Source organism: Desulfopila inferna, from assembly GCF_016919005.1.
Lineage (GTDB): Bacteria > Desulfobacterota > Desulfobulbia > Desulfobulbales > Desulfocapsaceae > Desulfopila_A > Desulfopila_A inferna.
The window spans coordinates 230,687-346,029 of record NZ_JAFFQE010000002.1 but is presented as its reverse complement, the minus strand read 5'-3'; the positions used below and the strand labels follow the sequence as shown (position 1 = coordinate 346,029).

Here is a 115,343-nt window from a genome sequence, read left to right as displayed (position 1 = left end):
GCAACCACTTGTTTTTCAAGATGGACCTAAACCTTGATCATCTGGTTAAAAGTCATCGAATTTGTCGGGATGGACTCTGGTTCGTCAACCTTTTGAGCCCAATCTGAGCCCTCCATGAATAAATACGGTTTCTCCGGCCATGGCCTCGTTGCGATACAGCTCGGCGACCAGGGAAACGACCTCCTCGGGCTCTACCAGTCGATTGATGGGAACCTGCTCGAGAATCTTGCCGATTATGCGTTCGTCCATATTTTTGACCATCGGAGTGCCCACATACCCGGGAGCGACGGCCATACAGCGAATTTTATCGGCAAAGCCGCGTCTGAAGAATTCGGCGGTCAAGACTTTCGGCATCACCGACATGGCCGCCTTTGATGAGGAATAATTTAACTGGCCTGCCGTTCCCAGGGAACCCGTGGAAGAGACGAGACAGATAAGTCCCCGGCAGTCATGATTGATCATCTGTTCTACGCATTCCCGTACCGTGAGAAAGACTCCGGTGAGGTTGATGTCAATTACTTTCTGGAACTGCTCAAGCGGCATTTTGCCTGTGACCTTGCCCGTTCCCCTGTCTGTTTTGATCAGTAAGCCGTCACTGGTGATGCCGGCAAAGGGAGCGACAAGGTTGATTTTTCCGAATGAGCTGATGGCGAGTTTCGCCAGTTCTGTACAATCTTCTTCTACAGTAACATTGCACAGCGAAGTAACAACCTCGGGGCTGATCTTTCTCAGTTCAGCAGCAGCGGCAGCAAGGGCCTCTTCCATAACATCGGCCAGAACGACCTTGCCGCCATTGTTGAGCCAGTATTCGGCCAGGGCTTTGCCGATTCCCCCGCTGCCTCCGGTAATGACCGCCACCGAATCCGTAATCTTGAGCATCTGATCTCCTTTATAGTTAACTTAAGTTGTATAATTAATGCATGATTGCAGAGAAATACAGCAGAAAACACATCTCAACTAAGCAGGTGTCTCATTGTCCAATGAGGCTGTATCATTTTTTTTTCAGGATTTGCAATAATTGCGCCAGGACTCCCGCTTCGGTCAGCGATTAAAATTTCCGAAATTTGTATACGGCATGAACATTGCAAAAAGCTATGAGTGCCGAGGGAGTGAGAATCAGCCTTCGAAAAAAGGATGACAGCAATGATTCCAGTACAATTTTCATTGCACAAATAAATCAGATGACAGGGTGCATTTATGGCTACCATTCCTCAAACGAATATCAAAGATAAACTCAAAAGAAGCAAGGTCGTCAGCGCTGCCGAGGCCGCGGCCTTGATCCGCGACGGCTCCACCGTGGCTACCGGCGGCTTTGTCGGCAATGGTTTTGCCGAAGAAATAGCCATAGGCATAGAAAATCATTTTCTCGAAACCGGAAAACCCAGAAACCTGACCTTGATGTATGCTGCCGGACAGGGCGACGGCAAGACCAGGGGGTTGAATCATCTGGGGCATGAAGGTCTGGTGACAAGGGTGATCGGCGGCCATTGGGGACTGGTTCCTCAACTGCAGAAACTGGCTGTGAATAATAAAATAGTAGCTTACAACCTTCCTCAGGGTATTATTTCCACGATGTTCAGGGATATCGCCGCGAAAAAACCGCGAACTATCAGTTCCGTGGGGTTGGGCACCTTCGTCGACCCCAGAAACGGCGGCGGCAAAGTGAATGGTGTTACCACCGAGGATATCGTCGAATTGATCAATTTCGACGGTGAAGAGTATCTGGCCTATAAAACCAGGCCGGTCGATGTGGCGGTGCTGCGCGGTACCACTGCCGATACCGACGGTAATATCACCATGGAAAAAGAGGCGCTGACCCTTGAAGTACTGGCCATTGCCATTGCCACCCGCAATTCCGGCGGTATTGTCATTGTCCAGGTAGAGCGGCTCGCCGAACGCGGCAGCCTGCACTGCAGGGACGTTAAGATACCTGGAATTATGGTTGATTATATTGTCGTGGCCAAGCCGGAGAACCATTGGCAGACCTTCGGCGAACAGTATAATCCATCTTACAGTGGGGAAATCCGGATTCCCATGGATTCCCTGCCGCCGATGGAGATGTGTGCACGGAAAGTGATCGCCCGGCGGGCTGCCTTTGAGTTGCGTCAGGGTGATATCGTCAATCTCGGTATCGGCATGCCCGAGGGTGTCTCCAATGTAGTCAATGAAGAGAAAATGCTCGACCACATCGTCCTTACCGCGGAGCCCGGAGTTATCGGTGGAATTCCCGCCGGTGGTTTGAGTTTTGGTGCTGCAGCGAATACCGAAGTCCTCATCGATCAGCCGTATCAGTTTGATTTCTATGACGGCGGCGGTCTTGATATCGCCTTTCTCGGCATGGCGCAGGTGGACTGCAGGGGCAATGTCAATGTCAGCAAGTTTGGAGATCGGCTGGCCGGTGCCGGTGGTTTTATCAATATAAGCCAGAATGCCAAGACCGTGGTATATTTGGGAACATTTACCGCAGGAGGCCTCCTGGTGCAGATTTTGGACGGGCGCCTGCATATTCTCCAGGAAGGAGAGACCAAAAAATTTATCGACGGCATCGTCGAACACATAACCTACAACGGCGACTACGGCCTTAAAAAAGGGCAGCGGGTACTCTACATAACAGAGCGCTGTGTTTTTGAATTAGATGAAAAAGGAATGCTGCTGAAGGAAATCGCTCCAGGTGTCGACCTGCAGAAAGATATTCTCGATCAGATGGATTTTGAACCGGTCATCGCGTCCAAACTAGTGGCTATGGACCCCAGGATTTTTCTCGACATGCCCATGGGGATGGCGGGCAGCTGCAGCATCGGTGATTCCGAGGTTTGTGGATCGACCTTTATTCCGCAGTGAGGGAAAGGCCGTATTTCTGCATTTTTTTATACAGCAGGGTGCGGTGGATTCCCAAAATGGCAGCAGCCTGAGCCTTGTTGTAGTCCGTGAGTTTCAAGGCATCGTGAATAGCCTTTTTTTCCGCCTTGGCCACCACTTCCTTGAGCAGGGAGTTTAGCTGTACGCCCGGTTGGGTTGGTATTCCCTGATGCAGATAGAAAGGCAGGTCGGCTGGAGTTATGACCTCGTCTTCGTTGTTTGCCAGAGTGCGTTCAATGACATTGTTAAGCTCCCGTACGTTGCCGGGCCAGCTGTGAGTGAGAAGAATTACTTCGGCCTCATGGCTGAAACCGGTAGCCTGATGCAGGCTCTCCTCCGATGCCATCTTGAGAAGATGACGGGCCAGAGGAATGATATCGGCAACCCTCTCCCGCAGAGGAGGGATGTGGAGAGGCACAACGTTGAGGCGATAATAGAGATCGGCCCGGAACTCCCCTTTTTCGACCATGGCGGCAAGGTTCTGGTTACTTGCCGATATAAGCCTGAAATCAGCGGTGATTATGCGATTTCCGCCGATCCGCTCAAATTCTTTTTCTTCAAGTACCCGGAGTAGCTTGGGCTGCATCTCCAGTGGTAAGTCTCCAATTTCGTCAAGAAAAATCGTTCCCTTATCCGCCAGCTCAAACTTGCCGCGCTTGCCTGTCGACTTGGCTCCGGTGAAGGCTCCCCGGTCATACCCGAAAAGTTCCGCTTCGAGCAGATCTTTTGGAATCGCGGCACAGTTGAGACGAATGAAGGATTCGGATCTGCGGCTGCTGCAGTTGTGGATGGACTGGGCAAAGAGTTCCTTGCCGGTACCGGATTCACCTGAAATCAGGATCGGTAGATGAGTCGCCGCCGATTTCACTGCTTCCTTTATCAGTGTCTTTATCTGACTGCTTTCACCGATAATGTTTTCAAAGGAATACCGGGTGGCGCGCAGCGAGTTGAGCTCTTTCTGATACCGCTTGACCTGAGATTTCAACTCTGAGAGTTTGTTTGCCAGTTTGCTGACATCTTTAATGTTTTTGAAGAGAACATGTCCAAAAACAGCGATTACTTTTCCATTTTCCTTGATGGGAATCCGCTGGACCAGCATTTTCTGACCCCGGATGGATTGGCTGACATTTATCTCTGCTTTACCGGTTTTGGCAACAATGTGCATCCTTGTATTCTCTACTACATCGGTAACATGTTTACCAATCTGGTCATCCGGCTCAAGACCTAAAAATAGTCCGTATTGCTTGTTGAAATGAGTGATATATCCATCCGGATCAGTGACCATCGCGCCATTGTCTATATGATTAAAAACGAGATTGAGGACATCAAGCTGCTGTTTATCCGACAAGGCGGGTAGCTTTTTTTCCTTATCCTCCATAAGTTCCCTCAAATTATTGTATTAAAAAATCTACATGTAGAAAAATTGATACAAAAGAGTACGCTATTTCATTAAAAATGCAAACATAAAATCTTCCTGCAGAGAAGTCGGGAATCCTTTTCCTCATTGTTTGTAAGGGAGAAAGAGCCTGGAAACCACCCTGTTTTTAATATAGACCACTGATAAATGGTATCACCACTAGATTAATCTTGAAAAAAATAATTACAGAGAATATAACTTGCCCGCCTGGTGGTGCTTTGTTACCTTGTTTATCTCGGTATTAAAATCCAATAGCGCCATGTCCAACTTGTAGAAGAATAGAAAATATCAGCATTGGTAATACCAATAGCAGTGCCGGTTTGTGGCAGCTATGTCATATCTTTCCAACAGAATTTCGATGTCAGATCTTCCCTGGAATGGCACAATTTAAAGTTCAAGTGTTTTATATAATTAGAGTTTATTTCACAGCTTTGGCAATTAATATCTTGAAAAAGAAGCTGGGGCAGTGGTAGAATAATTAGTCCACCAATTTTTGGAAGGATGCACTCCATACCGGCAGTGGATTCACAAGATAACAAAAAATCTCTGATACATTAACTGTCGCTGATACGCGGTGTGTCTAAATTATATCTGTTGTGGCGAAATATGGAGCTAAAACCAATCAAGCCGAAAAAGATATCTGATCAGGTTTTTGAACAGATACGTGAGCTGATTTACAAAGGGGCGTTTAAGCCGGGTCAGCAGATTACACCCGAGCGCAATCTGGCTGCCTCCATGCAGGTGAGTCGAACATCGGTCAGGAATGCCATCAATAAACTCGTGACCATGGGACTGCTTGAGCATCGCCAGGGGCAGGGGACTTTTGTGGCATCACCAGAAAACAGGCGTGGCAATCTTCTGGCCGCGGCCATGGCTACGGAAGAGGCAACGCTCGATGATCTCCTGGAGGTGCGTCTCGGTCTTGAAGCCAATGCCGCAGAACTTGCAGCCCGCCGTGCCACGGAAACAGATCTTCTTTCCATAGAAAAAAGTCTGAAGGAGATGGAAGAGGACATCAAGAGCGAAGGACATATCAGCACCAACGCAGATGCCGCTTTTCATATGGCCGTTACCTTCGCCACCAAAAATCCGGTGTTGATTCATCTGATGCGTAATTTTTACGACTTTCTTTTTATCGGCATCAAACAAAATCTTACCCATATGTATCAGGTTCAGGGAGAACATGAAAATATTCTTGATCATCACAAGAGCGTCTATGATATGATCCGAAAGAGGAAATCTAAAGAGGCCGGTGATATGATGCGGCATCATATCAAATACGTGCAGGACTACTTTCGAAAACATCATGGGCCTGAATAAAAATGATGTATTTCCTGTATCCATTGGCTTCTTAGTGCCTTTAACATGAAGAATGCCGAAAAGGCAAGAAGGACAGACACTATTAAAGCTTTCGACCCGGTCATCATAAACCATTTGTCCAGCGCAACCATGTTAGAAAATGATAGTCTTATACCAGTGATGTCAGGCTGGTCTCCGGCAAGTGCTTCTTTTCTTTAACGGAAAATTACTAAAACGCTCTCCTTTTCCGTAACTTTTCTTTACTTCTTTTTAACTTCGGATTAAAAAGAATTGATATCCGAACAAAAGCTCAGGTTTCTCCATTTTTTTTTGGTTAGGTTATCCGCCGGTAATTGATTCCGGCTGTTGTTGTGAAATTCAAAAACAAGGAGGATGAGATGAGATTTTTAGGAAAAGTTTCATTGTTGTGCGGGGCAATGATGATGCTGGCGACCCCGGCACTCGCCCAGAAAGCCGTTAAATGGAAGCTGGCGATGTCCTGGCCCAGCACCCTGACTCCATTCGCCTCGACCGTTATAAAATTTGCAAAATCGGTTGAGGAAATGTCCGGCGGCAATTTTGTCATCAAAGTGGATGGAGCTGAAAAACATAAGGCGGCCCTGGGTGTGATCGATATGGTCAAAGGCGGCCAGTATGAAATGGGCCATAGCGCTTCGTATTACTGGAAAGGCAAGGATATCACCACTGTCTTCTTTACCACCATGCCCTTCGGCATGACTGCTGCCGAACAGGACGCCTGGTTTTATTATGGCGGCGGCATGGAACTCATGCAGAAGACCTATGATAAATTTAATGTAATGGCATTTCCGGGAGGCAATACCGGCGTGCAGATGGGTGGCTGGTTCAAGAAAGAGATTAATTCCCTACAGGATCTCGAGGGCTTGAAGATGCGTATCCCCGGCCTTGCCGGTGAAGTTTTTGCGAAACTCGGAGTAAATGTAACCAACATACCTCCTGGCGAGCTTTATACCTCTCTTGATCGCGGTACCATCGATGCTCTTGAATGGGTCGGTCCCGGTATGGATATAAAAATGGGATTCCATAAAATTGCCCCTTATTACTACACCGGCTGGCATGAGCCTGCAACGGAACTGCAGTATCTGATCAACAAACGCGCCTATGAGAAATTATCTCCTGAAAATCAGGCGATACTCAATACTGCCATGCAGGCTGCCGCGGCTGATATGTACATTGACAACTTTGATGCCAGTTCCAGGGCCTGGGCTGAGATGAAAACAGATTTTCCCAATATCCAGGTGAAGTTTTTTCCGGAAGATGTTCTTAAAGCCATGAAAAAAGCAAACGACGAGGTAATGGACGCCTATGCCTCGGAGAATGAAGAGTTTAAAGCCGTATATGAGTCACAGAAGGAATATATGGCCAAAGCACGCGATTGGACGGAAATCTCCGACTACTATTATTTGCAGACCATGGAAATGGTAAAGTAATACTGCTTTTTCCGTTGCCATCGTTGGAATGGAAACCGCCCGCTCATTTGAGCAGGCGGTTTTTCCATTTGATGAGAATCGATTTTTCGAGTACAGCAGAGTAGAATGTATTTTTTGGGAAATGAGGGTACTTAAGAGGGAAACCAGCCGCTAAATCCAGGGGAAAAAATGTTGTTTAAAATAGAATCGATAATGGAATCGGTTGTAGACGTTGTCGGCAAAATCACTTCGATTCTGCTTCTGCTCATGATTTTCAATGTCTTTTTTGATGTGGTCATGCGCTACTTTTTCAGAAACAGCTCCATGGGAATGCAGGAGATGGAGTGGCACCTTTTTTCAGTAGTTATTCTTTTCGGGGTTTCTGTTGCTCTCAAGGATGAAGGTCATGTCCGGGTCGATTTCATCTATGAGAGGTACAGTATTCGCAAGAAAGCCATGATCAACATTCTCGGAACCATCTTTTTCCTTATACCGCTTGCTCTTCTTGTAGCCACCGGCTCCATCGATTATGTGATGGATTCATATAATATCAACGAGATATCTGAAGATCCGGGAGGGTTGACTCACCGCTGGATTATCAAGGCGATGATTCCTTTTTCCTTCATCTTCCTGATCTTCAGCGCTATAGGATACATTATTAAAAATATAAATATCTATCGCGGCGTCATAAAAGGCGGAGGTGTCGGCTTCGCCTCACCGGCTGAATACCTTCCTCCCGGTGACGACAACAGGCATGACGGAGGTGCAAAATGATTGGTATCGTCATGTTTGTTGCTGCGCTGTGTTTGCTGGCGGTCGGCTATCCGGTGGCCTTTACCTTCGGCTCCGTCGCCATCTTTTTCGGAGCCGCCGCCGCCTTGATCGAGTTGTTGCCGGGAGCGACCCTGGTAAGTGTCTACCAAGAATTCTTCCTGATGTTCTCAATGATGCCCTTTCGCATCTATTCCATCATGAACAACACCATTCTCATGGCCATCCCCTTGTTCATTTTTATGGGAATCATCCTGCAGAAGTCGGAACTTGCCGAACGTCTTCTTGAGGCCATGGGGGTGCTGTTCGGCAAGATACGCGGCGGAGTCGCCGTCAGCACGGTTCTGGTGGGCACCCTGCTGGCCGCTTCCACCGGCGTTGTCGGTGCATCTGTGGTCGCCATGGGTGTGATATCGCTGCCGGTCATGTTGAAATATGGTTATTCCAAACGCCTTGCAACCGGGACGATCTGTGCAGCCGGCACTCTCGGCCAGATCATCCCGCCCTCAATCGTGCTTATCATCCTGGGAGATGTTTTCCAGCAGCCTGTCGGCGATCTTTTCAAGGCCGCGCTGATGCCGGGGCTCATCCTGGTCGGCCTGTATATCCTCTATATTCTCATCATAGCATTTATCAACAAGGAGGTCGCTCCGCCGATCGAGGTCGTTGCCATCAGCCGTAGCGCAAGCATCAAAAAAGCGCTGATTGCGATTTTGCCGCCGCTGACCCTTATCATTCTGGTGCTGGGTTCTATCTTTCAAGGCATTGCCACACCCACTGAATCCGCCTCCGTTGGTGCCGTCGGAGCCATGGTGCTTGCCGCCATGTATAGGAAACTGGATTGGAAAATTATTATGGATTCTCTCCATGAGACAGTGAAAATCACCGCAATGGTTTTTGCCATCCTCATCGGCGCCACCGCATTTTCCATGGTTTTTGTCTACAGTGGTGCGGACTACATTGTCGAAGACTTCCTCACCGGTCTTCCCGGAGAAAAATGGGCATTTCTGATACTCTCCATGGTAGCCATACTGGTTCTCGGTTTCTTTATCGATTTCATTGAGATATCATATATTGTCGTGCCTATTCTTCTGCCGATTGCCGATATCATCGGCCTGAACCCGCTGTGGTTTGCCATACTCATCGCCATGAATCTGCAGACTTCCTTCCTTACCCCGCCCTTTGGCTTTTCCCTCTTTTATCTCAAGGGAGTTTCCCCTCCGGAGGTGAGGACGATGGATATATATAGGGGGGTTCTGCCCTTTATCTGCATACAGATATTTGTGCTTATTTCAATCGTGATTTTTCCTGATTTTTACGGATTTTAGTACGTTACAGATTGTTTTCTTGTTTTTTGCAAGAAAACAATCTGTCTAAAGATTCTTATATCCCTCAAGGGGGCTGTGAAGAGTCCTGCTCAGCTGGATTAATAAGCAGTTACCGCTAACCTGAAATAATGCTGACGAAAGGTTCGACCAGATCGGGGTCGAAATATCTGCCTGCATCCCGGCGCAGAATATCAATGGCCTCTCTGCTTGAGAACGTCCTTTCGTAGGGGCGATCATGGGTTATTACATCGTAAACATCCAGGATCGTAGCGATCCTGGTGAGATAAGGGATTTGTCTGTCCTTTAGTCCTCGGGGATATCCGCTGCCGTCCCAACGTTCCCGCTGGGCCAGGATTTCTGCTGAAATTCCGGCAGTTTCATCAAAAGTTTTGACGATCCGGTATCCTGCCTCCGGATGGCGCTTCACTATTTCCCATTCCTGGTAGCTCAATCGCCCCGGTTTACGGAGCAGGTCGTCGGGAATTATCGCCTTACCTATATCGTGGAGCCGGATTATCTGGTCGAGACTCTCCATCTGTCTTTCGCTCAGTTTCAGCGTCTTGCCAAACGAATGCGCCAATGCCAGCGCTCGTGCCACATGTTGGTCTGCTTCCGGCCATTTCTTCCGGACACCAGCCAAAAGTGAAGAAATGACGAGCCCCTGGTTTTCCCGACTTTCCGCCAGCTTATTGTCATACATATGAGCTTCGGCCTTCATGATGATCCGGTAGATATTCTGTTCGGCGTCAGTTTTGGCCGCAGTCCCCAGAGCGATACTCGGGAGGATAACGGTTTGGCTGCTGTTTTTTGCCGTTTCTCTTATTCTGGAACAGATGGCCTGAGCGGTTTCAACGTCGGTATCAGGCAGAATGACGACAAATTCGTCACCGCCCCAGCGGGCGATGATGTCTTCATCCCGACAGGTTTCCCGAAGGATGTCGGCAATCGTCTGGAGCACCCTGTCGCCTTCGTGGTGGCCGAAGACATCATTGGTCAATTTAAGATTATTGACGTCCCCCATGATAAAGCTGACCGGCAGCAAACGTCTGGAATCGAGTCTTCTCACCTCTTCTTCGAAGTAGGCCCGGTTGTATAGCCCGGTAACAGAGTCATGGAAGCTCAGGTAGCGGATATGCTCTTCCGCCTGTTTTCGCTCGGTGATATCCCGGGCCACCATCATAACCGTTTCCACCCGTCCAATCCGGTCGAATTCCGGTATAAGCCGGCCCCAAAAATGACGTTTTCCAAACAATCCCCAGAAACTGAATTCGATATTCCGTTCACGTCCTGAATGAAATACCTTTTCAAGGTCGGACTCCCAGGCACCGCATTTGTCTTCAGGCATGCCAAGCTCCTTATTAGTACGGCCGATCAGGCGATCCCGTTCGATTCCGGTCATATGCTCGAAGGTGGCATTCACAAAGACATAGCGCATTCGTTCATCAAACCGCAGAATGAGATCCGGAGAGCTTTCTACAAGGGTGCGCAGCTCATATTCGTTGCGACGGAGTTCAGCCTCCATTTCCTTATTGTTAGTGATGTCTCGCCAGCTGGTAACCGCATGAGTGATCCTTCCCTGGTCATCATGCACCGGGGCGGCGATTATCGAGACCACCATGGTGCTGCCGTTTTTTTTATCCAGTATCCACTCCTCGTTGATGATGACTTCCCCTTTATGCAGTGCCCGGCAGATCGGAAAATCTTCCTTCTCGGCAGATTCTACGTCTCCGTAGGGGCGAAAATTTTTGAGGAGGTCGAGACGTTCAGCAAGACTCATGCGGAACAGCTTTCTGGCCGGGATACCGATGACCTTTTCATGATAGGTGCTGACCAGCTGCAGCTTGCCGTCGGGGGCTTCGACAATGGTAATTCCCTCGGGAATGTTCACCAGGATGGTTTTGAGGATGCGCTCACGCTCTTCGGCTTTCCGCATAGCCTTTCGAGCGGCATCACGGGAAGCCCGCAGTTCTATTTCGGCCTGCTTCATGGGTTCGATGTTGCGCCAGGAAGCGATGGAGCGGATGATCTTACCTTCAGCATCCCTGACCGGTGCAGTATTGATGAGAACGGTAATGGTCTCGCCATTGAAGTTCTTTAGCCGATAACGTTCATTAATCACCAGCTCGCCTTTATACATTGTCCGCCAGATCGGCATCCGCTCCAAGGCCACAGGTTCGCCTCTAGTACTGGAAACCTCCAGCAGTTTGGCGTATTCTGAAATGCTGAGATTGTGAAGATCCCTGCGCTTCAGATCTGCAAATTCGGCAAGGTGCCGGCTGACTAATTCCACCTTGCCGGTTTCGTTGTTGAAGATAACGAATCCTTCCGGAACGTTGTCGAAGACCGCTTCGAGGATCCCCTGTTTTTCCTCCGCTTCCCGCATCTTTTTTTCAGCCGTGTTCCAGGCCCGGCGCAGTTCATCCTCCATCTTTTTGGTGTCGCTTATATCACGGACGATACCAACGCGGTACAGTGGTTCACCGGTGTCATCATCATGGATGATGCTGAAATTATCACCCATCCAGACATACATACCGTTTTTCGCCCTGAAACGATACTCCAGGATTCCTGAAAGAATTCTATTTTTGATGATGGCGTTGAATTGTTTGTCTACCCGTTCCAGATCGTCAGGATGCAATCGCTCACGCACTTCTTCCATGGTAAGAGAAGAGAACTCTTCTGGTGTGAGTCCGGTGATCATTTCGATGGCAGGACTTATGTAGTCACAGCTGCCGGTCTGCAGATTGCGCCGATATGTCACGTCCAGAGAATTTTCCAGAACACTTCTGAAGCGCTCCTCGCTGTGACGCAGCTTTTCCTGTTCACGACGGAGGTCCTCTTCCGCCTGCTTGCGCCGTGAAATATCCCGTGCATAAAAATCGAAATGGGCGATATGGTTTCCGGTGTCAAGTTCAGGAGTGACCGTAACCATATATGATCGACTTCCATAGCTGGTTTCAAAAGTGATGTCACTTCTGCTTAGTGCGGCTTCCTCGATAACCTCCTCAACTTTTGCAGTCGATTCGACGGGAAGGCTGATTTCACAGATTTTTTTTCCGTAAAACTCCTCCTGGTGGACACCGGCAAGCTCGGCAAACTTCCGATTAACGAAAACGTAGTGCTTCATACTGTCCAGACGGACAATCAAATCCGGAGAATTGTTAATTACCCGATACGCTACATCGGCACGTTCTCTCTGCTTGTACTCAGAGGTAATATCGTTGCCGTCAATCAGGATTTCAACGATACGGCCATCCTCGTCGCGCCTTTCCCGGGCGCTCCAGGAAAACCAGACTTCTTCGCCCGTTTTGGTCAGCCCCATGCTCTCATTGATATAAAACCGGTCAGGGTCTTCACGTATTTCGTCAATGAGCCCGCGGTTGTCTTCTCCATCGCCTGATTTTTCCGGGAGAATAGTGCCGACAAAAGGCCGGCCGAGGACTTCCTCCCTGCTATAGCCGAAGAGAGATTCACTGAACCTGTTGAAAAACCGGATTTCTCCTTTAGCATCAATGACAATGATGATACTGTTGATTGTTTCCACCAGGCGGCGGTATTCAATTTCCGACGCCGGTTGTACTCCTTCCTCTTTCCCGGATTTGGCAGCATCTTCGATTGCCAGCAGGATTAGGTAGCTGCCGTCGCCTTCCTGGTCGATCCGTCGACCGTTTACCCGCAGGATCAGGCGGCCGACCCCGGGGAAAGTATGATCAATCGGCAGATCTGCTAATTCGATGGCATCGGTGCGGATCGCTTCAAGAGAATCTTTGAGCTCAGGAATATTCCAGTGGCCGTCAGCCAGTTCGTAAATTAGGCGATTTTTGGTTTCGGTGTCCGAGGTTTGAAAAGTATGATGGAATGCCGGATTTGCCGAAACCACCCGCAGGTCGGCATCCAGAAGAAGCAGGGGTTCTCTGATTATTCCGGTAAGGATTTGCGCATAATCACCTATATTCCTGATTGCGAATAACTTCATCTTATGCATCGTAAGGAAATATCCGGCGGATTGGCCGCAAACCGCATCATTTTCCAGCAGCAGTTCGAGCTAGTCCTTCGAGGGCGCCGGCGATTTTCTGAAAATGCTCCATCTCTGAAATGTTATGTCGGCGCGCCAAATATTCAGCACTGTTGTACGCAATCCACACCTGTTCTTTTTCGTCCTGCCAGACTAGCATCTTCTGGGGAAGATCAATAGCGAGCGTTCGCTTAATCTGCATGAGTGGCGTGCCGAGTTTGGGGTTTCCAAAGATCACCACCATGGTAGGTGGCAGGTCGATTTCTGCCTTTCCGGCATTGGCGGAATGGTCAATAGTAGTGAATAATGTCAGTCCCTTATCTTTGATAGCTTTTTGCAGGGCTGCAACAGTCTCTTCCATGGCAAGGTTGCTTTTGAGCTTGACCAGGCCGGAGATTTTTTCGGATTCTGCTCCTGTTGTCTGCGTGGTGCAAATGAACAGGAAGAAAATAGCGGTAAACATCAATGAATATCGAAATAAAGCCATAGGCACTCTCCTTTTTGTTGATCAGGGCTTTCCCGAAAAATGTGGGGGACCCAATACTCTGAGCCGTCAACGGAAGTTGGTGTGTAGATGGTCGCTCAATTTAAAAGATAGTCACTTGCAGATATTAGGGAAGGGTTTCAGGTGAAATTGAAAGAAGTGGCAGGTTTCCTTGCGGAAAGGATACATATGGCGAGAGAATTTCAAGAAGTACCGAGATAAACTTGAGGATATCGAGCTCGTGAGATGAATAGACGGTTCTTCAGAGGTACCCCCGTAACCCAACGGAGCAGGGTTACGGGTCCGGGGATTCTGTTTATAAGCTTTTTTCGCGATTGCAGCCTTAACCCGGCTGAACCGGATAAGAGCCTTTAGATTTTCCTGCTAAAAAAACAGGAAGACAATCTGTAAGGTACTAAATATGCAGGCTCATTTTATGCTCGCGCGGCGTCACGAAGGTCCGAAAATCCTCCCACTCGTCAATTTTCAAAGACATATACTGCGCATACAGGGGCTCGCCCAGGAAATCTTTGAGAAATGTGCTCCTTTCAGCTTCAAGGAGAGCCTCATACATATTGGTCGGCAGGAAATTCTTGTCCCAGAGACTGGAGGCCTTTTGCGTTGCATAGGAACTTTCAGCCTCATGGGTGCCGCAGTCGATCTTTTCTCTGATTCCCTGAAGGCCCATTCCCAGAATAGTGGCAAGCTGCAAATAGATATTGCCGGAAGGATCGGGCGAGCGGATTTCAATTCGGGTATCTTTCGGTCCCGTGGCATACGGCACCCTCACCATTGAACTGCGGTTTTTTAGTCCCCAACTCCGCACGATGGGAGCCTCTTTGCCGACAACATAGGCTTTATAGGAATTGAAGGTGGCAGCCATTATTATCGAGGTTTCCCTGGCATATTTTAAGATTCCACCGATAAAATGGCGGGCGGTTGTGCTGAGTTTATGCTCTGCCTCATCGTCGTAAAAGAGGTGATTGCCATTCAGATCCTGGGCAGATACATGAAAATGAAGGGCATTGCGATTAAATCCGTTAAACGGCTTGGGCATAAATGAGGCATACATTTTTTGCTCATAAGCGATCCTTTTGGTAATATAGGAGAAGAGGACCGTTCTGTCGGCAGTTTCAAGGGGGGCGAGACAGGAGAGGTTAATTTCATGTTGCGAGGGGGTAACCTCGTGGTGCATTTTTTCAAAATTGATGCCGCATTTTTTCAGCACCGAAACGATTTCTTTACGGACGACTTCTCCCTTGCCCTCGGGGTCGGCATGAAAATAACCGGCTTTGTCGGTATGGATATCTTTGCCGAATTCATCATTGCTCAACAGAAAGAATTCATGTTCGGGGGCGGTTAAAAAACGGATTCCAAATTCTTCTTCGGCTTGGGCCACTGTTCTTTCAAGAAGATATCGGGGATCTAGCGCAGACCTTTTGCCGTATTCTTCACTTATTCCGCCTATCAAAAAACCGAGATTCTCATGGGAGAATTTCACGGTCTTGAATGTTTCGGCAAGAGGAATCAACAACTTATCGCTGTCATTGACTGTGCCGTATCCGGGTACCGAACTGCCGTCAAAACCAATTCCTCTCTGGAATAAAGAATCAGGGTTATCGCTGTTGACCTGGAGGGTAACAGGCCGTCCATTCAGATCCGTGGTAAAAATCTGCAAGGTATCTACTTTGCTGATCCGGCTTGGCAAATCTTCCATGATTGAACTAATCTCCTATGAATTTGCATTAAGGTAATGTGACTCCGGCCATCGAAGTCCTGTAGAATAAAAAAAACAAACAGCGGTTGACTCTCATTCCGCGAATATAATCACAGAGCGTGAACTTAGCTTGATCGTGTTGTGCTTGCAATGATTTTACCGGCGCTTTTTACACCGATAGACATAAAAATGGAGCAATACCGGTTTTGCAAACATATTTGCACAATCGGGATTTCTGGAAATCTTTGTTGACAAAGTGACTCCATGAAGATAGGAATAAAAGATCCCTACTAACAAAAACTAAAAGGAGAAGAACATGAGAAAATCATTTTTGAGAAGACTACTATCAACGGCAACCGCGATTGCAATGCTGTTCGTAACCGTTGGCTTCAGTGCTGCGGCGGAGCTGAGGGTGGGCGTCGATACGGCTTTTGTGCCTTTTGAATTTAAAGGAAAAGATGGTAAATACACCGGATTCGACGTTGAATTATGGGACGCAATTGCTAAACGGATCGATGTAGATTACGAATTAGTACCTATGGATTTCAACGGGCTCATCCCCGGATTGACAACCGGTAACCTGGATGTTGTCCTGGCTGCCATTTTCATTACCTCTGAAAGAGAAAAAGCAATTGATTTTTCCCATCCTTACTTCAGAGCCGGTCTCAAGGTGATGGTCCCGATCGACAATACCGATATCAATGGCCCTGCCGATCTGAAAGGAAAGGTGGTTGCGGTGAAAACCGGTACAGCCACAGTTCCCTATGCGGAAACTCTTGGTGTGGAGAAACTTACGAAATTCCCCAATATAGATCAGGCATATCTCGAAGTAGCTACCGGCGGCGCCGATGCAGCCATGCATGATACCCCCAATGTTCTCTATTATGTCAAGACGGCCGGAGAAGGCAGGGTTAAAGCTGTCGGAGCGGATGTCAAGGCAGCCTATTACGGCATTGGTCTTCAGCAGGGCAGCCCCCTGCGCGACCAGGTGAATATAGCACTCCTTGAAATGCAGGAAGACGGTGAGTACGACCAGCTCTACAAAAAGTGGTTTGGAACTCTTCCTGAATAATCCCTGATTATTCTGCAAAAATTCACTTGAGGGGGACCAGTTTCCTAGAGGTTCCCCTTGTCTTATTTTAACTATGATTAGCGTAAAACAACATTATGAGCTTTGAATTTCAATACATAGTGGATGCTATTCCCTCACTGCTCGAAGGCGCCAAGTTAACGTGGTATATAACGATAATTGGTATATTCGGGGGGTTGGCCATGGGGACAGTCGCCGGTGTCATGCGGCTTGCCGGTACCAAGGAGATCGGCGGAGAAAGCTACGGTTTTTTTCACATAGCCGGCATAATCGGCCAGAAAATGGCGGCAGGATATGTCGAGTTGATCCGGGGAACACCTATTATCGTGCAGGCTATGTTCATTTATTTCGCGCTGCCGATGCTGATAGAGGTGGTTACCGGTATACGGGGGATTCGTTTTGATGCCCTGACTGCGGCGATCATCACCATTATCATCAATGCCGGCGCCTATATTGCGGAAATCGTCCGGGGTGCGGTGCTGTCGGTCAACAAAGGATTGGTCGAAGCCGGCATGTCCATGGGAATATCCAGACTGCAGCTGCTGACAAGCATTATCGGTCCAATAGCATTCAAGCGTGCCATTCCGCCCCTGGGTAATCAATTTATCATCAGCCTGAAAGACACCTCTTTATTCATCGTCATCGGTGTAGGGGAGCTGACGCGACAAGGTCAGGAAATTATGGCAAGCAATTTCAGAGCACTTGAGATCTGGTCGGCAGTGGCGATCTGTTATCTGATTATGACTTCAGCCCTTGCAATTTTCATGAAATATCTCGAGAGAAGGATCAAAATAGTATGACGAACAATGTGATAGAATTCAGAAAGGTCTGCAAGAGCTTTGGTGATGTCGAGGTGCTGCATGACATTGATCTGACCATAGAGGAAAAAGAGGTCGTGGTCATTGTCGGGCCCTCCGGTTCGGGCAAATCAACCCTGTTGCGCTGCATTAACGGCCTGGAGATCGTTACCTCCGGCGATCTGACCGTCAACGGCATACATTTGCCCGCTCAGAAGCATCTGATCCGCGAAATCCGCAAAGAGGTGGGAATGGTTTTTCAGCTGTTTTATCTATTCCCCCATATGACTGTCCTGGAAAATGTTGCCTTCGGCCCCAGGAAGGTTCGCGGAGTCTCTCAAAAGGAAGCCAACGATGTAGCGCATGATCTTCTCGAAAAGGTAGGATTAGGTGAAAAAGGCAACTTTTACCCGTCTGAGCTTTCCGGAGGACAACAGCAACGGGTGGCCATAGCCAGAGCAATGGCAATGCGGCCCAGGATCATGCTTTTTGACGAGCCCACCTCGGCGCTCGATCCTGAACTGCGGGAAGAGGTTCTCAACGTCATGACTGCCGTAGCCATGGAGGGCTTTACCATGGTTGTGGTCACCCATGAGATGAGCTTTGCCAGCAAGGCGGGGTCGCGCCTTATTTTTATGGACGAAGGCAGGGTCGCCGAAGACGGTAATCCTACGGCACTGCTGCAGGATCCTCCCTCGGAAAGATTGAAGAACTTTCTTCAGCATGTTGGCTATTAGCCTTTCCTGGTAAGTGTTTTTCAGGATTTTAGTGAAAAAAAACGGAACTGGAAATGAGTTTCCTTGCGTAGATTTTCACTTTTTCATCAGGATTGATATCAATTGAATAAAAACGCTCTCCCACCAGACAGCCTGGAAGAATTATGTGATCTGTATGTCAAAATCTACAATGGCAAGCATTCCATTCGTTTGACCAAACGTAATCTCACCGTCTTGAAAAGCATGCTGGATGCTCCCAGCGAAACCGCAGCCAAATCGATTTCCGAGATTGCCCGGGAGAGTGGTGTCCATATTTCTTCCATAACCCGTCTTTCTCAAAAGCTGGGTTTTCAGGGATTCCAGGGACTGAAAACCCTTTTTCGCACAAATCTCAAGAAACAGCGCGGTTTTTATAGTGAACAGGTCAAACGCTTCCTGCAACGGGAGCGGGATAATTCCGGAGATGATATAACGATTTTCGAAAAGGTTATCCAGGATGAGTGGAGCAACGTGATGGTAACCCATGATGCTTTTGATGAAGAAAAATTTACGGAAATTCTCGGTCTCATCACAAGGGCGGACCATGTCCTTGTTCTCGGTCTGCGAGGCAGCTACCCTGCAGCTTATTTTCTGAGCTTTTATATGCAGATGATTCGTGACGGAGTCACACTTGCAGGGAAACCGGGGCATACGATCGGAGAGGATCTGGCTCAGCTTAAGCCGGGTGGGCTAGTGATTGCCATAGGCATTTCCCCCTACACCAGAGAAACCGTCAACGCCTGCCGGTTTTGTGCACAGCAGGGAATCAATCTGGTTGCCGTCACCGACAGTTTTTCATCACCGCTGGCGACAGAAACGGAAAACCTGCTGGTTGCGGCCATTCACGGAACCTATTTTTTCAGTCCCATAGCTGCCGTGATAATCTGCATTGAAGCGCTGCTTTCCCAGCTTGTGGCTCAGCTGGGCGATGAGGCCATAACCCGGCTCAATCATGCCGAGAGAATTTTAGAAAAATTGGATATTGAAACTTGATTCCAAGTGCAGTATCCACATAGTGTAAAGCAAGTTCAGTCAAGCTAAATAATCTCGTAAAAAGTCATCGAAGTTGCCGAGAGCATTCTGCGATAAGCACCCGCACGGGCATAAGCTCCGACTTCGAGAAGCTCGATATGCTGCAACGATGGAGATCGAGCTTTTAACCAGTCCATCATTGTAAAAAGATCAAAACAGGGTAGATAGTTATGGAAAAGTGGCAGGAACAGTTACAGCAGTCTGTAAATACACTTGATCGGCTCAAGGAATTTATAAACGTCACCGCGGAGGAAGAGCAGGCGATTACAACGCTCGACACCAAATGGGGAACATCACCCTATTTTGCCTCCCTCATGGATAAGGATGATCCGCAATGTCCAATCCGGCGTCAGGTGCTGCCAAGTCTGCAGGAAACTGTCAACGAGTACGGCATCGAGGACTATCTGCTCTGGAAGGAAAATAGGGAAACCGAAGAAGTGCGCCCTGACAGTATCGCCCGGCAGTATCAGGACCGCGTCGCTTTCACGGTCACCGATGTCTGTGTCAATTACTGCCGCCACTGTTTTCGCAAAGAGCTGGTAGTTGATCGTGATCTCAAGCTGCGTATGGATGTCGATGAAGGACTTGCATGGATCTCGGAACACACCGAAGTTCGCGATGTCCTGATCACCGGAGGCGATCCTCTGATTCTATCGGATGACCGGATTGAATATCTGGTTCGTAAACTTCGTGAAATTCCGCACCTCGAGATGATTCGTTTTGGTTCGAGGGTCCCGATTGTTCTGCCGCATCGTATCACCGACGGATTGATGAAAGTGCTTTCCGGTTATCATAAGGTGCCGATCTGGCTGAATACCCAATGCAATCATCCCAAAGAGATAACGGAGATGACCGCAGAGGCTGTCTACAAGCTGCAGACATGCGGCATCAGCGTCGGCAATCAGGCGGTCCTGCTCAAAGGGATAAATGACGATGTCGAGACATTCAGGGAACTGCATCAGAAACTGTTGTCGGTTCGGATCCGTCCCTATTATCTCTTCTACTGCGAACCAGCTCCTGGAATCGATCACTTCAGGACTCCTGTGGAAAAGGGAGCGGAGCTTATTCGTGATGCCATCCGCGGCCATACTACCGGCATGGCGCAGCCTATGTATGTCATTGCCACTAACATCGGCAAAATTCCACTGATGCCCGATTACTACATCGAGGGCAAGGATGAAAAAGAATATACCCTTAAGAATTATCGTGGAATTACAACTAAGTGGCCGAATATTCCTGAGGAGAGCTGATCCTCTCGACTCTCGGAAAACCTGCAAAGTGGGAGATCGGGCCTTTTATCAGTCCATCAGATGATGGACTTGCCGAACAGGGATGTCAGCAGAGAGACGGCGACCTGTGCCGTCCTGTTCTTGACATCGAGGATGGGATTTACTTCCATGACATCCACGGAATGCAGTTTACCTGAATCACAGAGGGTTTCCATGATGAGCTGGGCCTCGCGGTAGGTCAGGCCTCCATGGGAAGGGGTGCCAACCCCGGGGGCTTCCAGAGGATCAATGGCGTCCATGTCCAGGCTGAGATGGATCCCCGGGAGTCCGGCGAGTCCGGCTAGCGCTTTGCGCAGGACCGCATGCATGCCCAACTCGTCGACATCACGCATAGTATAGACGGTGCAGCCGGACTGTGCCAACAGTTTTTTCTCTTCGTGATCAAGATCTCGAACCCCGATCATGACCACGTTTTCCGGGGCGAGTTTCGCACCCGGTCTGCCTACATCGACAAGTTCCTTTGATCCCCGGCCCAGAAGAATGGCCAGGGACATGCCGTGGATGTTTTCACTGGCGGATGTTTCCAGGGTATTGAAATCACCATGGGCATCTACCCAGATAAGGCCGCAGGGACCCTGATCGGTGACACCGCCGATGGTTCCGATGGAGGCGGAATGATCGCCGCCTAAAAAGATCGGGATTTCTCCGTTGGCAATGGCGTCGGCACCAAGTTTATAGGCCTGTTCACAGGCTCGGCAAATGGGGATGAGCCTCTCCTCGTAGCGTGTGCTGGAGAGGGTATAATGACCGGGAACGTCGACATTGCCGTGATCGATGGTATGATAACCCAGGTTGCGCAGCTTCGGGGCCAGACCGGCGTATCGTATGGCCACCGGCCCCATGTCGACTCCTCTTTGCTGCTGTCCCAAATCCATGGGGATGCCGATTATGCTGACCGTCTGTTTCATTATCAGTCTTTTTTCCGCATATAATTCCAGAGATTGACAATGAAGTCCTGAACGTTTGTCAAAATGGCCTGGGCCTGGGCGGAGCCGCGGTTGGCCAGCTTGTCGGCGGAGAATTCGGACATGTCCACCACATAAAAATAGACCGGACGGATTTCACCGTCGGGCATGACCCGGTAGCTCGGCGTCATGTTGCCGAAGGCGATGGAGTGCAATTGCGTGGCCATGGTGATCACCGTGGTCGCCTTTCTGGCATGTTGCCGCATTCTGTCCTGTGACTCATAGACATTGCCGATGGTTTCGGGAAGAGGTCCGTCGTCGCGGATTGATCCGGCAAGGATGTAAGGTACATCGTGGTCTTCACAGGCCTTGATGATGCCATCCTTGATGCCCAGGACTTTAATGCTCTCCCGTATCGAGCCGGCCCTTCTCACCTCATTGAGAATGTCCAGGTGGTTGTAGTGTCCCATGGACTGGAGTTCCTGACTGTAGATATTCTGGCCCAGTCCGGTGCCGAAATGGGCGGCTTCGATATCATGGGTGGCCAAGGCATTGCCTGCCATCAGCGCATGGCAGAATCCGCTGGCGATCAGTCCCTGCATAGCCTCCCGGCTGTCTTTGTCAAAGGCGACGGCCGGGCCTAAAACCCAGACGATATGACCATGATCGCGGTCATGTTTGAGAATCTTGTAGAGTTCGTCATAGGAGCGGGAAAAGGGAGTTTCCCTGGTGCCGCGGGAGCGAAAGGTGAATTTGTCCGTGCTCGCCGCAATTCTCTCAAAGCAATGGGAATGCACGAATATCCCCTCTTCTCCGTTTTCCGTTCTGCCGACCACAACCATATCGCCTTTCTTCAGGTTCCTGGCCTCAATCACCTGGAGCTTGCCCTGGTCTGCAACCAGAACGGCATCCATTCTGCTCTCCGGTGCCAGAACCCAGCCATATCCCGGCAGTTTGGCGTATTCCGGATAATTGGAAGTAGCATGGTAATTTCTGGGAGCGATGCCGTCGGCCGGTACTGCTTCCAGGGCGGCAAATGGGCCGTTTTTTAGCTCCGCCGTGTCAAAGTCGGGGGGGGTGAAGGTCAGACTGAGGGCCATTCGGTTTCTCCAATTTGATACTGTTTGATTGTGGCGGAGCGGCAATCATTGCACCACCCACCGCTAACCCAGCTGAGCTGGAGTACCCTTTGAGGGGTATACGTGGTTTGGCTATAAAGGTTCGTCATTGCCAGGAATATCTTTATTATAGATCAATCTTAGCAAAACTCAATTGTTTTCAATGATTGCATACATAAGTAAGGGCAGAGACCGGAAATGACCCGGTTGAAATAGTCTTGACCTGTTTTCCCTGCTCAAATATAGTACTATCTGCGCCCACCTTCCTCTATATTGAGATGTTGAATGAATCCATCCGCATATTTTACCACCGGCCTTGCCATTAAAACCCTTACCAGCCTGTCCAAGGCTGATGTTGTCATTCACGGTGAGGAAAATATTCCCGGCGGACCCACCATTTTTGTGATCAACCACTTTACCAGAATCGAAACGCTGCTGATTCCCTACTATATTTATAATCTTACCACCACCCCGGTTTTTTCGCTGGCCGATGAATCTTTGTTCAGGGGAAGTTTGAAGAAGCTGCTGGATATGATCGGCGTGATTTCCACCAGGGATCCGAATCGCGACAAGATCATCTTAAAGGGTCTGCTCACGGGCTCCGAAAACTGGATTATCTTTCCGGAAGGCAGGATGGTGAAGACCAAGAAGATTATTGGTGGAGGAAAATTCCTGATCCGCCATGACGGAGGCAGCCATAAACCGCATACGGGTGCAGCGTCTCTGGCGCTGCGTGCGGAATTTCTGCGCCATCATCTTCTTGCCAGGGAAAAGGAGGAGCCGGCCAATGTTCAGACCTTCCTCGATGCTTTCTCAATCGCATCGCTTGATGATATCCGGGGCAAAGCCACAACAATTGTTCCGGTTAATCTTACCTATTATCCAATCAGAGCAAAAGAAAACATCGCTTCTCAGTTTGCCGCCAGGATGATGAAGGAAGTGCCGGAGAGAATGCTCGAAGAACTCATGACCGAAGGCACCATGCTGCTCTCGGGAGTGGATCTCGATATTCACTTCGGCAAGCCGATTGGGCTGGAGGATTTTCTCTCTTCACGGATTGTAGGCAGGGAATTACAGCACCCCTTCGGCGAATATCCTCATTTTTCGGAAAGACTGTCCCGCTATATGCGCAGCCTGTCGGAGGACATGATGCAGAGGTATATGAAGGCCATTTATAACATGACCTCCGTCAACCATGAGCATCTGTTCGCCTCATTCCTGCAGCGCTATCCCTTTTCCACGATGAAGGAAATGGATCTGCGCAGAAGGGTTTACCTGGCAGTCAGGAAAATAAGCGATAAAAACGCTATAGGGTACAATCTCCACAGGTCGCTGCAGGAGGAACAGGTGCATCTTCTCACCGATGACAGGTTTAAAAAGGTAGAGAATTTTATTGAACTGGCCCTGGAAAAAAACGTTGTCGAAAAAAAGAACGGCTATCTTGTCAAGTTGAAGAGAAAGCTGCCGGAGCTCCTGCTGTTTCACCGGGGCAGAATTGACAATCCCATTGAGGTCATGGCTAATGAGGTCGAGCCCTTAAGGGAATTGCAGCGCCTGGTGCGATTGGTGGCCTGGCAGCCAGGATTTCTGGTCAGAAGGAAAGTGCTCGACATGCTGGTGCAGGAGGAAGACCAAAGCTATCTGCAGGATTGCAAGCGATGCGGCGTTCCAACCTCGAAATCCGGAAGCCCTTTTTTGCTGCGCGGTTCCACCGGTAAAATAGGAGTGGTACTGGTTCACAGCTATCTGTCGGTACCGGAGGAAGTGATGGAACTCGCCCGCTATCTAAACCGACAGGGATTATGGGTGTATGCACCCCGACTTGCCGGACACGGGACAACACCCGAGGATCTGGCGCAGAAAACCTATTCCGACTGGCAGCTTTCCGTGGAAAAAGGCTATGCTGTTATCAGCAGCATCTGTGAGCATGTGGTTCTGGGCGGCGTTTCGGTGGGTGGCTGCCTTGTTCTGGAGCTTGCCTCGAGGCTGAAGAAGCTGGCGGGGGTTGTTGCCGTCTGTCCGCCGCTGCACCTCAAAGACTATTCGTCCAGCTTCATGCCGGGCAATGATGTCTGGACGCGGATACTGGCAAAAATAAAAAAGGATGATCTGGATATCGATTATTTCCAGTTCAATTCCGAAAATATACATGTCAACTATGATAAGAATCCGATATTAGGAGTTAAAAATGTCGGAGCTTTTCTCGAAAAGCTGAAAACGGTGCCGGCAAAGGTACATCATCCGAGTCTGATTCTTCAGGCAGACAGGAATCCGATTGTGGGCAGAGAGGGGTCACGACAGATATATGATGAGCTCGGCACCGAAGAGAAGGAATATATTCTACTGAATTACAAGAATCACATCATCATCCGTGGCGAGGATTCCGGGAGAGTACATGCAATTATTGGCGATTTTATCCGTAATCTTGTCGGTTAAAGCCAATCTCAGGGGGAGTCCAGCTCAGCTGGGTTAGACGTTACAGACCATACGGGAGCAGCGATATAAGGGAGCAGCGATATAAAAATGTTTGATAAATCAGAGGAAAAATTTCCGGCGAAGAGAAATGATATCTTTCTGGCCCATTGCGCCATTTCCCCGATCTATGCGGGAGCAGCCGCAGCCATGAAGGAATTTGTGGATACTATGGCGAACGGCGGCATCAAGGCTTTGCCTCAATACTTCGGGGTCATCCCCGAGTTCCATGGAAATGTTGGTAAATTCCTGCGCACTTCCGCGGATAATATTTCCTATGTCCACAACACTGCAGAAGGATTATGCATGATTGCAAACGGCTATCCGTTTTCGCCGGGGGACGAGGTAATCAGCTATGTTCATGAGTATCCCAGCAATCACTACCCCTGGGCCTTGCAGAAAAAACGCGGAGTAAAGCTGATACTCCTCGGTGATACCGATCCCGCCCGAGGCTATGACGATATCGAGAGGCCGAGGGGATGGTCAATGGAAGAGCTGGAAGAGCGGATTACCCCGAGGACTCGGATTGTAGCCCTGAGTCACGTCCAGTTTACCAGCGGCTTTGCCGCCGATCTTAGCTCCCTCGGCGCCTTGTGCAGGGAGAAAAATATAGACCTGATTGTCGATTGTGCTCAGAGTTTAGGGGTCTTACCGGTCTTTCCCGAAGAGTTCCAGGCATCGGCTGTAATCGCCTCCGGCTGGAAATGGCTGATGGGGCCGAAGGGATCGGCACTGCTCTATACCTCGCCGGAATTGAGAGGGAAACTTGAGGAAACCATGGCAGGCCCGGGACTGATGCGCCAGGGCCTTGATTATCTTGATCATAGCTGGGCTCCCCACGGAGATGGCAGGATGTTTGAATATTCAACGCTTCCCTGGGATCATATAGTGGCAATGAATGTTCTTTTCAGGGAGATCTTTCTCAAATATGACATAAAGGAGATACGTGAAGAGGTCTTTCGTCTGCAGGATGTGCTTCTGGATCATCTGGATCAGGGCAGCCTGCGGTTTCTCCGGTTTAATAAAGAAAACCGCTCGGGAATTCTTGCTGCGGAATCGGCCGCTAACCCTGCGGAAACGGTGAAGGCACTGGCACAGGCCGGAGTTATAATCTCTGCACCTGTCGGCTATCTGCGCTTTGCCCCTCATTTCTATAATGATGATGGGCAGATCATTGCTGCCGCTCAAAAAGTTAATGAAATTCTAGTGAGATAAGCGGCTAATTTTTACCATCCGGTGGCTTCGATGTTGAAATTCGCTGGGAAAGGTTGTACAAAGTGAGGATCCACCTAAGCAGTGTGTTAGTAGCCGTGTATTCTGACATGAGACATTTATCACGATTATTTTAAACATGAAGTAAACCATGGGGGAAGAAATGGTAAAAAAAGGAGTGATGCTGCTTGTTTTATTGATACTTCCGGCACTTGTTTCCGCCGGGGAAAAGAATCCGTGGGATGTAAAGCTGCCTTTCAAAGAGGCAACCATTGAATATTCTCTCAGTGGGATGCAGGAAGGAACAGAGAGTCTCTACATTAAAAACTCAGGTAAGGAAACTGCAAAATATCATAGCTCAGTGATGAGTATGATGGGCATGAAACAAGAGACAAAAACCGCTGAATTTGTCGATCCGGAGTGGATTTATACCTATGACCTTGTGGAGGGCACCGGAGTAAAGGCGGCGAATCCACAGAAGTATATGATTGAGGAATACAACAAGCTCAGCAAGAAAGAAAAGGAGCAGGTTCTCAAAAACAGCGAGAAGATGAGTGCCGGACCAATGCTCGGTGGGATTTCCGTAGATGTTGAGAAAAATGCTGAAACAATCCTTGGCTATCCCTGTGACAGGGTCAACGTTATGGGAGCAACGGTATATTCCATCCATGAAACCGGGCTGCCCCTGAAGACGGAATCGAATATGATGGGCATGAAAATGCTGGCGGAAGCCACAAAAGTGGATGAAGGTTCGGCACCCGGGAAATATTTCGAACATCCTGAAGGCATCACTGCAGCTCTTGACCCCGAAGCCGATGCCATGTCCAGGACTATGGCCAGGGAGACCATTGCCATTCTGAAGGATCCGGAAGCGGCCGAGAAAATGCAGGGCCAGCCGATGCCGTCTAACCCTCAGCAGCCGCAGTTGACTCCTGAAGAGCAACAGGAAATGGAGCAGGCTATGGAAGCAATGAAAAATATCTTTGGGAATTGACCTGCAGAGAATTACCAATCCGCATCTGAAAACGATCCAGCCGATTTGGACTCTTTCAGTACCCTCTTGAGGGGTATAAGAAATTTTAGACAGATACTCAAAGGCGCCGGGATTTTTCCCGGCGCCTTTATTCGTTATATCCTTAGTCCCTTATCAGTAATTATGCCGGCCTTCCAATTATCCTTTGACAACCGTGATGACAGGTGAAACAATCAGGAAAGAAAAGAGTCAAAAAACTGTTGACAGTATCGGGAGGGTTGGCTATATTCCCCGCTTGCTACGCTGCTCCGGTGTACTAATTTCTACAGCACATCGGTACTCAACCGGAAGAAACAGCAGGCACATTTTGAGTAAACATAATCCTCGGTAGCTCAGTCGGTAGAGCAGGTGGCTGTTAACCACCTTGTCGGCGGTTCGAATCCGTCCCGGGGAGCCAAACATAGATACAAAACCTCGTGGGGCATCCCCACGAGGTTTTGTCGTTTTCGGAAGTTTCTTCCGGATGCTCCTTCCTTGAGGCTGCGAGGCAAATGCCGGGGCATCTTGTCAGTGATTATGCTCTGCCGCTTCCTGAGTGGAATGATTTTCGCCACCGTATCCTCCCCCGTTTTTCCCCTCTATTTTCTCAACCTGTTGCCTATATTCTTCAGAAGAGATCTGGGGTATTTCCAGGGCCAGAGCCGCGACTCCATACAACTCGGAATCGCTATGTGTCCGGCCGAATGCCGGCATTCCGGTCATCTTGATGCCATGATTGACGATCCAGTAAATCTCGGAAGGGCTGCGCTCCTCTTGAATGTGCCCGGAAATCATGTCGGGGGGCGCCGGGTAGAGGTCCTCGGCAAATTCCTCAGCCTGGTAGCCCGGGGCTCCGTGGCAGAGCCGGCACATTCCGTGGTAATGCGAAAAGGCGGCTGACCTGATCCTGGCGTCGCCGAGGTCCGGTACCCGGACATCTTCACTGCGTTTGGCAATGGAGCGGTCACGCAGCATTTCGATATAATATGATATTACTCCGGTGTGGGGTTTTGTGGCGGCGATATTGTAAACGCCTGTCCAGGCGAACACAAGCGCCGCCGCCGCTAAAAGAATTACGGTGAAGATAAGGGAAAATATGAATTTCATAGTTCGTCTCCGTTCATTTTTAACAATCCTGTAGGAATCATGTGACGCTTCAGGATTGTCAGATTAAAAATTTCTGAGAGCGCGGGGCAGAACGAAACTTCAAGCACAGCATGGCCGATCGCTGATCGGTCGGTCGTGACCGCAGGATAATTGCCGGGGATGGGCAATTTTTCGGGAAAATTACCAGATCACAATTCTTGTACAAAAAATTGTATGCGAAGAGACAGCGATTTACAAATTTGATTTGAAAAAAAAGCCGCCCAGCCCTCCGAGCATCAGAGGATTCTCAAGATCAGGCGGGAATAAAGGAATCTATGTAATTATTCAGCGCACTAACCGGGAGGCCCCGGCCGCTATTTTAAAAGTAACAATATTTGTTACTTAGAAGAAGGTTGACCAGTATTATTTGGCCAACCACCTGTCTGTAACTGTTTAGAGGTAAGCACCCTGACGGGCATAAACTCCGACTCCGGGTGTGCTGCTGAATAGTTACGATCTATTTCAACTCATATTTGTCGGCATAACCTCGGGGCGTAACCATCTTTCCCTCCCAGATATAGGTCTGTGAGTTGCCGATAATGACAGTGGACTGCATGCCGATATCTGCATCCTGCAGCTTCTCAAGAGTGGTGATGGTGATTTCTTCATTTTCTCTGGTGGCTGCAGTGACAATACCCACGGGAGTTGCAGGATCGCGGTGGTCCAGGAAAATCCGAGCGGCCCTGACGATCTGTTCCGTTCTTTTCTTTGATTTGGGGTTGTATATTGCCACGACAAAATCAGCCGCCGCCGCTGCTATCAGCCGTTTTTCAATAACCGGCCAGGGCGTGAGCAGGTCGGAAAGACTGATGGCGGCAAAGTCATGCATCAGCGGAGCACCGAGCCTGGCCGCACAGCCGTTTACCGCGGCGATTCCGGGGATCACCTCGATTATACAACTGCTGCCGGCATCTTTTGCCATTTCGAAGACCAGTCCTGCCATGGCATAGATTCCCGGGTCACCTCCGGAGACCAGAGCCACTGTATTACCCGCTGAGGCTAGCTCCAGTGATTTTCTGCAGCGGTCCACTTCCTTCATCATCTCCGAGGCCACAACTTCCTTACCCACGAGATATTCCTTAATCAAATCCAGATAGGTGCGGTAGCCGACGATGATATCCGATTCATGAAGAGCAGCGGAGGCTGCGGGAGTCAGGTGTTCAAGTGATCCAGGACCTGTGCCGACAACATAAAGTCTGCCCTGGCCACTGCCATTGTGATGTTCCGCCATTTTCGTTTCCTGCTGAGTAGAGTGTTGGTATCTGCGCTCAAAAGCGAGGCGGGCTCGGCTACGCCTATGGCGCCGACTGCCTTGAGTGCGGCATCTGATCTGCTTACGTTGGTTATGGTGTTGATGGTGTCCCGATCGAAAAAATCAATGGACCAGCCGTTTTTCCGCGCAAAAAGAAGCAGACCCTCTTCGTCGTTTTTCACATCGATGGTCGCCAGATTACGCACCGAAAGAGTGGAGAAGCCAAGATCTTCGAAAAGTCCGGCCAAGGCCTCTTCGAATTCATGCACGGGGGTATTGCGGTTGCAGCCGACTCCGACAACCAGGTTGTGAGGATGGAGGCTGAGAGTACCACGCGGAGGCAACCGATGACTGATCACCAGATCCGCTTCGCTGATGGCCTTCACCAGACAGAGCCCCGGAGGCAGTTGAGCGAGATCGACATCGCAGAAAACTCTCAGTGACCCGTTGTTGACCAGCATGCCGGCGGCCGCGGTAAAAACGCCTTCATCTGCGGCACGAAGCTTTTGTTCGGCCGCCCAGAGATCAAGAGGCACAAGTCCCAGAGTATCCGAGGCGGTGGTGATCACTGCTGTACCACCCGTTATTCCGGCAATTCTGCGGGCCAGGGTGTTGCCGCCGCCCAGGTGCCCGGAGAGAAGGCTGATCACATGGTCTCCCTTTTCATCAAGGACAATGACTGCCGGATCGCTATGCTTATCCCGCAGCAGTCCGGCAATGGAACGTACAACAATACCTGTTGCCATAATACAGACAAAGGCATCATAGGCCTGCCAGTTTGTCTTTAGGGCTGCACCTACACCATAATTGCTGGAAAGCACCCGGCAACCCGGCAAATCATCGGCAATCGCGCCGGCGAGTTTTTTGCCGCCCCTGGTGAGTGCCAGCACTGCGATCTTCATTATTCGCTGCCCTTGCGGTATTCGTGAGTGAAGGTCTTGTCATAGAGTTTCGACAAACTCGGCGGCGGCGCCTGGGCCAGGACCTCGCCCACGGCAATAATCGCGGTCTTGCGAATTCCGGCCCCCTTGACCTTGGCGCCGATATCCGTCAGGGTACCGCGAATCTGCCGCTCTTCCGGCCAGCTGACCTTTTCGACCACGGCAACGGGAGTGCTTCTGCTGTAGCCCCCGGCGAGAAGGTCCTCCACTACTTCATCAATCATGGAAATGCTCAAGAGGATCAACATGGTGGCTTGATGGGAGGCCAGCAGCGGCAGGGATTCCTGCTCCGGTACAGGTGTCCGCCCGGCCCTTCGGGTGATGATCACCGTCTGGGAGATATCCGGCAGGGTGAGTTCGGTGGAGAGCGCCGCGGCAGTGGCTGTAGCCGAACTGACCCCGGGAATGACCTTGAAGGGAATTTCCTCCTGCTCAAGTACGGCCAGCTGTTCGTTGATGGCTCCGTATATGGCGGGATCGCCGGTATGAAGGCGCACCACCTTTTTGCTTTTACGCCAGCTGTCGATAAGAAGAGCCAGTACCTCGTCTAGGTTCAGGCCAGCGGAATTGTGTATTTCCGCAGACAAACCTTGAAGCAGCGCCGGGGGCACCAGGCTTCCGGTGTAGACGATCACATCCGCCTCCCTGAGCAGACGTTGTCCCTTGACGGTGATCAGTTCGGGATCGCCGGGGCCTGCGCCGACAAAGTGGATTGGATTGGTCATGCTTTCCTCACGATCATGGTTGAAAAATAGTGGATTTCCTCCAGGGCAGCCTGCTGCAGGTCACGCCGGATGCGCTGCTCCTGCAGGCTGGTTCTTTCCACCAGCACCGCCTTGTCTAGGAGATTGAGTTCTTCAAAGAGGCCCACCAGCCGGGGCATCACCCGATGCACCTTCATCAGCACGACGCAATCGAAATTTTCAAGGATCTCCTTGAGCTTGTCATCCTCGAAGGTTGCAGGAATCACCACCATGCGCTCATTGCCAAGACAGAGCGGGACCGCTGCCGCTGCAGAGGTTGCCCCGATTGCCGAGACGCCGGGAATGATTTCCACCTCCATATCCTTAACCGTTTCCATCAGGGTTTCAAAAATGTAGAATCCGGTACTGTAGATGGCGGGATCCCCCAGGGTCGGGAAGGCCACATCCCGGCCGTTTTCAAGATGATCGGCGATAATTGCCGCCGCCTCCTGCCAGGCCCGTTCCACCTCGGGATGGGCCGGTTGACCGGCATGCACTTTTTTCATGGGAAAATGGTGGGTCAGAATTTCTTTCTGTTCCCCGTTGATCAACCCGGAGGCGATGCCCAGCGCCGTACTGTTGCCGTTTTTATGGGCGGCCGGAGCAAGCCACACCGGGCTCTTCTTCAATATGCGTACTGCCTTGAGGGTCATCAGTTCCGGATCGCCCGGGCCAACCCCTACAACATAAAACCTTCCCTTCATTTTCGTCCCACCATTATGGTTATAGGATTAAAACCCAGAGGGCCGTCCGGCCCCGTTCTCGTTACCTCAATCGTGCTTGATGTTACTGTCATTCCCTGCGCCCCCATTAGTGCTGGAGCTTCTTCTGTGGTTCTTGCCGTCACCCCGTTGACTATCAACCTGCCGCCTTTGTGAAGTCTGGAGGCGGACTCTCTGATAATGCTCTCCAGTTCACCGCCGCTGCCGCCGACAAATACAGCATCGGGATCAGGCAGAGCACCAATCATATCTGCTGCCCTGCCGGCAACCGGGATGATGTTGAACAGGCTGAACCTGCGGATATTTTCCTTAATGTTTTCCAGCTCCGCGCCGTTGTGCTCCACGGTGTAGACCTCGAGCTCTCTATGCATGGCGGCGGCCTCCATGGAGATCGAGCCGCTGCCGCCGCCGATATCCCAGAATACGCCGCGGCGCGGCAGCCGCAGGCGGTGCAGGGTGGCGGCGCGAACTTCATCCTTGGTGATCAGGCCCCGGCTGTGGGAGATTTCATCCTCGTACAGGCCAAAAACAGGCCTCTCCGGGATTTCAGGGAGCAGGACACAGAGCACATTGAGATCCCCGCAGCGCATCCCGGCGATTTCATCGAGTGAGCCGCTGCTGATCTTTTCCTGCGCACTGCCCAGATTTTCGGCGACATGCAGGCGGCAGTTTTTCCTGATATTCTCTTCACCGATGAGGTGCAGATATTCCAGAATCGAGGCGGCAATACGATTGGGGCTGTGCCTGCGGTCGGTAAAGATGAAGGTTTTTCTCCGGGCCAGCAGCAGACCCGGAATATGTTGGGCCGTGCGGCCGTGGAGACTGACCACGGCGGCATCATGCCAACCCATGCCGAATCGTGCAAAAGCCTGTTGCAGCGAAGAGAGGGCGGGAAAAACCCGGACCCGCTCTCTGCCGAACCGCTCGATGATCCTGGTGCCGATCCCGAAAAAAAGCGGATCACCGCTGGCCAGAACGGCAATATTGCCCGATGGAATCACCTCTGCAATTTTTGTAAAAGCCTGATCGAGAGGGGTTATCGGCCGCACCTCAGCCAGGCTGTCCCCGACAAAAGCGGCAAGCCGCGAGGAGGTGAGAATAAGGCTGCAGCGGCGCAACAATTCCTTGTGGCGGGCGGGCAGCTCCGAACCATCAATTCCTATGATATAGATCTCAGACATGCTCCACCACCTGGGCCCGGGCATCGACAAGATAGACCTTCACCTTTTTGCCGGAGATTTTCTCCCCATAGTGCCGGGCTTTCCTGCAAATTTGCCGGACAACGTCACTGCGTCCGGCATCCTCAAGGTGGCTATACATCTCCCGGGCGGTATTGGAATTCTGCAGTTTGGTCAACAGGGGAGGTTCAACGTCGCAACCCTGCAGCATCAGCGCCGCATCCTGCATTTCCAGGGCGCCGTTGCGGACATGGGTCTGCGGGATCTGCATGGCCGCCTTCATGATCTTAGCCCACATTCCTGCCAGATGAACTGTCTCGAAACCTTTCTCGCCGGCTTTACGCAGAGAAAACTCCAGATAATCTCCCATCATCGCATAGGCTTCGATGGCCAGCGGCAAAAGTGACTGTGCTCCTTTCTCCGAGGTGCGGCCGGTGGAGAGCACGATATCCTCAAGGCCGGCCTCCCGGGCAACGTTCATGGAGGCCACGATTGTGGCTTTCCAGGCATCTGCGGAAACCGGTCTGACGATCCCGGTGGTGCCCAGAATCGACAAGCCGCCGATAATGCCCAATCTTTTGTTCAAGGTCTTTTCGGCAAGCATTTCTCCGGCGGGGATGGAGATCGATACATGAACGATTCGCTCTTTTTCCACCTCCTGCAAGGCCTTAAGGATCATCTGTCTGGGTACCGGATTGATTGCCGGTTCGCCCACCGGCACCGCCAGTCCGGGCTTGGTGATCCTGCCCACGCCTTCTCCGGCGCTAAGATGCATATTCTCCATGACGATGTCATTGTTTTCAGCCATACCCGTCTCGGGAAAAGACACAGTTGCACAGATCTCGGCTTTGTTGGTGACATCGGGGTCATCGCCGGCGTCCTTGACGATGGAGGCCATGGCTCCACGGGGCAGGGCTTTCGCGCGGCACACTTCAAAACGATGAAGGCTGCCGTCGGGAAAGGTGAGTTCCACCGAATCGGGCGGCATCCCCTGCCGGGCGGTGATCAGCGCTGCCTTTGCCGCTGCAGCCGCACAGGCACCGGTGGTATAGCCGCTTCTGAGCCTCTTTGCCATTATTCTGCCGCCAGACGGATGAGGGCATTGATGATGGCCGCCGCCACCGGGCTGCCGCCTTTGCGTCCCAGGCTGGTGACGAAATGCAGGCTCGACTGGTTGAGCAGGGCCTTGGATTCCGCGGCGTTGACAAAACCCACCGGCACTCCGACAATCAGGGGCATATTTTCCTGTGCAGTTCCTTCCAGCATCTTCAGCATCTTCAACAGGGCGGTGGGGGCGTTGCCGATGGCGACAATACCGATATTTCCCTGCATGCCCTGCTCGATGGCCATCTCCGCACGGGTGGTATTCGCGGCTATGGCGGCGCTTTTTACCTGTTCATCGGCAATGTTGCAGACCACGGTGTTGCCCCATCGGCTGAGCAGCGGCTTGCTGATGCCGGTGGCCACCATATTGACATCGGTGAGAATGTTTTTGCCCTGCTGCAAGGCACCAATGCCGCGCTCTATTGCCTCATTGGAAAAGCGCAGGTTTTCGGCAAAGGAGAAATCGCCGGTGGCATGAATGACCCGCTGCACCACCTTGAAGGTCGTGGCGTCGAAGTTGTGCGGACCAAGTTCTTCCGCGATCATGCGGAAGCTTTCCGCCTCAATTTCCAGTGGGCCGATTTTGTGGATGGTAACTGGCATAATTAATCCTTGCAGAATTGAATAAAGTTGTGGACAGCCTGTTCGTTGGAACCGAAATGGAGATGCATATAGCCGCCGATCACATTATTGCGGCGGTATCCTTCCTCGGTGGCGTTATCGACCCGGTAGACACGTTCGATGGAATCGTTTGGTTCGATGCGGGAGTAGTGAAATTCATGACCGCGCAGCACCGTTCCGGCAGGGCCGAAGAAGGTTGCCGCCGTAGTGCTGATCTCGCGGTAGCCGAGGCTTGCCCGCCGGGTCTGCATCACGGTCGTGGCGGGGAAGACGGCGGCCATTGGATGAAAGCACCCCTCCGGGTCGGTGATGCCTTCGGAGAGATACATAAAGCCGCCGCATTCGGCGTAAAGCGGCCTGCCGGCCTCGGCCCATTGCCGAATTTCCCTGAGCATGGAATGGTTGCCGCTGAGCTCTGCGCCATAAAGCTCGGGATAGCCGCCGCCCAGGTAGATACCATCAAGTCCCTGGGGCAGATGCTCATCCTGCAGTGGACTGAAGTAGCAGATCTCGGCCCCGGCCCGACGAAAAATATCAAGGTTGTCTTCATAGTAAAAGCAGAAGGCCTTATCCCGGGCAACCCCGAGGCGCATGATACTCTCAGCTGATTTCTGCCGCTTCGCGGGAGCCGGCGGCCCTGGCATCGCGGCGATTTCCAGCAACCGGTCCATATCGATATGTTCGATGACCGTTTCGGCAAGTTTCTCTATCTTCTCCCCGGTCACCGGCATTTCCTCACCCATATGCAGGCCCAGATGTCTGCTGGGAATGGTGAAGTCCAAAGTACGCGGCAGATACCCGAGAATCTCGGCCCGGCAATGCTGTTCTATGGCACCTCTGACCAGATGGAGATGCCGGCTGCTGCCAACCATGTTCAGGATGACGCCCTTCACTTCGACAGCAGGGTCGAGTGTTTCAAAGCCCTTCAAAACGGCCGCAGCGCTCTCCGCGGTGGAGCGTACATCAAGAACCAGAATCACCGGAATATCGAGTGCTTTCGCCAGCGCCGCGCTGGAGGCCGGGCCGCCGTCGAACATGCCCATGACACCTTCCACCACGCCGATATCGACTTTCGTCATATGGCGGGCGAAACAGTCGCGGCAGAATTGTTCACCGGCCATCCACAGATCAAGATTGCGGGAGATCTTGCCAGTGACCAGCTTATGCAGGCTGGGATCGATAAAATCCGGTCCGCATTTGTACGGCATCACCGAATGGCCGAGTCTGTCCAGGGCGGCCATCAGTCCCAGGGTGATGGTTGTTTTACCCGAGCCGCTCTGCGTTCCGGCGATAACAAAAGCCCGGCTGCTCATGGTTTGTCTCCGGAAAGCGCCACTTCCAGGGGATAAAGATGGCCGTAGAGCTGCATAATTCCCTCAAGCAGACGCAGGGTCGGTCTGGAGACGAGATGCTCATCGATCAGCACGATCCGGTTTTCCCTTACCGCCTTGATGGCCCGAAAGCCGGTTTCGTTGCGGATGGTATCGATATCCACCGGATTCATCCTCCCTTTCTGGGCGATAAAGACATCGATCTTGGCGGCATGAGAGAGGATCCGCTCCTTGGAATATGCGGCAATGTTGGTATTGCGGATCTGCCCGGCATCTGTTGCCACATTTCGTCCTCCGGCCTGCTCCAGGGCGAAGAGGGCGATGGAGGAGGGGGCGAAGGTTTTCATCTTGCGATGCATCGATTCAAAATAGACCCATGGTCGCTCGTCCTGAGGAATGCGGGAGACATAAGCGCCGATGGCGTCTATCCCGGCCCTGAAATGCTCTATCATATCCTCCGCGTTTTTCTGCCTGCCGCTCAGTCTGCCCAACTCCCGCCAGTAATGAAAAATTTCATCGACCGTGGTGGGCTGCAGTGAAACCACGGCAATACCGGCCTCACGCAGTTTGGCCATCAGCTGGGGATAGGAGCGTTCTATCATGGGCCGCACCAGGATGAGATCCGGACCGGCGGCAATAAACCTCTCCGGGTCCTCGCGATAGGAAAAACGCGGCTTGTCCAAGATATTGGCAGGAAAATTATCCGAGGGGGAGATGCCGATAAGTTGGTCTGCGGCGCCCATGCTGACCAGATTTTCGGTATGAGCGGAGTACAGCGATATGATGCGCTTATAGGTTTTGCCGGTATCGTTCCGAGTGGAGGCTGCCGCCGGAGCGGTGCAGAACACCAGAGAGCAGAGGATGGCAAGAAGAGCGGTTTTCCTTGATTCCCACCGGAGAATAGAGAGAGTGCGCAGCAAATGGACTGAGATTGCCGGATTCATATATTTTTTCATAACCCAAGAGTGATTTGATAATAACAGAAGCCGATAATAATCACGCATGCCGCTCTGACCAGCTGGCTCACCGCCACCAGTTCCATGGCCAGCCGAGGAGGAAAGATCCCCACATAATAGGGGAGCTGATGCCGAATCGCCCGGATGGGTGCGGCCAGGATATTGCCGGCCAGCAGGGCCAGCACCACCTCCCGAATATCCAGACTGTTGTTGGCCAGCAGAGCGCTTGCCGCGGCCAGTCCGGCTGAGAATTCTGCGGTTACATGAAGAATAACGATGCCCAGGCTCTGCGGAGGGAGCCAGCTGAGAAACCAGGCGGCGGCAAAAATTTCTTCAAGCCGGTCAAAAACATTGAAGCGGCCGAGGATATAGAAAAGGACATACGCCGGCACCAGAAACAGCGCGATCCTCTTCATTCGCTTTTTCAGTCTCTTCATACTCTTCTTTAGCGCCTCGCGCACGGTCGGCTTTTTCGCAGCCTTTTGCGGGGGGGCGGCCGGAGTTTTGGGTTTTTTCAGCAGCAGCCTGCTTATCGCCACCACCGTCAGGGTCTGCAGGAGCGCAGCCAGAAAGGTGATGCCGACATAAATTACGGCAGCTCCTTTGATGAGCGGGACGGTAAGAAAGAAAACAGTGGGCAGGTGGAGAAAATAGCGGGGCAGCGAGTTGAAAAGATTGGCGAGAATCATTTCCTTTTTCTCCAGCTTGCCCTTGTCCAGCGCTTCCGCCAGCATGGTATTGGCCGACACTCCGGAGACAAAGGCCATGGTAAAACTTGCTCCGGTAATTGCCGAAAGGTGGCCCAGGCGGATCAGAGGACGGGCCAGCGCGGCCAGATGGTTTGTCCATTTGAGCGATTCGATCAGGCTGGCTGCCACCAGGCCGAGCGCAACGAAGATGAGGATGCGCGTCAGCGGCCAGAGAAGCTGCGACCATATTTCAGCGGGCAGTAGAGTGTCCATAAATAAAAAAAATCCCGGAGCGCTTTGACACGTTCCGGGATTACCCTGATTTATCCACGAAATGGTTAGTCCCTCACCGTTCCAGGGTGAATGCGGACTTGTTGTACCAGACAGGTCTTCTGACTCTCGGTTCTTCCTCCTCTCGCGTCTTCCCACACCTGGTGCAGTGACATTGTTTGCGAGATTCGTCTCCGATTACAGCGGCGGGTCCGTTCCTGATTTGCACAGGATTCCCTATTAAGCTTGCGCATCTGATATCTATCGTTATTAAACTTGTTACCAGAAAACTCCACAACCGTCAAGCAGCCTCATCTCCTGCTTTGTGCGCAATATCTTTTCCGCCTGAACTCACCTGGGGCAATGGAGCTGGCGGTTCCGGCGACATCACTGATATAGTTGCTGAAACAGCTCCTGCACATCGGGAAATTCCGGCTGAACAAAAAAGGCTTTTAATTGTCCCGGAAGATCGGGAGAATTTTCCCGGCCGCTCATGAAGAGAGGGCATCAGGTCATGCTGAGGTCGATTCTCTGATTTTGCTATAGGCGATCAGGAAACCGATGGAAAAGAATCCGGCAAGCAGTCCCAGCAGAAAAGCCCAGGTGTAAACGCCGGTTATATCGATGGTCCACCCGCAAATTACAGGAGATATGATGGAACCGAGGCCTAAAAAGACGGTCCACAGACCGACGACGCTCCCCGTCTGGTTCCGGGGAAAGGAATCCGATGCCGCGGCCGCATACATAGGCCAGACTGCGCCATAGGCCAGCCCGTAAAGGCCGGCTGCTGCGTAAAGCGTCCCTGCAGTTCCCGCCAGCGCCATTCCCAGGCAGGCCGTTCCCATGATACTGCTGCACAGTATCATGACCTTGCCTCTGCCTATTCGGTCGGAAAGCGGCCCCAGGGTCAATTGGCCGATGACGCCCATGAGGGCGATGATTCCGACAAAGCGGGTGGAGACGGCATAATCCAAATGCAGGGATTCGGTGGCATACACCGGCAGAAAGGTAAAAGGAACAAGCACATTGAAGCCGATCAGGAGGTACGACATGCCGACCATCCAGAATCCTCTGCTGCGGAGCAGGGTTTTGTACATGATCCCCACATAGATGATGCGTTCGTGCGCGGAAACCAGGCGCTCTTCCACTGCTTCCGGATTGCGCACCAGAATCAGGTTAAGCACGGCTACCGCCATACCGAAAACCCCCATGCTTATCCAGCCCGTCCGCCAGCCGAACCCAGAAACCAGAACCGGCAGCAGCCCGCTCCACAACGGAATACCCAGGCCGATTCCGATCGAAACAACAGACAACGCTGTTCCCCGCTTGTTGTCCGGCACCCATTTCTGCACCAGGGAAGCTACCGGCGCCCAGCAGGCGGCATGGCCCAGACCGGCAATTGAAAAAAACAGACATGCCTGAGCAAATCCTGTGACCTGGGCCATCATCAGGGCGCCCAGGCCCAGAACGGCCGGAAAGACCGTGAGCAAAAGACGGAAGTTGAACAGATCCGACAGAGTGCCCATAATTGGTGTGAAAATGGTATAGACAATGAAATAGACGGCGAAAATCGTGCCGGCCTGGGTCTTGGAAATTCCCAGGGCCGGCAGCATTTCCGGCAAAAGCATGCCATAGCCGTATCGAATGGAATAGGCAATAGAGACGGTGAAAAAACATGCTGCGATGATGGCGTATGCCCGTTTGCTCACATAAATGCCCTATAGTTTGAATCTGCTTTTGGGTTTTTACAGCGGCGGGGCCGTTCCCGATTCGCACAGGATGAGCTGTTAAAGCTGGTTCCAGACAGGCTAAAACAGAACCAGCCGGCACAACCTATCAATTTATAGTTACTGAACGTGTTACCAGAAAGCGCCGCCATCGTCAAGCGGCCTCATCGTCTTCAGTGCCGGCTGTCTATTCAGTTAAAAAACCTACTGGACAACCAGATTATGGTCTCTGGCTGTATCCCTGATGTGATCGACGAAAATATCGGCAAAAGCATCATTAGATCCAAGGCCCTGCAAGACAGGCTGCACCTCGTAGCCGCTCTTTTCCAGTACAGATTTCCAGGACTCCCCATCTTCTCCGGCCATATCGTTGACGGCGTGATCTCCCGCCACGATCATGAACGGTTTGATGATGATTTTCTTCCTGGTGGTGGCGTCGAGCTGATCGAGGACATCCTGCAGGGACGGATGTCCTTCGACAACACCGATGAAAGTCTCCACATCCGGGTATGCGCGGCGCATCTCCCTCTGCGTGTCGGCGTAGATTCCCGTCGACCAGTGCTGATTGCCATGGCCCATATAGACGAGGATTGCATCTTCGCTTGCTGCCAGTTGGGCATCGGCGGCCAATGTCTGGACAGCGGCGGCCACATCTTCGTGATAATTGTAGCGGGCTCCCGGCATTCCCAGGGCAGGTCGGCCCATTACCACAGAGTCAAAGGGTCGCCAGCGCTCCTTCATGGTCTCGATAGAGCCCAGGGCGCGGACATAACTGTTCAGGTCATGAGACTGTTCCATGTAAAACATGTGGGTAGGCTGCACAATGATGTTGCGATACCCCTCCTCGCGCAGATCGCCGATGGTGGAGATAATATTCTTTACATAGAGGATGTCTTCCGGGATGCCCTGATCCAGCCACTGCTGCGCCTCAATCTGGCGTTTGCGCCAGATTGAGCGGATTATGTTGGAGGTAAAGGTAATCCTTACCTCTGTTTGCGGGTAGGCCTTCTCGACCCGATCTACAATGTTGTTGATGGCTTCGACTGCTCGTGGAACCGTGGTACCGAAGCTGGCCACCACGATAGCTGTCTTGTCCTGCTTTTCCGCATCCCGGGCCTGGCTCGGCAACGCCGGGATAAACAGCATAAGCGACAGAACGGCGGAAATGACAACAATCTGAATTCTTCTGGGCATAATAATTTTCTCCTGGTGGTGATGGTGATGAAATGTCATTCCCGTGCCTGGTATAGTTGTACAGACACTACCTGATAAAGTACCCCGACACTCTCCAGGTCTCATCATTTTCCACCATCAGGGTTAGTGTTTCACGACCCTCTTTTTTCTCTACAAAAGAGGAGTTGAAAAAGATGATCAGGTAGCGGCCGTCGGGGGCACCGGGCAATGTATCGTGGGCCTCTGTCGATGCCAATTCACGTGTCAGCATATCACCCAGCGATTCCCTGGCTCCCTGAACCGCCACCCTCCACTGCTCCCGGGTAACATTCCTCCTGAAAAGCGAGCTTGCCGCTTCCCAGCTTTCCTCATATTGTCCCTGATCGACAAGATTCAGCCAGTACAGGGCAGACTCAACCGCCTCCTTTTCAGATGCTTTAATCGAAATTGGAAAACCGCTTTGAAAAAGGAGCAGGCCCGCAAAAATGAGGAGAAGGTATCTTTTCATAAGTGATCCTTTGTAGAAAATAAAAAAAATCCCCGAACCAATTACAATACAATGTATTCATTGATTCGGGGATACCCTGATTTTTCCACGAATAATCGATACCTTTCAGCCACGAAGATATCAAACATTTCTTCAGACAGGTCTTCTGACTCCCGGTTCATTTTACTTGCTGCGCCTTCCCATCTGCCAGGCAGACAGTGACTTCGTTGCAGCGTTCATCCCCGGTTACAGCGGCGGGCCCGTTCCGGATTTTCACCGGATTCCCTCTTAAACTCACAATGGAGCACCTGAAAAACTTCTTAATGAATAGAGAAATTCCGCAGCGATGTCAACCGAAAAAAGGATAGAAGTGTGTAGGGAAATTGATATGTCTTGGAGCCATATGTTAGTCAGGTAATCCATGTCGGGGGTAAAGTCCGGTTTCAGCATATTGTCCAGGAAATCAGCACCCCTGAGAAAAGTAATGGACAATATCTATAAATCCCTTGCATAATGAAATTTGATGGTGTACATATCCTTGGTTCAGATTAACACCTTCACATAAATCGGGGCGTAGCGCAGCCTGGTTAGCGCGCCTGCCTTGGGAGCAGGAGGTCGTAGGTTCGAATCCTACCGCCCCGACCACGAAATAGCACAAAAAAACATATAAGGATCTAGAGTTTTGCTCTAGGTCCTTTTTTTATTGAAGTGCAATAAGTGCGCGAAATGCAGCCGGTCTGGATTGGGGATAGATCGGCGACTCTCATGAGAAACGCAGCTAAACATCATTTTTCCGATGGATTTTTAGCACACTCACAGGATCCCAGTTTTTTCTCGGCTTAATGCGTTCTTCAATGGTGAATTTCTGTTTTGAAGAACATTTGTACCGTGAACTGCTAAAACCAATTCTCATTGGCACTTGATTTGAGTTTACTCCTTTGTTTGCAAGCCTCTGCAGCTCCGGGATGGCGAAAATGATTGAAAACCCGCAAGTGATTGAAAACATGTTAGTATTTTTTATGAAAGATAGTAACTGGATTATCAGAAGCGAAAAACCATCAGACATTAAGGCGATCGACGAGGTTACACAGGCAGCTTTTGAAGATCATTCTTTCAGCCAAAACACAGAGCATTTTATCATTAATGATCTCCGTGCCGATGACGCACTGACCATATCGCTGGTGTCTGAGGTTGATGGGCGGATTGTTGGGCATATAGCCTTTTCATCCGTTACGATTTCCGATGGAACAACGAACTGGCATGGCCTTGGTCCGGTATCTGTGCTACCGGAATATCAAGGACGCCGGATAGGCACGACGCTGATCAACAGTGGATTAGCCTTGCTGGAATCCATTAGCAGCAAAGGCTGTGTGCTAGTGGGATTACCTACATACTTCAATAGGTTTGGTTTTTGGAACCGCCCTCAGTTAATCCACGAGGGAACGCCACAAGAAGTTTTTGTGGCAAGGTCGCTTGTTGGGCGGGTGCCAAGTGGGACAGTTGAGTTCCATCAGGCATTTAAACAGTTGTCAATGGTTGAAAAAGACGCCATCGCCGATGTTATTATCGACTATGCTATTGCTGGTATAAAGCTTGATCCTTCGAACCCGGCGATTGAAAGTCTAATAAAAAAGGGGATTTTGACTGAAACACCAGATGGTAAGTTCCTGATGCAACCCTCGGCGCTGACAGAATATGACTCATACCTTGCTCAGGTTGGCCAATTTAGAGCTACAGAAATGAGCCGTGTACACAAAAATCCGATGTTGGCGGCAATTAAGTATGGTTAGGTCAATTGAATGAGACCCAGAACTATCTCTTTCCAGCAGCTTTTAAAAGGTGTCCTTTTTTCCTCTTTCGTCTAGTCCTTCTGCCATTTGCTTACCTTGCAATACAATATTTTTGTCATACTTTATTTTTAAGTTGATTCTGGAAACTTCAAAGGTGGAACGACTGCCTTCATTGCAAACCACTCCCAAAATGCTCAAATGTATTTACACAGGCCATGGCACAACAACACAAAAAAGCTTTCCCTCTTCTGGATAAGAGCCATTCGCATGCCTGTATTATTTTTGATAATTTTGCACATTTTCGCCAAGTTGCCGCCCAATACATACTCGATGGTTTGCTTGATCGTGAAAAATGTTTTATGGCTGTCGATACTTATCAAAAGTCCTATATTGCCGAAGACTTCTTATCTCTCGGGTACGACGTTGAGGATTTTATATCCATCGGAAGTCTTTCGATTGTCGATGTAAAAGAGTCTTACTTCGAGAAAGACGGGTTCAATCCTAATAAGATTGAGGCATTCTGGATTGAACAAACCAAGCAGGCTGTCTCAGAAGGATATAAGGCACTGAGAGTAGTAGGCGAAGCCACCTTTGGCCTTGGAAGCCAAAATCTTTCTGACAAATTGATGCGATATGAAAATATCATCAAAGAAGTGCTCTTTCCTCATTTTCCTTTTAAATCCTTATGTGCCTACGACAAGAGTCTCTATCCTGCGAAAGTTATTAAAGCCGCTATCCGTGCCCATCCGATTCTCTTTTACAACAACGAATTGTTCCTCCAAAATATCCATTACATTCCACCGGAAATTCATTTTCAGGAATCTCAGGAACTTGAAATCTGGCTGGATAATGTCAGAAAAAACAACGAAAATCTCAAATCCCTTGCCGAGCAGGAAACAAAATTCCGACTGCTGTTCGAAGAAGCCCCACTGCCTTACCAGTCTTTAGATGAAAACGGCACGATTAGTGAAATCAATCAAAGCTGGCTCGATACTCTCGGCTATTCTAAGGATGAAGTGATAGGACGCAATTTCGGAGAATTTCTTCCTCCGGACTATGTCACTCATTTTAAGGAAAGCTTTCAGAAATTCAAAGCGGTTGGTGAGGTCATCGGCGTGGAATTCGAGATGGTCAAAAAAGATGGCTCCACAATTCTTGTGGGATTAAACGGAAAAATCAGTAGGGGGCCACAACAGGTATTCCGTGAAACCCATTGTATCTTCCATAATATCACCGAGCAAAGACAGTCCGAAAAAGCAATCCAACGGCAAAATATACTGATTAGCGGAATTAACAGTATTTTCGCCGCAGTGGTCAAGAATGCCGACGACAGGGAGTTCGGAAAAACCTGTCTCTTGATTGTCGAAAGGGTCACCGAAAGCCCTCTTTCTCTGCTCGGTGAAACCGGCTCTGATGATCTGCTGGATATCGCCGCTTCCAACCCCACCTGGGAAAAATGCTCCCTGGGCAACCAGCAGGACTCTACAAACAAACGGCGGCTCCCGCATCTTGAAGGTCTTTATGCCACTGTTTTTAAAAAAGGTCGTGGGTTTCTTACCAACAATCCGGCCTCACATCCGGACAGCAAGGGAGTTCCGCCCGGGCATCCTGAACTGAAGTGCTTTATGGCCGCTCCTTTGAAATTGAACGATAAAACGACCGGGATGATTTCGGTGGCCAATCGTGAAGGAGGTTATACGGATGAAGATCTGGCAACCCTTAAAACCCTGGCCCGCGTTATCAGCGATGCTCTGTCCCGGCGGCGTGCCCAGAAGGCGCTCATAGATCAGGAAATCCGTTACCGCAACCTTTTCATGAACTCTCCCGATGCTATATTCCTGAACCGTCACGACAAAATCACCTTGGTGAACAATGCGTGCATCCGCCTGTTCGGAGCACAGAAAGCCGAAGACCTGCTCGGCAGATCCCCTTACGAACTCTATCATCTCGACTATCATGAAAAGCTGCGAGAAAGGATATACAGAATACGGAACCTCAATGAATCGCTGCCCCCTTATGAAACCAAAATTGTCCGGCTTGATGGAACATCGGTGGAGGTGGAAATAACATCAAAGGGTTACATGTTCGGCGATTCTCTGGATATTCACGTAATTCTGCGCAACGTAACGGAAAAAAGACGGGCTGCAGAGGAGTTGAAGCGTTCAAATAAAGAACTCGAAGAATTTGCCTATGCCATCTCTCATGACCTTCAGGAGCCAATCCGCTCGATCATCGGTTTTCTCCAGCTTTTTATTTCAAAGACTCCTAGTGAAAGAGTCGACGACCGGGCCCTGATGTACCTCGACAGAGCGATTGCCGCCAGCCGTCGAATGAAGGGCCTTATCGACAACTTACTGTCCCTCTCCAAGGTTTCAACCAATGGCTTTAAGGTCAGGCCAACGGAACTGAACCAGGTAGTTGGCATTGTACTTGAAAATCTCCATTCAACTCTCACAGAGAGAAATGTGGAAGTAATCTGTCAGGATTTGCCGGTAATGGCTGTCGATGCGGACTTGATCCAGCGGCTTTTTCAGAACCTTATGGCGAACGCCATAAAATACAATACCAGTCATGCGCCCGTGGTTGAAATTGGGTGCCGCCCCTCCGATGACAGTTATGAGTTTTTTGTAAAGGACAACGGCATAGGTATTGAGCAAAAATTTCAGGAGCGGATTTTTAGACCCTTCCAGCGGCTGCACACCAGCCAGGAATATGAGGGAGTGGGCATGGGCCTGACCCTGTGCAAAAGAATCGTCGAGCGCCATCATGGAAGGATCTGGATGGAATCACAACCCGGTCAAGGCTCAACCATTTTTTTCACACTATCTGCAAGCCTTGGAGGTCATGATTGTTAATGATAGAGCGCTCCGGTGGCTTGAGACACTTTATTTGACCATCAATTCATAACCATGGTCATACGGCTGGCAATCTTATTTAAGGAGAATTGCGAAGAAGTCAGGGTGGGCTTTAAAAGCGGTTACCTATCGCCTCACTAGATCATGACGATGCCTCTTTAGGATCCTTATAGTGAGGATCGCCCTCGTCGGCTTCATGCATCTTCAGGAAAAGCTTTTCGCCTGCGAAAACCAGAATCAAGCCGATGAGCGAGGCCCAGATGACGAACATATCGGACTGAACCTTGACCCATATGAAGGCGCCGAGGACCACCACGTCGAGCACGATAGCGGTGATCAGAATGGAGGCTCTGGCACCGACCTCTTTATGTAAATGCTTTAACACGCCCCAGTGGATTCCGATGTCCATGATGATGTAGAAAATCGCGCCAAGCGACGCGATGCGGCTGAGGTCGAAGAAAATGGTCAGTACGATGGCCATGGCGACCGTATAGATCAGCGTGTGCATTTGCAGCCCGCCGGGCAACTTGAAGTGACGGTGCGGCACGAGCTGCATGGAGGTAAGCATGTCCAGCATCCGAGAAACCGCGAAGACACTGGCGATTACACCCGAGACCGTGGCAACGATAGCGAAGCCGACCGTGAACCAGAGCCCGTATTGTCCAAAGGCCGGGCGCGAGGCCTCTGCCAGCGAGTAGTCTTTTGCCTTGACGATCTCCTCGATCGACAGGTTTGCACCCACGGCTAGAGCGATCAGCACATAGAGGACGGTGCAAATGCATATCGAAACGATGATGGCGCGACCGACGTTCTTCTTCGGCTCCTTCAACTCGTCACCGCTGTTGGTAATGGTAGTGAAGCCTTTATATCCCAGGATGCCCAGGGCGACCGCCCCGAGAAAACCGGCGGCACCGGTCTGCTGGGGTGCAGCGCTCACGCTCTCGAATTCCAAGCCCGACGCCCATAGACCGCCGATCGCGAGCACGGCGAGCCCGGCGATCTTCAAGAAAGCAGTGAAAAACGAGATGGACTGGATGTATTTATTTTTCAGCAGATTGATGCCGAAGGCGAAAATGAGCAGGCCGACCCCGAGCGCGGGCACAAGCCAGTCGGCTTGCTTGACGTCAAACAACTGCAAGGTGTAAGTGCCGAAGGTGCGCGCCACCAAGCTCTCGTTGATGATCATGGAAAAATACATGAGCAGCGCGCAGGCGCCCGTCATCAGGCTCTTGCCGTAGGCCTTTTTGAGAAACATGGCGATGCCGCCTGCCGAGGGATAGGCCTGTGCCATCTTTACGTAGGAATAGGCGCTGAAACCCGCGATGATCGCGGCGATGAAAAAAACCAGCGGAAACCATGTACCCGCCAACTCGGCGATTTGGCCGGTTAGCGCGAAAATGCCAGCGCCAATCATCACGCCCGTGCCCATGGAGACGGCTCCCCAAAGCTTTAGGCTATCTTTTTTGTAGTCGGAAGAACTGTTCTCGCCCATCGTTTTTTTTAATAAATAGATTTTTGATTGTCATTCAGGCGACCCGGCCTCATCCTTTCGGTGCTCATCTCGGCGCTCGGGTCGCTCCTCAGCGTTGTCCTATCCTCCGGATGATTGCTGAAAATGTAGTCACTGGTTGACTCCACGGCAAGCGAGGACAATGAACTTGAGGTCAAAGGCAGCTATCACTAGTTAAGGGGAGAGATATCTACGATAAATTGCCTCTGTTGTTGAAAAGGGGTGTCATTCGTTCCAACTTCGAGAATGGAATGATACAATAGAATAACCGACCAAGTCGTCGCACCGGCGGAGACGGACTCTGATGACAACACGGAAACGGATTCGATAGGGATTTGCCACGTCCAGCGGAGCGGCTTACCTGAAACTTCTCAACATCACCTTAAAGGAGGATATGATATGGATGAGACTGTATTGACGCAGCTATCGTATACCAAGGTCATCGAGCATTTCATAAAGACAGGGCGGGCGCCGCATTATACAGAACTTGCTGCGACTCTGGGCGTTTCACCCGAGGAGGCGCGATCAGCACAACACCAGGCAGCTGAATCATCTCTGGCCTGCTGGTTCGTCAAGGACACAGATTATGTAGAATCCTGGGCACCTTTTTCCAATGTGCCGACCCCTTATCTGATAAGCGTTGAGGAAGAACAAAAATGGTACGGACAGTGAGGGCTTGAAGCGCTGGCCGTGCGCTGGCTCTTCCCGGATAAGGAAATTCGCATTAGCTCTCGCTGCCTGGATTGCGGAGAGCCTGTTTTAATACGCATGCACAATGAGGATGTCCTCGAAGTAACTCCCGAGACAGCCGTTGGACACATCAACATTCCTCTGGCTAAGGCCTTAAGCGGGGAAATTCCCTGGGGGATGGCTTGAAGCCGCATGAACCTCTTCCGGTCGGAAGAACATGTTAAAAATTGGGCATCATACGACCCCGTCTCCGCCGAATCGGTCATTCCTGTAGACGTCTATGCCCAGGCCTTCAGTGGCCCTCTATTTAAGAATCGCCTGACGCCGGACTATCTTAGCAGGACTCAAGATTATGCAGGTGAATTTGTAAAGACATTGCAGGCAATGGGCAAGGGTGGCCCCTTCTGGATTCCGACTTAGATGGTCTCTGACAAAATGTCGGAAGTCTGCTGAGCGAAAGGAATTTACACCAAGCCTGACGATTCCTGCTGGCAAACACAATGAAGAGGGTTACGCCGTAATCGACCTAGCCCTCAAAGGCCATGATAACGTCATCCTGCAAACGTAGGTCCAGCCCCGACGAGCTTCCATAGGTATTTTCACGTCAGCAGTTTTTTCTTGGTTGCCACCCATTTTTCCAGTTCAACAATTATGAAAATTCCCAGCCCTACAAGCAAAGGGTAAAGCAAGAGGTGTAACGATATGGGAGATGTTTCAAAGATGTCATTCATGAAGGGAGCATAGGTGAATACCCCTTGCAGTATTATCAGGACCAGACAGGCGACGAAGACGGCTTTATTGCTGAAAAAACTCTTGTCGAAGGCTTGATGCCGTATTTTTCGACAGTTTAACAAATAAAATAACTGACCGAAAACCAGAGCGTTAACGGCGACTGTTCGGGAGGAGATTATGCCGTGTTGGTCTTCAAGCATCAGAAAAACGACAGTCACCGCACCGCCCAGCAGCAGGGATATATAAACAATCCGAAAAATGAAATATCCGCCGATGATGGAATCATCCGGGTCTCGTGGCGGATTCTTCATCACGTCCTTTTCCATGGGCTCGAAGGAGAGGGCCAGAGCCAGGGTCACAGCCGTTACCATATTTATCCACAAAATCTGGGCAGGGGTTATGGGCATGGTTATTCCCAGAAGAATGGCGCCGATAACCACCATGGCTTCCGAGCCGTTTGTCGGCAATATGAAGATAATGGCCTTGCGGAGATTGTCATAGACCGTGCGCCCCTCCTCAACGGCATTGGCAATCGAGGCGAAATTATCGTCGGCCAATACCATTTCAGCGGTATCCTTGGCAACTTCGGTCCCTTTGATTCCCATGGCGATGCCGACATCGGCGTTCTTCAAGGCGGGGGCGTCGTTAACCCCGTCGCCGGTCATGGCGCTGATCACATTATTTGCCCGCAGCGCTTTTATCAATTTCACTTTATGTTCAGGACTGGTGCGGGCAAAGACATCATTTTCCATAACAACTCTTTGCAACTCCCTCTCATCCATCCTGTCCATGTCCCTGCCTTCTATTACCTTTTCTCCATCACCTATACCCATTTTCCTGCCGATGGCCCTTGCCGTGATCTTATGGTCTCCGGTGATCATCTTTACCGTGATGCCGGCAGCCTTGCATTGCCTGACCGCCTCTATCGCTTCTGATCGCGGGGGGTCCATAATCCCTATCAATCCTAAAAATACGGCTCCGTCGCCAACATCCTCCTTTTCCAGCTCATCGGTGCTTTTGTCGGGAATTTTGTAGGCAGTACCAATCATTCTCATGCCCCTGTCCGCCGCTTCATCGATACTGTCCAGCCAGGAGGATTTATCCAGTTGCTTTTCACCAGCTGCCGTTAATTGCTTATCGCACATTTCCAGCAGCCTTTCAGGAGCTCCTTTGATATAGATGATCCTGTCATTGTCGACTAGGTTGAGTGTGGCCATGTATTTATGTTCGGAGTCAAAAGGTATGTCGTTGAGGCGCTCCGGCAGGAAAACCTGGAGCCCCGCTTTATAACCAAGGGTTTTCAATGCCCCTTCGGTAGGCTCGCCGATCAGCCTCCAGGTGCCGTCATCTTTTCTGATCTCGGACTCATTGCATACCCAGGCGGTCTGGAGCAGCTTTGTCAGCGGTTCCGACTCCGAATGATCTACCTTTGAACCATCCAGAAGAATATTGCCTTCAGGATCGTATCCTTCACCCTCTATCTCATAGGATTTACCGTCGATGATTATGAGTTGCGCCGTCATTTCGTTGCGCGTTAGCGTTCCGGTCTTATCCGAGCAGATAACCGAGACCGCTCCCAAAGTCTCGACCGACGGCAGCTTTCTGATAATGGCATTGCGCCTGGCCATGCGCTGGACCCCGATAGCCAGAGTGATGGTCATGATGGCGGGAAGTCCTTCCGGAATAGCGGCAACCGCCAGGCTTATGACCGCCATAAACATGTCGTCTATATTGTGTCCGCGAATGAAAAAGCCAAATAAAAACAAAGCCACAGCGGCACCCAGAATAACAAAAGCCAGCTTTGTGCCGAAATCATGGATCTGCCGGAGTAAAGGCGTGGTGATCTCCTGCACCTCCGAGATCATGGTGTTGATTTTGCCTAGTTCGGTGTTTTCCCCTGTTCCGATCACTACACCCTGAGCGTTACCATATGTTGCGGTCGTCCCGGAATAAGCCATGCTGGTGCGGTCGCCCAGTTCGGTATCTTCGTCAACAGCTTGGGACCTTTTTTCCACAGCCGCCGATTCTCCTGTCAGTGGTGATTCTTCGACCTGGAAGCTCTTTTCTTTAAAAATTCGAAGATCAGCCGGTATTTTATCGCCCGCGGTCAAGGAAACGATGTCTCCAGGAACCAGTTCTTCGGCATCGATCTCATTTTTCTGGCCATCCCTGATTACACTTGCTTTCAGGGACAGCATCTTTTTGATGCCCTCCAGCGCCTTTTCAGCCTTGCCTTCCTGAATAAAACCAATAATGGCGTTTATGATGACAACGGCGAGGATGATCCAGGTATCCACCCAATGGCCGAGAACCGCGGTAACCACTGCAGCAACAAGAAGAACATATATTAAAATGTTGTCGAACTGCTTAATGAACCGCGAAAACTCTGACTGCTTTCCTCTTTCCGGCAACTTATTCGGCCCGTATTCCTGAATTCGCCGGGAAGCGTCATCTGTTGACAGGCCTTGTTTGTCTGTGTTCAGAGAACTGAATACCTCCTCTGCCGTCATGCTGTGCCAGGGTTTTTTCTGCTGAGATGCATTATTTGCCATGATGGTTTTCCTGTTGTTGAATCAGCGAACTGGATAAAAGTACGCATGGATACGAAGCTATGAGTTGTTATAGCTGGTAAGCGGACCTGGTTATTCATTTTGCCTGATACATGCAGATCGCATGCCGCCTGAACCTCAAAAATAACTGGTATAGGTCCTGGTGTTTAGCTTCGATCTTCTTGACAGGTGCCGAATGGACTAATATGAGGTAGGGATATCAGTCCTCTTTGACAGGAAAATGTCCAGGATGATTGGAAATGATCAGCGATCCTGATGATGGCTCGAATCAATTCTCTGTTCATGCAGCAAGGCCGCATCAGTCTGTATAAAAACAGCCGGGATAAGAAAAGCAAAGAAGAGATAGTCACTTGCGGATAGTATGGAAGAGTTTCAGGTGTATAATTGGAAAGCAGCAACTGGCGGATTCCGGATCGGGGTCCGGAATGACGGTAGTCGGCGGTCTGTGGTTCAATGGGATGGAGCAGGTCACAACAAGACAGAATGGTATTTGAGTGACAAATTCCTTTTCCAGGAGCAGGGAAGAGCCGTTATTATCCGAGATAACAAAGAAAGGTCATTCCCGAATCTACAGCAACGGCAACTGGCGGATTCCGGATTGGGGTCCGCAATAACGGTAGTCGCATGGTCCTGCGGCTGAATAGGGGCCGGATCAAAAAAGAAACCGCATGCTTATCAGCTATCCAGCTTCTTTTTCAAGATTGCCTTAGAATTTTGTTTTGATTATTGAGCATATTTATGAAATTCGAAATTTTCCTTCCTGTAGCCGGCCTGGAACTCAGGAAGCTCCGCCACCTCATTAATCAATCGTGTAACGTTTTTTCCCAAAGTAATTTTTGTCTCAGGAAAGTTTTTTCCCCAGCTTGAATAAACGGCTGCCAGATAATCGACGATTGTCGGTCTATCGCCGGTTATGAATCTTTTGTTTTCCAATTCCTTATCCAGAATTGCCCACAGTGAGGAAACGGTATCTGCCAGTTGGCTTAAAACCTCTGTCCGTTCATTTTCATCCATTTTCGTTTTATATTTTATGGTCATCATTTTGCCGTATGCAGGGTGCAGGGTTGCATAGTCAAACATCAGCCACCGGAGAAATTCTGCTTTTTGGGAGAGATCGTCAGGCAGCATCTCTGATTTGTGTTTTTCTAAGAGATAGAGGACGATTGCCGCACCTTCCGTAATGATCTGGGCGTTTGCTGTTCTCAAGGCGGGAACCTGGTTTGTCGGCACGATAGCTGAATAATCGGGAACATCTTCACGCCTTACCGGTGTATATTCAACCTGAAGCTTTTCAAGTAAGACAACAATACCTGAAGAACACGAACCTGGAATGGTATATACAGTATACATTTTTTCTCCTTAACCCTGTGGTAGTTGGGGGAAGCATTGCACTCTACTCCGTGAGCGCTTCTGCATTTTTCTCTCATCATTTGCAATTCCTCTTCTGAGAAGAGGAATTTCTTAACCTATAACAATGGTGCTTTTTCTTAGCGATGGAAGGGGAAATTTGTGGTTGCAACAGGAGAGTTTTTTTCAGAATTAGAATCTTTTTTAATTCTGGACATATACAATTACTCATCAACCGCTTATGCAGACTGCCGCATGCTTGCAGTCATTATTCCCGCGCCTATCAGCGCCGTGCCACCGCAGCGATTAAACCACTTGCGCACATGGGTTATTGGGCAATTCAGAGTTCTCCTTCATTCAGGACTCCTTTTCATCGTCTCTATGAACCGTATCGGTTGAGAACGCCGGTAGGCAGACCGCAATATACTCGGCTCCTCCTTCATGTGGAGTGCTGTATTGTACCCACTCATCGGCCTCAACAATTATTGCTTCACCCGGATGAATATCCAGTTCCTGTGTTGCCGTTTTTACCCGCAACATTCCTTTGAGCACAACGGTGTATTCCCTGAATTCCGGCTTCTGGCCCGGTTCCTCCCAGCCTGCAGGACTGGCCATGTGAGCGACACTCAGGTCTGAGGTCTGCGAATTGACCCGACCTATATATTCTTTGATGATTTTCGGTTTGTTGCCCGCGGCTTCAATTATTGTCGGCGTGTCAATTTTCAATACCATTGTTTTCTCCGTTTTACCCGGATTCTACAGAGTCCGGCTGGTTATGAAGGCATAGATAAAACCTCGCTGCCCCCTGTTAAGACGGAAATATTGCTTGAATTCTTCCGAGGGCCCAGATCACTATTACAGTAAAGCCTTATTTTGTGGTTACAGCACCCGGATTTTTAGAACCGCGAATTTACAGGTTGTACATTCCAGTGATCTCTTGACAAGCATAAAACCTCATCTGCATACCGGTGCCGCGGAATTCTCCGGCGTTTCGGCAAGATGCCGGATCTCTTTTTGGGTGAGGGCGATTAGCTCGGAAAAAACGGAATCTTTCTTTTCGGCCAGCGTTGCCGCCCGCTCTATTATTTCTTTCGCCTCCCGCAGGCAGCCTCTCCTGGCAAGGGTGTCTGCGAGATTGTTCATGGCCCCTAAGTGTTGGCCGTCCCTTTCCAGGGCCTGCCGAAAGTAGTCCTCGGCCTCAGCCTGGCTGTTTCGCATCAAGGCATTGTTGCCGGAGGCAAAGAGCAGCATACCGTCGTCGGGCCATCGGTGGAGTGCTGCCCGGTAGGCGGGCAACGCTTCCACCGCAGAGGCTGTCTTTTCGAAGGCGGCTAACGCCTGAAGGTAACGGTCCCGGTCGACCTTGGCTGGCAACTCTCCGGGGCGCAGGATCACCAGAGCCCATGACCCCGGTCTCTGCCAGCTCACCAGAAAGGACGGCAGAGCCATTATGAGCCGTTTGGTAGTCCCTGAACGGAGGATGATTTTTTCGTCGGGCTGCAGTCCTATGGCCACGGCATAATGGTAAAACGGCAGAAAATCCAGGCCGTAGTTCTGCAGAACGAGAACCGGCCTTCCGACGACAAGCTCTGCGGCCAGAGCGTCGAGATTGGGATCGATGACATAGGGAATCCGTCCGAAGGAGCGGCTTGCGGCAACAAGCTCTAGCTGGAAACTGCCCTGTCTTTCCGGGACGTAGAGGAGGGGGGTGAGTTGTTCCGGTCGGATATTGACACCGGAGGCGGCAAGCACCATGGCAAGTGATGCCGGTCCGCACTGATACTTCTCCTGGGGGAAGAAGGGCGTCGCCTCCAGATCGGGATAGTCACTGCCGCCGAGATCGACGGGCTGATACTTCAGGCTGCAGCCGGACAGCTGCCAGAGAAGCAGGCACAGCAATCCGGCCCTGGCGATGGTGCTTAAATACAATCCTTAGAGCCTGGTGAATATATTGGTTACGCCAAGTATTTCCAGCACGATCAAAACGACAAGGACTACACCGAGAACAGCCAGAACACTCGAGCCGGCAGGCAGTTCGTCCATCCCCTGTTGCAATCGCCTCAGTTCGGCTTCGCTCAACGAGGCGATGCGCTGACGGGCATCGGTGGGATCAACACCCAGGGTCACCAGTTGTTCCTGCACATCCTGGCGCTCGAGCAGGGCTGTGAGTTCATCGGTGCTGATATTCTGCGCCTGGTCAAGATACACAGAGGTGTCGATTACCGCAGCCTGGGCCGTCGGCACCAGGCTCGACGTGCAGAGAAACGCGGCCATCAGGAAACCGATGAAGATTCTGTAGATTGTTCCATGCATGTACACTACCTCCTCTCCCAGATAGATTGAAACCCTGCGTCTTCCGCTTTCAGGGACTTTGACGAGTCGTTCTCGTTTCATGTTCCATGATGTCTCTATCTATATTTGTAGATGATCGTGGAAAAACTTTCCAGTTTTATTTGAACCCGATAGTCATGTCGCGGCATTGCCGGGATGAACAGCGGCAGAATGATCATGCTTCGTGGAGCGTTTCATCCCCAGCGCGGAAAACAAAGACCGGTCGGTTAACGGCAGAGGATAGGTTTGGGTCACATAGCGCATATCTTCGATGGTGTAGAAAGCGTTGGGATTATATCGTTTGATCAGGGCGACGATCTTGCGAACATTCTTCCTTTTGATGACGCTGAAGATAAGACTCACCGGCCCGAATTCGCCTTGTGCTTCAACGCTGGTTACGCCATACCCCTCCTTGCGGAGCACGCTGAGGAGCTCGTGCGCTTCCCTCTGGGTGATGATCCGGATCAGGATGTTGCCGAGGGCGATTCTTTCCTCGAGGACCACGCCGACATAGTTCCCCACGGCAAAACCCAGGGCAAAGGCAATATAGGTCTGCCAGGAGTTCAGATTTTGCATAACCTGTGCCACGGCAACCAGCCAGATGAGGGATTCGAAAAAGCCGAGCAGGGCGGCAAAATACTTCACGCCCTTGGCGACAAAAATAATACGCAGCGTGCCGATGGAAACATCGAGTATCCGGGCCAGAAAGACCAACAGCGGCAGAAGGATGTAGGCAAAAGCGGCACTCTCACTGAAAATTGACATTGTTTATTTTCCTCCAAAAGGAAAGTTGTCGGTTTCGTCCTGGAAACCGGTACAGCAAATTCAACGTTTCTGGAAAAACAGCTGCCTGAGTTTTTTCCCTTACATTGCAGGCTGTTTGCAAAAAAAATTGCGGTCACTTCCCTAAAACCGACAAAACGGAAATTTGCCGTTACCGGCGAATTTCCGTTTTTCAGGCTGTATTTTTATTTTATCCGACCGCGGATATGGGGTCAGGATGTCGTTAATTGAAGTGATTACAAAATCATAGCAGAGATGAGCAATCATCGTTGCAGTGATCTTCTTCAAAAAGCAACAGCCATTTACAAAGAAAAAGAGCGCTTGTCAAGCGTGATAATCACCTGGCCTTTACACGAAGGTTTATCCCTCGCCCCGGCAAGTCAATATCCCCCCGCCGGATCAATATGGAGATGGTGGGGATGGGGGAAGGAATCTAGTCTTTGTTTAGCCCCTGTTGGCACAGTAGATGAGTATGCACATACTAGACCATTCCTGTGCCCTTGTCTTGTCACGTATAGCTCAGATAAGTGGCTACTGTTTTTCTAACTGACAAGAGAAAATCAGCCAAATCCATGGGCTTGGTCATGAAGGCGTTTGCCCCTTCAAAAAGAGCCTCTTCCTGGTCTTTTTCGGCAAGAGAAGAGGAAAACACCACAACTGAAACGGTATCGAATTGCTTGTCTTTTCTAATTTCCTGTAATATTTCCTGCCCGTTTATTTTGGGCAGGTTCCAATCGAGCAGCATCAGCTTGGGATTTCCACGGGATCTATTTGCATGGCTCCCGCGGCAATAGAGATAATCCAAAGCTTCCTGCCCGTCTTGCGCCACAGCGTATTCACCCTCTAAGGCTAACTCGGCCAGGGCAATCTCCATCAACAATATATCGTCTTCCTGGTCTTCTGCTATGAGTATGCTTTTTGCTTTAGTCATCCTGTTTCCCTTGGTCTTTCGGTAAGGAGAAGTAAACCACTGCGCCCTGATCTACCTTGCCTTCCATCCATACCCGTCCTGAATGGCGTTTAATGACACGTTCCACGTTTGCCAGCCCAATTCCTGTGCCTTCGACTTCCTCAGAAGCGTGCAGTCTCTGAAAGACTTTGAAGAGCTTATTGTAGTACTTCATATCAAACCCAACCCCGTTGTCCCGGATAAAAAATACATACTCAGTCTCCTCTTCCTTATATCCGATTTCTATGATGGCGGGAGAGCGACTCCGGGTAAATTTCAAGGCATTGCCGACCAGGTTCAAAAGGACGAGCTGCAGCATTGAGTAATCTCCCCGAACCACAGGCAAATCACCCACACTCCATTGGATATCTCTGTCGCCGATTTCCACCGCCAGGGTCTGCCTGGCCTCGTTGATGATATCATTGAGATCTACTGCGTCATCTTTCAGCCTGGTATTTCCGATCCGGGAAAACTCTAAAAGATCATCGATCAGCACGCTGATATTCCGGGAGGCCTTGAGTATCGTGTTAAGATAGCTGCGGCATTTCTCGTTGAGGCCGGACCAGGCATCTTTCTTGAGCAATTGAGTATAGCTGTTCATATGACGAACAGGAGTCCTTAAATCGTGAGAAATCAGATAGGTAAAACCTTCAAGCTCTTTATTGACTGCTTCCAGTTTAGAAATTGTTATTTGCAGTGTCTCCTTGTATATTTTTGCTTCGGTAATATCGATGAAGGAGATTACTGCACCTTCGATGACGTTTTCAAGAGTGCGATAAGGCTGGATGCGCAGGGTAAACCACTTGCCTTTATCTGTCTCTACCTACACCTCTTTATTGACGAGGGTGTCCAGGACACTCTTAACGTCATTGATCAGGCCATCATAACCCACAAGATTTGAAGCGATATGGCTGACCGGCCGCCCGATATCATTTGACATGAGATTGATAATCTCTGTGGCGGCGGGCGTGAAGCGCAGAATTTGCAGGCCCTGATCGACGAAGACGGTAGCGATTCCTGTACCGGCGAGGAGATTGTTCATGTCGTTGTTGACCCGAGACAAATCTGTCACCTTGGACTGCAGTTCGGTATTTGTTGTCGTTAGTTCCTCGTTGATTGACTGCATCTCTTCATTGGTGGATCGTAATTCCTCGTTGGTGGTTTGCAGATATTCTTCCTTGGCCAGGAGTTCCTGCCTGAGCGCGGCCACCTGGGCGTTTGTCTTGCCCTGGGAGGAAGTCTTCGGGCTGCCCGGGTCTTCATCTACACCCTGCAGCGCTTTCTGGCGAGCCTGGTCGGAAGAGCATAGGTTGGCATCTTCAATGACGATCAGAAAAAGAGACGGCGCATCAGAAGAGGCCGGAGTTGCACCTGCAGCGATTTCCGGATCAGGACGAGCCGCCAGTGGACGAACGATAAGATTGGCAGGGGTGAAGTCGCCATTGGTTTTAACCAGCAAACCGCTGTGTCGCACCAGTTCCCTGGAAATGGCGGCCTGACGCAGGGCGGAGGTCAGTTCGCCCTGCAATCCCTCTCTGGCCATTTTCAGGACATTGCCGACACCAGCTTCACCAGGGGCCGGTTCAAGATACCTCCCTGTTCGGCCATGGATGTAGAGAACGTCACCATGGCCGTCGACGAGGATGCCAACCGAGGGGATTTCGCGCAGGAGAGCTTGCTCGGTCATTTCACGCAACGATATCTTTCGGGGTATGGCGGCCTTGCCTGCCGGACCAGGCTGAGCCATATGGACCGCCGTTTTAACGGGCGTCAGGAATCGATAGTCCTGACGGAAATACTCTTTTCGGGTATACAGCTTAACTGTCCGGTCATGTGATGCAAACAGATCATCAAATTCACCAACGGTCTCCGAACTGCCGAGAAAGAGAAAGCCATCGGGATTCAAGGCGTAATTAAAAAGCGGAAAAAGTCTTTTCTGCAGGTCGGCACTCAAATAAATAAGCAAATTGCGGCAGCAGATCAGGTCGATTCTGGAAAAAGGCGGATCTTTAATGACGTTCTGCTCGGAAAAGATCAGCATTTCCCGAATATGTTTATCGATTCGGTAGACGCTGCCATCGGCCCCGGCTGTAAAATATCTGGCCAATCGCTTGGGCGAGATGCCGGCGGCGATACCCGCAGGGTAGAGGCCGGCCCGTGCCGTGGCAATCGCCCGGCTGTCGATATCTGTGGCGAAGACCTGTATAGTATACTTCAGGCTCCTTTTCTCCAGATACTCATGAAGGAGGATGGCGAGTGAATAGGCCTCCTCACCGGTAGCGCATCCTACAGACCAGACACGGATCGCGCTACCTTCCGGTTTGTTGGCAAAAAGCACCGGGATAATTTTTTTTTCAAGCATCTTGAAGGCCTCTGGGTCACGGAAGAACCCGGTCACGCCGATCAGCAGGTCACGGAAAAGTGATTCAATTTCCGCCGGCTTCTGCTGCAGGTAACTGACGTATTTATCAATTGATTCAATCCGGTTTATTGCCTGGCGCCGTTCGATTCGGCGAAAGATGGTGTTCGGCTTGTACTGCGAGAAATCGTGGCCTGTCTGGGTCCGCAACAGGCTGAATATCTTTTTCAGAGCGTTGTCATTTTTGGGATGCGCGGGGAGAGCTGACTGCCGTGACTTGTCAAAAGCCTGGGAAACATAGGCCAGGAGCTGGGCGGGCATTTCTTCTGGCGGCAGTTGGTAATCCACCAGGCCGGAGTTGATGGCGCTGCGGGGCATGCCGTCGAACTCGGCGGAATTGGGGATTTGGGCCATGGCCATGCCGCCGGCGGCCTTGATGGCCCGCACACCCTGGGTGCCGTCGCTGCCGGTGCCGGAGAGGATGATACAGATGGCTTGCTCGCGTTGTTCCTCTGCCAGCGAGGAAAAGAAAAAATCAATGGGTAGGCGGTGTCCCCGGGGCGCCGAAGGTTCAAGCAACTGGAGTTTGTTGCCGAGAAGGGCCATATCGCGATTCGGCGGTATTATATAGGCGCAGTTGGCCTGTATTTTCATCCCGTCCGCAACCTCGAAGACTTCCATGGGCGTGTAACGTTTGATCAGGTCGGTGAGCATGCTTTTATGATCAGGTGCCAGGTGTTGTACGAGGACAAAGGCGATCGCGGTAGGGTGGGCGGCCGGCATAGCGGAAAAAAATGCCTCAAAAGCCGCCAGGCCACCGGCTGAGGCACCGATGCCGACAACCGGGAATCCTGCAGAGAGTTTCTCTGCTTTTCTCTCGGCTGGTTTCCGGTTTTTGATTGTGTCGGCATCGGGCCTGGATACCGTTTTTTTGCTTCCTTTGTTTTTTACTGAGGAGGACATAAGATTCTCTATTGCCGAAAAAACCACCTATCCTGCCCGGCATGCATTAGGAAGAGGGGCCAAGCTCTATGAAGCATCAGTCATAGCAGGATATAAAGATATTTGCAAAAGTCAATATCTCGTTGTTCTAGCAAAAATATTCTTTGCACTGTCGACATTGTTGTAACTTCATTTTATCTTTGTAAGGTGAGACAAAATTTATGATAACAGAAGAATTGATGATGCTGGTTTTGCGCAGTTTTGGTGAACCTGCCGAAAAGGTACTAATGTGGCCTGAGAGAGCAGGATCGTGAAGAAATCCTGTAAAAAACACGAAAAAAAAGATAGTCTGAGAAGAGTTGATGAGAAAATGTGATTCTTCCCGGTTTGAATGGTGGTACCGAGATTTCGGAGAACCATCGTGAAAAAAAAAGGATGATGATGTGGATGAGATCTTGGAAGTACTGAGGAAAGAGGACATGTGCGTGCTGGCAACAGTATCCGAGGGGATTCCTCACTGTTCGCTGATGGCCTATATAACGGATGAAGAAGGCCCGACCACCTATATGATCACCCACAATAACACCAGAAAATATGCAAATATGTGCGCAAACCCTACGGTCAGTCTGCTGATAGACACACGCCGGCAAGATGATGCGGCGGCATCGCGCGGGGATATCTACGCCCTGACGATCACCGGCCGCTATGAAAAAGTAGAGGATGAAGACCGGCGCAACAGACTGCGTCAGCAATTCATACACTGTCACGGGCATCTCAGGGAGTTTGCCGAGGATGGCCGGGCGGTGGTCTTTTGTGTTGTTGCCGAGTCGTTTCAGCTGTTTCGCGGGGCCATGGATGCGGTCTACAAAACAAGTGCCGAGTGAGAAGGGAGAGGTGATGAATTACTGCAGCAACTGCGGCGCGGAGGTTGCACTCAGAATTCCCGACGGGGATAACAGGAACCGTTACGTCTGCGACAAATGCGGGATTATCCATTACCATAATCCCCGGGTAGTCGCCGGGGCGATTCCGGCCATTGATCACCGGATCCTGCTTTGCCGCAGGGCCATCGAACCGCGGCGGGGCTGGTGGACCATCCCGGCCGGCTATCTGGAAAACGGTGAAACCGTCGAGCAGTGCGCCAGGCGCGAGACGCTCGAAGAAGCCGGCGCACGTCTCGAGGATATACAGCCGTACTGCCTCCTCAATCTGAGCTTTGTCAATCAAATCTATTTCGTCTATCGGGCCGGGCTGTTCCAGGGGCGATTTCATCCGGGAGAAGAAAGCCTGGATGTCGATCTTTTCCCACTGGACAGGATTCCCTGGGATGAGCTTGCCTTTCATGTAGTCAGGGAGGTGCTGGAATTATATTGCCGGGATGCGGGAAAAGGCCGGTTCTATTTTCGTGAACGCAACATTGAAGCGCATGGAAGATTGGGCCCTTCAGTTAGTCATACATCAGGCAGGAAATGAAAAGACCAAGTCAGTACTTCAGGGCAGGCGCAGGTGCACTCATCATAAATCGCCGGGGGCAGGTTCTCATTCTTGAACGCTCCGACATTCCCGGTTCCTGGCAGCTGCCCCAGGGCGGCCTGGATGAAGAAGAGGAACCCTATCAGGCAGTTATTCGCGAGGTTGAAGAAGAGACCGGGATCACCGCCAGCGACCTTCAGCTTATCGCCCCGCACCCGGAACCCCTGGTCTATGAATTGCCTCTGCAGGCAAGAAGAAACAAGACCGGCAGAGGGCAGGTCATCTATTTTTTTCTTTTTCGCTTCATAGGTGATGAAAACAGGCTCGATCTCACCCACAGCAAAGAATTCAGAAACTGGCGCTGGACCACGGCAAGACGGATGGTCGGGCTCACCGTCGAATTCAGGGCGGGGGTCTACAGGCGCCTGGCCGAACATTTTGCCCAGTTCCTCAGCGAAGATGAGTATCGATAAATTCTCCAGGCCAACTCTTTAAAATCTAGAGGTGGCCAGGACATGAGTAGCGTCAGCCCATGTTCTTTTAAAGCGGATATCAACCGCTTCAGCATCATCATTCTTGCCCTGTTGTTTCAGGGCCTTGGCTAATCCGAACAATGAATACCCGTTTTCAGGGTTTTTGCGCAAATCAGCTGCATATACGACCTCGGCTTCACGTGGCCGGCCGGCATCAAGAAGCATGGCGCCGAGAAAGTGACGCACTGGGAAGTACCAGTCGGGCGGTTCGTTATAGATAAGACTGTCCTCAAGCCGAACTGCTCTTTCCAGATGGGCCAGGCCTTCCAGGGTATCGCCCTCGGCATATGCTATTTCTCCCAGAACAATTTCATGTGCAATTGTTAAAAGGTTCTCCGCAGTGCCAAAGCCGATATAATGCTCAAGCGTGCTCATGAACTTTTGTTGATTTTCCAAAGCATGCAGTTCTTTTTCGGCTTCAGTAATCCTTCCGGTATGCAGGAAAGCCAATGCCCTGCCATAGTGCCAGACACCTGTCATGTATCTTGATTCTACTTCAGGTCTGGGTTCTGAAAGCATCTCCTCCCACATTCCAAAACGCACCATGACAAAGACCGGCTGCGATAAAAACGTCTCATAGAGGGTCCATATATTTTTATCAGCGCTCAGCTCATGGGGAACTTTTGCGACTATCTTTCGGGCTGATTCCAGTGCTTCTGCGGGACGGCCCATAACCATTGCCGACCATGCCATGAAGTGTATATTGTGAGGATAATAATTCAGAGGGTAGATTCCCTGGGCTCGACATTGGGTTATATAGTTTTCGTCGGCTTCAACAGCGCGTTTGTTTACTTTATAAGAATCGGCAAATCTGCCAACCCTCATATAGATGTGTGACGGCATATGTACAAGGTGACCGGCTCCAGGCATTAATCCGCCCAGCATATCTGCATGCTTTTCTCCTCTTTCAGGATGACGTGCCTCCACCGTATGGATGAAATAATGCAATGCCCCTGCATGCTTGGGTTCACGATCAACTACCGACTGCAGGGTATTGAGAATTTTTGTGGTATTCTCTCTGGGGCTAGCATCCAGATTCCAGTAGTTCCATGGGCTCAGGTTCATCAGAGAGGCGGCGTAAAGTGTCGCGGCATCCAGATCTTCGGGATATTTCTCCACCAGTGCTCTCATTGCATCGGCATAGGCATGGTCAAGTGAAGTCCGGTCTTCTGGTGCGATCTTGGAATATCTTTTCGCCAGGGCTTCGATAAAGTCCTGCTCCCTTTCCGATACGGCTTCCTTACGTTGCAGCGCATGTTGAATGGCCTCATACGCCTGAGGGGCAACATCGGGCATCATCGGCAGATTTAGATTTGGTCCGAGCACCAACGCCCAGCCCCAATATGCCATGGCATTGTCATGATCCAGCCGTACCGATTCCTTGAAGGCCCTCAGGGCTTCCGAATGGTTGAAGGCGTAGGTCAGTCTCAGTCCCTGGTTGAAGAACTCCTGTGATTCGGGGTTGTCGGTTGTGACCGGGAAATGATAATTTCCCAGTCCTGCAAGTCTGGGCGCTATCGGTTGTTCTGCTTGGAATGGATCTGCTTCGATCGCCCGGCTGTCATGTATTTTTGCTGCAGCTTGCGTCCCATATAAAATCAAAGCCGATAGGACGATAATGATCTTGAGTAAACGCATGATCGAACCTCCTTTTGCTTGATGTTTGGTATCTTCTCAATCAATAGGCGTAATTCCCAAGCTTACAATGTAAGCCGGAACAATCTGTAGTCCATTGGTCCCCCGGTTCAATCCCCCTCTGATCCACCACCGGAATTGGACGGTTCTTCATAGAGACAAGCAGGATCGAAGGTCTTTTGAGAGAAAAGTATCTGTCAGGTGAAGGTAATCAGTATTGGCTTACGCAGTAATGAGCGAAATTACGCCTACTGAATGAAGACAATAGATTATGAAACTCACTCATAGGAGAAGAGCATGCGGCCGTCAAAACAGTTTAAAGCGGATATTTTTAAAGGCGAAAGAGAAGAAGCATTCGGCAACCCTCTTAACAGCTATGAAAAAACGATGTTTGTTATTTTGTTTCTCATGCTGACCATGATTTTGACTGTCGCTGCCTGGAGCGGCATCCTGCTGCTCTTTGGACAAATTGAGGGGGGAGGACCACTGGGATTGTTCATGGAAGAGGTACTGATCAATCTGCTGCTCAACAGGTGGCTGTGAGAGGGCAGTCTGTTTGTGATTAAGGCGGAACTACGCCAGGGTAGGCGAGTGACAAGCTTGTCTGAGTGATTATGTTTTCCATGTCATAGGCGATGAATGTTTTGAATGTTGACAGCCTACCGGAAGACAGGAAATGGAAAATGGTTACCTGAACAGAGCCCCCTCTCTTGCAGTACTGCCCTTTGATAAACTATCAGGAAACGCTCAGTATGAATATTTTTCCAAGGGGCTGATAGATGAGCTGATTGTTGATCTGTCGCATTTTTCTGCTTTACAGATTATATCTTCTTATACCTCAAGCAGATTAGCCGATCCCGAACTGGACGAAATAGAGGCTGCCAGAAATATTGACATTGATTATCTGCTCAAAGGAAGCCTGCTTTTAAGGTCCAATTCCATGAGGCTCAATGCGCAGCTTCTCGATACCAGCACCCGTCAAATAATTTGGGCCGAGCGTTTCGATGCACCTCTTGATTCCGTTTTTGAGATTCAGGATAATATTGTTGAACGGGTGGTATTTACGATTTCATCTGAAGTAAACAAAAATCTTCTCTCCGCCGCCAGGGAGAAATCCGTGTCCAGCCTGGCAGCATATGACTGCTGGTTGCGCGGTATGGACAGATTGAGGCTCGGTACGCTCGAGACCGACAATGAGGCCAGGGAATTTTTCAATCAGGCTCTGGCCATTGATCCCGATTACTCAAAAGCCTTGGCGGGACTCTCACTTTCTCATTTCAATGAGTGGAGCTGTCAGCTCTGGGAGCTGTGGGAGGAGTCGGAAAAATGCGCCTACACCTATGCGGCAAAGGCGCTTCAACTCGATGAAGGCAATTATCTCGTCCAGATGATACTTGGGCGTATTTATCTCTACCGCAGGCAATTCGAAGAGGCTGGGTATCACATCAGCAGGTCGCTTGAACTGAACAGCAACGATGCGGACAACCTGGTCCAGCTGGCAAGCTGCATGGCTTTTCTCGGAAGAGGTGCAGAAGGCGAGAAGCTCTTCGAAAAGGCGTTGCGCCTCAATCCGTACCGAAATCTCTGGTATTATCAATATGGCTCCATGGTCTATTTCGTTTTAGGAAAATTCGAGACCACAGTCAACATGGCGCTGAAAAGGCAGCTGGTGAATGTCCGGGTGGATCTGCCCGGTTATATCGCTGCAGCCTATGCTCATCTCGGCCAGAAAGAGCCGGCGAAAAATTACACCTCTCTCTTTGTTGACTCCTTTGTCTCTTTTATAACCAGGGGCAGAAAACCGGATGCAGAAGAAATAATTGACTGGCTCAGAGATGCCAACCCCTACAAGTACAAGGAAGATACTGACAGGGTTGTCGAAGGTATTCTGCTGGCAGGATTAGAGGATGTTCTGGCGGCAGGAGGGCAGGGGCAACAGAGGATAAAGCTGGTGAACTCAGCTGCATCAGCATCCATTTTCAGGCAGGAACATGCCATTTGGCATATGGCATTTGACGGTATTGAAATCACCATGCCCGATTTAAAGGGTTTTCATGATATAGCCAGGCTGCTTGCCTCGCCTGAAACGGAGACTCATTGTACCGTTCTCATGGGTTCTGAATCAAGCATGGATGAGAAATATTATGCCATGGATGAAAGGGCACGTCGTGAATATGAAGATCATATCAGGGAACTGCGGCATGAAATTTCTGCAGCTGAGGAGCATAATGACATCGGCAGAAGAGAAAAACTGCAGGAAGAAATGGAATACCTGCTTGATCACCTGTCCAGGAACCTTGGATTAGGCAAACACCCGCGGAAAATCAATTCGGCGGCCGAGCGCGCCAGAGCGGCTGTTACCTTACGAATTCGCAGTGCCGTCAAAAAAATTGCCTCACATCACCCAGCGCTGGCTAAACATCTGTCAAACTCTCTTCGCACCGGCCTGTTTTGCAGCTATTCTCCGGAAGAAAAAAGAAACTGGACTCTGCATTGAGCCGGCCCGGGTTGGAGAAGCCGCCTCCCAGACTGTAACCGGTAGCCTGGAAGAAAAAATGCTCATGCCGCTGTTCCTCAACTTTCTTCTTTTTTTCCCTCTTTTTCAGGCAGATCAAGTTCCTCAACCACCTCTTCGGAAGCTTGCTTTTCAGAGGTGTACTCAATATCAGGCCGCTGCGGCTCCTGTTCCATCTTCCCTTCGATGTTTTCAGGCCCCGGCCCGGAATCCTTTGGTTGCCGGGTGACCCGCATCGGTGGCGCTGTTCCGTCCTTGTCGACGCCGAACCAGATGGTCTGATGGGGGAAAGGGATTTCAATGCCGCGTTCGTCAAAAACACGCTTCATTCTTTCCAGGAAGGCCCGGCGAACCGAGAACTGGCGGCTGGGCAGGGTCTTCATCCTGACCCGGATTTCTACTGCCGAATCACCCAGATTATTCATGCCGAACACCTCGAGATCACCAGTGATATCAGGTCCCCAGGTTTCATCCTGCCTCAATTCGGCGGCAACATCCTGCAGCGCCTGGACCACCTCGCCATAATCTTCGCGGTAGGCGACTCCGGCATCTATAAGAGCATAGGCGTAGCCTCGATTGTAATTCTGAATCGTGGTGACTTCGCCAAAAGGAATGACATGAACGGTGCCGGAGAGATCACGCAGGGTCAGGGTGCGGATGGTGAGATTCTCCACGGTGCCGGAATGTCCTCCCGTGTCAACCCAGTCCCCCACGGCAACGGAATCCTCAAGCAGGATAAAGGCGCCGGAAATTACGTCGCGCACCAGAGCCTGGGAGCCAAAGCCGACGGCAAGTCCGATGACACCGGCACCGGCCAGCAGTGGAGCGATATTGATCCCCACGTGAGCGAGCACACTCATGCCGGCCACAAGAATCAGGGTGATGCGGATGACGTTTTTGAGAAGTGGCAGCAGCGTCAGCAGGCGGGTGTTGCCTTTTTTACCGGCTATGCCTTCACGCTCTCTGAGCAGGTAGTTTTCGATTTTAACGCTGGCGATTTCCCAGAAGAGAAAAGCAGCGGCAACAATCAGAAAAATAAATACTATATTTGAGACGACGGCGCCGCCCTGCGGTGTCAGCAGCCAGCTCAGAGTTCCCAGGCCCCAGGCCTGCATGATGGAAAAGAAGGCGATAAGATAGAGTATGCCTCTTACGGTATGCCGGAGCAGCGGCAGGTATCGATTGGCTCTCTCTTCCAGTTCGGGATATGTATTTTTGAGTTCTTCGCTGATCTTGAAAAGCCGATCTATGCCGCGTCTGCTCATGCGCACAAAGAAGGTGGTGAGAGCAAGAACCATAACCGTTAGGACGATGGCCCTGATAACATAATACAAGCCACCATCGATTTCCAGAGCCCAGGTTATAAACATTCCTGCAACAACCAGGATCGCGCCGATATGCCAGAAATCAGCGAAACGCCGCCGTAATGTTCCGGCCATTGGTGTTTTCCGGTCTTCTGAATCGATCGCTTCAGGTTCAGAGGGGCCACTCGCTTCAAGTGGAACCTGGTCTCCGCGAAGCCATAACGATACCCCTTTCCGGTTCTGCATAATGAGTATGATGGCCAGAATTGCGACAACCAGACCGAGGAGTTTGAGCAGGAACAGGTAGAGGCTGAGGGGTAATCCGAGGATCAGTCCGGCTTCCAGGAAAAAATAGCCGTAAACACTAGTCCTGACTATTCGATGCACCCAGATATACAGATAATACACGGATTCACGCCGCATCGGCAGAAAGTTCAATGAAGGTTTCTCAGGGACCAGAATCAGGCGGGCAAAGGCCATGATCAGCCTGACCAGAACGTTGGAGTTAATCAGGGTCAGGGCGACCAGTTGCGTGCCAGGACGGGGATCAAGCAGCGGCAGGATGCCGTAAGATGCCGCGGCAAAGGCTATGATGGGAATCAATTCCAGCACAAAGGTGCCGATCAGCAGGAGAATTTTGTTCCAGTTGTTAAAAGCATCCAGGTCTTCCAGTGCTTTGCGTCTGCCGGCAAGGAGGCGTGAGGCCAGCGCCTGAGCCAACAGACCGGCCACCAGGGCCAGTACGACTTTTCCTGCCATCTCTCCCCACGACAAAAGGGTCTTGGTATCTCTGGCCTCAACCATGAGTTCCCGGAGCAGGGAAGGTATCTGCAATACATGTTTACCGGCTTCTGCCAGTACCTGGTTGACCTCCTGAAGATTGTCGGAGATGATGGAGAGCATCTGTCCCAACATCCCACCGGATTCCACTCCGGGCTCTTCGGCCTGCGCTTTTTCCTCGGCTTTTAGAAGAATCCGCAAATTCTCTCTAAGATTTTCCAGTTTCTGGGGATCCTCAAGATCCTTCAGCAGTCTTTCTATGCTGTCCTGTGAAATTTCGTTCTCAACGGTGGCCGGATCTTGCTGAGCATTGGCAGGACAGGGCTGCATGAAGAAAAAAAATGTCCCCACTATCAATGAAATGAAAAATCCTGACCTCATGACTTCTCCTTTTAAGCATCGGAAAATGTGCGTTTGCTGCCCTCCCGCTGCAGGGAAGATTTATCTGGAATTCTGCTGAACCATGAAACAGAGAAGCCGAACTTACCAGCTGTTCGGCTTCTTTTTTTATTTCGATAACATCATTCAACGTCTAGTGATCAAAGGCTTGCTGGCTTGGTGTTGCATATTATCCTGTCGTGATCACAAATGCTATCCAGACGTTGAACTATTTCTTCATCCACCATCTTTCACCGTTTCTCATGCCGTCCAGGGCCATATGGCCGGAAATTGGGCCATGGCCCAGCTTCTCTGAGGATGCCTCTACCATCTGATTGTACATTGGGACAATGGTACCGCTGTCGTTTCTGCAGATCTCCTGCATTTCGCCATACATTTTGGCACGTTTCTCGTTATCGAGCTCCGCCCGCGCCGCCAAAAGCAATTCGTTGAAACGCTTATGTTCCCAATTGGTATCGTTCCAGGGCGCACCGTTGGCATAGGCGACCGAGAACATCATGTCTTCTGTGGGCCTGCCGCCCCAATAGCACATGCACCACTCCTTCTTCATCCAGACATTACTCCAGTAACCATCGTCGGGCTCACGGACCACGTTGATCTTGATGCCCGCCTTTTTGGCCTGCTCCTGGACCATCACGGCGGCATCCACGGCGCCGGCAAATGCTGCGTCTGCGGCATGGAGATTGAACGTGTGGTCGAGCATGCCGGCCTTTTTCATATGGAACCTGGCCTTGTCCGGATCGTATTTGCGCTGATCGAGTTCTCCATTATAATAACGATTGACGGGAGCGATGGGATGGTCGTTGCCCAATTCGCCATAGCCCCGCAGCACCTGCCTGAGCAGTTCCTCACGGTCGACGATAAGCTTGAGCGCCATGCGCACGTTATTGTCGTCATATGGTTTTTGGTCAACCAGCATGGGCATGGTGTAATGGGCGGTTCCGGTTGTTGCCGTGACATTTATGCCGGGCATTCGCTTGAGCAGATGCACCGTTTTCAGCTCGACCCTGTCCATATAATTTATCTGGCCTGTTTTCAAGGCATTGGTCCTGGCGTTGGTGTCGACAATGGAAAGGGTCTCCACCTCATCGAAATGACCGCGGCCCTCCTTCCAGTAATTGGGGTTGCGCGTCGCCATTGCGCGTACCCCGGGCTCCCAGCTCTGCAGCACATATGCTCCGGTCCCAATCCCCTCCTCCCACTGCTGTCCTGTGGTGCCGGCGGGGCAGATGGTGAGATGATAATCTCCCATGATGAAAGGAAAATCGGCGCTGCCACCGGATAATTCAAATATGATTTCATACTTGCCGTCGACCTTGATATCCTTGATGCTTTCGAGGTAGGCCTTGGCGCCCGACTTGGATTGCTCGCCGCGGTGATGGTTGATGGAATAGATGACATCCTCGCTGGTCATGGTCTTGCCGTTATGAAACTCGACGTCTTTGCGCAGCTTGAACCGCCATACCTTCGCATCCGGAGTGGCCTCCCATGACTCCGCTAGTTCCGGAATCGGCTGGAGGTTGTGGTCGATCTCCACCAGATTGTTGCGTATCTGCCAGTTGAGATTCTGGTTCATGTTGGAAGTCAGCGTTGCCGGATCCATTGAGTCAGTGGTTGATCCACCGGTACAGCCCATGACCAGGCGGCCTCCCTTTGTGGGGGTTGAGGCCTGGGCGGCGCTCGAGAACAGCGCCGGCGAAATTGCTGCTGTCAGCCCGAGAGCAGTAGCCTGAGTGATGAACTGCCTTCTGGAAATTTTGTTCTGCTCAAATAATTTCAGCAAAATTGAGAGTTCCGACATTGTGTCCTCCTTGATAAAATTGCTCTTTGAAATACAGATATAATGTGATGTCTGGATCACCTCTGCATATCATTGACTATCTTCTTGAAGATAGATTGCTGCCCTTTCGGCCAGAAGATTGTCCAGCCATTCGGTATCCATCTCTGGAATCGAGGCCAGCAGTTTGTCCGTATATTCGTGGTGGGGCGGCGAAAGAATCTTTTTCTTTTCGCCCTGTTCGACAATTTTGCCTTCGAGCATGATGACGATCTTGTCCGAGATGGCCTTTACCGTGGCCAGGTCGTGGGTGATGAACAGATAGGAGATATTCATCTCGTTTTGCAGGTCCTGCAGCAGGGTCAGGATCCCTTCGCCCACCAGCTGGTCCAGGGCCGAGGTAACCTCGTCGCAGATAATCAGATCAGGCTCCGCCGCCAGGGCCCTGGCGATGCAGATCCGCTGTTTTTCTCCGCCGGAGAGCTCGGTGGTATAGCGATCGATATAGCTGTCCGGATCGAGCTCGATCCTGCTGAGCAGCTCTCTGACCTTCTGCTCCCCTTCCTCACCCCGGATGCCGAAATAAAAATCCAGGGGCCTGCCGATAACGGTGCGAACCGTCTGCCTCGGGTTTAAGGCGGTGTCCGGCATCTGGTAGATCATCTGCAGTCTTCTGAGCGAATCTTTGTCCCGGTCCTCAAGCCGCGGCGGCAGCTCCTCGCCGAGAAAGGAGATCGTTCCTCTGGTCGGCGGCAGCAGGCCGGTGACGACCTTGGCCAGCGTACTCTTGCCGCTGCCCGATTCGCCTACCAGGGCAACGGTTCTGCCCCTGCGCACGGTCAGTTCGATATCCTCGAGGACGTTTTCTTCTCCCGTATAGGTGGCACTGACATCGTTGATATCGAGGATGATGTCCATCTTTTCGCTGTCCCCCTTTTCCTCGCGCAACGAACGCACGGCGAGCAGCTCCCGGGTGTACTGCTCCCGGGGGTGCTTGATCAACCGGCGGGTCTCGCCCTCCTCGACCAGACGGCCGTTGCGCAGCACCATGATACGATGGGCTACCTGAGCTACCACGGCCAGGTCATGGGTGATGTAGAGCGCCGCCTTGTTCATCTTCTTGGTGATCTCCTTGATGGCGGCCAGTACTTCGATCTGGGTGGTTACATCGAGGGCCGTAGTCGGCTCGTCGAACACGATGATGTCCGGCTTGCAGGACATGGCCATGGCCACCATGGCCCGCTGCAACTGACCGCCGGAGAGCTCGTGGGGATACCTCTGGCCTATGGTTTCAGGGTTGGGCAGAAAAAGGCGCTCATAGATCCTGATGGCTTCCTGTTCCGCTTCGCTGGAGTTCATCAGCCCGTGCCGCACCGGCGCTTCCACATACTGGTTGATGATGCGGTGAAAGGGATTGAAGGATGCCGCCGCACTCTGAGCCACATAGGCGATTTTAGTGCCTCGTACCGCCCGCAGCTCCTCTTCCGAGGCCCCCATAAGTTCGTCTCCGTCGAGCATGATTGAGCCGGAGGCAAGCCGGCAGCCCTGCCGGGTGTAGCCCATGGCGGCCAGGCCGATGGTGGACTTGCCGGCCCCCGACTCACCGATCAGCCCCAAGACCTCGCCACGTTGCAGGCTGAGGCTGATATCCTCGACGATGGTGTTCCACTGATTCTCGTAATATCCTTCGATATAAAGATTTCGTATCTCGAGAAGATTGCTCTTTTTCATAGCTCCTCCGATTATTCATGCAGTCCGCTGGCCAGATGCAGAAACCAGTCGACAATGAGATTGACACCGACGGTGAGTACGGCAATGGCTGCCGCGGGTATCAGCGGGATATAGATGCCAAAGGTGATGGCACCGCCATTTTCCCTGACCATGCCGCCCCAGTCGGCCAGGGGGGGCTGCAGTCCCAGGCCGAGAAAACTCAGCGAGGCGATAAACAGAAAAACAAAGCAGAAGCGCAGGCCGAATTCGGCCACCAGCGGCGGCATGGCGTTGGGCAGGATCTCATGGCGCATGATCCACCACAAACCTTCCCCGCGCAACCGGGCCGCCTCGACAAATTCCATCACTTCAATGTCCATGGCCACGGCCCTGGACAGCCTGTACACCCTGGTGGAATCGAGCAGAGCGATGGTGAAGATCAGCACAGGGATGGAAGAGCCCAAAACCGAGATGATCATCAGAGCGAAGATAAGGGTTGGAAAGGCCATGAATATATCGATGATCCGGCTGAATATCTGATCCACCCAGCCGCCCTTGGTCGCGGCGATAAACCCGAGCGAAGTTCCGAGCACAAAGGAAATGGCGGTGGTCAGAAAGGCAAGGGCGATGGTGTTTCTGGCCCCGAAAACCATGCGGGTGAACAGGTCCCTGCCGAGATGGTCTGTTCCCAGATAAAATTGTGAAGAAAAGCTCTCCCAGACATCGCCGACTACGCTGGTTTCATCATAGGGGGCAAGAAACGGTGCAAAAATGGCGATCAAACAGTTGATCAGCACGATACCAAGACCGATACGGGCGCTTAGAGGTGATCTTTTCAACAGTTCAAACACAGTAGCAACTCCATTTTACGATGAGCGGCGCAGCCGCGGATTGACCAGCATGGAAAGAACATCGGCAATCAGGTTGAGAAAGATATATGCCGTGGCAAATATCAGTCCCGAAGCCTGAACCACCGGAATGTCCCTTTTTGCCACCGAGTCGACCAGCAGCTGCCCGAGTCCCGGGTAGACGAAGACAACTTCGACAATCACAACACCAACTACAAGATAGGCGAGATTTAAAGCTATGACATTGATAACGGGTGACAGAGAGTTGGGGAAGGCGTGCAGCATGATGATGCGCAGGCGCCTGACCCCCTTGAGTTCGGCCATTTCGATGTAGGCGCTCGACAAAACGTTGATAATTGCCGCCCTGGTCTGACGCATCATGTGAGCGGTGACCACGCAGGTCAGGGTAAGGGCGGGCAGAAGGATCGCTTCAAGCTTGGCCCAGAGCCCCATCCCGGGGTTGATCGCCGCCATGCTGGGAAGGATATTTAACTGCACGGAGAAAATAACGATAAGGATATAGGCGATAAAGAACTCCGGAAAGGAAATAAAGCTGAGCGTGATGGTGGAAATGGATTTATCAAAGAGCGTATTGCGGTAGAAGGCGGCCATCATACCGAGAAGGACGGCAAGAGGGACGGCGATGACTGCCGTGGTCGCCGCCAGAAACAGGGTGTTGGCGAACCTCCAGCCAATCAGGCCGGATACCGGCCTGCCGTTGGCCAGGGAATTGCCAAAGTCGCCCTGGAGAAAATCACCCAGCCAGACGCCGTAGCGGATGTGGGGCGGCAGATCGAGCTTGAGTTCGTCGCGAAAAGCCTTGACCGTCTCTTGTGTTGCCGACTGGCCAAGCACCGTTTCAGCGACATCGCCCGGAAGCAGCTCGACACCGATAAATATTATGAGTGAAATTACGAAAACCGTCACCAGACTGGCCAGAGTTCGTTTCAATATGAGATGAAATACGTTTTTCATAAGATATGAAGATCAGGTTGCCGGGAACAGAGCGCGATTTACGCCGCAAAACTCTGATGTATGCTGTTTCTTCCTACCAAGTGCAGGAAGAATTTCGGGGACACTATACGAGATTATCTTTTCTTCGGTCCCGGCTTTTTCTTCTTCAGCGATCGAGCGGTGATCTGCTCCAAGTTGTCGAGAAAGGCTTCATCGCCCAGCGGTCTGCCGGTCTTTTCATGGCTTTTGAGGGCCTCATACTGCTCCGGAGGCAATTCTGAATCGAGCAGTTCCCTGAAGTCAGGGACAAGTCTGGCGAGAGGGGCAACCTTCACCAGGATGTCATCCTTGCCTTCCAGATGCGCCTTGCAGCTGCTCCACTTGTATTTTTCCGGTTTTCTCGCAAGTCGGGCCCATACCGGATTCATGAGGATATACCGTGTTGCGGCAATAAGATGGCTCTCGTCCATCGGATAGGAGGCAAATCTCCCTTGCCAGAGGTGGCCCTTCCAGTCGTTTTCGCCGTTGATATAGAGCGTATAGCGGCGATGAGCTTCGCCAATGCCCTTGCGCAGCCCTTCTTCGGTCTGCGACATGCCGATGAGGTGAACGTGATTCGGCATCAGGCAGTAAGCCCAGATCTCTACCTTACAACGGTTACACCAGTCAGCCATCAGATAAAGATATTCCTTGTAGTCTCTCTCTGAGAAAAAGGTGTCCAGCCGGCGATTACCCCGCTGGATGATATGATGGGGAACCCCTGGTGCGACCACCCGTGCTATGCGTGCCATAAGAGAAAACTACAGACAAACCGCTTCAATGTCAATATTTAAGTATGGTGTCCCCGAGAAAAACGGTCTTGCTGCTGAGAATTTCAGTGAAAGTTGAATTGAAAGTGATTAAGATTTGCTCCTCAATTAACAACAACAAGAAGGTGTTATCTTGCAGATAGGCATGTCCGGCGATTTCCATATGCATACCCGGTTTTCCGACGGCAGCGGAACGGTCGACGACATGGCCCGCGCCGCCCTGAAAAGAGGACTCACCGAGATCGCCATCACCGATCATATGCCCCTGCCGTTTATCAATCGTTACGCCATCGACGCTGGTCAGTTGATGAGATACAGGCAGGAAATTGAAGAGGTACGGCAGAAATATTCAGGCAGGCTGAGGGTAAACCTCGGTCTTGAGATCGAATATATTGCTGAATTTCGGCCATGGATAGAATCTCTCGTCCGGCAGGGCTGGGACTATCTGCTTGTCTCCATTCATCATCTGCCCGGAAGAGAGCGGCTCCACCTGGTAAACGGCACCGCCGGGGAGTTTGCTCCGCTGCTGGAGGATTTCGATAACGATGGCAGAGCCCTCTGCCATCGTTATTATGGGACTCTGCAGGAGGCTATCTCCACCGGCTGGTTCGATACCGTCGGCCACCTTGATGTGCTGAAAAAGCACAACAGGGATTTTACCTTCTTCGATGAGACCTCCTTCTGGTACAGGTCCCTGGTGAGCGAAACCCTGGAGATCATCAGCCGGCAGGGGGTCAAGATAGAAATAAACACCGCAGGTCTTGGCCATCCACCGCGGGAGCAGTATCCCGGCTCAATGATACTCAGGGAAGCCGCAGCCAAAAATATCGAGTTTGTATTAAGCTCAGATTCCCATTCGGCAGATACTCTCGGGCAGTACTTTGATAAGTTTTCAGCGCTTATGCATAATCAGCGATGACCGCAGGCCTGACCGTTCCGGATCTGCAGCCTTGGGACACTGGTGAAAAAAGATGAAAAAATTCTATTTATAGCCTTTTCAGTAACTTATCGAGATGTTCCGTGAGGGTTTTAATTTGCTCCAAGGTGAGATCACCTGAAATTTCATTAGTGAACTGTTGATGAAATGCATGATGTTCTTCATACATCTTTTTTCCTTTATCGGTTAAAACAATCAACCATGAACGGCGGTCCTTTTCATGGGGCCTGCGTTGGACCAGGCCCAATTTCTCGAGTTTGTCCACTCCCACTGTGAGTGTTCCTGTTGTCACTCCGAGCCGTTCCGCCAGTTCCTTCATCCTCATGTCCTGATTATGGCCAATTATCTCGACCGTATGCATCTGAGCCGGAGATAAACCGCTGTCTTTGACTATGGAATGCTCCCATGAAGACATTTTATCGTAAAATTCAGCCAGTTGGTGTGAGAGTAATTCCAGACTCATGATGTCCGATACCTTTATTATGTGGTCAGGCAGATAGTTGATAGAGGCTATATGCGGAAAAGACGACAATCACACCTCCGGACAGCCGCATGATCAGCGGCTCTATCCATTTTTTCTGAAGCGAACTTGCCATACTGGTAGCCTTGTATATTAAAAATATTACACCCCCAACGGCGATTGCCGTGGAAACAGCATAGGTTCCAAAGACAAGGGTTGCGGTAAGGGTGCTCCCTGCATTCAGTGCATAGCCATACATTACGGCAGCCGTTGGACAAGGCACTATCATGTTGACAAACCCGATGCCGAATAAAGCAAACGGCAACCATTTGGTGCTGGCAGACAGCTTCTTGAATAAATTAAGGGAATCTGAAGTGTCATGATCATGTTGCACCTCGCATTGACGATGGCTGTGCTCGTGCCCGGTTGAGTGACAGGACCCGTCATGCTCATCATGTCCGTGATCATGACCATGGGTATGATTGTGCAGTATCTCTGGATTATATATGAGCATCATGCCCAGGAGAATCAGAATGAAAGATGTTCCTCCTTCCACCCAGGCACTCATATGCACGGGTACAATCTGGGAGATTGCCCCAAGGCTGGCGCCTAAGGCGAGACAGGCCAAAGCGGTTCCACCGAGAAAAGCACAAGTGAGGAGGGCAACCCGCCCGCCATTTTTTTCTCCGGTTATAAATGGGGCCAGCACCAGCCAGCTATGACCACAAGGATTGACTCCGTGAAGAAGACCAAGCAAAAAGCTGGATTGGATCGCTGCCAATAATAGTGTTTCGAGTTCCATTTTTTTTCCTCCTGTAAGAATACGAGGAGGATCAAAACAGGGAATAGTTACATTGTCAACTATTTTGAGTATCAAGATACTTGATAGTCAAGAAAACATCCCAAGGGCGAACAAGTGCAACAAGGTGGCAGTAAATTGTCGACAGTGACCTTTTAGTAAACTAGTGTCTGCCCAGGAATGAGTAATTTCGGAGTCTAACGCTTACCTGTTCTAAATCGAGGCGCTCGATGAATTTAACCGGAGGCATATAGCCGATATTCCGAGGATTAAATTTCGAGAGCAACGAAGAGTTAGGATGAAAGGGCCATTTATGGACAGACACAAACTAGGGCGAATGCGGTATCTTGACAGTTCACGTGGTGGATCTCTTCATTCCCGCTTGAAATTAGATTGATGCAGAAAATGGCCTGTGACCGATAATGAACCGAACCTGGCAGCCCCTATAATATTCGGGCTAGAGCCTGTCGGATGATGTCCTTTCTCGGAGTTTGAGTAGAAAAAAAATTGCTATAATCTGCCAGATTCTTAGGAAGCTGGTTTCTTTACGCCTAGTTTCAACAGATTGAGTTCCAGCAACCACTTAAGAATATCAATTATAAATTCGAAAGGGACTCTTTTTTTGTCATTCTCTGTTTTTTGTTTCATCATGTACTCCTGAAGTAATTATGAGGGAGCAGGAAAAGCTTCAAATAGATGCGGTGAAAATGAAGGATTTTTCAGCTCCCTTCCTTATTGCTGCTTTATCTCGTTAACAGCATAAAACTTTTTTTCATAAATGGCCAAAAGAATATCCTATTTTAAGGTAACCGTCTAGTCTCCTTGAGTTGTTGTTGTTTTTTCGTTTTACGAGATCATCATCATGTATATGTATCGGCAAATTAATAAAAAGGAAGTTCATGGTGGTATTGACAGTAGCGTTTAATCCGAAAGAATCTTAAAAATTATGGTTTCCGGTAGACGTTCAGGTGAGATCATTTTAATATGAACCTGAACTTTGAATGTGAGAGCTACTTTTAATTTTCAGGGGAATCATCAATTATGAGTGAAAAAGAGGCAATTAAAGAGCAGATAGCGAAGACGGAAGCCATATTGGCCGAGTCTCGTGAAAATTACGAAAAGAACCCCGGCCAATATAGTGCAAAGCTACTTCTGATGAGTACGGAGAACCATCTTGCAGACCTTCTTCGACGACTGGATACCCTGAAAGATGAGAAATAAATCCAGGGATCCATTGTGAATTGTGCATGAAAATGGTGGCGTTGCCGGCCATGGAGCAGGGCTTACATGGAGTTCACCTTTTTCATCAAAGACATCTGTATCTGATTGTCCCATCCTACCTATCCCAGTTCACGGCCGACCGGCTGGATGACCTTGAGCGCCGTAAACGTGACGGATGTTCCTTTTGACCCACTTTTGAGTCATCTTGACCCGCAAGTCTTTTTACGCATCTTCTGAAGATATTTCAGTTTTTTTAATCCACGATTTCCTTATATTTCGAGACGAGTCAATTTGACCCATTTTCGTGTAGCGTCGTAATCTAATCCATTGAAATTCCGTGTTTTGATGTTCGGCATAAAAAGTGTATAGTACAGAGACGCTGAGGTTATTTTTAAAATACTATCGGTCTTTGGGTCTGAGTCCATATCGCAACTTCAATGTAGATTATCTTTGATAATCTCGTAAAAAGTCATCGAAGTTCCGAGATGGACTCTGCGATAAGCACCCGCACGGGCATAAACTCCGACTTTGAAAAAGCTTGAAATACTAGGCGTAAATCGAGCTTTTTAAGAGTCTATCCTCATTGATAAATCGGTTTAGTAGCCGGTATACCTAAGCCGATAACACACGGAGTTTTCTATGGATGTAACTAAATTTGCCATTCCCGAGATTATTTTTGGCCGCGGCAGTTTGCGTCATACGGGACAATGTTCACTGAGACTTGGTGCCAAAAAAGTCTTTTTGGTAAGCGACTCAGGCATTGAAGAGGCCGGATGGGTTCAGCAGCTGATGGATATCCTTAAAAAAGAGGGCATTGACTGGGTTTATTACTCGGGAGTGACCTCTAATCCAAGGGATTACGAGGTTGAACTGGGGGCTGAATTTTACTTAAAAAACGATACCGACGTTATCATCGCCATCGGTGGAGGCAGCGCACTCGACACGGCTAAGGCCATAGCCATTATCGCCAGCAACGGTGGAAAAATACGTGATTATGAGGGCGCCAATCGTGTGCAGCGTCCCTTGCCGCCGATGGTGTTCATCACCACCACCGCCGGCAGCGGCTCTGATATCTCCCAGTTCTGCATTATTACGGATGTTGAGCGGACTGTAAAGATGTCGATAATCACCCGTTCGCTGGTGCCCAACCTTTCCATAGTCGATCCACTTATTTTACAGACAAAGACCGAAAAGCTGATCATTCAGTCTGCCGCCGATGCTCTGGCCCATGCGGTCGAAGCATATGTTTCAAGGATCGCGTCCCCGTTTACGGAGATGCACTCCCTCAAGGCAATTGATCTTATCCTGCACCACCTGCCGGAGGCCGTAGAGACACGTTCACTGAAGTCTCTGGAGCAGCTCAGTGTTGCCGCGATTTCAGCCTCCATGGCCTTCAGCAATGCCGGGTTGGGTGCCGAACATGCTCTGGCCCATTCACTTGGCGGGCACTTTGACATGTCCCATGGTAATGTCCATCCTATTCTGCTGCCTGCTGTTATGCGCTTCAACCTTTCACATGCCACCGAGAAACTGGCTAAAATCGGCCGGGTTATCCTTGACCGGCGAAGTGGATCCGATTACGAAACCGCGCAGGAAGGGATCGGCAAACTTGAAGAATTCTTCTCCTCCTTCAATGTATCCCTCAAACTGCACCAGGAGATAGCGGAGGAACAGAAGCACCACCTTGACAAGATTTGTGCAATGGCGGTGAATGATGCCTGTAATTTGACAAATCCACGTCCGGCGTCGGCCGAGGAACTCTTGGAAATATGTAGGGAGGTGTGGTGATGAAACCGGTAACAACACTTGAAGACCTGGTCGGTATTGAACACACCAAGCTTGGTTTTTATCAGGAACTGCAGCAGAAAATAAAACAGCTGAAAGCCTCCAACCTGGAACTTGATAAAAAGAGAAAAAAGGTTCAGGCCGTCCTGGACGGCATCACCGATTTAATGGCGGTGCTCTCGGATGATTCAAAAATAGAGCGTGTCAATCATGTCTTTCACAAATGGTTTCCCGGTGTGGATCCCCTGAGCCAGTACTTCCATGAGACCCTTTGCGGTAAGGAGGACATCTGTGAACATTGCCCGGTCAAGAGATCTTTGCAGAACGATGATATCGTCAAAGAGCTCTGTATCAACAAGGTTGAAGGCAAATACAAACATTTTCGGGTCATTGCCTCTCCGCTTGAGTCAGGTGTCATCGGCAAACGCCAGATTCTCCTCTCCATGCGCGATGTTACCTTGGAAAAAGAGTTTCAGGCGCAATTCTATCAGGCTGAGAAAATGGCCACCATTGGTGTCCTGGCGGCAGGAGTAGCACACGAAATCAATAACCCGCTTGCCGGAATAAGCGGGTTTGCAGAAGGCCTGCAACGGCGCATCGGTCTGATTCGCAACAAGGTCGACCCGCATGTTGTCGAGGATTTTGAAGAATACACCCAGACCATAATCAATGAATGCATACGCTGCCGCGATATCGTGCAGACACTGCTCACCTTCAGCAGACCTGTGGCTTCAAGCCTGATTCCCGTCAATATAAACAGCTGTGTGCGGGACACGCTCTTTATCTTGAAGCATCACTTTAAAGAGCACCATAATATCGCCATCAAACCCGAGCTCGGAGAAACGCTGCCTCTCATCATGGGGGACGAGCCGCAACTCAAGCAGGTTATCATCAATCTTATCACCAATGCCTTTGATGCCACCGGAGAGGATGGCGAGATAAAAATACAAACAACTACCAATGAAGAAAAAGGCGTTACCATCATCGTCGAGGACTCGGGATGCGGTATTCCTCTGGAACTGCAGGATAAACTCTTCGAACCGTTTTTCACCACCAAGCCGGCGGGTAAAGGCAGTATCGGCATTGGTCTTTCAACCTGCTTCACTATCGTAAATAATCATGGAGGGAGCATCGCAGTAACAAGCGACGAAGGTCTGGGTTCAACTTTCCGCGTCATGTTGCCGGGGATAGAATAAATGAATAAAAACACTGCATATCCGGTTCTGGTCATTGATGACGAGGAAACCATCCGCAGGCTCTTGACCAAAGAGCTTGGCAATGAAAATCGGGAAGTCATGGCGGCGGCCACAGGCGAAGAAGCCATGGCGATGATCCGGAGCAACTGGTTCGATGTTATCGTCATGGATCTTTTGCTCCCCGACGTCAGCGATCTTGACCTGCTGATCCGGGTCAAGGAGGCGGTGCCTCATGTCGAGATAATCATGATTACCGGGCACGGCGATATCGATACCGCTGTCGAGGCCATGAAGCTGGGAGCCTATGATTTCATCCGAAAACCGTTCAATCTTGACCGGCTCGACCTCATGGTGGAAAAGGCGCACCAGCGTGTCCAGCTCCAGCGCGAAAATGCTATCCTTCGGCATCGCACCACATCGGAGAAAGAAGTTAAGTTTATCGGCAATTCCCGGGCAGTCCGTGACATTAAGTTTCTCATCGACAAAGTGGCTCCGGAAAAGATCCCCGTGCTCATTACCGGGGAATCGGGCTCGGGCAAGGATGTGGTTGCCAGGCTGATCCACGAGCGCTCATCCTGTTCGGATAAACCGATGATAATCAAAAACTGCGCCACTCTGCAGAAAGAGCTTGCCCGCAGTGAGTTGTTCGGTCACGTAAAAGGCTCGTTTACCGGCGGTACGGAAAACCGGGAAGGGTTGCTCGCCTTTGCTCACAACTCCACTCTGTTTCTTGATGAAATCGGGGATTTGCCCATTGATGTTCAGGCCTCCTTGCTGCGGGCACTGGAGACACAAACCTATCGCAGGGTGGGTGAAAAAGAGGAGCGTTGCGTCAACATCCGTTTTCTTTTCGCCACCAACAAAAATCTAGCCGACGAAGTTTCCCGGGGACAATTCAACGAGGCCCTGTTTCACCGCATTAACGCCTTTCACATACAGATGCCGCCCATCCATGAGCGCAGGGAGGATCTGCCTCTGCTGGTTGATTATTTTCTAACCACTCTCCATCCGGACAAGCCGACCTGCAGAATAGTCAAGGATGCCATGGACTGTATGATGCGCTACTCCTGGCCAGGCAATGTCCGTGAATTGCGCAATGTTATTGAGCGCTCTATAATTCTTTCGGAAAACAACATCATTACCGAGCGCTGCATGCCCAAAGAGATCGCCGCGGGCACGGAGGACAACGAAGACAGTTTTTCCCTGGAAGATGCAGAGAAAAAACATGTTCTCAAGGTACTTGACTTTTACTCCGGAAACCGCCGGAAAACCGCAGAAGCTCTGGGTATAGGCAGGAAGACCCTTTATAGAAAGCTGTCGAGCTATTTGATGTAAAAATCATCTTTGATCCGGATCATCTGCAATTTGCACCGACCATGATGGCATCCTTGTCTAAAACTTCAATGACTTTTTACCAGATCATTCTGCGTCCGAATCTCGCCATGGCGAACACTTGGCGAAACCTCTTTTTGCTCCTGGTCATTTTGACTCATTCGGTATAATTCAAGGATCAAACTGACCCATATTCAGGCAATGGGCTATTTTACGGCCTTGCCGGGCTTTTGTTTCTCCAAAAACATGCCTCTCGACATGAAATGCAGCCCTCGGATGACCTCTTTCTTTTCGCGTATTTCTCATTGTAACACCATAAGATATAGGAATAATAGAATATGTTTTAGTGGCATAATGATTGCTAGGTAGTATATGCGCAGACTCTGGATATCCAAGTCGACACAATCATTTTTTTCATCAATCAACTCAAGACAAGGATGGTGCTATCATGGCAATACGAGAAGAAGTATTTGGTTATTTCATTCCCAGTGTAACACTGATCGGCATAGGTGCGGCAAAGGAAATACCCGGTAAGCTCAGGGCGCTTGGAGGCAGCAAACCTCTCATTGTCACCGATAAGGGCATTACTGCCGCCGGCATAGCCAAACAGATCACCGATCTACTCGATAAAGCGGAAATGGAATATATCGTTTTCGACGAAACCATTCCCAACCCCACCGATAAAAACGTACACGATGGTGTCGAAGTCTATAAAAAAGAAAAATGCGACAGCCTGATCACCCTTGGCGGCGGCAGCGCTCATGACTGCGGCAAGGGCGTAGGACTGGTGATTGCCAATGGAGGTGCAATACACGATTTTGAGGGAGTCGATAAATCCAGTAAACCGATGCCTCCCTATGTTGCAGTGAACACCACCGCCGGAACCGCTTCGGAAATGACCCGGTTCTGCATCATTACCGACACCAGCCGGAAAGTGAAAATGGCTATAGTCGACTGGCGGGTCACTCCCGGTGTTGCTCTTGATGATCCAATGCTGATGATGGGGATGCCGCCCGCTTTGACTGCTGCCACCGGTATGGATGCCCTGACCCATGCCGTGGAGGCCTATGTTTCCACAGCTGCCACGCCGCTGACGGACTCCGCCGCGGAAAAAGCAATCGAGCTTATCGCCAGACACCTGCGACCTGCGGTGGCCAATGGCAGCGATATCGATGCACGCGAAGGAATGTGCTATGCCCAGTATCTCGCCGGAATGGCTTTCAACAATGCCAGTCTCGGTCACGTTCATGCCATGGCGCATCAGCTCGGTGGTTTTTATGACCTGCCCCATGGCGAATGCAATGCTATCCTGTTGCCTCACGTGAGCGCCTTTAATCTTATCGGCAAGATAGAACGGTTTGTCAAAATAGCTGAGCTCCTGGGAGAAGTTACATCCGGACTTTCCCCTCGCTCCGCGGCGGAACTTGCCATCGATGCGATCAAAAAACTTTCCGCAGATATCGGTATTCCTTCAGGGCTCGTGGAACTGGGCAAACGTTACGGCAAGGAAGTCAGAGCCGAAGATATCCCCACTATGAGGGCCAACGCCCAAAAAGACGCCTGCGGCCTTACCAACCCGAGACTTCCCAAGGATATGGATGTCGAAGCCATATATACCGCTGCTCTATAATTACAGCAGACGAATTGGTTCGACGCATGAAACAGAAGACTGCAAGGGGGCGCGGGAGTCTCTCCTGTACCCTTTGCGGTCCCTACTGATCATGCTCGTGGCTGCTCCGGGAGAAAAACCATACCGTCACACGAGACATCTACAGGAGTTTACAGGAGAGGAACATGGCAGATAAAATTTTTCGCATCAACATGAGTGATCTGACAACACGTATTGAAGAAGTCCCGGGAGAGTGGGCTGCCCATGGAGGCAGGGGACTTACCTCCACTATAGTCGCTGCTGAAGTAGAACCGCTGTGCCACGCTCTCGGACCTAATAATAAGCTCGTCTTTGCCCCGGGTCTGCTTTCAGGAACGCCGGCCGCGAACTCGGGCCGCATCTCGGTCGGCGCCAAAAGTCCTCTTACCGGCACTATCAAGGAAGCCAACGCCGGCGGTACAGCGGCTCAGCTTCTGGCCCGCTGCGGCTGTAAGGCGCTGATAATCGAAGGTCAGGCCCAGGGCGATCAGTGGTACACCATACTGCTCTCTCCTGATGCGATTACCATTGAAAAAGAGACTGAACTTGTCGGCAAAGGCAACTTTGCCGTTGTCGAAACACTCGGGCACCGGTATGAAGGCAAAAGGGGCATCATATCTATTGGTCCAGCAGGGGAGATGAAAATGGCAGCAGCCAACATCTCCGTCAAAGACCCGGATGGAAAAATGCGTTCGGCCGGGCGCGGCGGGCTGGGTGCGGTGATGGGGGCAAAAAGAGTTAAATGTATCATCATAGATCCTCGGGACGGAAAGGTGGAAATAGCTGATCCCGATGCATTCAAGGCGGCGAACAAAGCCTTTGCCACAGCGTTGACCAGTCATCCCATCAGCCAGGGACTGGGGCAGTACGGCACCAATGTACTGGTCAACATCATTAACGAATCCGGCGGCCTGCCGACAAGAAACTTTACTCTTGGCCAGTTTGAAGGCCATGAGAAAATTTCCGGTGAGACCATGTATGATCTCATCAAGGAGCGCGGCGGCAAAGCCAAACATGGCTGCCATCCCGGCTGTGTTATTCAGTGTTCACAGATTTACAACGATGCTGCCCGGGAATATAAGACTTCAGGATTCGAATATGAGTCGATTTGGGCAATGGGAGCGGACTGCTGTGTGGATGACCTCGATAAAATTGCCGAAGCAGACAGCATCATGGACGACCTCGGACTCGATTCCATAGAAACCTCGGTTGCCATGGGAGTTGCCATGGAGGCGGGTGTTCTGGCCTTTGGCGACGGCGAGGAAATGTGCCGCATTCTCCGTGAAGAAGTGGCTCTAGGGACAGGGCTTGGCCGTATTATCGGCGGCGGCGCCGGGCTGGTGGGCCGATCTTATGGTGTCACCAGGGTTCCTGTAGTTAAGAATCAGGCAATCCCGGCTTACGATCCGCGCGCCATTAAAGGTATAGGCATAACCTATGCCACCTCCACCATGGGAGCGGACCACACCATGGGATATTCCATCGCCACCAATATTCTCAATGTCGGCGGCTCGGTTGATCCGTTGTCCAAAGAGGGGCAGGTGGAACTCTCCCGAAACCTGCAGATCGCCACAGCCGCCATCGACTCCACCGGCATGTGCCTGTTTATCGCCTTTGCCGCTTTAGATGACGAAACCTGCCTTCCTGCGCTCATTGATCTTATCAATGCCCGTTTCGGCATCAGCCTGAATGGTGATGACGTAAGTAATCTGGGCAAACATATTCTCAAAACAGAAAAATCGTTTAACGAGAAAGCCGGGTTCGGCAAGGAAGATGATCGTCTGCCGGAGTTTTTCAGTATTGAAAAATTGCCGCCTCATAATGTTGTCTGGGATTACCCAGGCGAGGAAATCGATAGCTTCTGGGACTTTTAATGCGCCGCTGGATTAGGGCTTGCTCCTGAAAAGCAACAAATTTAGAAATTATCTCTAATGTGCCATCTTCAGTATATCAGCAGGAGATATACCGGCTCAGATTTGATATATGGTTCAGCGGCCTCTAATCCGGTGGATTAGAGGCCGCTGTTCCTGTCAATTTTGAGAGTTTTCGCTCATTCGGAGTTTTCTTGAGCAAGCTCTTTCTGAGAGGTGACCTGCTGCTCAATCTCAGCAACCAGCTCCGGCGGCAGTCGCAGCCGTGCCGCCAGCATGGCGAGATAGGCTTTTTCCGCGGCCGAATCGACTTCCACCGCCAGTAAGGAGGCCGTATAGATTTCCGCTGCTATCTCAGGTGTGGTGGCGCTGTTGACGATGGCATCCATATCGACCGGATGGCCCATCTCTTCCACCAGAAGAGCCTGACTTTCACTGTCCAGGCCTAATGACTGGATCTTCTGGAATATAGCCTGACTCTCCTCGGCATCGAGTCGGCCGTCGGCGCGAGCTACGGCGATCATGGCCCGTACCAGGATGAGTCCAAGGGCTTCATTGGCAGCATGATCATTTTCTCTGGGCATAAAGGCAGAGCCGGGTGGTGCAGGAGTGAACTCAGTCGGCGCAGCCTGCGTCGGTGCGCCACCGCTCTTTTCAGAATAGCGCTGGTAAGCGGTGTAGGCCATTGCTCCCACTGCGGCGACACCGCCGAGCTTAAGCGCTTTGAATCCCATCTTCCGTCCTTTTTTACCGCTCAGCAGACTACTGGCGAGCCCGCCGGCCAGTCCCCCGGCAAATCCGCTGGCCGCACCGCCGCCCAGCAGCTGGCCTAGAAGTTTATTCATATCAGCCATTGTCTTTTTCCTGTTATTAGTATCTTACAGATTGTGTCCTTGTTTTTTTTGCAAGATAACAATCTGTCTAAAGGTTCTTATCCAGCTCAGCTGGGTTAGAAGTTAATCTTAATATAGCCTTCTTAAGGTGCATGCAGATTACTTACGCCCCGCTTGAGGCGAGGGACAGTTTCTGAATCTTGATAGTTTTACAATATAACGGTGATTTTTGAAATGCATATCACCCGTTTCACAGGGACTGAGCGGCTATGCTCACTTTGCTTATTTATCCTTTCCGGTCTTTGGTGTTTTCTTTTCTAGTAGACGTTCAGCTGAGGGCAATTTAGAATACTCCCAGCCCAACCGAGCTGGAGAAGAAAACCAAAAACAAAGTAAGAGATTAATCTTAAAGGAAAAGAGGAATGAGAGAAATAGACGTCATTAAAGAGCAGATAGCAAAAACAGAGGAGATTTTGGCAGATTCCCGTAAGAATTACGAGAAGAATCCGGACCAATACAGTGCAAAGCTTCTATTAATGAGTACTGAGAATCATCTCGCAGACCTTCTTAGGGAACTTGATTCATATAATGAATAAAGATGGCCACTTCGATGACTTTCTAGGAGTATATCAATAAATAATAATATACGAATCCGGTGAGCATATGGGGTATGCCATTGGATGGCATAGTACGGATTCTGCCACAATGTGGTTATGTTGTTGACAGATTTTATCCTGTGTTTTAGCTTTGCCTAAAAATATATGAGAAATGCTGCTTTTCTGCAGCAGCATTTTTTAAGGATCTAAGGGAGATAATGGCCGGTTAACCCCGCCGAGAGTCCTAAAATTTTAGAAAAGTCCTGAACAATGAGAGATGAAAAAAAACAGAAGCGCCAGGAAAGAATTCTCCTGCAAGCTTTGAAGCTGTTCACCGAGAGAGGTTATTTTAATACCTCGGTCAGTGATATTCAGTCTGCTTCGAAAATGAGTGTCGGCACTCTCTATAACTATTTCACCAATAAGGAGGCGATAGCCATTTCCCTGTTCAGTAATATTGAGAATTGCCTGTATGAGCACCTCTGTGAGATAGAAAGAAAATATGACAACGTCTATGATCGCTGCAAGGCAATCGTTCGTCATTTGTTCGAGACGACGGAGAGAGCCCCTGAATCTATGCAGTACCTGTTCTATACAAAGCACCGGGAGGTAATGCCTGTTGAAAAGTCGGTGTTTACCTCGCTTCCTTTTCTCAAGATGAAAGACATGGTGGTGAAAGGACAGCATGCCGGAGTCATCAGAAATATGGAACCCGATGTTGCCATGGTCGCACTTTTCGGCGGCCCTATTCGGATGATGTATCTGAGAATCGATGGTGTTCTGGAAAAACCATTGCCAATGTATTTCGAAGACTGCTGGGACTGCGCCTGGCGAAGCGTCAAAATCTAGTCTGTTATTTCTTCACTTGTATTTTCCCGAAGCACTGTCACCAGGAATATGCTGCTCCTCTCTCTGGTCGTTTATCTGCCTATGCCAAATAGACCGCCCCAGGATGCATCGGAAATATAGCCTGTTGTTCGGCCTTACTTGAAAACACCGGCGATATGCTCTCCGCAGCTCGGGCATCCGGAATTATCGGTCACCCGGACCTGATTTGCACTATAGTCGCGCATAATCAGGATTTCGCCGCATTTGGGGCAGGCGGTGTTGTTTTCTTCGCCGGGGACATTGCCGACATAGATGTATTTCAATCCTGCCTCACGGCCGAGCGATCGAGCTTTCTCCAGGGTCTGTACGGGGGTGGGGATGCTCTCGGTGGTTTTGTAGTCGGGGTGAAACCGGCTGATGTGCCAGGGAATATCGGTATCCACACCAGCAATAAATTCGGCGATGTCCTGCAACTCCGCGAGATCGTCGTTCTGGCCCGGTACAACCAGGGTGGTAACCTCTACCCAGATTCCCAACTCCCGCATCAGGCTAATGGTGTCGAGCACCGGCTGCAGTCTGCCGTGGCAGGTTTTGCGATAGAATTCATCACGGAACGATTTGAGGTCCACATTGGCAGCATCCAGGTAAGGCCGGATGATTTTGATGGCTTCTTTTGTCATGAATCCGTTGGTGACGAAAATGTTGTAGATGCTTGCTTCATGCGCCTGAATCGCGGTTTCATAAGCATATTCGAAGTAGATTGTTGGTTCGGTGTATGTATAGGCGATGCTCCGACAGCGCTCTTTTCGGGCCAGATCGACGATTTCAGACGGAGCCAGTGGGGATCCTCCAAGATTGCTGCCGTCTTTCGAAGCCTGGGATATCTGCCAGTTCTGGCAAAATCCGCACTGAAAATTGCATCCTTTGGTGGCTATTGAGAATGAGTTCGATCCCGGAAGGAAATGATAAAGCGGCTTTTTCTCGATCGGATCCACATTGGCGGCGATGGTTTCGCCGTAGACATGAGTGTAGAGGGTGCCGTTTCTGTTCTGACGCACCCTGCAGATCCCAAATTTTGAATCGGATATTTTGCAGTGGTGATTGCAGAGGAAGCAATGAACACGATTATCTTCCTTGCCTTCCATCCTTTCGTAAAGCATGGCTTCTTTGAGCATATTGCTTTCTCCTTTTTGGAGTGTCTGTGTGCAGAAGAATTATTGCGGCATCTACTCGAAAAGCTCTCTATTCCCGATAGCTGCAATCTGTATTACTCGCTGCAAAAGTCAATATAAAACCGGATGGACCTCAGCTGGGAGAATCATCAGATCCGGTAGATCCTTTTCATATCCAGCCAACCTCGAGCTTCGTCACGACTTCTTGTAAAAAGTCATCAAAGTGCCGAGATGGACTTTGAGTTAGACAATGACCGCGATATCTATATCTCCCTCTTTTCGAATGACATTGATTCCCACATCATGAGTATGCCTGCGTAAAGAGAGATCGAGGAAACCGTTGCCGACCCGCATATTGGTAATCCTGACAAAGTCCACGTAATCCGGGAGTTGGGGATGATGAAACTGTACCTGGGGCTTTTCCGAAGTGAAAGTTAGTCCGAGGCAGGCCTGCAGCAGGAAAAAGACCGAAGCGCTTGACCAGGCCTGTGGGGAGCAGGCTACCGGATAGGCGGTGGGCCCCTGGCCGGGGAGTTTGCGAAAACCGCAGAAGAGTTCAGGCAGTCGGTGAAAGTCGAAAAATACCGAGGCATTGAATAAGGCGGTAAAAATCCTTAGTGTCTCGTTTTTGAAGAAATAGCGGGCAAAACCCATAGCCGCGATGCTGTTGTCGTGAGGCCATATTGTACCGTTATGATATGACATCGGATTATAGCGGTTTTCGTTGCTGGGTATCGTTCTGATTCCCCATCCGGAAAAAGAATCCTTGTTCATCAGGGTGCGTGCGGCTCTGAGGGCATTTTCCTTGGTGGCGATACCGCTGTAGAGTACATGGCCGACATTCGATGAGCGCACCCGGCAAAGATTTTTGCGGCCATCGAGCGCGAGTGCATAGGTTTCGAGTTCCTCACACCAGAAAATCTCGTTAAAGTTGTGGTGCAGAGCATCGGCCTGGCGGAAAAGTTCCGTTGCCAGGTCGTTCTTTCCTGCCATGGCGGCTAATTTGGCGCCGGCTGTCTTTGCCCGGTAGACATATCCCTGGATCTCGCAAAGTGCTATCGGACCTTCGGCCAGGGTACCGTCCGCATGAAAGACGGAATCGTTGGAATCCTTCCAGCCCTGCTGGAGAATACCGTCGCTGCTTTTTCGGGAGTATTCGACAAAACCGTCACCGTCTATATCGCCATATCTGTCGATCCATTCAAGTGCCTGAAGAATATTGGGCCAGATCTGTTCTATAAATTTAAAATCTCCGGTTCGCCGAAAATAGGCTTCGGCAAGAATAACAAAAAGCGGAGTCGAATCTGCGCTGCCGTAGTAGTTTTTATAAGGAATCTCTCCGAGTGCCGCCATTTCTCCTGTTCTGCTTTCGTGCAAAATCTTCCCCGGCTCGGCATCGTTGGCCACACTGGTTGTCTGGGACTGCCTGTCGGAGAGAAAACCAAGAACGCCGCGAGCCAGGCCAGGGTCTACCCAGAGAGACTGAAGGGCTGTGATGATGCCGTCCCGGCCGAAAGGAGTACTGAACCAGGGAACGCCGGCATAGGGATATCTGCCGAATGCGGTCTTGGTTGTCAGCATCTGCAGGTCGGTCATTGAGCGGTTCAGCCAATCGTTGAGCTGTTCATTCGAGGTGTGGATTTCCGTGGTCGTTTCCAGGACCCGGTTTGATTCCCGTTTGTTCATATTCAGGGCATCAAGGTAATTTATCCGCCTTGTCGGGGAATTATCGTATTGACAGGCTATATCAATATAAAATTCTTTTTCCTGCTGAACAGGAAGGATGAAAGAATAGCTCGCGCTATGCGGCTTTATAACTCCAGGGGCGGGGCTGAAATTGATAATGGTTGAACGCTGTATTTCGTCAAGTCCGGTATAGTGAAAGCTGACGGAGGATTCGGTACATTCAGGTTTATGCTGCAGGCCTCTTTTTTCGCGGATGACTCCACGCACCTCGAAAATGTCCACATAGTCGGCAGAGAAGCCAAACTCCAGAGTCAGAGCGACATCTTGACGTCCATAATTGGCGATCCGGATATGTTCGTGACATACTCCGTCTGTCAGCAGTTTTGAACGAAAGACGTGTATCGTTCCCTTTTTGATGACCAACCTGTTGTTTTCGTACAGATCAGGAGTTGTCTGGTCGACGGCCAGAAGCAGGTTGTCGTTGGCGACAGAGGAATTCAGAAGCAGCGGCTGTCTCTGGTTAACGGTGAATTCGAAAAAGCTCAGATACCGGGTACCGCTGTGGTAAAGTCCCAAATCGCCCAGACCGATCTGGCGGATGTCGCCGAACGGATCGAAGAGGCCAAAAGTTTCTTCGGCCTTGAGCACCCGGGTACGATCATCAGCCCTTGAGGATGTTGCCAGAATATACCATTTGTCGTCGATCTGAATAACGTCTTCCATAATTCACCTCTCCATTCCACTGCGTCTCGTTGATCCGGTCGGTTGTGCCGAGGAGCTTTTGGTATATTTTGACATACTCCTCTACCATCCTTGTCGAACTGAATCGCTTTTTAAAAGCACTGTGGCATTTAGGGCGGCTGATTGCATCGATATTTTGTACCGCTTGCACCGCCTCCCGGATATCATCTACTATAAATCCTGTAACCCCATTCTCAATAACTTCTGGCACGGAGCCTCTGCGAAATGCCACTACAGGTGTGCCGCAGGCCATCGCTTCGATCATGACCATGCCGAACGGCTCCGGCCACTGAATGGGAAAGAGCAGGGCACGGGCATTGCCCAGGAAGTCATTTTTTTCCTGTTCGTTGATTTCCCCGAGAAAATGTATCTGCGTGTTCTTTAACAGAGGTTTGATTACTTCATCGAAGTAGGCTTCGTCCTTGGCATCAACTTTCGCAGCTATGTGCAGCTCTGTATCAGCGAGAACGGCAATGCGGATCGCCTCTTCAAGGCCTTTTTCGGGTGAAGTACGACCTAGAAAGGCGAGATAACCGTGATGGTCCTTATGAAGGGTGAAGAAATGTCCGGGGATCCCGTGGTATACGGTTGCCTGCCAGTTGGCATTGGGCAACGGTGTTCGTTGAGAGTTGGAGATGGAGATCACGGGCATTTCAAAAAATTCCCGATAGATATGTTGCAGATCTGGTAAATCCTGTCGGCCATGCAGCGTGGTGATCTGTGGAGTTCTGGTCAGGCGGGCCAGGGGATAATGAATATAATCTATATGAAAATGAATGATGTCATAGAGATGGGCCTCATTAAAAATTTTCTGTACCAACAGAATATGGTAGGCAAGATGGTCACAGGGCGATTTGTGGAGACGCAGTGAGCTGTCGCAGACGGGTCTCAGCTGGGCGCGCGTAACAGAATCTCCACTGGCAAAGAGGGTTACCTCATGTCCCTGATTGATCAACTCTTCCGTTATATATGACACAACCCGCTCTGTACCGCCGTACAGACGGGGTGGAACACTCTCAAATAATGGTGCAACCTGGGCAATTTTCATTTCATGTACCTCCCGAAGAAAGGTAGCGGCAGAAATAAATTGAATGGTTGTATGTACTTATAATCTTAAGCACCACCTCCTACAATATAGGAAAGTATTGTGCCTGGAATGATCGATGTCAAGCAGTGCGGGGTGGTTCGGCGGATGGGTCCCTGCAGGAAAATATTTACCTTCAGGGACTTTGCGGGCTCAATTGGTCACTGTGTTTTGCGCGAGTTCATAATTTTATAGGCACAGAACTCTCCACACATGGTGCATGCGCCATGTTGATCCGCTGATGTGGTTTCTCCCCGTCGTTTTCTCGCCAGTGGCGGATCGATGGCCAACTCGAATTGCCTTTCCCAATCGAGGTTTTTTCTGGCCTGCGACATGGCAAGGTCCTTTTCCATCGCCCCGGGAATGTTTTTGACGATATCGCCGGCATGTGCCGCCAATCTGGTCGCCATAACCCCTTGGTGAACATCTTCTGCAGTGGGCAGGCAGAGATGTTCGCTCGGAGTTACATAGCAGAGAAAATCGGCACCGGCGCCTGCTGCTGCAGCGCCGCCAATGGCACTGGTGATATGATCGTAGCCGGGGCCGATGTCTGTAACCAGCGGGCCGAGCACATAAAATGGCGCTCCATGGCAGAGGCTTTTTTGCAGTTGGATATTGGCTGCTATCTGTTGAAGCGGCATATGTCCGGGACCTTCAATCATCACCTGGATTCCCGCATCCCAGGCTCTCTGGGTTAATTCGCCCAGGATCAGCAGTTCATGGATCTGAGCCCGATCGCTGGCGTCGGCCAGGCAGCCGGGGCGAAAGCCGTCCCCTAGAGAAAGGACGGCATCGTAGGGGCGCACCAGTTCCAGCAGTCTGTCAAAATGCTGATAGAGTGGGTTTTCCTGCTGATTGTGCTCCATCCAGGCACAGGTGAATGAACCGCCCCGGGAAACTACTTCCATCACACGGCCTTCTCTATCCATTTTTTCTACAGTGGCGCGGGTCACTCCACAGTGAACCGTGATGAAGTCTATTCCATCCTCAAGATGCTTTTCGATGCCGTTAAAGATATCATCGACGCTCATGTCGACAATCGCCTTGCCCGGCACCGAAACAGTATCGCAGGCTGCCTGATACAGTGGGACCGAGCCAATACAGACATCGGTTTTTGAGATGATGGTTTGGCGAATTTCATCAATCGGCCCGCCCGTGGAAAGATCCATCAGGGCATCGGCTCCTGCGGCAACGGCCGTTTCAGCTTTTTTCAGTTCGTTCTCTATGCTGTTATCATCCCTGCTTGTTCCGATATTGGCATTGACGCGGGTGCGGATGCCTTTGCCGACAGCGAGCGGGCGTCCGCCATGATGCAGGTTGTTGTGGCAGATAATCGCCGTGCCTTCGGCAATATTGCGGCGCAGCAACTCTGGTGAGATCCCGGCTTCGGCTGCCGCTATTTTCATTTTTTCCGAGATAGTGTTTGCGCGGGCCAGTTCCATCTGTGGTGTATTCATGGGACGCTCCAAAATAGTGAGAATTCGCAGGATACGGTTTCAAGGCCACTATTTCAGAGTGCTGCTGGAACCGTTCCCTACGCCGGTATCAACCGGATCAGGTTCAAAGGGTCGTTTGCCGAGGCAAAACTCTCAGTCCGAAGACTCCCCCAGGTTGTGGTTTCAGACACTACCTGTTATGAATTGTTAAGTCAAGAAGGAGTCAGGGGGAGAGGGCAGGCATTTTTTATCAGAAAAAAATATTCCCTTGATTCCTCGTTCTTAAGAGCGGCTGGCTCATTGTCGAAGACGGTAAGGGTAATTTAATGTGGGTTGCTTGCCGATATAGAGATGTAGGGATGTTGCGGGCGATTCCTTGCGAGTAATAGGTGCAATTGTCAGTAAGTGTATGAAAGAACATTATTTTCTGTTTGCAGGAAAATCAATATCTTGATAAATTGATGAGGTCAGGTGGTTCCAGTGGACGAAATGATTATCACAAAAAATGGACTTCAGGAGGCCATGCAGGCGCAAAAGAAAAATATTCCGGATCCGACCAAGATACTTCCCTTGAAACGGGCTGAAGCGAAGGAGGGGTGCGCCGGGAGAAACAGCGCAGGCCGAGTTGAGGCCCTTAATCGTATCAGAGGATTGGTAAGGAAAATCAGAGGGTCCTATGGTGAAGGCCTTGCCTCACCACGTATACCCATCTGGCTTCAGCTCTCCATTACGACAATGTTTGTTTTGGCGGTCTCCATGGTGATATTCGGATATGTCATAATGGAGAGGCAGAAGGAAAAGCTCTATGACAATACCGTCAAAATGGGCATGGTCAGCCTCAATTATTTCAGCAACAATGCCAAAATACCCCTGTTGAACGATGATGTTCTCGAACTCAATACCCTGATCAACAATGCAGCCTCCGTCGACGGTCATTTTTATGCATTCATCGTCGATAATGATAATGTCATCAAAGCCCATACAAACCATGAGAGAATCGATAAAACCTTTGAGCCGTTCGAGGATGTCACTAACACCTCGAAGAAAGGGGCTGTTTCCTATTTTCATTATTCGCTTCCCGGAAAGGCTGAGGTGCTGAACCTCAGTACACCCATAATGTTTAAAGAGAAGAAGCTCGGTGAGGTTCATGTAGGGCTTTCCATCGATTTTGTCAGGGAGCTTTTTATTAACGAGCGGGCTTTTCTGGCGGCGAGCATACTCATGATCATCGTCTTTGGGATGATAGTGGCGGTGATTTGCGGCAGGCGATTTTCAAAACCGATTTCCTCACTGGTCGAGGCGACTTCAGAGATTGCCAGGGGCAACTATGATCATAAGGTCGACCTGCACCGGAACGATGAACTGGGAACCTTGGGGGAAGCCTTCAACAGAATGGGTGATGAACTGTATCGCCAGGCAATAATGAAGGAGACTTTCGGTAAATATGTCGGCTCGGAAGTCCTCGATATGATAATGTCCAACCCCGGAAAGGGCTGGCTCAAGGGCCGTAAGAACAAGGCCTCGGTGCTTTTTGCCGATATCAGAGGGTTTACCGCTTATGCAGAAACACGGGAGCCGGAGGAAGTTGTCGAAAAGCTCAATGAGTTTTTTGAAATAGCCACCGAAATCATCCTCAAGCATGGCGGATATGTCGACAAGTTCATGGGAGATTCGGTACTGGCGGTGTTCGGGGTGCCGGTATATCATAAAGAACATGCCCGAAGATGCTTACTGGCAGCGCTCGACATGCAGCAGGAATTTGCTAAAACCGACCGGCAGGACAATATCCTTCTCCGTTCCATAGGAATAGGAATTGCGTCCGGTGTTGTCGTCGCCGGTAATATCGGTTCACAGGTCAAAACCGAATATACCGTGATCGGCGACTGTGTCAATGTGGCCTCCTATCTCAACAGCCTGGCGGGACCACGGGAGATTATCGTGGGCAATGGCATGAGCCGGCATTTTGGAGGCCTGGTCGAAGTGGAAGCCCTTGAGCCGCGAAAGGTGAAAGGTAAGGAAGAACTCGTGGAAATTTATCGAGTGCTTGATGTGCAGACAGCCGCTATCCCTGAAGAAGGATGTCAACCCAGCTGAGCTGGGTTCAGGAGCAGGGCAAGGATTGAAAGTATCGTTATGATCTCCACCAAAGAGCGTTTGAAAAGCATCATCATATTTATCTGCACATTTGCAGTGCTGGCGACACTTACCGCCTGCGCCATACCGGGTAATACTATCTCCGGGGTGCCTCTGCCCTCTTCCGGCCAGGCCGTCGCGCTCAAGAGCGAAGCAGACGAAGAGTATCTTGCCGCGCTGAATTACTGGAACGGAGCGAGAAGGGTTATTGATGATAAAATAGCCGATATTTCCACCCACCTGCAGAAAATATCATCACTGCATTCCCAGGAAGGCATGATCTTTTACGATAAACGTGAGGGTGATAAAGCCCTGCAGGAGTTTATCGAAGCGCTTAGATTTAACCCTTCCAACAAGATAGCCCTGGAATACCTGAAAAACAGATACAAACCGCGAGAGGTCCTGCCCTATACGGTGAGCGAAAACGATACCTTCGAGAAGATTTCCGAAAATGTATATCGTTCGTATAATGACATCTTTGCGGTTATCCATTTTTCAGGAGTGGACGAGAAGGATCTTGTCGCGGGAGAGATCATCCATCTGCCGGTATTGGATTCATTTTATTCACAGCCCCTGCTGGATTACAAACGGGATATTCTCAGGGCCCGCAAGCTCTTTAAGCAGGAGAAATTTGAAGAACTGCTGCCTCTGGCCGAAAAGATTCTCAAAAATCATCCCGGGGATCAGGAATCCTCATACCTGCGCAACAGTTCTCTGGTGGGGCTTGGCAAAAAACTTCGTGATCAGCAAAGGTATGAGGAAGCAGTCGGCGCACTGTCCGGGGTAGATCCGGCTTTTAAAAACGTAAAAACCTGGATTTTGGAGATCCGGGAGCTACAGAAGGAAAAGCTGGCCCGGGACACAGAACGACTGAACAGGGATTTGTTCAGAAAGGGTGAACTCCTCTATTCCCAGAGGAAGTACCTGGCAGCCCTGAAGGTATTCCGGGAGGTCGATCCTGGATTTGAAGGGGTGGAAGAAGCCATTGCCAATGTCGGGGTCGTGATGAGGATGCAGGCGGATGTCCATTACAAAAAGGGAGTGAAATATTTTGTCGAGGACAACCTCGCCCTGGCAATTCAGGAATGGGAGAAAACGCTGCGCTATGATCCCGGCCACCTGAAAGCAAAGGATTACATCTCCAAATCACGCAGCCTGCTTGAGAAGGTTAAGGCTATCAATTGATGATGGACCCCGAAAGAAGCTCAATCGTTATGTAGATCTGACACGGTGATTCAGAGTAGCAATGTATTGCCAAATCGTTTTTTCAGATATACAGCCTGGTAGATTGAGCTTATTCGGATCAGTTGATTATCTTCAACTACTTTTTCAGAAGTTCAACTATCGCTTCGGCCGCCTCTTTCGATGAGGCCGGATTCTGGCCGGTGACGAGATTGCCGTCAATAACAACGTGACTCTTCCAGGCGTCGGACTTGCTGAAATCCCCGCCCAGATCATGCAACATATTTTCAATGGGAAAGGGGACTATTTCGGTTAATCGGACGAGAGATTCCTCATAATTAGTGAAGCCGGTGACCTTCTTGCCTTTGACCAGAGGAAAACCTTCCTCATTTTTGGCATGGGTCAGGGCTGCCAGGCCATGACAGACAAAGCCGATGGGCTTTCCCCGTCGATGAAAAGATTCGATCAGGGATATCGAATTTATATCATCGGTCAGATCCCACAGTGGTCCATGTCCGCCGGGGTAGAAAATCGCATCGAAATCGAGAGGATTGGGGGATTCCAGAGGCTCCGTATTGGCCAATAGATTCTGTGCTTCTTCATCGTTATAGAACCGTCTTGTTGCTTCTGTCTGAGCCTCGGGTGCATCGCTTTTGGGGTCAATCGGCGGTTGTCCTCCTTCGGGAGATGCCAGCGAAACTTCAATATCATTGTCTTTGAAAACATAATATGGCGCCGCAAATTCTTCCAGCCAGAATCCCGTTTTCTCGTTTGTTTCACCTAGCCTGTCGTGGGATGTTAAAACCATCAGGATCTTCATGGGAATCTCCTTGTTGTTGGATGAGTTTGGAGTATATGAGCAGGGCGGATTGGCTCAATAAGGTATAATTCCACTATAAACATGTCGGAGAAGGCGTCCAGTGTGAATGGTTGTCGATGGTGAAGCCTCAGGAGAAGCATTTTTCCGGAACTATTTGAGACTGAAGGAAAATACTGTTAGGATAAGGGTAGGGGATTAAGGCGGCTTTTATGGCTTTCGGCAGACAACCTGCGATTCGGAGATGGTCCATGATTTCTAAGCGACTCTTAGCGATTTTCTTCGCTATTGCTTTACTGATAACCGGTTCTGCGGTAATTGCGCAAAACCAATCCGGAAATGCTCCGGATCCGTCAATACCGGCGACACCGCACTGGTTTATGCTCAGTTGCGCCGTGCTTCTGCTGATCGTCCTTCTCTGGCGCTCCGGCAGTCTTTTCTTGCATGAGCGAAAAAAACAGAGATTTGCTCCTGTGCTTTCTCCTGCGGAAATCGATGAAACTTGGCTGCGGGAGGATCTTTTCAGCATGGTGCCGGAGAAGGTCGGAGCGGTGTGGGACAAAAAAACCAGTGGACATGGAATGGCTGCGGTGCTGGCACGAATGGTGGTAGAGAAAAAAATGAGCAGTTGGCTTGAGCCCGTTATGTTTCCCTTTATCAACCGTCATATTCCAGGCCGGTATACGCTTTATCTCAGTTTGCTGCAGCCTTTGCATACCTTCAACGGCTATGAAAAAGTTATGGTGGAGCGGCTTTTCATCAATGGCAATACCACCGACACCAGGCGTCTCAAGGCATATTACCGACGGAAAAACCAGACACTTCATCGAATGCGCCTTACCGGGAAATCCCTGCAGAAAAAGCTGGCGGTAAAGCGTTTAGATAAGCTCCTGGAATATATGTGGTTGTGGATGTTAATAGGATTGCTGCCACCATTTTTCATTTTTCTGGCCAATGGTTTTGTTCATCCAGATGAGCTGAGAGTGACAATTATCAGTGGAATTACCGGGATCATCGGGTTGATTGCCGGTTCTCTCATCGGTGGTGTCTACAGGCGACAGGTAGACGGGCTGCGCTGGAAATATTTAATGGTGCACCTGGTACCCCTGTTTCTGCTCCTGTTTTTTCTGCTTCTCGGTTACTCCGGAACCTCCATCCTACTGCTCAGCGGCTTGGCTTTCCTCTTCGGCACAGCAATCTATTCCTCGTTCTATTTTGCCAAGACAGTGGATAGTCCGGAAAGAACCGTTTTGCGCAAAAAACTGCTGGCAATAAAAAAATATTTTCAAAAGGAGCTGCAGGAAAGAAAACCGGCTCTTGACGACAGCTGGTTCCCATATCTTATTGCACTTGGGTTGGGTTCCTCTGTCGATTCCTGGAGTAGACGGTTTGGCGGTACCCTTTGTTCCGGCCGGTCTCGCCGGCCATCTTCGGCTGCTGATGGTTTGCAGTTCAGTGGCGGGGGCGGCAACTTCGGCGGCGATGCCGTTGGGGCCTGGGCAATCGCTGCAGGATCGTTATGTTCTTATGTCGGTGGGTTTCACTGTGGTTCTTCAGCCCTTGCGGAGGATGAAGGCAAAGTCAAACAGAGCGGCAAACCCACGGAAAAAGTTGTCGAAGGGGAAAATGATGAGTAAAATAGATGAAAGTTTTCACCATCATTAACGTATAAATCAAGGAGTCGAATGTTGAACGACAAGCTTAGTTGTGATCTCAAAACAGGAAAGTGAGGACCGAAAAGAGATTCTGACAGTGGTCAGATAAATATAGATCCAGTTCTTGCAGGTAAAACCGGAAAATCTAGTTATTCCGAGGAGGAGAAAGAAAAGATTCGTACGGCCATACATAAAAAATACGTCAAGGTGTCCTCTTCTGCCGATGGTTTGTTCAAATATCAGACCGGCAAAGTCGGAGCGCAAACTCTCGGCTATGATGCCGATATAATTGCGGGTATTCCAGACGATTTACTGTCCCCTTTCTGCGGGGTCGGCAATCCTTTCTCTCTGGGAGAGGTGGTCGAAGGCAGCGACATACTCGATATCGGCTGCGGTGCGGGTTTTGATCTGATTGTCGCCCGCAAAAAGACAGGCCCGGACGGCAGGGTCTGCGGCGTTGATTTAAGTCCGGAGATGGTAGGTCGCGCCCGCTCCAATCTGGAAAAACTGGGCATGGACGATATTGAAACCTTTGTCGTCTTATCGGAGAATCTCCCTTTTCAGGACAGCAGTTTCGATCTGGTGATATCCAATGGTGTGATTAATCTTTCTCCGGCTAAGGATCAGCTGTTTGCCGAGATTTTTCGTGTCCTTAGACCGGGCGGCAGGATGCAGATGGCGGATATTGTCCTGGACTGTGAACCGCCTTCCCATATAACCGGCAGTCTTGAAGCCTGGTCACAATGAATAGGCGGCGCGGTCTCCGTCGGAGACCAGACAGAGCTTATCAGGGATGCGGGTTTTTCGGAAGTGAACTGCGTTGGAACCACCGGAAGAAAAACCTCTGCGTACACTGTCGGGGCACTTTTTACGGCGGTGCGGCCTTAGCGGCCAGTCCGACATTTTCATGAAATAATCATTCCTTAATACCTGCCAGACTCGTGCAATATGCGGCCCTGGAGGCGTACACGCGCACTCGAATCAGTTTTTTGAAACCGCTTCAAGGACGGATTCGAGTGTGATATTGCTCATTTTCTTTTCAATTTCAACCTGTATCTCGCTGAAAAGATCAAGAAAGTAGCTGTTCACGGCGAGGGCGTCATCCAGCTTCGCCTGGGGCAATGCTGTGACATCGAGGTGGAAGGCCTTGCGGTCCTCTATGGCGCAATAGATTTCCTGAAGGTGTATTTGCGCGGGTGGCCGGGCGAGCAGATAGCCGCCTGAGGCACCTTTGGTGGTGGTCACAATATTTATTTTGGCCAGATCGGCCAGCAGTTTGCGCAACTTCGAGGCGTTGACCCCGGTATTGTCGGAAATAGTTTTGCTGCTCTGCGGTTCCGGCAGGTTCACGGCAAGAAAGCAGAGGGCCTTGACTGAATTTGATAATTTGGTGGATGCTGACATGTACTTTTATATCTCCATATGTTACGGTTAATGTAACATATATTTTGTGAGTCTTTTAAGCAAGGGATTTTAGCCTGCTTAATAAGGAATTATTCCATGACAACAAAGAGACAAGAGGTGCACAATGAAATTTCTAGACGATCTGGCAATAGGCGGAAAGAACTCCGGCGTATCTTCAGGAGGGGAATGGGGCAAGACCGTTGATAATGGAGAGATAGAGGTTATGTCTCCGGTCGACGGCAAAATAATAGCCTCGGTCTATCAGGCTTCGCCGCAGGATTTTACCAGGACTATGGAAAAAGCCGCGGCCGCCTTTCACCAATGGAGAATAACCCCTGCCCCGAAGCGCGGTGAGATAGTGCGGCAGATCGGCGACGAATTTCGCCGGCACAAGACATCGCTGGGAACCCTGGTCTCCTACGAAATGGGAAAATCGCTCCAGGAAGGCCTGGGTGAAGTACAGGAGATGATTGACATCTGCGATTTCGCTGTGGGGCAGTCCAGGCAGCTTTACGGTTTTACCATGCATTCGGAACGCGACGAGCACAGGCTTTATGATCAGTATCATCCGCTGGGGGTGGTAGGTGTTATCAGCGCTTTCAATTTTCCGGCTGCGGTCTGGTCATGGAATGCGATGATCTCCGCGGTATGCGGCAATACCGTTATCTGGAAACCGTCATCGAAAACACCCCTGACGGCCATAGCCATACACAGAATAGTGACCCGAGTGACCTCAGCCAACAGACTGCCCGAGGGCATCTTTAACATTGTTGTGGGCAGAGGCTCCGATATCGGCGAGCGGATGTTGCAGGAGAAGCGCATAGCCCTTCTCTCCGTCACCGGGTCGACTGGAGTTGGCCGCCATGCCGCTCAGGTTGTTGCCTCACGGCTGGGAAAATGCATACTTGAACTGGGTGGCAATAACGCCATCATCGTCACCGAGAATGCCGATCTGAAACTGGCTGTGCCGGCACTGGTCTTTTCGGCGGTGGGAACGGCCGGTCAGCGCTGTACCACCACGAGGAGGGTAATTATCCATGACTCCGTCTATGACAGGATCAAAGAGGCCCTTATCAGAGCCTATTCCACTCTGAAGATCGGCTCGCCTTTGCGGGAAGGCGTCCATATGGGACCGCTGATAGATATCGATGCCGTAGAAGGATACCAAAAAGCCCTGCGGGATCTGGTCGATCAGGGGGGGTCCATCCTCTTTGGCGGCAATGTCCTCAGAGGAGATGAATATGCTTCCGGTTGTTATGTCGAGCCGGTGCTGGCCGAGGCTGAAAACAGTTATCCCATTGTACAGGACGAGACTTTCGCCCCTATTCTTTATCTGATCAGGTATAGCGGCGGAGTGGAGAACGGTATTGCCCTACAGAACGAGGTGGTTCAGGGGTTGTCTTCTTCCATATTTACCGGCAATCTGCGGGAGGCTGAGCTGTTTCTCTCGGCGCAAGGTTCCGACTGCGGTATCGCCAATGTCAATATTGGAACATCGGGCGCCGAGATAGGAGGGGCTTTCGGCGGTGAAAAGGAAACCGGAGGCGGTCGGGAATCAGGCTCGGATGCCTGGAAGGGATATATGCGCCGGCAGACCAATACCATAAACTATGGCAAGACCATGCCTCTGGCTCAAGGCATCAAGTTCGATATTTAAGGATGTGATGGACTCGTATAGCGAAGTAAGTCCTGGAAAATAAATTGAACAAGCTGTTAAAGGTGTAAGGTTGGAGAGTAGAAATAATGCACATTGATATTTTAACAGCTTAAAAACAGTTACTTGCTTGCCGCTTAGAAGAAAACGAGGTTAATACCTTAACGGAAATTTTTCTGATCTGGTATCTTACAGCATACTGCCGACAAAAATTATCCTGACCTGGTGCCCATCAGGTTCAGGTTGGAACAGAATTTCCGGCTCAATTAATACATGAAAAATAAAATGCAATTTGCCCTGGGCTTTTTAGGCAGACATGCCTCGAGCGTCTTACCTGTAGGGGTTCTGGTCGGCCTTTTTGTACCGTATCTGGCGAGTAGTTTCCAGCCTCTGCTGATTCCGGCACTGTTCGTTCCTTTGACACTGTCGCTGGTCCGTATCGAAACCTATCAACTACGCAGATCCTTACTGCGCTGGCATTGGGTTGCTTTGTTGAGTTTCTGGATCTTGATACTGCGCCCTGCGGCAGTGTGGGCAATATTACAATTCTTTATCCTCCCTGAACCTATTGTCAAAGCAGTGCTTATCACCGCTGCTGCTCCACCGGTGACCGCTTGTGCGGCTATTGCAATCTTTTTGGGTGTCGACGCTGCCATTGTTGTGGTGCTCACCATCGCAACAATGCTTCTGGTGCCGCTGTCACTGCCACCAATGGTGTATTATCTTGTCGACTTGCAGATAAAAACAGGATTGTGGCAATTGAGTCTGCATCTGGCGCTATTTATTTTCGCGGCATTTTTTGTCGCTGCACTTATAAAAACATGCATGGGGCAGTCTCGAATTCACCAAAATTCAGCAATCCTCGACGGCGCCTCGGTTATCTTTATCGGCATTTTTATTATTGGGATTATGCATGGAGTGACCGACAAATTTATTCAACAACCCTGGTATGTCTTGCAGATTTTGGTTGTTTCGACCCTTTTGGTACTTGGTTCATATATTTTTGCGACTGTACTGTTCTGGCGGCTTGGGGCACGTACGTCAATGGCAATAGGGCTTGTCAGCGGCAATTGCAATATGGGTTTGATGTATTTAGTCTTAGTGGATCAGGCGACCCTGGACCTACTGATTTTTTTTGCCATTGGGCAGATTCCGATGTACTTCCTTCCGTCACTCCTGGCACCATTGATCAACCGGCTTCTTGTACGGGATGCTCTTATCAGCACCACGCACAAAAGATGAATCGCCAGAAAGCATCTGAATTAATTACGATATCTTATGGAGCATTATGGAACCTGCCAAACCGGTATTCGGGGTGGTCGATGGCGGAAACGTCAAAAAATCACCTGGCCGACGACAAACCCAAAACGGCACACAGGAGCCCTAGCGAAATGGGTGAAAAATGGCCAGGTTGTTTCATAACGGATTTCGCAGGCTTCCGGCTTTGTTTTATGGCGCATTGCCCCGGGATGATATGCTTTCAAAATTGGGTCTGCCGCCGATGATTACATGTAAAACGGTCTTGACATGGGTGCTGGGCGGTGTATTGTTTAGTTCCGTATATTGGGGCAAGAGATTCATTATGTGAGACAATGATGGTATTGAGTATAAGCAAACTGTGCTGATCTGCTGTAGTTCCTGGATTATGTGGCATTGTGCATAAGATATAGATAAGGGTAAGGAGAGAGATAATGGCTCAAAGTTGGGATGCGCTGAACCAGAAGGTAATAGATTTTATACAAAAAGGTCAATTCCAGGAAGCCATGGCGGCCGGCCGCGAGGCCTTGGATTATGCCGTAAAGAAAAACGGCGAAAACCATGAGACTGTTGCCGTGACGCTGAATAATTTAGGTGAACTGTATCATATAATGGGAGATTATCAGGAAGCAGAAAAGATTCTACTTCAGTCTATTCAGGTGAGTGAAGCAGTGCATGGGGAGTCGTCTCTGGAAGTAGCGGATACCCTGGTTAATCTCGTGGAGATGTATATTACCCAGCAAAGATACCAGGAGGCGGAGCCGAAAATGGAGAAGGTTACCGCCATATATGAGAAGTTCCATGCAGATGATCCTTCATTGCTACCCCCTGTTTTCAGTACTCTCGCAACAATTTATCTTGGACAGGGAAAATCGGATTCGGCCAAAGTGCAACTTGAAAGGGCCCTACAACTCATAGAAAAAAATCAGGGCCAGGATGACCCAGGGCTTGGGCCTATTCTTAAAAGTCTCTCCGTCATTGACCGACAGGCCGGCGATATGGAGGCCGCAGAGAAGAAGCTTCGCCGGGCCCTGGTCATTTATGAAAACAGTATTGGTCCTGGAAACCCCGAATTTGCTGGTATATTGACCCACCTTTCTGAAGTCTACCTGGCAAAAGGATTAATTACAGCAGCTGAACCGCTGTTGAACCAGGCTATTGGCATTTTCAAAGACACTCTCCCGGACAATCATCCGGAAATTGGTTCTGCAATGGACAGGTTGGCGGCATTGTACGCAGCTACGGGCCGAACGGAAAAGTCCGAGACGCTCCTGCAGGAAGCTATAAAAGTATATACAGCTTCTCTGGGCGGCGAACATCCGGTTCTTGCCGAAGCGCAAAACAGTCTGGCCGAGATTTTTATCAACAGCGGACGTCATAAAGACGCTCTGTCTCTACTGGAAAAATCTCTTGCCGCGCGAGAGAAAGCTTTGGGGGCAAAACATCCGGCAGTTGCGCAGTCTCTTAATAACCTTGCCGTGATATATAATAAAAGAGGAGATAGGGCTCTGGCCCTGAAGCAACATCGGCGTGCTCTTGATATTCGGGAGGCGGCCTTTGGTAAAGACCATCCGGCTATTACACAATCTCTGGAGAATATGGCCGCTCTTTACCGGGAGCAGGGAAAAAATACCGAGGCTGAAAAGATGCTCAAACAGTCCTTGGCGATTTGGGAGAAGGCTCACGGTAAGGACCACCCGGCTACCGCCCAGAGTTATCACAACCTTGCTACCTTATATGTCGATTCAGGGAAATACCAGGAGGCGGAACAGGCTCTCTTGACCGCTAGAAAGATTCTGGAAAAGAACCATGAGGGTAACAGCATGCACATGGCAACTGTCTTCGAAACCCTTTCGGGACTCTATCACAAGATGGGTAAACTGTCAGAGAGTAAAGAATATGCGGCCCGTGTGTATAAAATACGCAAACCCGAACATATGAACAGGCAAAAATTATGAGATCAGCTGGAACAATGGAAGCATAAGAAAAGGATCATGCAACACCAGACTTGGAGTGGCATAAGCTCTTCATCTTGTATTGCAATTACGGCCGAATTCGATCCCGAGCTTCCTCATGCGATTGCGAAGGGTATTGGGATGAATGTGCAAAAGAGCCGCCGCTCCAGTGGTACCGTTTATTTTTCCCCGGGCTGTCTTAAGTGCTTGAACAATGTGATTACGAACAACCTCGTCAAGAGGGATGATATGAGAATCGATTTTAAGAGAAAAGTCATTTTTTGCAATAGGCGAAGGATTCTGAGGTCTTTGAAAATAGAACGGTCCCTGGCGGTGCAGAATCAGGGAGCGTTCGACGACGTTTTCAAGCTCACGGACATTGCCAGGCCAGGTTTGCTGCATGATATTTTTAAGCTCTTCCGCAGCAATTTCCGGTACCGGGTGAATTCCCAGTTCTTTGGATTTTTTTTCAAGAAAATAGCTTGTTAGCAGCGGTATATCGGAAATCCGTGCATGAAGCGGCGGAATAAAGATGGGAAACATGTTAATTCGAAACCAGAGGTCTTCCCTGAATAATCCGTCATTCACCATCTGTTGCATGTCTCTGTGAGTGGCTGCGATTACCCGGATATCTAATTTAATGGGAGGCGACCCGCCAACCCGCTCGATTTCCTCAGTTTGCAATACCCGCAACAAGCGGATCTGTGCCCAAGGAGGTAGTTCACCTATTTCATCAAGAAAGATAGTTCCCTTGTGAGCCCTTTCAAAGCGCCCGCGTTTCTGGGTAACCGCGCCGGTAAAAGCTCCTTTTTCATGACCGAAGAGTTCGCTGTCGATCAGGTTTTCCGGAATAGCGCCGCAATTAACCTTTATGAAGGGCTCTTTACTACGCGGAGATTGGCGATGAATTGCGTTGGCAATCACCTCCTTGCCCGTGCCGGTTTCGCCGAGGAGTAGGATGGTGTTTTTCAAATGGGCTATTTGAGCCACCTTATCCATCACTTCCTTTAATCCTGTTTCTGCCCCCACTACTTCATTCCCTGATTGAGCTATGAGTTCACTGTGCAGATAGCGATTATCAGATAACAACTTTTCTTTGATATCGACTAACTCTTGATGTTTAAGGGCGTTTGCCATGGCAATGGCAAACGGTTCTCGTAGTTGCGAGATGAGCAGGGCGTTCTCTTGACTGAAACGATCAGCGCCTTTCGCAAACAGGTCGATAACGCCGAGTCGGTGCCCCTCGATATAGAGACGCAGGGCGATAAATGAATGATCGGCCAGATCAAATTCCGCTGTGATTATCCGCCCTAACGGGTCATCTTCGGGAGTATTGATGATTAGATAATCTTTTAATCTTTGTCCGCTTTCTATAGCCTGGATGAGACCCGCGGGAAGCTTGATTGATTTTTCAATTTTGCGTCCGCCATGAGCATCGGCCATGGCTATATATCGGATACCGCTGATGCTTGGTTCATAAATATTGAGATACATGGCGTCAACCGGGAGGTGTTTTCGGACGAACTGGAAACATCGCCAAAGAGCGATTTCAACATCCAGGCTGCTGCAGAGAAGCAGCGTGGCCTGTTTAAAAAAGAGATTTTCATCCATAAGTCACCGCCCAGTTAATTTCCGTATGTGGTAAAAACAATATTTTTTCCCATATTTCGAAGTTTATCTTACCAAATATGGTAATCAAATACAATGCGGATTATAACTATCTGTAAATAATCTATAAAATACTGGCCCGGTGATTGCATGTAATGAATGCAAAACCAATGACGTATTTATGGAGGAACTAAGATGAAACTCTCTGCTGACAGTTTTCTGGCCAGATCAGAACATACATCGAACCTGCTGTTTCAATTCATGCTGTATGCCGCGTTCTTGGTGATGAAAGCCAAAAGGATACTGACACCGTCGTTTAAGCATCGCTTGATGGAAAAAGACCTGACTGCACAGATTAAAATACGTGGCGACAAGTATGGGCGTGTCTATGTCTTTAAAAAAGGTAATGTCTCCTCTTTTGCAGGAATGGTGACAGAGCCGGATGTGTGTATGATTTTCACCAGTTCGGCTATAGCAGTACGGTTGATGCTTTCGCCACGGAACTATCTCAAGCAGATTAACGCGATGAAAAATTTTCAGGTGGATGTTGAGGGGAACGATGAATCTGTTTTCTGGTTCATGCAGACCTTGGATAAGCTGCTCCCCGTCTCTGATACATTCCAGTACGGCACGCCGGTTGGCGATGAAATGATCAGGTATGTCAATAACACCAATGGAGGACCTGTCTTCGTCTATGTCAAAAATGGCAAGATCATTCGGATCACTCCTGTTGAATTTGACGATACCGACGGCAAGTCGTGGACCATACATGCTCGAGGTAAATCTTTTACACCGCCGCGGAAAGGAACGGTAAGCCCCTATGTTTTAGGCCTTAAATCGCTGATCTACTCCAAGGATAGACTTTTATATCCAATGAAGCGTGTTGATTTCGACCCTGAAGGAGAGCGCAATTGTCAAAATAGGGGAATATCAGGATACGAGAGGATAAGTTGGGACAAAGCTCTTGATATCGTAGCAGCCGAGATTAAAAGAGTGAAAAAAGAGTATGGCCCCGGTGCGATAATGAATGGCAGCGGTTCTCATCATACCTGGGGAAATATCGGATATTGGCTGAGCGCCAAAACCCGGTTTATGAATACCATAGGGTCGAGTCATGTGGTTCATAATCCCGACAGTTGGGAAGGTTGGTATTGGGGTGCCATGCACCACTGGGGCAATTCCATTCGTAATGGGGCGACAGATACCTATGGCACCGTAGAGGACTGCCTCAAGGAAGCGGAAATGATCGTTTTCTGGTCAAGCGACCCTGAATCCACCAGCGGCGTTTATGGAGCCTTCGAAGGCACCGTGCGCCGGCAGTGGGCAAAGTCGCTGGGAATAAAAATGGTCCACATTGACCCATATTACAACCATACCGCGGCGCTCCTCGGCGGAAAATGGATTGCCCCGAGACCGGATACCGGAAACAGCATGTCCCTTGCCATCGCCTATGTATGGATAGAAGAAGACCTGTACGACAAGAACTATGTTGACACCCTGACCGTCGGTTTTGATAAATGGCGCGATTATATACTCGGCAAGGTCGACAACATTCCGAAGACTCCCGAGTGGCAAGAGGCGGAAACCAATGTTCCGGCTCGCGTGGTGCGTGCCCTTGCACGCCAGTGGGGCAGCAGAAAGACCTATCTGTCGCCGGGTGGGCTAGCCGGATTCGGCGGAGCCTGCAGATGTGCCACGGGTATCGAATGGGCGCGCTCGATGGTCTGCCTGATGGCCATGCAGGGCCTGGGCAAACCAGGAGTGAATATGGGTTGTCTGCAACAGGGTGCACCGGTGGACACCAATTTTTATTTTCCGGGTTATGCGGAGGGAGGCCTTTCCGGAGATCTTGATTATACCGGGCTTCGGATCAGCATGTATCAGCGTATGCCCCAGCTTCCCTCGATGAATTCGGTTTCCCAGATGATTCCGCGCTTGCGTATCCCCGAGGCAATTCTCAATCAGTCCTGCGAGGGTTATCCAACTGATCCCAAAAGCATTGAAGGGCAATTTAAAAAAATAACCTATCCTGCCCCCGGCCACTCACCATCAAGGATGTACTACAAGTATGGTGGATCGCATTTCGGCACCATGGCCGACTCTAACCGTTTTGCCCGGGCCTATAGGAGTGATAACCTGGAATTCGTCGTCAATCAGTCAATCTGGTTTGAGGGGGAGGCCAAGTTTGCAGATGTTATTTTACCGGCATGTACCAATTTTGAACGGTGGGACATTGGTGAGACTGCCAACTCCGGAGGTTACAGTCACCATCAGTTTATTCAGTGGAACCACAGGGTCATCACTATGCAGCATAAATGCATCGAGCCGCTCGGTGAATCGAAGTCCGATTATCAGATATTCCACGAGCTGGCCGAGCGGCTCGGGATGGGTGCCCTGTTTTCGGAAGGGAATACCGAGCTTCAATGGTGTCACAGGCTCTTTAAAGCGAGTGATCTGCCCACGGTGGTGTCATGGGAAGATTTTTTAAAGAAGGGGTACTATGTTGTTCCGGCCCCCAAGGAAGAAAACCGTGCTCCCGTCTCCTATCGTTGGTATGCAGAAGGAGCAAAAAAGAATGTGCCGGAGTTAACTCCCTTACCATCGGATTATACAGATGAGTGGCGAAAAGGGTTGCAGACGCAATCGGGCAAGCTCGAGTTCGAGTCCTCCAGCCTGAAGAGATTTGCGCCGGACGATCCGGAGCGGCCGCCGATCTCAACGTATATTCCCTCGTGGGAAGGTCACCACAACACGCTTTTGTACGGCAAATACCCATTGAATCTGATTTCGCCCCATCCCCGCTATAGTTTTCATACCATGTTTGATGGGAAAGATTGCGTCATCAACGACGTTAAGGATCATCGGGTTTTGATTGACGGCTACTATTACTGGATTGTCAGGATTAACGTTGACGATGCCCGCAAACGAAATATTGGCAACAACAGTCTGGTCAGACTCTTTAATGACCGGGGGGAGGTGATTTGCGCCGCGCATATCACTGATCGACTTCCTCCGGGAACCATGCAGTCGCCGGAAGGATCGGCTATTTACGATCCGATCGGTGAACCGGGAGAATCTCCTGACCGGGGCGGGTGCATCAATGTGCTCACCCCCAGCAGAAACATCATCAAGAAATCTCACTCAACAGCCTCCAATTCCTGTCTGGTACAGGTTGAGTTATGGGAAGAAGGAGCGGTACAATGAAAAAATACAGCTTTGTCATCGATGTGGCCAAATGTGAAAATTGTAATAATTGCTTTTTGTCCTGCAAGGATGAGCATTGCGGCAACGACTGGCCGGGCTATGCACTCTCCCAGCCGCTGCATGGCCAGCGCTGGATGAATATTTCGAGAAAAGAACGGGGGCAATTTCCCCTCATTGATGTGGCTTATCTGCCGAAGCCTTGCATGCACTGTGACGATGCGCCATGTGTTGCGGCCGCAAAAAACGAGGCGGTATATAAACGGCCGGATGGAATTGTGCTCATCGATCCGGAAAAAGCCAAAGGGCAAAATGCGATTGCCGGTGCCTGTCCTTATGGCGCAATCTGGTGGAATGAAGAGGCCCAGGTGCCTCAGAAGTGTACCTTTTGCGCCCACTTGCTCGATAAGGGGTGGAAGGTTCCGAGGTGTGTTCAGGTTTGCCCGACAGGGGCCTTGTCGATCCTGCATATCGAAGACGAGGGGTTAGCCGGGTTAGTAACGTCGGAGGATATGGAAACATTAGCATCCGAGAAAATGCCTACACGCCCCAGGGTCTATTATAAAAATCTCCACCGTTTCGACAAGTGTATTATCGTCGGCAGTGTCGCCACGGGAGATGATGGAGCAACCGAATGTGTCGTTGGTGCAACGGTTAGACTGCTGAAAGATGGCAATACTCTTTCTCAACAAGAGTCGGATGATTTTGGAGACTTTAAGTTTGACGGACTCGTCGAAAAGAGCGGCAGTTATGAACTAGAGGTGAGCTTTGCCGAAAAATCTACAAGAATGGAAATCGGAAAATTGCAGAAGAGTCGTTTTGTCGGTACGCTGTGGATATAGTATATTATTGAAATGAAGATTGCTTGGACATGCCGAAAAGAAATGGCCGGCTAATTACATGTAATTATTTTCTTCTGTTTAGTTCACCGCACAGTTAAAAATTGTCTTTGTTCGCTATATTGAATATCTATATCGTTGATATATTTTGTAAGCAAAATATTGACAAAAAAAAGATTACATGTAATATTGCATCCTAGTGACCCGATAGCAGACCGCTGCAGAATGGCGAGACGCAGCTGGAACTCATCGCAGAATAATCTAAATATCTGTGTCAACTCCGACGAGCATATAAAAAATCACTCGGGACGTTTATCTGAGGGGTAACCCCGGTAAATGGGAAATAAGCCGGCATCTTTCCAGTACCCTCTTGAGGGGTGTAAGTGCCATGGTGGTATATTTATGTTTATTGAGGGTGCGGATTAATGAGTTTGCGTGGTTGCGGAGTGTTTACCGCTGCTTTTTTTACCGTTTCCATAGCCTATGCTGTTCGATATGGTTACGGCATGCTATTACCGGGAATGCTGGCAACACTTGAGATCACAAAGACGCAGGCCGGGGTTATTTATTCCTCTTATTTTGTGGCGTATACGGTTTTTTCACCGATACTCGGGACCCTCTCGGATCGTTTTGATTCCCGCATATTACTCACTTGTTTTTCGGCCTTATTGGCGGTGGGTGCGTTGCTTATGGCATTCGTCACAACGGTGCCGGAAGCGGCGATTGTTTTTGCGCTGGCAGGAATCGGGCATGCAGCCTGCTGGGCTCCGGTCGTTTCGCTGGTTCAGCAGTGGGCGGATGATAGGCATCGCGGAACCACACTTGCCGTTGTGACAATGGGCAGCGGTGTTGGTATTGCTGCCTGGAGTTTGCTTCTCCCGATCATAGTTGAACGTTCCAGTTGGCAGGCCGGTTGGATACAGCTGGGAATCTTTGGCTTTTTTGTTGCCGGGTTAAATTTGCTGTTCATCAGGAACCCCGAGGAAAATGAAGGCGGTTTATCCCCTATTTCCCGAGTTGATGTAACAAGGACATTACCAAGATTGTCCTGTCGTCAATTTCTCGGAAGCCTGCATTTGTGGCTAATTGGCGGCTCTTATCTCCTGGTTGGCTTCACTGTACTCGTGCCTTTTACCTTTTTGAGTGTGTATGCCTCTGAAGAATTGCACTTGTCCTATGCAACTGCCACCCGTTTTTTCACCATCATTGCGGTGGCTGGCATGGCCGGAAAATTAAGTTTGGGTATTTTGTCTGATCGCTGGGGCCGAATTCCAGTAATGATGATGTCTTGCTGCCTGCTCGGGCTAGGCTGTTGGGGAATAGCTAACGTCTCGGATTTACGTCTCAAGATTTTTTTTATTATCCTGATCGGCATTGGTTTTGGCGCCGTGTGGCCTGTTTATGCAGCTGCGGCTATGGATTTTTTCCCAAAAGCCGCCGCTGGAAGTGTCATCGGGGTGTGGACTTTTTTCCTGGGACTCGGCTCCATCACCTCTCCGATTGTCTGTGGCTGGAGCATAGATTTTTCCGGATCCTACACCTGGGCCTTTAACATCGGTTTTGCTGCTGCAATGCTAGCGGCAGCTTTGTTATTGCCGCTGCTGAACCAATCGGAAAGGACCCTAGGGAAATATAAATGGGATGTCTAGAATCGATGAAATAAAGTATCTAAAGGATATTTAGCCTTCTTTATTGTGATACTTTCACACTGTGCATGCACCTTTCGAAATGTACCAGCACCACACTTGGGATTTGTATCATCTGAAAATCACCATAACTGTTGATCACTCTATTTTGGATGATATACAGAAAAGCAGAAAGCTCGATCATGGCAGATATTTCTACAAATATTCTCAAAATGTTGGTAGGTTACAAGTAATTTTAGGGCCAGCAAACAAAAGAGCCTTGGTCTCGGTAGCGGAAACGAGCAACCTCCTCTGCAAATGCGGGGGAGATATGCAGATCAGCCGAATTACTTATTAGGTATGTACCATAGGCGACTATTCCTTCGCTGCGACAAAGAGCATGCCAGTCACATTATTATAGATCGAGACATGACCGATTAGGGATCCCCCCTAAAGACATCGCCTAGTGCTCGTTTTATTGGAATGCTTTTCGTGGTGACCAAGTTTATTTCAGTTTGGGGCGTGAGTCGCGCCCGCCAAAAATGGCACTGGTTCTTCTGTAATCTTGGTTGCCACTTCATATCTGCCATGTAGTTTATTAATTTTTCGAATTTAAGTGATGTAGCGGGCCTACGTTCGGCGTTAAGCTGTCCGGGGGGGAACTCTGCTCAGTATAATAGATTCGGCAGATAGGTGACTATTCCCGGGAAAATCGTCATGAGGATGATCCCCACAACAATTGCCGCAAGAAACGGCAAAACCCCAGCAAAAATAGACTCCAGCTTAACCTCACCTCCGGGTAACCCTCGCGTTACACCAAAAACGACGTAGACGTTGATACCAACGGGCGGTGTGATAACCCCCATCTGAGAAATTAACACGATGATGATACAGAACCAGACCGGATCATAACCAAGAAACATGATTACCGGATAAAAAATTGGAATGGTCAGCATCACCAGAGCTAGAGCGTCCATAACGCAGCCGCCGAGAAAATAAACAAACACGATTATAGCTAAGATGATGATAGGTGGCAGGTCAAAACCACCGATCCAGGTGGCTATCTCAAATGGTATTCGACTGATCGCAAGAAATTTGCCAAAAACCGTCGCCGCGGCAACCAGCAGCATTACCATGAGCGAAGAACGTATTGTTTCGTAAAGGGCGTCCATTAGTTTTGCCCAAGTTAGCTGCCTGCGAACCAGAGTTGCCAGTAACACACAAAACACTCCCATGCCTGCCGCTTCGGTTGCTGTAAACCATCCCATGAACATACCGCCCATGACGGTGACAAAAATGATGATGACCTCCCCCATACCGAACAGAGAGACAAAGCGTTCCTTCCAGGTAAATGTTTTCCCAACCGGCCCCTGAGATGGGGCAATCGCACACCAGATGAAGATTGTAATGACAAAGAGAACGGTGATGAGAAT

At 50.2% G+C, this 115,343-nt stretch carries 89 protein-coding genes, 2 tRNA genes, 1 pseudogene and 3 riboswitches (1 of these 95 cut by a window edge); of the genes and pseudogenes, 44 read left to right on the top strand and 48 right to left on the bottom strand.

Annotation, left to right across the window (positions count from 1 at the left end):
- Positions 1-84: 84 nt before the first annotated feature.
- On the bottom strand, positions 85-879 hold the full coding sequence (locus JWG88_RS05555; RefSeq protein ID WP_205232718.1) for an SDR family NAD(P)-dependent oxidoreductase: 795 nt from the start codon (positions 877-879) through the stop codon (positions 85-87).
- A 318-nt stretch (positions 880-1,197) separates the two neighbouring features.
- On the opposite strand from JWG88_RS05555, the gene JWG88_RS05550 reads away from it, so the two are divergent.
- Positions 1,198-2,841 (top strand): acyl CoA:acetate/3-ketoacid CoA transferase, encoded by a 1,644-nt coding sequence (locus JWG88_RS05550; protein ID WP_205232717.1) that lies wholly within the window; start codon positions 1,198-1,200, stop codon positions 2,839-2,841.
- Here JWG88_RS05550 and JWG88_RS05545 read toward each other — a convergent pair.
- Entirely contained in the window at positions 2,828-4,237 is a 1,410-nt protein-coding gene (locus JWG88_RS05545) for a sigma-54 interaction domain-containing protein (protein ID WP_205232716.1), read from the bottom strand. The genes JWG88_RS05550 and JWG88_RS05545 overlap by 14 nt on opposite strands.
- A 645-nt stretch (positions 4,238-4,882) precedes the next feature.
- On the opposite strand from JWG88_RS05545, the gene JWG88_RS05540 reads away from it, so the two are divergent.
- From JWG88_RS05540 to JWG88_RS05525, 4 genes are all read left to right on the top strand, one after another.
- Entirely contained in the window at positions 4,883-5,596 is a 714-nt protein-coding gene (locus JWG88_RS05540; protein WP_205232715.1) for a FadR/GntR family transcriptional regulator, read from the top strand.
- A 377-nt stretch (positions 5,597-5,973) separates the two neighbouring features.
- Positions 5,974-7,044, top strand: coding sequence for a TRAP transporter substrate-binding protein (locus JWG88_RS05535; protein WP_205232714.1), 1,071 nt, complete (start codon positions 5,974-5,976; stop codon positions 7,042-7,044).
- A gap of 168 nt (positions 7,045-7,212) precedes the next feature.
- Positions 7,213-7,797 carry a TRAP transporter small permease subunit gene (locus tag JWG88_RS05530; protein ID WP_205232713.1) on the top strand — a complete coding sequence of 195 codons (585 nt, stop codon included), beginning with the start codon at positions 7,213-7,215 and terminating at the stop codon, positions 7,795-7,797.
- Positions 7,794-9,122, top strand: a complete 1,329-nt coding sequence (locus JWG88_RS05525; protein WP_205232712.1) for a TRAP transporter large permease — start codon at positions 7,794-7,796, stop codon at positions 9,120-9,122. The genes JWG88_RS05530 and JWG88_RS05525 overlap by 4 nt, the downstream gene beginning before the upstream one ends.
- Positions 9,123-9,237: 115 nt before the next feature.
- Here JWG88_RS05525 and JWG88_RS05520 read toward each other — a convergent pair whose 3' ends face one another.
- The 3 genes from JWG88_RS05520 to JWG88_RS05510 all read right to left on the bottom strand — a co-directional run bounded on the left by JWG88_RS05520 (position 9,238) and on the right by JWG88_RS05510 (position 15,338).
- Positions 9,238-13,098: a PAS domain S-box protein gene (locus tag JWG88_RS05520; protein WP_205232711.1), complete on the bottom strand. Its 3,861-nt coding sequence runs from the start codon at positions 13,096-13,098 to the stop codon at positions 9,238-9,240.
- A 46-nt stretch (positions 13,099-13,144) separates the two neighbouring features.
- Positions 13,145-13,600, bottom strand: a complete 456-nt coding sequence (locus tag JWG88_RS05515) for a DUF302 domain-containing protein (RefSeq protein WP_205232710.1) — start codon at positions 13,598-13,600, stop codon at positions 13,145-13,147.
- Between the two features lie 436 nt (positions 13,601-14,036).
- Positions 14,037-15,338, bottom strand: a complete 1,302-nt coding sequence (locus JWG88_RS05510) for a glutamine synthetase family protein (protein ID WP_205232709.1) — start codon at positions 15,336-15,338, stop codon at positions 14,037-14,039.
- A gap of 316 nt (positions 15,339-15,654) precedes the next feature.
- Between JWG88_RS05510 and glnH the strand changes: the two genes are divergently transcribed.
- The 5 genes from glnH (at position 15,655) to JWG88_RS05485 (ending at position 20,262) form a co-directional block, all read left to right on the top strand.
- Positions 15,655-16,410, top strand: coding sequence for a glutamine ABC transporter substrate-binding protein GlnH (glnH, locus tag JWG88_RS05505; RefSeq protein WP_205232708.1), 756 nt, complete (start codon positions 15,655-15,657; stop codon positions 16,408-16,410).
- 95 nt (positions 16,411-16,505) lie between these two features.
- Positions 16,506-17,228, top strand: a complete 723-nt coding sequence (locus JWG88_RS05500; protein WP_205232707.1) for an ABC transporter permease subunit — start codon at positions 16,506-16,508, stop codon at positions 17,226-17,228.
- A gap of 8 nt (positions 17,229-17,236) precedes the next feature.
- Positions 17,237-17,962, top strand: coding sequence for a glutamine ABC transporter ATP-binding protein GlnQ (glnQ, locus tag JWG88_RS05495; RefSeq protein ID WP_205233230.1), 726 nt, complete (start codon positions 17,237-17,239; stop codon positions 17,960-17,962).
- Between the two features lie 102 nt (positions 17,963-18,064).
- Positions 18,065-18,973 (top strand): MurR/RpiR family transcriptional regulator, encoded by a 909-nt coding sequence (locus JWG88_RS05490; RefSeq protein WP_205232706.1) that lies wholly within the window; start codon positions 18,065-18,067, stop codon positions 18,971-18,973.
- Positions 18,974-19,182: 209 nt separating this feature from the next.
- A complete protein-coding gene (locus JWG88_RS05485; RefSeq protein ID WP_205232705.1) occupies positions 19,183-20,262 on the top strand; it encodes a KamA family radical SAM protein in 1,080 nt (359 codons plus the stop codon).
- 56 nt (positions 20,263-20,318) lie between these two features.
- On the opposite strand, the gene rocF is transcribed toward JWG88_RS05485, so the two are convergent.
- Positions 20,319-21,209 carry an arginase gene (gene rocF, locus JWG88_RS05480; RefSeq protein ID WP_205232704.1) on the bottom strand — a complete coding sequence of 297 codons (891 nt, stop codon included), beginning with the start codon at positions 21,207-21,209 and terminating at the stop codon, positions 20,319-20,321.
- A gap of 2 nt (positions 21,210-21,211) precedes the next feature.
- Positions 21,212-22,306 carry a putative NPN-dependent ornithine cyclodeaminase gene (locus tag JWG88_RS05475; RefSeq protein WP_205232703.1) on the bottom strand — a complete coding sequence of 365 codons (1,095 nt, stop codon included), beginning with the start codon at positions 22,304-22,306 and terminating at the stop codon, positions 21,212-21,214.
- Positions 22,307-22,609: 303 nt separating this feature from the next.
- Between JWG88_RS05475 and JWG88_RS05470 the strand changes: the two genes are divergently transcribed.
- The 4 genes from JWG88_RS05470 to JWG88_RS05455 all read left to right on the top strand — a co-directional run bounded on the left by JWG88_RS05470 (position 22,610) and on the right by JWG88_RS05455 (position 27,438).
- On the top strand, positions 22,610-24,760 hold the full coding sequence (locus JWG88_RS05470; RefSeq protein ID WP_205232702.1) for an alpha/beta fold hydrolase: 2,151 nt from the start codon (positions 22,610-22,612) through the stop codon (positions 24,758-24,760).
- 87 nt (positions 24,761-24,847) lie between these two features.
- Positions 24,848-26,011, top strand: coding sequence for an aminotransferase class V-fold PLP-dependent enzyme (locus JWG88_RS05465; RefSeq protein WP_205232701.1), 1,164 nt, complete (start codon positions 24,848-24,850; stop codon positions 26,009-26,011).
- A gap of 160 nt (positions 26,012-26,171) precedes the next feature.
- Positions 26,172-27,002: a hypothetical protein gene (locus JWG88_RS05460; protein ID WP_205232700.1), complete on the top strand. Its 831-nt coding sequence runs from the start codon at positions 26,172-26,174 to the stop codon at positions 27,000-27,002.
- Positions 27,003-27,362: 360 nt separating this feature from the next.
- Positions 27,363-27,438, top strand: a tRNA-Asn gene (locus JWG88_RS05455).
- Positions 27,439-27,548: 110 nt separating this feature from the next.
- Here the strand turns inward: JWG88_RS05455 and JWG88_RS05450 are convergent.
- From JWG88_RS05450 to JWG88_RS05385, 14 genes are all read right to left on the bottom strand, one after another.
- Positions 27,549-28,127 carry a c-type cytochrome gene (locus JWG88_RS05450; protein ID WP_205232699.1) on the bottom strand — a complete coding sequence of 193 codons (579 nt, stop codon included), beginning with the start codon at positions 28,125-28,127 and terminating at the stop codon, positions 27,549-27,551.
- 496 nt (positions 28,128-28,623) lie between these two features.
- Complete coding sequence (gene cobJ / locus JWG88_RS05445) at positions 28,624-29,397, bottom strand: precorrin-3B C(17)-methyltransferase (protein ID WP_205232698.1); 774 nt, start codon at positions 29,395-29,397, stop codon at positions 28,624-28,626.
- Positions 29,319-30,320 (bottom strand): cobalt-precorrin 5A hydrolase, encoded by a 1,002-nt coding sequence (locus tag JWG88_RS05440; protein WP_205232697.1) that lies wholly within the window; start codon positions 30,318-30,320, stop codon positions 29,319-29,321. The genes cobJ and JWG88_RS05440 overlap by 79 nt, the downstream gene beginning before the upstream one ends.
- Positions 30,320-31,084, bottom strand: a complete 765-nt coding sequence (gene cobM / locus JWG88_RS05435) for a precorrin-4 C(11)-methyltransferase (protein WP_205232696.1) — start codon at positions 31,082-31,084, stop codon at positions 30,320-30,322. The genes JWG88_RS05440 and cobM overlap by 1 nt, the downstream gene beginning before the upstream one ends.
- Positions 31,081-31,806, bottom strand: coding sequence for a precorrin-2 C(20)-methyltransferase (gene cobI, locus JWG88_RS05430; protein WP_205232695.1), 726 nt, complete (start codon positions 31,804-31,806; stop codon positions 31,081-31,083). The genes cobM and cobI overlap by 4 nt, the downstream gene beginning before the upstream one ends.
- Positions 31,803-33,005 (bottom strand): precorrin-6y C5,15-methyltransferase (decarboxylating) subunit CbiE, encoded by a 1,203-nt coding sequence (gene cbiE, locus JWG88_RS05425; protein ID WP_205232694.1) that lies wholly within the window; start codon positions 33,003-33,005, stop codon positions 31,803-31,805. The genes cobI and cbiE overlap by 4 nt, the downstream gene beginning before the upstream one ends.
- On the bottom strand, positions 32,998-34,077 hold the full coding sequence (gene cbiD / locus JWG88_RS05420) for a cobalt-precorrin-5B (C(1))-methyltransferase CbiD (protein WP_205232693.1): 1,080 nt from the start codon (positions 34,075-34,077) through the stop codon (positions 32,998-33,000). Before cbiD ends, cbiE begins: the two co-directional genes overlap by 8 nt.
- Entirely contained in the window at positions 34,077-34,709 is a 633-nt protein-coding gene (locus JWG88_RS05415; RefSeq protein WP_205232692.1) for a precorrin-8X methylmutase, read from the bottom strand. The genes cbiD and JWG88_RS05415 overlap by 1 nt, the downstream gene beginning before the upstream one ends.
- A gap of 2 nt (positions 34,710-34,711) precedes the next feature.
- Positions 34,712-36,040, bottom strand: a complete 1,329-nt coding sequence (locus tag JWG88_RS05410) for a cobyrinic acid a,c-diamide synthase CobB (RefSeq protein ID WP_240194289.1) — start codon at positions 36,038-36,040, stop codon at positions 34,712-34,714.
- Positions 36,037-37,002, bottom strand: coding sequence for an ABC transporter substrate-binding protein (locus JWG88_RS05405; RefSeq protein WP_240194288.1), 966 nt, complete (start codon positions 37,000-37,002; stop codon positions 36,037-36,039). Before JWG88_RS05405 ends, JWG88_RS05410 begins: the two co-directional genes overlap by 4 nt.
- Before the next feature lie 8 nt (positions 37,003-37,010).
- The gene (locus JWG88_RS05400) at positions 37,011-37,976 is read right to left on the bottom strand and encodes a hypothetical protein (protein ID WP_205232690.1); all 966 of its coding nucleotides are present in this window, start codon (positions 37,974-37,976) and stop codon (positions 37,011-37,013) included.
- A gap of 92 nt (positions 37,977-38,068) precedes the next feature.
- A riboswitch (cobalamin riboswitch) is annotated at positions 38,069-38,246 on the bottom strand.
- 239 nt (positions 38,247-38,485) lie between these two features.
- Positions 38,486-39,682 carry an MFS transporter gene (locus tag JWG88_RS05395; RefSeq protein WP_205232689.1) on the bottom strand — a complete coding sequence of 399 codons (1,197 nt, stop codon included), beginning with the start codon at positions 39,680-39,682 and terminating at the stop codon, positions 38,486-38,488.
- A 222-nt stretch (positions 39,683-39,904) separates the two neighbouring features.
- A complete protein-coding gene (locus tag JWG88_RS05390) occupies positions 39,905-40,894 on the bottom strand; it encodes a sirohydrochlorin cobaltochelatase (RefSeq protein WP_205232688.1) in 990 nt (329 codons plus the stop codon).
- 67 nt (positions 40,895-40,961) lie between these two features.
- Entirely contained in the window at positions 40,962-41,381 is a 420-nt protein-coding gene (locus JWG88_RS05385; RefSeq protein ID WP_205232687.1) for a DUF4019 domain-containing protein, read from the bottom strand.
- 118 nt (positions 41,382-41,499) lie between these two features.
- Positions 41,500-41,687: riboswitch (cobalamin riboswitch) on the bottom strand.
- A 240-nt stretch (positions 41,688-41,927) separates the two neighbouring features.
- On the opposite strand from JWG88_RS05385, the gene JWG88_RS05380 reads away from it, so the two are divergent.
- The 3 genes from JWG88_RS05380 to JWG88_RS05370 all read left to right on the top strand — a co-directional run bounded on the left by JWG88_RS05380 (position 41,928) and on the right by JWG88_RS05370 (position 46,005).
- Positions 41,928-42,005 (top strand) — tRNA-Pro (locus JWG88_RS05380).
- Positions 42,006-42,325: 320 nt separating this feature from the next.
- Positions 42,326-43,150 carry a GNAT family N-acetyltransferase gene (locus tag JWG88_RS05375; RefSeq protein WP_205232686.1) on the top strand — a complete coding sequence of 275 codons (825 nt, stop codon included), beginning with the start codon at positions 42,326-42,328 and terminating at the stop codon, positions 43,148-43,150.
- A 215-nt stretch (positions 43,151-43,365) separates the two neighbouring features.
- Entirely contained in the window at positions 43,366-46,005 is a 2,640-nt protein-coding gene (locus JWG88_RS05370) for a PAS domain S-box protein (RefSeq protein ID WP_205232685.1), read from the top strand.
- A 142-nt stretch (positions 46,006-46,147) separates the two neighbouring features.
- On the opposite strand, the gene JWG88_RS05365 is transcribed toward JWG88_RS05370, so the two are convergent.
- Positions 46,148-47,497 (bottom strand): APC family permease, encoded by a 1,350-nt coding sequence (locus JWG88_RS05365; RefSeq protein WP_205232684.1) that lies wholly within the window; start codon positions 47,495-47,497, stop codon positions 46,148-46,150.
- A gap of 417 nt (positions 47,498-47,914) precedes the next feature.
- Here JWG88_RS05365 and JWG88_RS05360 point away from each other — a divergent pair, with 417 nt between their 5' ends.
- From JWG88_RS05360 to JWG88_RS05350, 3 genes are read left to right on the top strand one after another with little or no spacing between them, the layout of a single operon-like run.
- Positions 47,915-48,187 (top strand): hypothetical protein, encoded by a 273-nt coding sequence (locus tag JWG88_RS05360; RefSeq protein WP_205232683.1) that lies wholly within the window; start codon positions 47,915-47,917, stop codon positions 48,185-48,187.
- Between the two features lie 12 nt (positions 48,188-48,199).
- Positions 48,200-48,391 carry a hypothetical protein gene (locus tag JWG88_RS22125; RefSeq protein ID WP_371927045.1) on the top strand — a complete coding sequence of 64 codons (192 nt, stop codon included), beginning with the start codon at positions 48,200-48,202 and terminating at the stop codon, positions 48,389-48,391.
- 6 nt (positions 48,392-48,397) lie between these two features.
- Positions 48,398-48,625: a hypothetical protein gene (locus JWG88_RS05350; RefSeq protein ID WP_205232681.1), complete on the top strand. Its 228-nt coding sequence runs from the start codon at positions 48,398-48,400 to the stop codon at positions 48,623-48,625.
- Between the two features lie 179 nt (positions 48,626-48,804).
- Here JWG88_RS05350 and JWG88_RS05345 read toward each other — a convergent pair whose 3' ends face one another.
- From JWG88_RS05345 to JWG88_RS05300, 8 genes and pseudogenes are all read right to left on the bottom strand, one after another.
- On the bottom strand, positions 48,805-51,489 hold the full coding sequence (locus tag JWG88_RS05345; protein WP_205232680.1) for a cation-transporting P-type ATPase: 2,685 nt from the start codon (positions 51,487-51,489) through the stop codon (positions 48,805-48,807).
- Positions 51,490-52,230: 741 nt separating this feature from the next.
- Positions 52,231-52,857: a glutathione S-transferase family protein gene (locus tag JWG88_RS05340; protein WP_205232679.1), complete on the bottom strand. Its 627-nt coding sequence runs from the start codon at positions 52,855-52,857 to the stop codon at positions 52,231-52,233.
- Between the two features lie 354 nt (positions 52,858-53,211).
- Positions 53,212-53,586 (bottom strand): cupin domain-containing protein, encoded by a 375-nt coding sequence (locus tag JWG88_RS05335; RefSeq protein ID WP_205232678.1) that lies wholly within the window; start codon positions 53,584-53,586, stop codon positions 53,212-53,214.
- Between the two features lie 222 nt (positions 53,587-53,808).
- Positions 53,809-54,783 (bottom strand): PA2778 family cysteine peptidase, encoded by a 975-nt coding sequence (locus JWG88_RS05330; protein ID WP_205232677.1) that lies wholly within the window; start codon positions 54,781-54,783, stop codon positions 53,809-53,811.
- Between the two features lie 3 nt (positions 54,784-54,786).
- Positions 54,787-55,248 carry a PA2779 family protein gene (locus tag JWG88_RS05325; protein ID WP_205232676.1) on the bottom strand — a complete coding sequence of 154 codons (462 nt, stop codon included), beginning with the start codon at positions 55,246-55,248 and terminating at the stop codon, positions 54,787-54,789.
- 72 nt (positions 55,249-55,320) lie between these two features.
- The gene (locus tag JWG88_RS05320; RefSeq protein ID WP_205232675.1) at positions 55,321-55,950 is read right to left on the bottom strand and encodes a DUF2179 domain-containing protein; all 630 of its coding nucleotides are present in this window, start codon (positions 55,948-55,950) and stop codon (positions 55,321-55,323) included.
- Between the two features lie 526 nt (positions 55,951-56,476).
- Entirely contained in the window at positions 56,477-56,899 is a 423-nt protein-coding gene (locus JWG88_RS05315; protein ID WP_205232674.1) for a response regulator, read from the bottom strand.
- A pseudogene (locus tag JWG88_RS05300) lies at positions 56,892-60,059 on the bottom strand (CheR family methyltransferase). The gene JWG88_RS05315 and the pseudogene JWG88_RS05300 overlap by 8 nt, the downstream one beginning before the upstream one ends.
- Positions 60,060-60,661: 602 nt before the next feature.
- Here JWG88_RS05300 and JWG88_RS05295 point away from each other — a divergent pair.
- Genes JWG88_RS05295 through JWG88_RS05285 form a run of 3 tightly spaced genes read left to right on the top strand, consistent with a single transcriptional unit; the run spans position 60,662 to position 62,164 of the window.
- The gene (locus JWG88_RS05295) at positions 60,662-61,102 is read left to right on the top strand and encodes a pyridoxamine 5'-phosphate oxidase family protein (protein WP_205232673.1); all 441 of its coding nucleotides are present in this window, start codon (positions 60,662-60,664) and stop codon (positions 61,100-61,102) included.
- A 13-nt stretch (positions 61,103-61,115) separates the two neighbouring features.
- Positions 61,116-61,691 (top strand): NUDIX hydrolase, encoded by a 576-nt coding sequence (locus JWG88_RS05290; protein ID WP_205232672.1) that lies wholly within the window; start codon positions 61,116-61,118, stop codon positions 61,689-61,691.
- A complete protein-coding gene (locus tag JWG88_RS05285) occupies positions 61,688-62,164 on the top strand; it encodes an NUDIX domain-containing protein (protein WP_205232671.1) in 477 nt (158 codons plus the stop codon). The genes JWG88_RS05290 and JWG88_RS05285 overlap by 4 nt, the downstream gene beginning before the upstream one ends.
- A gap of 18 nt (positions 62,165-62,182) precedes the next feature.
- Here JWG88_RS05285 and JWG88_RS05280 read toward each other — a convergent pair whose 3' ends face one another.
- Positions 62,183-63,862 carry a tetratricopeptide repeat protein gene (locus JWG88_RS05280; protein WP_205232670.1) on the bottom strand — a complete coding sequence of 560 codons (1,680 nt, stop codon included), beginning with the start codon at positions 63,860-63,862 and terminating at the stop codon, positions 62,183-62,185.
- Positions 63,863-64,156: 294 nt separating this feature from the next.
- On the opposite strand from JWG88_RS05280, the gene JWG88_RS05275 reads away from it, so the two are divergent.
- On the top strand, positions 64,157-64,402 hold the full coding sequence (locus JWG88_RS05275) for a hypothetical protein (RefSeq protein ID WP_205232669.1): 246 nt from the start codon (positions 64,157-64,159) through the stop codon (positions 64,400-64,402).
- A 133-nt stretch (positions 64,403-64,535) separates the two neighbouring features.
- Positions 64,536-66,356 carry a tetratricopeptide repeat protein gene (locus JWG88_RS05270; protein ID WP_205232668.1) on the top strand — a complete coding sequence of 607 codons (1,821 nt, stop codon included), beginning with the start codon at positions 64,536-64,538 and terminating at the stop codon, positions 66,354-66,356.
- A 77-nt stretch (positions 66,357-66,433) separates the two neighbouring features.
- Here the strand turns inward: JWG88_RS05270 and JWG88_RS05265 are convergent, their stop codons facing one another.
- The 6 genes from JWG88_RS05265 to JWG88_RS05240 form a co-directional block, all read right to left on the bottom strand.
- Positions 66,434-68,839 carry a mechanosensitive ion channel domain-containing protein gene (locus JWG88_RS05265; protein WP_205232667.1) on the bottom strand — a complete coding sequence of 802 codons (2,406 nt, stop codon included), beginning with the start codon at positions 68,837-68,839 and terminating at the stop codon, positions 66,434-66,436.
- 226 nt (positions 68,840-69,065) lie between these two features.
- Entirely contained in the window at positions 69,066-70,658 is a 1,593-nt protein-coding gene (locus tag JWG88_RS05260; protein ID WP_205232666.1) for an ABC transporter substrate-binding protein, read from the bottom strand.
- Between the two features lie 69 nt (positions 70,659-70,727).
- Positions 70,728-72,365: an ABC transporter ATP-binding protein gene (locus tag JWG88_RS05255; protein ID WP_205232665.1), complete on the bottom strand. Its 1,638-nt coding sequence runs from the start codon at positions 72,363-72,365 to the stop codon at positions 70,728-70,730.
- An 11-nt stretch (positions 72,366-72,376) separates the two neighbouring features.
- The gene (locus tag JWG88_RS05250; protein WP_205232664.1) at positions 72,377-73,195 is read right to left on the bottom strand and encodes an ABC transporter permease subunit; all 819 of its coding nucleotides are present in this window, start codon (positions 73,193-73,195) and stop codon (positions 72,377-72,379) included.
- Positions 73,196-73,210: 15 nt separating this feature from the next.
- Entirely contained in the window at positions 73,211-74,167 is a 957-nt protein-coding gene (locus JWG88_RS05245; RefSeq protein ID WP_205232663.1) for an ABC transporter permease, read from the bottom strand.
- A 113-nt stretch (positions 74,168-74,280) separates the two neighbouring features.
- Complete coding sequence (locus JWG88_RS05240) at positions 74,281-74,937, bottom strand: transposase (RefSeq protein WP_205232662.1); 657 nt, start codon at positions 74,935-74,937, stop codon at positions 74,281-74,283.
- A gap of 163 nt (positions 74,938-75,100) precedes the next feature.
- On the opposite strand from JWG88_RS05240, the gene hisJ reads away from it, so the two are divergent.
- Positions 75,101-75,874 carry a histidinol-phosphatase HisJ gene (hisJ, locus tag JWG88_RS05235; protein ID WP_205232661.1) on the top strand — a complete coding sequence of 258 codons (774 nt, stop codon included), beginning with the start codon at positions 75,101-75,103 and terminating at the stop codon, positions 75,872-75,874.
- Between the two features lie 67 nt (positions 75,875-75,941).
- Here the strand turns inward: hisJ and JWG88_RS05230 are convergent, their stop codons facing one another.
- Positions 75,942-76,355 carry a MarR family winged helix-turn-helix transcriptional regulator gene (locus JWG88_RS05230; RefSeq protein ID WP_205232660.1) on the bottom strand — a complete coding sequence of 138 codons (414 nt, stop codon included), beginning with the start codon at positions 76,353-76,355 and terminating at the stop codon, positions 75,942-75,944.
- 25 nt (positions 76,356-76,380) lie between these two features.
- Positions 76,381-77,154 carry an urease accessory protein UreH domain-containing protein gene (locus JWG88_RS05225; RefSeq protein ID WP_205232659.1) on the bottom strand — a complete coding sequence of 258 codons (774 nt, stop codon included), beginning with the start codon at positions 77,152-77,154 and terminating at the stop codon, positions 76,381-76,383.
- Between the two features lie 1,038 nt (positions 77,155-78,192).
- On the opposite strand from JWG88_RS05225, the gene JWG88_RS05220 reads away from it, so the two are divergent.
- From JWG88_RS05220 to JWG88_RS05195, 6 genes are all read left to right on the top strand, one after another.
- Entirely contained in the window at positions 78,193-78,372 is a 180-nt protein-coding gene (locus JWG88_RS05220; RefSeq protein ID WP_205232658.1) for a hypothetical protein, read from the top strand.
- Between the two features lie 639 nt (positions 78,373-79,011).
- On the top strand, positions 79,012-80,160 hold the full coding sequence (locus JWG88_RS05215) for an iron-containing alcohol dehydrogenase (protein ID WP_205232657.1): 1,149 nt from the start codon (positions 79,012-79,014) through the stop codon (positions 80,158-80,160).
- Complete coding sequence (locus JWG88_RS05210) at positions 80,160-81,353, top strand: two-component system sensor histidine kinase NtrB (RefSeq protein WP_205232656.1); 1,194 nt, start codon at positions 80,160-80,162, stop codon at positions 81,351-81,353. The genes JWG88_RS05215 and JWG88_RS05210 overlap by 1 nt, the downstream gene beginning before the upstream one ends.
- A complete protein-coding gene (locus tag JWG88_RS05205; protein ID WP_205232655.1) occupies positions 81,354-82,688 on the top strand; it encodes a sigma-54-dependent transcriptional regulator in 1,335 nt (444 codons plus the stop codon).
- Between the two features lie 445 nt (positions 82,689-83,133).
- Positions 83,134-84,315 (top strand): iron-containing alcohol dehydrogenase, encoded by a 1,182-nt coding sequence (locus tag JWG88_RS05200; protein ID WP_205232654.1) that lies wholly within the window; start codon positions 83,134-83,136, stop codon positions 84,313-84,315.
- 164 nt (positions 84,316-84,479) lie between these two features.
- Complete coding sequence (locus JWG88_RS05195) at positions 84,480-86,207, top strand: aldehyde ferredoxin oxidoreductase family protein (protein ID WP_205232653.1); 1,728 nt, start codon at positions 84,480-84,482, stop codon at positions 86,205-86,207.
- Positions 86,208-86,383: 176 nt separating this feature from the next.
- Here JWG88_RS05195 and JWG88_RS05190 read toward each other — a convergent pair whose 3' ends face one another.
- A complete protein-coding gene (locus JWG88_RS05190; protein WP_205232652.1) occupies positions 86,384-87,058 on the bottom strand; it encodes a tellurite resistance TerB family protein in 675 nt (224 codons plus the stop codon).
- Positions 87,059-87,459: 401 nt separating this feature from the next.
- Here JWG88_RS05190 and JWG88_RS05185 point away from each other — a divergent pair, with 401 nt between their 5' ends.
- Together JWG88_RS05185 and JWG88_RS05180 are read left to right on the top strand one after the other, a co-directional pair.
- A complete protein-coding gene (locus JWG88_RS05185; RefSeq protein ID WP_205232651.1) occupies positions 87,460-87,633 on the top strand; it encodes a hypothetical protein in 174 nt (57 codons plus the stop codon).
- A 270-nt stretch (positions 87,634-87,903) separates the two neighbouring features.
- A complete protein-coding gene (locus JWG88_RS05180; protein WP_205232650.1) occupies positions 87,904-88,482 on the top strand; it encodes a TetR/AcrR family transcriptional regulator in 579 nt (192 codons plus the stop codon).
- 134 nt (positions 88,483-88,616) lie between these two features.
- Here the strand turns inward: JWG88_RS05180 and amrS are convergent, their stop codons facing one another.
- From amrS to thiC, 4 genes are all read right to left on the bottom strand, one after another.
- Positions 88,617-89,636 carry an AmmeMemoRadiSam system radical SAM enzyme gene (gene amrS, locus JWG88_RS05175; RefSeq protein ID WP_240194287.1) on the bottom strand — a complete coding sequence of 340 codons (1,020 nt, stop codon included), beginning with the start codon at positions 89,634-89,636 and terminating at the stop codon, positions 88,617-88,619.
- A gap of 240 nt (positions 89,637-89,876) precedes the next feature.
- A complete protein-coding gene (locus JWG88_RS05170; RefSeq protein ID WP_205232649.1) occupies positions 89,877-92,042 on the bottom strand; it encodes an amylo-alpha-1,6-glucosidase in 2,166 nt (721 codons plus the stop codon).
- Positions 91,981-93,108: a glycosyltransferase family 4 protein gene (locus JWG88_RS05165; protein ID WP_205232648.1), complete on the bottom strand. Its 1,128-nt coding sequence runs from the start codon at positions 93,106-93,108 to the stop codon at positions 91,981-91,983. The genes JWG88_RS05170 and JWG88_RS05165 overlap by 62 nt, the downstream gene beginning before the upstream one ends.
- Before the next feature lie 197 nt (positions 93,109-93,305).
- Positions 93,306-94,601, bottom strand: coding sequence for a phosphomethylpyrimidine synthase ThiC (gene thiC / locus JWG88_RS05160; RefSeq protein ID WP_205232647.1), 1,296 nt, complete (start codon positions 94,599-94,601; stop codon positions 93,306-93,308).
- Positions 94,602-94,657: 56 nt separating this feature from the next.
- Positions 94,658-94,762: riboswitch (TPP riboswitch) on the bottom strand.
- A gap of 307 nt (positions 94,763-95,069) precedes the next feature.
- Here thiC and JWG88_RS05155 point away from each other — a divergent pair.
- Together JWG88_RS05155 and JWG88_RS05150 are read left to right on the top strand one after the other, a co-directional pair.
- Positions 95,070-96,674 carry an adenylate/guanylate cyclase domain-containing protein gene (locus JWG88_RS05155; protein ID WP_240194326.1) on the top strand — a complete coding sequence of 535 codons (1,605 nt, stop codon included), beginning with the start codon at positions 95,070-95,072 and terminating at the stop codon, positions 96,672-96,674.
- A 39-nt stretch (positions 96,675-96,713) separates the two neighbouring features.
- Positions 96,714-97,898 carry a tetratricopeptide repeat protein gene (locus JWG88_RS05150; protein WP_205232645.1) on the top strand — a complete coding sequence of 395 codons (1,185 nt, stop codon included), beginning with the start codon at positions 96,714-96,716 and terminating at the stop codon, positions 97,896-97,898.
- Positions 97,899-98,034: 136 nt separating this feature from the next.
- Here the strand turns inward: JWG88_RS05150 and JWG88_RS05145 are convergent, their stop codons facing one another.
- Positions 98,035-98,715, bottom strand: a complete 681-nt coding sequence (locus JWG88_RS05145) for a type 1 glutamine amidotransferase domain-containing protein (protein WP_205232644.1) — start codon at positions 98,713-98,715, stop codon at positions 98,035-98,037.
- Positions 98,716-98,963: 248 nt separating this feature from the next.
- Here JWG88_RS05145 and JWG88_RS05140 point away from each other — a divergent pair, with 248 nt between their 5' ends.
- Entirely contained in the window at positions 98,964-100,349 is a 1,386-nt protein-coding gene (locus JWG88_RS05140; RefSeq protein WP_205232643.1) for a hypothetical protein, read from the top strand.
- A gap of 129 nt (positions 100,350-100,478) precedes the next feature.
- Positions 100,479-101,255: a methyltransferase domain-containing protein gene (locus tag JWG88_RS05135; RefSeq protein ID WP_443112639.1), complete on the top strand. Its 777-nt coding sequence runs from the start codon at positions 100,479-100,481 to the stop codon at positions 101,253-101,255.
- A 93-nt stretch (positions 101,256-101,348) separates the two neighbouring features.
- Here JWG88_RS05135 and JWG88_RS05130 read toward each other — a convergent pair whose 3' ends face one another.
- A complete protein-coding gene (locus JWG88_RS05130) occupies positions 101,349-101,771 on the bottom strand; it encodes an RrF2 family transcriptional regulator (RefSeq protein WP_205232641.1) in 423 nt (140 codons plus the stop codon).
- Between the two features lie 124 nt (positions 101,772-101,895).
- Here JWG88_RS05130 and amaB point away from each other — a divergent pair, with 124 nt between their 5' ends.
- The 3 genes from amaB to JWG88_RS05115 all read left to right on the top strand — a co-directional run bounded on the left by amaB (position 101,896) and on the right by JWG88_RS05115 (position 106,640).
- Complete coding sequence (gene amaB, locus JWG88_RS05125; protein WP_205232640.1) at positions 101,896-103,428, top strand: L-piperidine-6-carboxylate dehydrogenase; 1,533 nt, start codon at positions 101,896-101,898, stop codon at positions 103,426-103,428.
- A gap of 270 nt (positions 103,429-103,698) precedes the next feature.
- The gene (locus JWG88_RS05120) at positions 103,699-104,667 is read left to right on the top strand and encodes a hypothetical protein (RefSeq protein WP_205232639.1); all 969 of its coding nucleotides are present in this window, start codon (positions 103,699-103,701) and stop codon (positions 104,665-104,667) included.
- A gap of 449 nt (positions 104,668-105,116) precedes the next feature.
- The gene (locus JWG88_RS05115; protein ID WP_205232638.1) at positions 105,117-106,640 is read left to right on the top strand and encodes a tetratricopeptide repeat protein; all 1,524 of its coding nucleotides are present in this window, start codon (positions 105,117-105,119) and stop codon (positions 106,638-106,640) included.
- 69 nt (positions 106,641-106,709) lie between these two features.
- Here the strand turns inward: JWG88_RS05115 and JWG88_RS05110 are convergent, their stop codons facing one another.
- Entirely contained in the window at positions 106,710-108,248 is a 1,539-nt protein-coding gene (locus tag JWG88_RS05110; RefSeq protein WP_205232637.1) for a sigma-54-dependent Fis family transcriptional regulator, read from the bottom strand.
- A gap of 192 nt (positions 108,249-108,440) precedes the next feature.
- Between JWG88_RS05110 and JWG88_RS05105 the strand changes: the two genes are divergently transcribed.
- The 3 genes from JWG88_RS05105 (at position 108,441) to JWG88_RS05095 (ending at position 113,934) form a co-directional block, all read left to right on the top strand.
- A complete protein-coding gene (locus JWG88_RS05105) occupies positions 108,441-111,449 on the top strand; it encodes a molybdopterin-dependent oxidoreductase (RefSeq protein ID WP_205232636.1) in 3,009 nt (1,002 codons plus the stop codon).
- Positions 111,446-112,288: a 4Fe-4S dicluster domain-containing protein gene (locus JWG88_RS05100; protein ID WP_205232635.1), complete on the top strand. Its 843-nt coding sequence runs from the start codon at positions 111,446-111,448 to the stop codon at positions 112,286-112,288. Before JWG88_RS05105 ends, JWG88_RS05100 begins: the two co-directional genes overlap by 4 nt.
- A gap of 422 nt (positions 112,289-112,710) precedes the next feature.
- Positions 112,711-113,934, top strand: a complete 1,224-nt coding sequence (locus JWG88_RS05095; RefSeq protein WP_205232634.1) for an MFS transporter — start codon at positions 112,711-112,713, stop codon at positions 113,932-113,934.
- A 644-nt stretch (positions 113,935-114,578) separates the two neighbouring features.
- Here the strand turns inward: JWG88_RS05095 and JWG88_RS05090 are convergent.
- A protein-coding gene (locus JWG88_RS05090; protein WP_205232633.1) for a TRAP transporter large permease crosses the window boundary here: on the bottom strand, positions 114,579-115,343 show its 3' portion. It continues 552 nt past the right edge of the window; only the last 765 of its 1,317 coding nucleotides appear in the window; its start codon lies off the right edge, out of view; the stop codon is at positions 114,579-114,581.

Excerpts from the sequence above, each read along its gene's own strand:
- JWG88_RS05230 (WP_205232660.1), bottom strand. The coding sequence starts at position 76,355 with ATGAGTCTGGAATTACTCTCACACCAACTGGCTGAATTTTACGATAAA.
- JWG88_RS05145 (WP_205232644.1), bottom strand. The coding sequence starts at position 98,715 with ATGAAGATCCTGATGGTTTTAACATCCCACGACAGGCTAGGTGAAACA.
- JWG88_RS05370 (WP_205232685.1), top strand. The coding sequence starts at position 43,366 with ATGGCACAACAACACAAAAAAGCTTTCCCTCTTCTGGATAAGAGCCAT.
- JWG88_RS05140 (WP_205232643.1), top strand. The coding sequence starts at position 98,964 with ATGATTTCTAAGCGACTCTTAGCGATTTTCTTCGCTATTGCTTTACTG.
- JWG88_RS05520 (WP_205232711.1), bottom strand. The coding sequence starts at position 13,098 with ATGAAGTTATTCGCAATCAGGAATATAGGTGATTATGCGCAAATCCTT.
- JWG88_RS05200 (WP_205232654.1), top strand. The coding sequence starts at position 83,134 with ATGGCAATACGAGAAGAAGTATTTGGTTATTTCATTCCCAGTGTAACA.
- cobM (WP_205232696.1), bottom strand. The coding sequence starts at position 31,084 with ATGACCAATCCAATCCACTTTGTCGGCGCAGGCCCCGGCGATCCCGAA.
- JWG88_RS05340 (WP_205232679.1), bottom strand. The coding sequence starts at position 52,857 with ATGTATACTGTATATACCATTCCAGGTTCGTGTTCTTCAGGTATTGTT.
- JWG88_RS05290 (WP_205232672.1), top strand. The coding sequence starts at position 61,116 with ATGAATTACTGCAGCAACTGCGGCGCGGAGGTTGCACTCAGAATTCCC.
- JWG88_RS05390 (WP_205232688.1), bottom strand. The coding sequence starts at position 40,894 with ATGCCCAGAAGAATTCAGATTGTTGTCATTTCCGCCGTTCTGTCGCTT.
- JWG88_RS05365 (WP_205232684.1), bottom strand. The coding sequence starts at position 47,497 with ATGGGCGAGAACAGTTCTTCCGACTACAAAAAAGATAGCCTAAAGCTT.
- JWG88_RS05190 (WP_205232652.1), bottom strand. The coding sequence starts at position 87,058 with ATGGCTGATATGAATAAACTTCTAGGCCAGCTGCTGGGCGGCGGTGCG.
- JWG88_RS05545 (WP_205232716.1), bottom strand. The coding sequence starts at position 4,237 with ATGGAGGATAAGGAAAAAAAGCTACCCGCCTTGTCGGATAAACAGCAG.
- cobI (WP_205232695.1), bottom strand. The coding sequence starts at position 31,806 with ATGAAGGGAAGGTTTTATGTTGTAGGGGTTGGCCCGGGCGATCCGGAA.
- JWG88_RS05405 (WP_240194288.1), bottom strand. The coding sequence starts at position 37,002 with ATGAATCCGGCAATCTCAGTCCATTTGCTGCGCACTCTCTCTATTCTC.
- JWG88_RS05275 (WP_205232669.1), top strand. The coding sequence starts at position 64,157 with ATGCGGCCGTCAAAACAGTTTAAAGCGGATATTTTTAAAGGCGAAAGA.
- JWG88_RS05350 (WP_205232681.1), top strand. The coding sequence starts at position 48,398 with ATGAACCTCTTCCGGTCGGAAGAACATGTTAAAAATTGGGCATCATAC.
- amaB (WP_205232640.1), top strand. The coding sequence starts at position 101,896 with ATGAAATTTCTAGACGATCTGGCAATAGGCGGAAAGAACTCCGGCGTA.
- JWG88_RS05400 (WP_205232690.1), bottom strand. The coding sequence starts at position 37,976 with ATGGACACTCTACTGCCCGCTGAAATATGGTCGCAGCTTCTCTGGCCG.
- JWG88_RS05180 (WP_205232650.1), top strand. The coding sequence starts at position 87,904 with ATGAGAGATGAAAAAAAACAGAAGCGCCAGGAAAGAATTCTCCTGCAA.
- JWG88_RS05375 (WP_205232686.1), top strand. The coding sequence starts at position 42,326 with ATGGCGAAAATGATTGAAAACCCGCAAGTGATTGAAAACATGTTAGTA.
- JWG88_RS05170 (WP_205232649.1), bottom strand. The coding sequence starts at position 92,042 with ATGGAAGACGTTATTCAGATCGACGACAAATGGTATATTCTGGCAACA.
- JWG88_RS05195 (WP_205232653.1), top strand. The coding sequence starts at position 84,480 with ATGGCAGATAAAATTTTTCGCATCAACATGAGTGATCTGACAACACGT.
- thiC (WP_205232647.1), bottom strand. The coding sequence starts at position 94,601 with ATGAATACACCACAGATGGAACTGGCCCGCGCAAACACTATCTCGGAA.
- JWG88_RS05470 (WP_205232702.1), top strand. The coding sequence starts at position 22,610 with ATGAATCCATCCGCATATTTTACCACCGGCCTTGCCATTAAAACCCTT.
- JWG88_RS05280 (WP_205232670.1), bottom strand. The coding sequence starts at position 63,862 with ATGCGTTTACTCAAGATCATTATCGTCCTATCGGCTTTGATTTTATAT.
- JWG88_RS05450 (WP_205232699.1), bottom strand. The coding sequence starts at position 28,127 with ATGAAATTCATATTTTCCCTTATCTTCACCGTAATTCTTTTAGCGGCG.
- glnH (WP_205232708.1), top strand. The coding sequence starts at position 15,655 with ATGAGAAAATCATTTTTGAGAAGACTACTATCAACGGCAACCGCGATT.
- hisJ (WP_205232661.1), top strand. The coding sequence starts at position 75,101 with ATGTCCGGCGATTTCCATATGCATACCCGGTTTTCCGACGGCAGCGGA.
- JWG88_RS05255 (WP_205232665.1), bottom strand. The coding sequence starts at position 72,365 with ATGAAAAAGAGCAATCTTCTCGAGATACGAAATCTTTATATCGAAGGA.
- JWG88_RS05345 (WP_205232680.1), bottom strand. The coding sequence starts at position 51,489 with ATGGCAAATAATGCATCTCAGCAGAAAAAACCCTGGCACAGCATGACG.
- JWG88_RS05265 (WP_205232667.1), bottom strand. The coding sequence starts at position 68,839 with ATGAGGTCAGGATTTTTCATTTCATTGATAGTGGGGACATTTTTTTTC.
- JWG88_RS05110 (WP_205232637.1), bottom strand. The coding sequence starts at position 108,248 with ATGGATGAAAATCTCTTTTTTAAACAGGCCACGCTGCTTCTCTGCAGC.
- JWG88_RS05530 (WP_205232713.1), top strand. The coding sequence starts at position 7,213 with ATGTTGTTTAAAATAGAATCGATAATGGAATCGGTTGTAGACGTTGTC.
- JWG88_RS05335 (WP_205232678.1), bottom strand. The coding sequence starts at position 53,586 with ATGGTATTGAAAATTGACACGCCGACAATAATTGAAGCCGCGGGCAAC.
- JWG88_RS05185 (WP_205232651.1), top strand. The coding sequence starts at position 87,460 with ATGAGAGAAATAGACGTCATTAAAGAGCAGATAGCAAAAACAGAGGAG.
- JWG88_RS05415 (WP_205232692.1), bottom strand. The coding sequence starts at position 34,709 with ATGCCAGTTACCATCCACAAAATCGGCCCACTGGAAATTGAGGCGGAA.
- JWG88_RS05515 (WP_205232710.1), bottom strand. The coding sequence starts at position 13,600 with ATGTTTACCGCTATTTTCTTCCTGTTCATTTGCACCACGCAGACAACA.
- JWG88_RS05270 (WP_205232668.1), top strand. The coding sequence starts at position 64,536 with ATGGAAAATGGTTACCTGAACAGAGCCCCCTCTCTTGCAGTACTGCCC.
- amrS (WP_240194287.1), bottom strand. The coding sequence starts at position 89,636 with ATGCTCAAAGAAGCCATGCTTTACGAAAGGATGGAAGGCAAGGAAGAT.
- cbiE (WP_205232694.1), bottom strand. The coding sequence starts at position 33,005 with ATGTCTGAGATCTATATCATAGGAATTGATGGTTCGGAGCTGCCCGCC.
- JWG88_RS05240 (WP_205232662.1), bottom strand. The coding sequence starts at position 74,937 with ATGGCACGCATAGCACGGGTGGTCGCACCAGGGGTTCCCCATCATATC.
- cbiD (WP_205232693.1), bottom strand. The coding sequence starts at position 34,077 with ATGGCAAAGAGGCTCAGAAGCGGCTATACCACCGGTGCCTGTGCGGCT.
- JWG88_RS05095 (WP_205232634.1), top strand. The coding sequence starts at position 112,711 with ATGAGTTTGCGTGGTTGCGGAGTGTTTACCGCTGCTTTTTTTACCGTT.
- JWG88_RS05540 (WP_205232715.1), top strand. The coding sequence starts at position 4,883 with ATGGAGCTAAAACCAATCAAGCCGAAAAAGATATCTGATCAGGTTTTT.
- JWG88_RS05165 (WP_205232648.1), bottom strand. The coding sequence starts at position 93,108 with ATGAAAATTGCCCAGGTTGCACCATTATTTGAGAGTGTTCCACCCCGT.
- JWG88_RS05535 (WP_205232714.1), top strand. The coding sequence starts at position 5,974 with ATGAGATTTTTAGGAAAAGTTTCATTGTTGTGCGGGGCAATGATGATG.
- JWG88_RS05210 (WP_205232656.1), top strand. The coding sequence starts at position 80,160 with ATGAAACCGGTAACAACACTTGAAGACCTGGTCGGTATTGAACACACC.
- rocF (WP_205232704.1), bottom strand. The coding sequence starts at position 21,209 with ATGAAACAGACGGTCAGCATAATCGGCATCCCCATGGATTTGGGACAG.
- JWG88_RS05320 (WP_205232675.1), bottom strand. The coding sequence starts at position 55,950 with ATGTCAATTTTCAGTGAGAGTGCCGCTTTTGCCTACATCCTTCTGCCG.
- JWG88_RS05410 (WP_240194289.1), bottom strand. The coding sequence starts at position 36,040 with ATGAGCAGCCGGGCTTTTGTTATCGCCGGAACGCAGAGCGGCTCGGGT.
- JWG88_RS05115 (WP_205232638.1), top strand. The coding sequence starts at position 105,117 with ATGGCTCAAAGTTGGGATGCGCTGAACCAGAAGGTAATAGATTTTATA.
- JWG88_RS05500 (WP_205232707.1), top strand. The coding sequence starts at position 16,506 with ATGAGCTTTGAATTTCAATACATAGTGGATGCTATTCCCTCACTGCTC.
- JWG88_RS05285 (WP_205232671.1), top strand. The coding sequence starts at position 61,688 with ATGAAAAGACCAAGTCAGTACTTCAGGGCAGGCGCAGGTGCACTCATC.
- JWG88_RS05215 (WP_205232657.1), top strand. The coding sequence starts at position 79,012 with ATGGATGTAACTAAATTTGCCATTCCCGAGATTATTTTTGGCCGCGGC.
- JWG88_RS05485 (WP_205232705.1), top strand. The coding sequence starts at position 19,183 with ATGGAAAAGTGGCAGGAACAGTTACAGCAGTCTGTAAATACACTTGAT.
- JWG88_RS05315 (WP_205232674.1), bottom strand. The coding sequence starts at position 56,899 with ATGACTAAAGCAAAAAGCATACTCATAGCAGAAGACCAGGAAGACGAT.
- JWG88_RS05205 (WP_205232655.1), top strand. The coding sequence starts at position 81,354 with ATGAATAAAAACACTGCATATCCGGTTCTGGTCATTGATGACGAGGAA.
- JWG88_RS05100 (WP_205232635.1), top strand. The coding sequence starts at position 111,446 with ATGAAAAAATACAGCTTTGTCATCGATGTGGCCAAATGTGAAAATTGT.
- JWG88_RS05525 (WP_205232712.1), top strand. The coding sequence starts at position 7,794 with ATGATTGGTATCGTCATGTTTGTTGCTGCGCTGTGTTTGCTGGCGGTC.
- JWG88_RS05325 (WP_205232676.1), bottom strand. The coding sequence starts at position 55,248 with ATGAAACGAGAACGACTCGTCAAAGTCCCTGAAAGCGGAAGACGCAGG.
- JWG88_RS05105 (WP_205232636.1), top strand. The coding sequence starts at position 108,441 with ATGAAACTCTCTGCTGACAGTTTTCTGGCCAGATCAGAACATACATCG.
- JWG88_RS05220 (WP_205232658.1), top strand. The coding sequence starts at position 78,193 with ATGAGTGAAAAAGAGGCAATTAAAGAGCAGATAGCGAAGACGGAAGCC.
- JWG88_RS05510 (WP_205232709.1), bottom strand. The coding sequence starts at position 15,338 with ATGGAAGATTTGCCAAGCCGGATCAGCAAAGTAGATACCTTGCAGATT.
- JWG88_RS05475 (WP_205232703.1), bottom strand. The coding sequence starts at position 22,306 with ATGGCCCTCAGTCTGACCTTCACCCCCCCCGACTTTGACACGGCGGAG.
- JWG88_RS05440 (WP_205232697.1), bottom strand. The coding sequence starts at position 30,320 with ATGAAGATCGCAGTGCTGGCACTCACCAGGGGCGGCAAAAAACTCGCC.
- JWG88_RS05130 (WP_205232641.1), bottom strand. The coding sequence starts at position 101,771 with ATGTCAGCATCCACCAAATTATCAAATTCAGTCAAGGCCCTCTGCTTT.
- JWG88_RS05385 (WP_205232687.1), bottom strand. The coding sequence starts at position 41,381 with ATGAAAAGATACCTTCTCCTCATTTTTGCGGGCCTGCTCCTTTTTCAA.
- JWG88_RS05460 (WP_205232700.1), top strand. The coding sequence starts at position 26,172 with ATGGTAAAAAAAGGAGTGATGCTGCTTGTTTTATTGATACTTCCGGCA.
- JWG88_RS05360 (WP_205232683.1), top strand. The coding sequence starts at position 47,915 with ATGGATGAGACTGTATTGACGCAGCTATCGTATACCAAGGTCATCGAG.
- JWG88_RS05550 (WP_205232717.1), top strand. The coding sequence starts at position 1,198 with ATGGCTACCATTCCTCAAACGAATATCAAAGATAAACTCAAAAGAAGC.
- JWG88_RS05260 (WP_205232666.1), bottom strand. The coding sequence starts at position 70,658 with ATGTCGGAACTCTCAATTTTGCTGAAATTATTTGAGCAGAACAAAATT.
- JWG88_RS05120 (WP_205232639.1), top strand. The coding sequence starts at position 103,699 with ATGAAAAATAAAATGCAATTTGCCCTGGGCTTTTTAGGCAGACATGCC.
- JWG88_RS05245 (WP_205232663.1), bottom strand. The coding sequence starts at position 74,167 with ATGAAAAACGTATTTCATCTCATATTGAAACGAACTCTGGCCAGTCTG.
- JWG88_RS05555 (WP_205232718.1), bottom strand. The coding sequence starts at position 879 with ATGCTCAAGATTACGGATTCGGTGGCGGTCATTACCGGAGGCAGCGGG.
- cobJ (WP_205232698.1), bottom strand. The coding sequence starts at position 29,397 with ATGGCGGAACATCACAATGGCAGTGGCCAGGGCAGACTTTATGTTGTC.
- JWG88_RS05150 (WP_205232645.1), top strand. The coding sequence starts at position 96,714 with ATGATCTCCACCAAAGAGCGTTTGAAAAGCATCATCATATTTATCTGC.
- JWG88_RS05155 (WP_240194326.1), top strand. The coding sequence starts at position 95,070 with ATGATTATCACAAAAAATGGACTTCAGGAGGCCATGCAGGCGCAAAAG.
- JWG88_RS05225 (WP_205232659.1), bottom strand. The coding sequence starts at position 77,154 with ATGGAACTCGAAACACTATTATTGGCAGCGATCCAATCCAGCTTTTTG.
- JWG88_RS05465 (WP_205232701.1), top strand. The coding sequence starts at position 24,848 with ATGTTTGATAAATCAGAGGAAAAATTTCCGGCGAAGAGAAATGATATC.